The 113,705-nt window shown below is 67.0% G+C and carries 105 protein-coding genes, 1 tRNA gene and 3 riboswitches; of the genes, 79 read left to right on the top strand and 27 right to left on the bottom strand.

What is annotated here, in order from left to right; all coding sequences use genetic code 11:
* Positions 1–277 precede the first annotated feature (277 nt).
* From ACFRJ8_RS18815 to ACFRJ8_RS18740, 16 genes are all read left to right on the top strand, one after another.
* Positions 278–1,132: a flagellin gene (locus tag ACFRJ8_RS18815; RefSeq protein ID WP_377987822.1), complete on the top strand. Its 855-nt coding sequence runs from the start codon at positions 278–280 to the stop codon at positions 1,130–1,132.
* 181 nt (positions 1,133–1,313) lie between these two features.
* Entirely contained in the window at positions 1,314–2,636 is a 1,323-nt protein-coding gene (fliD, locus tag ACFRJ8_RS18810; protein WP_377987820.1) for a flagellar filament capping protein FliD, read from the top strand.
* A complete protein-coding gene (gene fliS, locus ACFRJ8_RS18805) occupies positions 2,633–3,172 on the top strand; it encodes a flagellar export chaperone FliS (protein WP_377987818.1) in 540 nt (179 codons plus the stop codon). The genes fliD and fliS overlap by 4 nt, the downstream gene beginning before the upstream one ends.
* Positions 3,165–3,590, top strand: coding sequence for a hypothetical protein (locus ACFRJ8_RS18800; RefSeq protein ID WP_377987816.1), 426 nt, complete (start codon positions 3,165–3,167; stop codon positions 3,588–3,590). Before fliS ends, ACFRJ8_RS18800 begins: the two co-directional genes overlap by 8 nt.
* Positions 3,591–3,735: 145 nt before the next feature.
* Positions 3,736–4,077 (top strand): flagellar basal body rod protein FlgB, encoded by a 342-nt coding sequence (locus tag ACFRJ8_RS18795; protein ID WP_377987814.1) that lies wholly within the window; start codon positions 3,736–3,738, stop codon positions 4,075–4,077.
* The gene (locus ACFRJ8_RS18790; protein WP_277527774.1) at positions 4,077–4,469 is read left to right on the top strand and encodes a flagellar basal body rod protein FlgC; all 393 of its coding nucleotides are present in this window, start codon (positions 4,077–4,079) and stop codon (positions 4,467–4,469) included. The genes ACFRJ8_RS18795 and ACFRJ8_RS18790 overlap by 1 nt, the downstream gene beginning before the upstream one ends.
* On the top strand, positions 4,469–4,786 hold the full coding sequence (gene fliE, locus ACFRJ8_RS18785; protein WP_377987811.1) for a flagellar hook-basal body complex protein FliE: 318 nt from the start codon (positions 4,469–4,471) through the stop codon (positions 4,784–4,786). The genes ACFRJ8_RS18790 and fliE overlap by 1 nt, the downstream gene beginning before the upstream one ends.
* Complete coding sequence (fliF, locus tag ACFRJ8_RS18780; RefSeq protein ID WP_377987809.1) at positions 4,786–6,396, top strand: flagellar basal-body MS-ring/collar protein FliF; 1,611 nt, start codon at positions 4,786–4,788, stop codon at positions 6,394–6,396. Before fliE ends, fliF begins: the two co-directional genes overlap by 1 nt.
* Entirely contained in the window at positions 6,393–7,409 is a 1,017-nt protein-coding gene (fliG, locus tag ACFRJ8_RS18775) for a flagellar motor switch protein FliG (protein WP_377987807.1), read from the top strand. Before fliF ends, fliG begins: the two co-directional genes overlap by 4 nt.
* A complete protein-coding gene (locus ACFRJ8_RS18770; protein WP_377987806.1) occupies positions 7,399–8,106 on the top strand; it encodes a FliH/SctL family protein in 708 nt (235 codons plus the stop codon). Before fliG ends, ACFRJ8_RS18770 begins: the two co-directional genes overlap by 11 nt.
* Positions 8,103–9,431 (top strand): FliI/YscN family ATPase, encoded by a 1,329-nt coding sequence (locus ACFRJ8_RS18765; protein ID WP_377987804.1) that lies wholly within the window; start codon positions 8,103–8,105, stop codon positions 9,429–9,431. The genes ACFRJ8_RS18770 and ACFRJ8_RS18765 overlap by 4 nt, the downstream gene beginning before the upstream one ends.
* Positions 9,428–9,862, top strand: coding sequence for a flagellar FliJ family protein (locus ACFRJ8_RS18760; RefSeq protein ID WP_377987802.1), 435 nt, complete (start codon positions 9,428–9,430; stop codon positions 9,860–9,862). Before ACFRJ8_RS18765 ends, ACFRJ8_RS18760 begins: the two co-directional genes overlap by 4 nt.
* Positions 9,859–10,557 (top strand): C40 family peptidase, encoded by a 699-nt coding sequence (locus ACFRJ8_RS18755; RefSeq protein ID WP_377987800.1) that lies wholly within the window; start codon positions 9,859–9,861, stop codon positions 10,555–10,557. The genes ACFRJ8_RS18760 and ACFRJ8_RS18755 overlap by 4 nt, the downstream gene beginning before the upstream one ends.
* Positions 10,554–12,530 (top strand): flagellar hook-length control protein FliK, encoded by a 1,977-nt coding sequence (locus ACFRJ8_RS18750; protein WP_377987798.1) that lies wholly within the window; start codon positions 10,554–10,556, stop codon positions 12,528–12,530. Before ACFRJ8_RS18755 ends, ACFRJ8_RS18750 begins: the two co-directional genes overlap by 4 nt.
* A gap of 18 nt (positions 12,531–12,548) precedes the next feature.
* A complete protein-coding gene (locus ACFRJ8_RS18745) occupies positions 12,549–12,983 on the top strand; it encodes a flagellar hook assembly protein FlgD (protein ID WP_377987797.1) in 435 nt (144 codons plus the stop codon).
* Positions 12,984–13,014: 31 nt separating this feature from the next.
* Complete coding sequence (locus ACFRJ8_RS18740) at positions 13,015–14,181, top strand: flagellar hook protein FlgE (RefSeq protein WP_377987796.1); 1,167 nt, start codon at positions 13,015–13,017, stop codon at positions 14,179–14,181.
* Positions 14,182–14,315: 134 nt separating this feature from the next.
* Here ACFRJ8_RS18740 and ACFRJ8_RS18735 read toward each other — a convergent pair whose 3' ends face one another.
* Complete coding sequence (locus ACFRJ8_RS18735) at positions 14,316–15,482, bottom strand: cytochrome P450 (protein ID WP_377987794.1); 1,167 nt, start codon at positions 15,480–15,482, stop codon at positions 14,316–14,318.
* A 273-nt stretch (positions 15,483–15,755) separates the two neighbouring features.
* On the opposite strand from ACFRJ8_RS18735, the gene ACFRJ8_RS18730 reads away from it, so the two are divergent.
* The 13 genes from ACFRJ8_RS18730 to ACFRJ8_RS18670 all read left to right on the top strand — a co-directional run bounded on the left by ACFRJ8_RS18730 (position 15,756) and on the right by ACFRJ8_RS18670 (position 26,667).
* Positions 15,756–16,058 carry a flagellar FlbD family protein gene (locus ACFRJ8_RS18730; protein ID WP_277527762.1) on the top strand — a complete coding sequence of 101 codons (303 nt, stop codon included), beginning with the start codon at positions 15,756–15,758 and terminating at the stop codon, positions 16,056–16,058.
* Positions 16,059–16,060: 2 nt separating this feature from the next.
* Positions 16,061–16,879, top strand: coding sequence for a motility protein A (locus ACFRJ8_RS18725; RefSeq protein ID WP_377987792.1), 819 nt, complete (start codon positions 16,061–16,063; stop codon positions 16,877–16,879).
* Positions 16,876–17,703, top strand: a complete 828-nt coding sequence (locus tag ACFRJ8_RS18720; protein ID WP_377987790.1) for a flagellar motor protein MotB — start codon at positions 16,876–16,878, stop codon at positions 17,701–17,703. Before ACFRJ8_RS18725 ends, ACFRJ8_RS18720 begins: the two co-directional genes overlap by 4 nt.
* 97 nt (positions 17,704–17,800) lie before the next feature.
* On the top strand, positions 17,801–18,697 hold the full coding sequence (locus ACFRJ8_RS18715) for a flagellar motor switch protein FliM (protein ID WP_377987788.1): 897 nt from the start codon (positions 17,801–17,803) through the stop codon (positions 18,695–18,697).
* Entirely contained in the window at positions 18,694–19,416 is a 723-nt protein-coding gene (gene fliN / locus ACFRJ8_RS18710; RefSeq protein WP_277527758.1) for a flagellar motor switch protein FliN, read from the top strand. The genes ACFRJ8_RS18715 and fliN overlap by 4 nt, the downstream gene beginning before the upstream one ends.
* On the top strand, positions 19,417–20,019 hold the full coding sequence (gene fliO / locus ACFRJ8_RS18705; RefSeq protein WP_377987786.1) for a flagellar biosynthetic protein FliO: 603 nt from the start codon (positions 19,417–19,419) through the stop codon (positions 20,017–20,019). It abuts the gene before it with no gap.
* Complete coding sequence (gene fliP, locus ACFRJ8_RS18700; RefSeq protein WP_377987784.1) at positions 20,016–20,882, top strand: flagellar type III secretion system pore protein FliP; 867 nt, start codon at positions 20,016–20,018, stop codon at positions 20,880–20,882. The genes fliO and fliP overlap by 4 nt, the downstream gene beginning before the upstream one ends.
* Positions 20,879–21,154: a flagellar biosynthesis protein FliQ gene (gene fliQ, locus ACFRJ8_RS18695; RefSeq protein WP_377987782.1), complete on the top strand. Its 276-nt coding sequence runs from the start codon at positions 20,879–20,881 to the stop codon at positions 21,152–21,154. The genes fliP and fliQ overlap by 4 nt, the downstream gene beginning before the upstream one ends.
* A gap of 1 nt (position 21,155) precedes the next feature.
* Positions 21,156–21,914 (top strand): flagellar biosynthetic protein FliR, encoded by a 759-nt coding sequence (locus ACFRJ8_RS18690; protein ID WP_377987780.1) that lies wholly within the window; start codon positions 21,156–21,158, stop codon positions 21,912–21,914.
* A complete protein-coding gene (locus ACFRJ8_RS18685) occupies positions 21,914–23,002 on the top strand; it encodes a flagellar biosynthesis protein FlhB (RefSeq protein ID WP_377987778.1) in 1,089 nt (362 codons plus the stop codon). Before ACFRJ8_RS18690 ends, ACFRJ8_RS18685 begins: the two co-directional genes overlap by 1 nt.
* A 109-nt stretch (positions 23,003–23,111) precedes the next feature.
* Positions 23,112–25,160 (top strand): flagellar biosynthesis protein FlhA, encoded by a 2,049-nt coding sequence (locus ACFRJ8_RS18680; protein WP_377987776.1) that lies wholly within the window; start codon positions 23,112–23,114, stop codon positions 25,158–25,160.
* Positions 25,138–26,409: a hypothetical protein gene (locus ACFRJ8_RS18675; RefSeq protein WP_377987774.1), complete on the top strand. Its 1,272-nt coding sequence runs from the start codon at positions 25,138–25,140 to the stop codon at positions 26,407–26,409. Before ACFRJ8_RS18680 ends, ACFRJ8_RS18675 begins: the two co-directional genes overlap by 23 nt.
* A 9-nt stretch (positions 26,410–26,418) precedes the next feature.
* On the top strand, positions 26,419–26,667 hold the full coding sequence (locus ACFRJ8_RS18670) for a carbon storage regulator (protein WP_277527751.1): 249 nt from the start codon (positions 26,419–26,421) through the stop codon (positions 26,665–26,667).
* Between the two features lie 14 nt (positions 26,668–26,681).
* Here the strand turns inward: ACFRJ8_RS18670 and flgN are convergent, their stop codons facing one another.
* The gene (gene flgN, locus ACFRJ8_RS18665; RefSeq protein ID WP_377987772.1) at positions 26,682–27,197 is read right to left on the bottom strand and encodes a flagellar export chaperone FlgN; all 516 of its coding nucleotides are present in this window, start codon (positions 27,195–27,197) and stop codon (positions 26,682–26,684) included.
* A 242-nt stretch (positions 27,198–27,439) separates the two neighbouring features.
* On the opposite strand from flgN, the gene ACFRJ8_RS18660 reads away from it, so the two are divergent.
* Together ACFRJ8_RS18660 and ACFRJ8_RS18655 are read left to right on the top strand one after the other, a co-directional pair.
* A complete protein-coding gene (locus ACFRJ8_RS18660; protein WP_377987769.1) occupies positions 27,440–28,258 on the top strand; it encodes a sigma-70 family RNA polymerase sigma factor in 819 nt (272 codons plus the stop codon).
* Positions 28,259–28,423: 165 nt separating this feature from the next.
* The gene (locus ACFRJ8_RS18655; protein WP_377987767.1) at positions 28,424–28,903 is read left to right on the top strand and encodes a Dps family protein; all 480 of its coding nucleotides are present in this window, start codon (positions 28,424–28,426) and stop codon (positions 28,901–28,903) included.
* Positions 28,904–28,978: 75 nt separating this feature from the next.
* Here the strand turns inward: ACFRJ8_RS18655 and ACFRJ8_RS18650 are convergent, their stop codons facing one another.
* Complete coding sequence (locus tag ACFRJ8_RS18650; protein ID WP_377987765.1) at positions 28,979–30,565, bottom strand: MFS transporter; 1,587 nt, start codon at positions 30,563–30,565, stop codon at positions 28,979–28,981.
* Positions 30,566–30,633: 68 nt separating this feature from the next.
* Here ACFRJ8_RS18650 and ACFRJ8_RS18645 point away from each other — a divergent pair, with 68 nt between their 5' ends.
* The 6 genes from ACFRJ8_RS18645 to ACFRJ8_RS18620 all read left to right on the top strand — a co-directional run bounded on the left by ACFRJ8_RS18645 (position 30,634) and on the right by ACFRJ8_RS18620 (position 39,618).
* Positions 30,634–31,173: a TetR/AcrR family transcriptional regulator gene (locus ACFRJ8_RS18645; RefSeq protein ID WP_377987921.1), complete on the top strand. Its 540-nt coding sequence runs from the start codon at positions 30,634–30,636 to the stop codon at positions 31,171–31,173.
* Between the two features lie 233 nt (positions 31,174–31,406).
* Positions 31,407–31,505: riboswitch (glycine riboswitch) on the top strand.
* 156 nt (positions 31,506–31,661) lie between these two features.
* On the top strand, positions 31,662–34,559 hold the full coding sequence (gene gcvP / locus ACFRJ8_RS18640) for an aminomethyl-transferring glycine dehydrogenase (RefSeq protein ID WP_377987763.1): 2,898 nt from the start codon (positions 31,662–31,664) through the stop codon (positions 34,557–34,559).
* Between the two features lie 12 nt (positions 34,560–34,571).
* Positions 34,572–35,720, top strand: coding sequence for a glycine cleavage system aminomethyltransferase GcvT (gene gcvT / locus ACFRJ8_RS18635; protein ID WP_377987761.1), 1,149 nt, complete (start codon positions 34,572–34,574; stop codon positions 35,718–35,720).
* A gap of 620 nt (positions 35,721–36,340) precedes the next feature.
* On the top strand, positions 36,341–36,724 hold the full coding sequence (gcvH, locus tag ACFRJ8_RS18630) for a glycine cleavage system protein GcvH (protein ID WP_377987760.1): 384 nt from the start codon (positions 36,341–36,343) through the stop codon (positions 36,722–36,724).
* 8 nt (positions 36,725–36,732) lie between these two features.
* Positions 36,733–38,046, top strand: coding sequence for a serine hydroxymethyltransferase (gene glyA, locus ACFRJ8_RS18625; protein WP_377987758.1), 1,314 nt, complete (start codon positions 36,733–36,735; stop codon positions 38,044–38,046).
* Positions 38,047–38,205: 159 nt separating this feature from the next.
* Complete coding sequence (locus ACFRJ8_RS18620) at positions 38,206–39,618, top strand: L-serine ammonia-lyase (RefSeq protein WP_377987756.1); 1,413 nt, start codon at positions 38,206–38,208, stop codon at positions 39,616–39,618.
* Positions 39,619–39,648: 30 nt separating this feature from the next.
* Here ACFRJ8_RS18620 and ACFRJ8_RS18615 read toward each other — a convergent pair whose 3' ends face one another.
* Positions 39,649–40,215 (bottom strand): TspO/MBR family protein, encoded by a 567-nt coding sequence (locus tag ACFRJ8_RS18615; protein WP_377987754.1) that lies wholly within the window; start codon positions 40,213–40,215, stop codon positions 39,649–39,651.
* Positions 40,216–40,329: 114 nt separating this feature from the next.
* On the opposite strand from ACFRJ8_RS18615, the gene ACFRJ8_RS18610 reads away from it, so the two are divergent.
* Positions 40,330–41,403, top strand: a complete 1,074-nt coding sequence (locus ACFRJ8_RS18610; RefSeq protein WP_377987752.1) for a lipid II:glycine glycyltransferase FemX — start codon at positions 40,330–40,332, stop codon at positions 41,401–41,403.
* A 39-nt stretch (positions 41,404–41,442) separates the two neighbouring features.
* Positions 41,443–42,939, top strand: a complete 1,497-nt coding sequence (locus ACFRJ8_RS18605) for a threonine/serine exporter ThrE family protein (protein ID WP_377987750.1) — start codon at positions 41,443–41,445, stop codon at positions 42,937–42,939.
* 80 nt (positions 42,940–43,019) lie between these two features.
* Here the strand turns inward: ACFRJ8_RS18605 and ACFRJ8_RS18600 are convergent, their stop codons facing one another.
* A complete protein-coding gene (locus ACFRJ8_RS18600; protein ID WP_377987748.1) occupies positions 43,020–43,859 on the bottom strand; it encodes a siderophore-interacting protein in 840 nt (279 codons plus the stop codon).
* 51 nt (positions 43,860–43,910) lie between these two features.
* Positions 43,911–44,717, bottom strand: a complete 807-nt coding sequence (locus tag ACFRJ8_RS18595; RefSeq protein ID WP_377987919.1) for a uracil-DNA glycosylase — start codon at positions 44,715–44,717, stop codon at positions 43,911–43,913.
* Positions 44,718–44,834: 117 nt separating this feature from the next.
* On the opposite strand from ACFRJ8_RS18595, the gene ACFRJ8_RS18590 reads away from it, so the two are divergent.
* The 6 genes from ACFRJ8_RS18590 (at position 44,835) to ACFRJ8_RS18565 (ending at position 50,816) form a co-directional block, all read left to right on the top strand.
* On the top strand, positions 44,835–45,176 hold the full coding sequence (locus tag ACFRJ8_RS18590; protein ID WP_377987746.1) for a DUF3263 domain-containing protein: 342 nt from the start codon (positions 44,835–44,837) through the stop codon (positions 45,174–45,176).
* A gap of 93 nt (positions 45,177–45,269) precedes the next feature.
* A complete protein-coding gene (locus ACFRJ8_RS18585; RefSeq protein WP_377987743.1) occupies positions 45,270–45,911 on the top strand; it encodes a LytR C-terminal domain-containing protein in 642 nt (213 codons plus the stop codon).
* A gap of 159 nt (positions 45,912–46,070) precedes the next feature.
* Complete coding sequence (locus ACFRJ8_RS18580) at positions 46,071–46,274, top strand: cold-shock protein (RefSeq protein WP_026266832.1); 204 nt, start codon at positions 46,071–46,073, stop codon at positions 46,272–46,274.
* Between the two features lie 59 nt (positions 46,275–46,333).
* Positions 46,334–47,596, top strand: coding sequence for an ABC transporter substrate-binding protein (locus ACFRJ8_RS18575; RefSeq protein WP_377987740.1), 1,263 nt, complete (start codon positions 46,334–46,336; stop codon positions 47,594–47,596).
* A 295-nt stretch (positions 47,597–47,891) separates the two neighbouring features.
* Positions 47,892–49,529 carry a chaperonin GroEL gene (gene groL / locus ACFRJ8_RS18570; RefSeq protein WP_277527308.1) on the top strand — a complete coding sequence of 546 codons (1,638 nt, stop codon included), beginning with the start codon at positions 47,892–47,894 and terminating at the stop codon, positions 49,527–49,529.
* Between the two features lie 144 nt (positions 49,530–49,673).
* Positions 49,674–50,816 carry an RNase H family protein gene (locus ACFRJ8_RS18565; RefSeq protein ID WP_377987738.1) on the top strand — a complete coding sequence of 381 codons (1,143 nt, stop codon included), beginning with the start codon at positions 49,674–49,676 and terminating at the stop codon, positions 50,814–50,816.
* A gap of 13 nt (positions 50,817–50,829) precedes the next feature.
* Here ACFRJ8_RS18565 and ACFRJ8_RS18560 read toward each other — a convergent pair whose 3' ends face one another.
* From ACFRJ8_RS18560 to ACFRJ8_RS18535, 6 genes are all read right to left on the bottom strand, one after another.
* Complete coding sequence (locus ACFRJ8_RS18560) at positions 50,830–51,117, bottom strand: WXG100 family type VII secretion target (RefSeq protein ID WP_377987737.1); 288 nt, start codon at positions 51,115–51,117, stop codon at positions 50,830–50,832.
* 181 nt (positions 51,118–51,298) lie between these two features.
* Positions 51,299–52,765 carry an ATP-binding protein gene (locus ACFRJ8_RS18555; protein WP_377987736.1) on the bottom strand — a complete coding sequence of 489 codons (1,467 nt, stop codon included), beginning with the start codon at positions 52,763–52,765 and terminating at the stop codon, positions 51,299–51,301.
* Between the two features lie 2 nt (positions 52,766–52,767).
* The gene (locus ACFRJ8_RS18550) at positions 52,768–53,478 is read right to left on the bottom strand and encodes a response regulator transcription factor (protein WP_229993817.1); all 711 of its coding nucleotides are present in this window, start codon (positions 53,476–53,478) and stop codon (positions 52,768–52,770) included.
* 101 nt (positions 53,479–53,579) lie between these two features.
* Positions 53,580–55,226, bottom strand: a complete 1,647-nt coding sequence (locus tag ACFRJ8_RS18545) for a DNA repair helicase XPB (RefSeq protein WP_277527313.1) — start codon at positions 55,224–55,226, stop codon at positions 53,580–53,582.
* Entirely contained in the window at positions 55,223–57,718 is a 2,496-nt protein-coding gene (locus ACFRJ8_RS18540; protein WP_377987730.1) for a helicase-associated domain-containing protein, read from the bottom strand. Before ACFRJ8_RS18540 ends, ACFRJ8_RS18545 begins: the two co-directional genes overlap by 4 nt.
* 10 nt (positions 57,719–57,728) lie before the next feature.
* Positions 57,729–57,962, bottom strand: a complete 234-nt coding sequence (locus ACFRJ8_RS18535) for a hypothetical protein (RefSeq protein WP_377987728.1) — start codon at positions 57,960–57,962, stop codon at positions 57,729–57,731.
* Between the two features lie 177 nt (positions 57,963–58,139).
* Between ACFRJ8_RS18535 and ACFRJ8_RS18530 the strand changes: the two genes are divergently transcribed.
* Positions 58,140–58,523, top strand: a complete 384-nt coding sequence (locus tag ACFRJ8_RS18530; protein ID WP_090582694.1) for a cold-shock protein — start codon at positions 58,140–58,142, stop codon at positions 58,521–58,523.
* Between the two features lie 8 nt (positions 58,524–58,531).
* Positions 58,532–59,128 carry a DUF3027 domain-containing protein gene (locus ACFRJ8_RS18525; protein ID WP_377987726.1) on the top strand — a complete coding sequence of 199 codons (597 nt, stop codon included), beginning with the start codon at positions 58,532–58,534 and terminating at the stop codon, positions 59,126–59,128.
* 241 nt (positions 59,129–59,369) lie between these two features.
* Here the strand turns inward: ACFRJ8_RS18525 and serC are convergent, their stop codons facing one another.
* The gene (gene serC / locus ACFRJ8_RS18520; RefSeq protein ID WP_377987719.1) at positions 59,370–60,497 is read right to left on the bottom strand and encodes a phosphoserine transaminase; all 1,128 of its coding nucleotides are present in this window, start codon (positions 60,495–60,497) and stop codon (positions 59,370–59,372) included.
* Positions 60,498–60,843: 346 nt separating this feature from the next.
* On the opposite strand from serC, the gene ACFRJ8_RS18515 reads away from it, so the two are divergent.
* The 9 genes from ACFRJ8_RS18515 to ACFRJ8_RS18475 all read left to right on the top strand — a co-directional run bounded on the left by ACFRJ8_RS18515 (position 60,844) and on the right by ACFRJ8_RS18475 (position 71,620).
* Positions 60,844–61,539, top strand: a complete 696-nt coding sequence (locus tag ACFRJ8_RS18515; RefSeq protein WP_377987717.1) for a metal-dependent transcriptional regulator — start codon at positions 60,844–60,846, stop codon at positions 61,537–61,539.
* Positions 61,540–61,689: 150 nt separating this feature from the next.
* Positions 61,690–61,902: riboswitch (cyclic di-AMP (ydaO/yuaA leader) on the top strand.
* Positions 61,903–61,906: 4 nt separating this feature from the next.
* A complete protein-coding gene (locus tag ACFRJ8_RS18510; protein WP_377987715.1) occupies positions 61,907–62,728 on the top strand; it encodes a M23 family metallopeptidase in 822 nt (273 codons plus the stop codon).
* 122 nt (positions 62,729–62,850) lie between these two features.
* Positions 62,851–63,034: riboswitch (cyclic di-AMP (ydaO/yuaA leader) on the top strand.
* Between the two features lie 295 nt (positions 63,035–63,329).
* Complete coding sequence (locus ACFRJ8_RS18505; RefSeq protein WP_377987713.1) at positions 63,330–64,088, top strand: NlpC/P60 family protein; 759 nt, start codon at positions 63,330–63,332, stop codon at positions 64,086–64,088.
* A 220-nt stretch (positions 64,089–64,308) separates the two neighbouring features.
* Entirely contained in the window at positions 64,309–64,809 is a 501-nt protein-coding gene (locus ACFRJ8_RS18500; RefSeq protein WP_277527321.1) for an HNH endonuclease, read from the top strand.
* Positions 64,810–64,886: 77 nt separating this feature from the next.
* Entirely contained in the window at positions 64,887–65,576 is a 690-nt protein-coding gene (locus ACFRJ8_RS18495; protein WP_377987712.1) for a molybdenum cofactor guanylyltransferase, read from the top strand.
* A 21-nt stretch (positions 65,577–65,597) separates the two neighbouring features.
* Positions 65,598–65,885 carry a DUF6457 domain-containing protein gene (locus ACFRJ8_RS18490; protein WP_377987711.1) on the top strand — a complete coding sequence of 96 codons (288 nt, stop codon included), beginning with the start codon at positions 65,598–65,600 and terminating at the stop codon, positions 65,883–65,885.
* Positions 65,882–67,486, top strand: coding sequence for a molybdopterin molybdotransferase MoeA (locus ACFRJ8_RS18485; RefSeq protein ID WP_377987709.1), 1,605 nt, complete (start codon positions 65,882–65,884; stop codon positions 67,484–67,486). The genes ACFRJ8_RS18490 and ACFRJ8_RS18485 overlap by 4 nt, the downstream gene beginning before the upstream one ends.
* Positions 67,487–67,620: 134 nt before the next feature.
* A complete protein-coding gene (gene fdhD / locus ACFRJ8_RS18480) occupies positions 67,621–68,493 on the top strand; it encodes a formate dehydrogenase accessory sulfurtransferase FdhD (RefSeq protein WP_377987708.1) in 873 nt (290 codons plus the stop codon).
* Between the two features lie 88 nt (positions 68,494–68,581).
* The gene (locus tag ACFRJ8_RS18475) at positions 68,582–71,620 is read left to right on the top strand and encodes an alpha-mannosidase (RefSeq protein ID WP_377987707.1); all 3,039 of its coding nucleotides are present in this window, start codon (positions 68,582–68,584) and stop codon (positions 71,618–71,620) included.
* 229 nt (positions 71,621–71,849) lie between these two features.
* Here the strand turns inward: ACFRJ8_RS18475 and ACFRJ8_RS18470 are convergent, their stop codons facing one another.
* Genes ACFRJ8_RS18470 through ACFRJ8_RS18460 form a run of 3 tightly spaced genes read right to left on the bottom strand, consistent with a single transcriptional unit; the run spans position 71,850 to position 74,111 of the window.
* Positions 71,850–72,593, bottom strand: a complete 744-nt coding sequence (locus ACFRJ8_RS18470; RefSeq protein WP_377987705.1) for a hypothetical protein — start codon at positions 72,591–72,593, stop codon at positions 71,850–71,852.
* Between the two features lie 43 nt (positions 72,594–72,636).
* The gene (locus ACFRJ8_RS18465; protein WP_377987703.1) at positions 72,637–73,368 is read right to left on the bottom strand and encodes a hypothetical protein; all 732 of its coding nucleotides are present in this window, start codon (positions 73,366–73,368) and stop codon (positions 72,637–72,639) included.
* Positions 73,365–74,111, bottom strand: a complete 747-nt coding sequence (locus tag ACFRJ8_RS18460) for a hypothetical protein (protein ID WP_377987702.1) — start codon at positions 74,109–74,111, stop codon at positions 73,365–73,367. The genes ACFRJ8_RS18465 and ACFRJ8_RS18460 overlap by 4 nt, the downstream gene beginning before the upstream one ends.
* Before the next feature lie 277 nt (positions 74,112–74,388).
* On the opposite strand from ACFRJ8_RS18460, the gene ACFRJ8_RS18455 reads away from it, so the two are divergent.
* Positions 74,389–76,056: an ABC-F family ATP-binding cassette domain-containing protein gene (locus tag ACFRJ8_RS18455; protein WP_377987701.1), complete on the top strand. Its 1,668-nt coding sequence runs from the start codon at positions 74,389–74,391 to the stop codon at positions 76,054–76,056.
* Positions 76,053–77,963, top strand: a complete 1,911-nt coding sequence (locus ACFRJ8_RS18450) for an ABC transporter ATP-binding protein (protein ID WP_377987699.1) — start codon at positions 76,053–76,055, stop codon at positions 77,961–77,963. The genes ACFRJ8_RS18455 and ACFRJ8_RS18450 overlap by 4 nt, the downstream gene beginning before the upstream one ends.
* A 78-nt stretch (positions 77,964–78,041) precedes the next feature.
* Here ACFRJ8_RS18450 and ACFRJ8_RS18445 read toward each other — a convergent pair whose 3' ends face one another.
* The 3 genes from ACFRJ8_RS18445 to ACFRJ8_RS18435 all read right to left on the bottom strand — a co-directional run bounded on the left by ACFRJ8_RS18445 (position 78,042) and on the right by ACFRJ8_RS18435 (position 79,119).
* Entirely contained in the window at positions 78,042–78,452 is a 411-nt protein-coding gene (locus ACFRJ8_RS18445) for an NUDIX domain-containing protein (RefSeq protein WP_377987697.1), read from the bottom strand.
* Positions 78,449–79,045, bottom strand: coding sequence for a DUF6314 family protein (locus ACFRJ8_RS18440; protein WP_377987695.1), 597 nt, complete (start codon positions 79,043–79,045; stop codon positions 78,449–78,451). The genes ACFRJ8_RS18445 and ACFRJ8_RS18440 overlap by 4 nt, the downstream gene beginning before the upstream one ends.
* A 1-nt stretch (position 79,046) precedes the next feature.
* Positions 79,047–79,119: transfer RNA gene (locus tag ACFRJ8_RS18435), tRNA-Arg, on the bottom strand.
* A gap of 87 nt (positions 79,120–79,206) precedes the next feature.
* On the opposite strand from ACFRJ8_RS18435, the gene ACFRJ8_RS18430 reads away from it, so the two are divergent.
* On the top strand, positions 79,207–79,980 hold the full coding sequence (locus ACFRJ8_RS18430) for a DUF998 domain-containing protein (RefSeq protein WP_377987693.1): 774 nt from the start codon (positions 79,207–79,209) through the stop codon (positions 79,978–79,980).
* Positions 79,981–80,105: 125 nt separating this feature from the next.
* Here the strand turns inward: ACFRJ8_RS18430 and ACFRJ8_RS18425 are convergent, their stop codons facing one another.
* A complete protein-coding gene (locus tag ACFRJ8_RS18425; RefSeq protein WP_377987692.1) occupies positions 80,106–81,707 on the bottom strand; it encodes a chitinase in 1,602 nt (533 codons plus the stop codon).
* Between the two features lie 206 nt (positions 81,708–81,913).
* On the opposite strand from ACFRJ8_RS18425, the gene ACFRJ8_RS18420 reads away from it, so the two are divergent.
* The 3 genes from ACFRJ8_RS18420 to ACFRJ8_RS18410 are packed head-to-tail and all read left to right on the top strand — an operon-like array spanning position 81,914 to position 86,344.
* On the top strand, positions 81,914–84,259 hold the full coding sequence (locus tag ACFRJ8_RS18420; RefSeq protein ID WP_377987691.1) for a glycosyltransferase family 2 protein: 2,346 nt from the start codon (positions 81,914–81,916) through the stop codon (positions 84,257–84,259).
* Positions 84,256–84,822: a hypothetical protein gene (locus tag ACFRJ8_RS18415; RefSeq protein ID WP_377987689.1), complete on the top strand. Its 567-nt coding sequence runs from the start codon at positions 84,256–84,258 to the stop codon at positions 84,820–84,822. The genes ACFRJ8_RS18420 and ACFRJ8_RS18415 overlap by 4 nt, the downstream gene beginning before the upstream one ends.
* Entirely contained in the window at positions 84,812–86,344 is a 1,533-nt protein-coding gene (locus tag ACFRJ8_RS18410; RefSeq protein ID WP_377987688.1) for a putative bifunctional diguanylate cyclase/phosphodiesterase, read from the top strand. Before ACFRJ8_RS18415 ends, ACFRJ8_RS18410 begins: the two co-directional genes overlap by 11 nt.
* Positions 86,345–86,438: 94 nt before the next feature.
* Here ACFRJ8_RS18410 and ACFRJ8_RS18405 read toward each other — a convergent pair whose 3' ends face one another.
* The gene (locus tag ACFRJ8_RS18405) at positions 86,439–86,588 is read right to left on the bottom strand and encodes a hypothetical protein (protein WP_377987686.1); all 150 of its coding nucleotides are present in this window, start codon (positions 86,586–86,588) and stop codon (positions 86,439–86,441) included.
* Between the two features lie 217 nt (positions 86,589–86,805).
* Here ACFRJ8_RS18405 and ACFRJ8_RS18400 point away from each other — a divergent pair, with 217 nt between their 5' ends.
* Entirely contained in the window at positions 86,806–87,828 is a 1,023-nt protein-coding gene (locus tag ACFRJ8_RS18400) for a tol-pal system YbgF family protein (RefSeq protein WP_377987685.1), read from the top strand.
* A 229-nt stretch (positions 87,829–88,057) separates the two neighbouring features.
* On the opposite strand, the gene ACFRJ8_RS18395 is transcribed toward ACFRJ8_RS18400, so the two are convergent.
* Complete coding sequence (locus tag ACFRJ8_RS18395; protein ID WP_377987683.1) at positions 88,058–88,708, bottom strand: hypothetical protein; 651 nt, start codon at positions 88,706–88,708, stop codon at positions 88,058–88,060.
* 116 nt (positions 88,709–88,824) lie between these two features.
* Here ACFRJ8_RS18395 and ACFRJ8_RS18390 point away from each other — a divergent pair, with 116 nt between their 5' ends.
* The 4 genes from ACFRJ8_RS18390 (at position 88,825) to sucD (ending at position 95,608) form a co-directional block, all read left to right on the top strand.
* Positions 88,825–89,682, top strand: coding sequence for an inositol monophosphatase family protein (locus tag ACFRJ8_RS18390; protein ID WP_377987682.1), 858 nt, complete (start codon positions 88,825–88,827; stop codon positions 89,680–89,682).
* Positions 89,683–90,570: 888 nt separating this feature from the next.
* A complete protein-coding gene (pcrA, locus tag ACFRJ8_RS18385) occupies positions 90,571–93,129 on the top strand; it encodes a DNA helicase PcrA (protein WP_377987917.1) in 2,559 nt (852 codons plus the stop codon).
* A gap of 394 nt (positions 93,130–93,523) precedes the next feature.
* On the top strand, positions 93,524–94,693 hold the full coding sequence (gene sucC / locus ACFRJ8_RS18380) for an ADP-forming succinate--CoA ligase subunit beta (RefSeq protein WP_377987680.1): 1,170 nt from the start codon (positions 93,524–93,526) through the stop codon (positions 94,691–94,693).
* Between the two features lie 12 nt (positions 94,694–94,705).
* Positions 94,706–95,608, top strand: a complete 903-nt coding sequence (gene sucD / locus ACFRJ8_RS18375; protein WP_377987678.1) for a succinate--CoA ligase subunit alpha — start codon at positions 94,706–94,708, stop codon at positions 95,606–95,608.
* Between the two features lie 202 nt (positions 95,609–95,810).
* Here the strand turns inward: sucD and ACFRJ8_RS18370 are convergent, their stop codons facing one another.
* Together ACFRJ8_RS18370 and ACFRJ8_RS18365 are read right to left on the bottom strand one after the other, a co-directional pair.
* Positions 95,811–96,293 (bottom strand): SRPBCC family protein, encoded by a 483-nt coding sequence (locus ACFRJ8_RS18370; RefSeq protein WP_377987677.1) that lies wholly within the window; start codon positions 96,291–96,293, stop codon positions 95,811–95,813.
* Positions 96,290–96,655: an ArsR/SmtB family transcription factor gene (locus tag ACFRJ8_RS18365; protein ID WP_377987676.1), complete on the bottom strand. Its 366-nt coding sequence runs from the start codon at positions 96,653–96,655 to the stop codon at positions 96,290–96,292. The genes ACFRJ8_RS18370 and ACFRJ8_RS18365 overlap by 4 nt, the downstream gene beginning before the upstream one ends.
* A gap of 220 nt (positions 96,656–96,875) precedes the next feature.
* Between ACFRJ8_RS18365 and ACFRJ8_RS18360 the strand changes: the two genes are divergently transcribed.
* The 9 genes from ACFRJ8_RS18360 (at position 96,876) to ACFRJ8_RS18320 (ending at position 107,531) form a co-directional block, all read left to right on the top strand.
* On the top strand, positions 96,876–97,280 hold the full coding sequence (locus tag ACFRJ8_RS18360; protein WP_377987674.1) for a tautomerase family protein: 405 nt from the start codon (positions 96,876–96,878) through the stop codon (positions 97,278–97,280).
* Between the two features lie 213 nt (positions 97,281–97,493).
* A complete protein-coding gene (gene iolC, locus ACFRJ8_RS18355) occupies positions 97,494–98,495 on the top strand; it encodes a 5-dehydro-2-deoxygluconokinase (protein WP_377987673.1) in 1,002 nt (333 codons plus the stop codon).
* Positions 98,492–99,472, top strand: a complete 981-nt coding sequence (locus tag ACFRJ8_RS18350; RefSeq protein ID WP_377987671.1) for a deoxyribose-phosphate aldolase — start codon at positions 98,492–98,494, stop codon at positions 99,470–99,472. Before iolC ends, ACFRJ8_RS18350 begins: the two co-directional genes overlap by 4 nt.
* Before the next feature lie 39 nt (positions 99,473–99,511).
* On the top strand, positions 99,512–101,440 hold the full coding sequence (gene iolD / locus ACFRJ8_RS18345; protein WP_377987670.1) for a 3D-(3,5/4)-trihydroxycyclohexane-1,2-dione acylhydrolase (decyclizing): 1,929 nt from the start codon (positions 99,512–99,514) through the stop codon (positions 101,438–101,440).
* Positions 101,441–101,477: 37 nt separating this feature from the next.
* Positions 101,478–103,010: a CoA-acylating methylmalonate-semialdehyde dehydrogenase gene (locus ACFRJ8_RS18340; RefSeq protein ID WP_377987668.1), complete on the top strand. Its 1,533-nt coding sequence runs from the start codon at positions 101,478–101,480 to the stop codon at positions 103,008–103,010.
* 120 nt (positions 103,011–103,130) lie between these two features.
* Positions 103,131–104,042 (top strand): sugar phosphate isomerase/epimerase family protein, encoded by a 912-nt coding sequence (locus ACFRJ8_RS18335; RefSeq protein WP_377987666.1) that lies wholly within the window; start codon positions 103,131–103,133, stop codon positions 104,040–104,042.
* Positions 104,043–104,060: 18 nt separating this feature from the next.
* Positions 104,061–105,074 carry a Gfo/Idh/MocA family protein gene (locus ACFRJ8_RS18330; protein WP_377987664.1) on the top strand — a complete coding sequence of 338 codons (1,014 nt, stop codon included), beginning with the start codon at positions 104,061–104,063 and terminating at the stop codon, positions 105,072–105,074.
* A 103-nt stretch (positions 105,075–105,177) separates the two neighbouring features.
* Positions 105,178–106,053 (top strand): sugar phosphate isomerase/epimerase family protein, encoded by an 876-nt coding sequence (locus ACFRJ8_RS18325; RefSeq protein WP_377987663.1) that lies wholly within the window; start codon positions 105,178–105,180, stop codon positions 106,051–106,053.
* Complete coding sequence (locus ACFRJ8_RS18320) at positions 106,050–107,531, top strand: sugar porter family MFS transporter (protein WP_377987662.1); 1,482 nt, start codon at positions 106,050–106,052, stop codon at positions 107,529–107,531. The genes ACFRJ8_RS18325 and ACFRJ8_RS18320 overlap by 4 nt, the downstream gene beginning before the upstream one ends.
* 97 nt (positions 107,532–107,628) lie before the next feature.
* Here ACFRJ8_RS18320 and ACFRJ8_RS18315 read toward each other — a convergent pair whose 3' ends face one another.
* Positions 107,629–108,078, bottom strand: coding sequence for a MarR family winged helix-turn-helix transcriptional regulator (locus ACFRJ8_RS18315; RefSeq protein WP_091251470.1), 450 nt, complete (start codon positions 108,076–108,078; stop codon positions 107,629–107,631).
* Positions 108,079–108,257: 179 nt separating this feature from the next.
* On the opposite strand from ACFRJ8_RS18315, the gene ACFRJ8_RS18310 reads away from it, so the two are divergent.
* Together ACFRJ8_RS18310 and ACFRJ8_RS18305 are read left to right on the top strand one after the other, a co-directional pair.
* Positions 108,258–109,514, top strand: a complete 1,257-nt coding sequence (locus ACFRJ8_RS18310) for an MFS transporter (protein ID WP_377987660.1) — start codon at positions 108,258–108,260, stop codon at positions 109,512–109,514.
* A gap of 43 nt (positions 109,515–109,557) precedes the next feature.
* Complete coding sequence (locus tag ACFRJ8_RS18305) at positions 109,558–110,385, top strand: aldo/keto reductase (RefSeq protein WP_377987659.1); 828 nt, start codon at positions 109,558–109,560, stop codon at positions 110,383–110,385.
* A 42-nt stretch (positions 110,386–110,427) separates the two neighbouring features.
* Here the strand turns inward: ACFRJ8_RS18305 and iolB are convergent, their stop codons facing one another.
* A complete protein-coding gene (gene iolB / locus ACFRJ8_RS18300; RefSeq protein ID WP_377987657.1) occupies positions 110,428–111,324 on the bottom strand; it encodes a 5-deoxy-glucuronate isomerase in 897 nt (298 codons plus the stop codon).
* A 150-nt stretch (positions 111,325–111,474) separates the two neighbouring features.
* The gene (locus tag ACFRJ8_RS18295) at positions 111,475–112,215 is read right to left on the bottom strand and encodes a GntR family transcriptional regulator (RefSeq protein WP_377987655.1); all 741 of its coding nucleotides are present in this window, start codon (positions 112,213–112,215) and stop codon (positions 111,475–111,477) included.
* A 348-nt stretch (positions 112,216–112,563) separates the two neighbouring features.
* On the opposite strand from ACFRJ8_RS18295, the gene ACFRJ8_RS18290 reads away from it, so the two are divergent.
* On the top strand, positions 112,564–113,559 hold the full coding sequence (locus ACFRJ8_RS18290) for a substrate-binding domain-containing protein (protein WP_377987653.1): 996 nt from the start codon (positions 112,564–112,566) through the stop codon (positions 113,557–113,559).
* Positions 113,560–113,705: the final 146 nt, after the last annotated feature.

Raw genomic sequence — 113,705 nt, 5'->3', positions numbered from 1 at the left:
CTTCGGTGACGGGTGCGTATTGCGGTGCGACGGTCTGTTCGGTGTGACTGCTTAATCGTGCGACGACGCACCTACAGCGGGGTTCGTACAAACTATCGGCGGGGCCCGGGGATCCGTTAGCGGGAATAAGACTGATAAGACGCGGAATTTTGGCGCGGGGGAAAATCCGAAAACAATTTTGGATTTCTCCTTACCTGTGCTTCCCGAATGGCGATAACTACTCCTGAAGGCCCACGGATGGGCCATCGCTTACAGTCCCAATCACGGAGGAAACACCATGGGCTTCGTCATTAACAACAACCTCGCGGCAAACAACTCTTACCGCAACCTCAACGCCACCCAGAATGACCTTTCCAAGTCCCTGGAGAAGCTGTCCACTGGCCTGCGCATCAACCGCGCCGGCGACGACGCAGCCGGCCTGTCCATCTCCGAGGGCCTGAAGTCACAGGTCACCGGTTCGGCCCAGGCCGCCCGCAACGCTCAGGACGGCATCAGCGTCATCCAGACCGCTGAAGGCGCCCTGACCGAGGTCCACTCGATCCTGCAGCGCGTGCGTGACCTCTCCGTCCAGGCCGGCAACGACTCGAACAACGCTGCCGCCCGCACGGCAATCGGCAAGGAAGTTACCGCCCTGGGTGACGAGCTGGACCGCATGAGCTCCGCTACCAACTTCAACGGAATCAAGCTGCTTTCGGGTGCCACGTCCGGCAACGGCACGGGTGCAATGGTCTTCCAGGTCGGCGCAGGCGCCACCACTGCCGACAACCAGATCACGGTGTCCACCAACTCCGCAGGTATGGACGTCAAGGCCATCGCCACCGCGGTCAAGGCCCTCACCTTCACTGATGCCACCACGTCGGCAGCAGCAGTTACCGCCGTGGACACCCGCATCGGCGACGTGTCCGCTTCACGTGCAGATCTGGGTGCCGCCCAGAACCGCATGGAGCACACCATCAAGTCCCTGAATGTCGCCGGCGAGAACCTGCAGGCTGCACAGTCCCGCATCGCCGACGTCGACATGGCTTCGGAAATGGTCAAGTTCACCAAGGCCAACATCCTGTCCCAGGCCGGCACCGCCATGCTGGCCCAGGCGAACCAGTCCAGCCAGGGTGTTCTTTCCCTCCTGCGCTAAATAGGTTCCGGCAGTCCAGCAATGAGGCCGCCACCCTGATCGGACGGAGACACAATCCCGATCAATTCACTGCGGAAGGGCCGGACGATGCGGGCAATCCATCGTCCGGTCCTTACGTGCAGGATCCGCAGTTCCGAAACCAGAATTCCGAAACAGTTCTTGACAGCAGGGAGAGGCAGCCATGGGGATCTCACTCGACGGATTGGCCAGCGGGCTCGATACCACCGCGCTCATTAGCTCCATCATCCAGGCGGAAGCCATCCCGCAGACCCTGCTCAAGAACAAGTCCTACGACGTCCAGTCGATGGTCTCGGCCCTCCAAGGACTCAACAGCAAGGTCGCGGCCCTCGCGACGCAAGCCACTGCCGCAGCCAAGCCCGGCGCCTTGGACCTGTTCTCCGCAACAACCAGCAGCGACAAGGTCGTTGCCACCGCCACTGCCGCGGCCAAAGCAGGCTCCATCGATTTCCAGGTCAACAAGCTGGCCCAGACGCAGGTCACAGTCACCGACAAGGTAGTGGGCTGGCCCTACACCACCATGACCATCAACAGCGGCGGCCAGACGTACACCATTACCCCGCTGACCAGCTCACTGGACGACGTCGTGAACTCCGTCAATGCGGCCGGAGCAGGCGTGACGGCCAGCAAGGTCTCAGTTGGAGGCGGGGAGTTCCGGCTCCAGTTCTCAGCCACGAAGTCCGGCGCAGCCGGTGCCTTTACCATTTCCGACGCCGGTACGACCTTCACAGACGTTAAGACGGCCCAGGACGCCGAAATCGCCCTCTGGCCGGGAACAACCGCGGCCCAGACCGTGAAGTCGTCCACGAACACGTTCACCGATCTGCTCCCTGGCGTGTCCATTACCGCCAAAGAGGTGACGCCCGCCCCCGTGACGCTCACGGTTTCCCGCGACGACGCCGGGATCACCAAGCTAGCCTCTGATCTGGTCGACGGCGCCAACGGCATCTTCGCCCTCGTGGCGAGCAAGGCCGCCGTGAGCACCTCGACCACCACCAGCGGCACCACGACATCCGCCGGGGTCTTCGCCGGCGACAGCACCGTGCGTTCGGTAAACCAAAGCATTCTTTCTGCCGCGTCCCTGCCGGTCGGCACCCCGCCGCGATCGCCGTCGGAAATTGGCATCAGCATCACTAAGACCGGCACCATGGAATTCGACGCCACGAAGTTTGCTGCCGCCCTCGCCGCTGACCCCGCGGGCACCGCAGCCAAGGTGCAGGAGATCGCCGGGCGCATTGCCACCGCGGCCACCACGGCGTCGGACAAGTACACCGGCACACTGACCACCACCATCACCGGCCAGCAGTCCGAGGTCCGTGACCTTGCCGACCGGATCAGCGACTGGGACACCCGCCTCGCCTCCCGGAAAGCAACGCTCGAGCGCACCTACTCCGGCCTCGAAGTGGCGCTCAGCAACATGAACGCCCAGAAGACGTGGCTCACCTCCCAGCTCGCCGGCCTCTCCTCAGGAAGTAGTTCATCATGACCACCGCTGCCTACGGCAATGGTTACGGCGCGGGTGGGTTCGGCAGCGCGGCCCAGCGCAACCAGTACCTCGAAGACTCCGTCCTCTCGGCCCCGCCGGCGCGCCTGCTCACCATGCTCTACGACCGCCTCCTGCTGGACCTTGGCCGAGCGGAGACCGCGCAGCAGGGAGCCAACTGGCCCGTCGCTTCGGAAAACCTCCTGCATGCGCAGGCAATCATTGCCGAGCTCGTCTCGTCCTTGAAGACTGATTCCTGGGATGGCGCCGATGGGCTGATCGGCCTCTATAACTACGCCTTTACGGCCCTGGTCAACGCCAATATCCAGCGCGACCCGGCTTTGACCCGCGAAGCCATCGAACTCTTGGAACCTCTGCGCCAGGCCTGGCACGAAGCTGCGGCCGTCATCCCGGCACCTGCCACCGCCAGTCGCGGAACCGCAGCAGGTTTCCCCGCCGCAGCCCCCACCGCCTTCTCGGCAGCCGGGGCCTGGAACACCCGGCCCGGAACAGGTGGCGGGAGCCTAGGTTTTGGCTGAGCGGACTGACGCGGATACCGGCCTGGGGGAAGCCGGTGACAACCACACCGCATCAACCCTGACCGAATCCGCGGCCGCTGACACCGCCCTGGCGGCTTGGACGGCTGTCCTGGATGTGCTCGAAATGGCGGTGCAGGCCGCCGAACGTGCCTTGAAGGATCCGCTGGGCCCGCTGTCCTCGTCAGCACCTCACCACGTGGCGCCGCTGCCCGTGGAACGCTGGGCACCGCCCACCCGGACCGGCCCGCTGCCGGCGGCTGCGCGGCGTCGCGCCGTCGCCCTCGCAGCCGCCCAGGAACGCGTCGCCCACCGGCTCGATGAAGCCCGTATGGACGTGGCCCGCCAGCTCCAGGCGGTGTCCTCGGTACCCGGAGTGGGCGAGTCTTCCGCCGCAATTTACCTCGACGTCAACGGCTGAGTCTTCCTCAGCTCAAGTCTTTGAAAGAACTGTTGTATTTTCGCCTAACGCGGCGCTGACCAGTGCCGATAACCACTGTAAGAGCACGGATCGCTCGCTTACCGGCCACGGATCGGCCACCCCCACCTTTCCCAGGCAGGACTCTGTGCTCGAATCCGTGACTTCCGCCGCCTTGGCCAGTGCCATGGACGGGCTGGCATTGCGCCAGCGCACCATCGCGAACAACATCGCGAACGTCAACACGCCTAATTACCACGCGAAGCGGGTCAGCTTCGAGGACGCCCTCGCGGCGTCCGTGAAGTCCGGTGATGGCCGCGTCCAGGCAACCACGGCGGAATCCCTGGAACCCACCCAGCTGAACGGCAACAACGTCAACCTGGACACCGAGACCCTGTCCAACATCGACACCGTGCTGCGCTTCCAGTTCGCCGCCCGCGCCGTCAACACCGAATTCACCGCCGTGCGCTCCGCCCTGAGGACCAGCTGATGACCTTCGACGCAATCGGCATCGCCGGCTCCGCCCTCACCGTCCACCGCAAGTGGCTCGATGCTGTCTCAGACAACCTCGCCAACATGAACAACGCCTCCGCCACGTCCGGCCCTGCCTTCCAGGCCCGGTACGTCGAGGCCACAGAAGGCTCGGAGGGCTCGGGCGTGTACGTCAAGAGCACCCAGCTCGGCGACGCCGCGGGCAGGATCGTCTACCAGCCGGACCACCCCCTGGCGGACGCCAACGGCAACGTGAAGTACCCGGACATCGACATGGCCGAACAAATGGGCGCGCTCATCATCGCCCAGCGCGGCTACCAGGCCAACGCCCAGGTGGTGGACCGCGCCCGCGAAACTTACATGGCTGCCCTCGAGATTGGACGCTCCTAATGACTGTTGCCCCCATCGCCCCCGTCCAGGGTGTCCTGCCGACAAGTTACGTCGCAGGCGTAGACACGGGCGCGGCCCCCGTCGCCGGCACGGACGGCTCCGCCTTTGCAACCTCGCTCACCGGCGCGGTGGATAACCTCCAGCAGCTGCAGTCGACGTCGAACCAGCTGGCTGTCTCCGCCGTGACCGGAAACCTGGACGACATCCACAACGCCACGCTTGCCGCTACCCGCGCGCAGGTGACGCTCGAGCTCATGGCCACCGTGCGCAACAAGGGCGTTGACGCATTCAACGAGATCATGAGGATGCAGGCCTGATGCCTCCGCAGATAACCGCTTTCTTTCAGCGCTTCGGCGCGAGCCTGAAGAGCTTCACCGCCGGCCAGCGCACCTTGGCCGTGCTTGGCGCTGCCCTGCTGGTGGTGGGCATTGTGGCCTTGTCCGCCTGGCTCACCCGTCCGGTGCTCACCCCCCTGTTTTCCGGCCTCCAGACCACCGACGCCAACGGCATCGTCGAACAGCTCCGCAAGGACAACGTTCCGTACGAGCTCAGCGACGGCGGATCCACCATCCTGGTGCCGCAGGACAAGGTTTACGACGAGCGCCTCAAGGCCGCGGCCGCGGGCCTGCCCACTGCCGCCGCCACCGGGTACTCCCTGCTGGACAAGATGGGCGTGACGTCCTCGGAATTCCAGCAGTCCGTTACGTACAAACGGGCCCTCGAGGGCGAACTTGCCAGCACGATCTCCGCCATGGATGGTGTGAAAACCGCCGCCGTCCGGCTCGCTATCCCCGAAAAGACAGTGTTTGTGTCCAAGGCCCCGGACACCACCGCCTCGGTGTTTATCGAGACCGACGCCGGCGCCACCCTGTCCAGTGACCGCGTGCAGGCGATCGTCCACCTGACCTCTGCCGCCATCGAAAACCTCAAACCCGCCAACGTCTCCGTGGTCGATTCCCAGGGCAACGTGCTTTCCACCGTTGGCGGCGGGACCGCAGGCTCCTCCACCAAGCAGGCCAGCGATTACCAGCAGCGCACTTCAGATGCCGTCAAGGCCGTCATGGACCGCGTGGTGGGCCCGGGCAACTCCACGGTGGCCGTCGCCGCCGATGTGACGGGCGAATCCGCACAGCAGAAGAGCGAAACCTTCTCCAACACCGCCGGCGCCCTGCCGCTCAGTGAATCGTCCAAGACCGAGAAATACACCGGAACCGGGGGAGGGGCCGCCGGCGTCCTCGGCCCGGACAACATCGCTGTGCCCGGCAGCACAAGTGGCAACGGCAACTTCGATTCCTCCACCGCGACCAAGAACAACGCCGTCAACAAGGTCACCGAGGACCGGGTCATCCCGGCCGGTGCCATCAAGCGCCAGACCATCTCCGTCGCCGTCAGCCAGGCTGCCGCCGGCGGCCTGAACCTCGCTTCGCTGAAGAACCTGGTCACTTCCGCAGCCGGAGCCGACACGGCGCGCGGCGATGTGGTCACGGTTGAGGTTGTGCCGTTCAGCACTGCCGCCGCCGACGACGCCGCCAAAGCGCTCGCCGATGCCAAGGCCAACGCCGAAGCCGAAAAGCAGGCCGCGTTCTTTGGCACCATCGTCACAGCGGGCAGCATCCTGCTCGGCCTACTGATCCTGGCCCTTGTGGTCACGATCATCCTGCGCCGCCGCCAGAAGCGCGAGCCTGTGGACCTCGGCGAACGCCTGGACCTGGAGATCATGCCCGTGGCGCCGCCCGTTGTGGCCTTGCCGCCCGCGCCGGCGACATCGGCGATCCCGATCACCGCCCTGCCCCCGCTTCCAGGCCCGAGCATCGAGCAGCTGGAATCCGAGCGCCGCCGGTTTGAGATCGACAGCATGGTCGCCGCCAACCCGGAGCGGGCCGCCGATTACCTGCGGAGCCTCATGGATGACAGGCAACCGGTATGAAGCCAACCGATACGCTCCTCTCCGGCACCCAGCGCGCCGCCGTCGTCCTGATGCAGATGAGCCCCGAGAACGCCGCCAGGGTCATGGCCCAGTTCACGGACACCGAGGCGGAGGAAATTGCCGGGGAGATCGTCAAGCTCCGCAAAGTGGACCCGGACGTCGCCGAGCAGATCATGAAGGACTTCCACCAGACCGCCCTGACCAGTCCGCGCCAGGCCCGGGGCGGCCGGGAGCTCGCCGAGGGCCTGCTGGAGGCGTCCTTCGGCTCGGAGAGGGCCGCCGGACTCATGAACCGCTTGACGGTCAACATGGCCGGCAAGTCCTTTGAGTTCCTCGAAGACATCGAGCCCGTGCAGATTCTGGCCCTGATCGACGGCGAACTGCCGCAGACCATCGCCCTGGTGCTCGCCCACCTCAGCCCGCGCAAGGCCTCGGCCGTGATGTCCGGACTGCCGGGCTCGCTGCGCGCCGACGTCGCCCTCAGTATCGCCACCATGGGATCCGGCGCGCCCGAGGCGATCGGGATCGTCGCAGACACCCTCAAACTCCGCGGCGGTGCGGCCGTGTCCCAGCAGGCCTCGAAGGTGGTGGGCGGCATCCAGCCGCTGCTGGAGATCATCAACCGGACCGACGCCGGCACGGAACGGTCCGTGCTGGACGGCCTGGACCTGCTCGATCCCGACCTCGCGGTGGAGATCCGGGCCCAGATGGTGACGTTCGACGACATCGTGAAACTGGAACGCCGCGACGTGCAGCTGGTGCTGCGCGGACTCGACGCCGCCGTCCTGGCGATGGCCATGAAGGGCGCCTCCGAGCCGGTCCTGGAAACCATCACCACCAACGTCTCCGGGCGCAACCTGGAAATCCTCGAATCCGAGATCGCCGCACTGGGGCCGCTGCGGGCCTCGCAGATCGAAGAGGCGCGGGCCGCCGTCGTCCGGTCCATCCGCGAGCTCGAGGCCGAAGGCCAGATCACCATCCAGCGCGGGGACGAGGAAGACTATGTCTACTGACAGCGGCGCTGCCACTGTCCCGGCGCGCATCGTCTTCCCCTCGCTGCGGGCGAGCGGCCCGGCCGCCGAGCAGGCCGGCTACACCGAGGGCCACGCCGCCGGCTATGCCGCCGGGGTGCGTGCCGCCGCGAAGGAACAGCGCCGCTGGCGGGACCGGATGGCCGCCGAACAGGCCGCCTCCCTGGCCGCCGGACAACAGGACCTGGACCGTGCAGTGCGTGCCCTTGCCGTCGCGCGGACCGATTTTTCGCACCGCCATGTGCAGGCCCTGCAGGACGCCGAGGAAATCCTCGCCCGCACGGCGCTGGAACTGGCCGAGGCCATCCTCGGCTACGAATTGGCCGAAGGCACCCGGACCGCACGCGCGGCCCTGGCCCGCGCCCTTTCCGGGAGCGACTCCGCCACGGTGCTGGCCGTCCGGCTGCACCCGGCGGACATCGAGGTCCTCAGCCGGGAAGGCCAGGAACTGCCCGCCGGGCTGCCGCTCATCGCTGACCCCTCCTTGGGCCGCGGCGACGCAAAGGTCGAGTACCAGCAGGGCTGGTTCGATGCCAGCCTCCGCACAGCCTTGGGGCGTGCCCGCACGGCACTGTTGGGCGAACCACTGCTGGGCCAGTCCGACGCCGATCCCGCCAGCGGCCTTGCTGCCGGAGTTCCCGGTGAATATCCCGGCGGCGCTTACCGGGGCCAGGCATGATCGCCGAGTGGCGCCCGAAGGGTGCCGACTTTGCCGCCGCGCTGGCCGCGGCTGCCCCGCAACGGGTCGGCGTCGTTACCTCCGTCATCGGGCTGGGCCTGGAAGTGTCAGGGCTGGACTGCGCGCTGGGCGACCTCGTGACCGTGGGGGAGAACCCGGGCCTTGACGCCGAGGTCGTCGCCGCGCTGGACGGCTCCGTGCGCTGCATGCCGCTGGGCCGGCTGGCCGGGGTGGCTGCCGGCGATCCCGTCCGCGCTAAGGGCAGCGCGGTGCTGGTTCCCACCGGACGGGGTCTGTTCGGCCGCGTCCTTGACGGCCTGGGACGCCCGATCGACGGCAAGGGCCCGCTGCTCAGCGGACCGCGCGTGCCGATCGACAACGAGGCACCGAACGCCATGAAACGCGCCCGCATCGACACCGCGCTGCAGACTGGCGTGCGCGTCCTGGACACCATGACGACGCTCGGCAAGGGCCAGCGCATGGGCCTGTTCGCCGGCTCCGGCGTCGGTAAATCCTCCCTGCTCTCCATGATCGCCCGTGGCACCGACGCCGAGGTCTCGGTGATCGCACTCGTGGGCGAACGCGGCCGCGAAGTCCGCGAGTTCCTCGAGGACGATCTCGGCGCCGCCGGCCTGGCGCGCTCCGTGGTGGTGGTCGCCACTTCCGACGAACCAGCCCTCATGCGCATGCGCGCAGCCTTTACCGCCACGCGGATCGCCGAGTCCTTCCGCGACCAGGGCCAGGATGTGGTCCTCATGATGGATTCCCTCACCCGTGTGGCCATGGCCCAGCGCGAGATCGGCCTCTCGGCCGGCGAGCCCCCGGCCACCCGCGGCTACCCGCCGTCGACCTTTTCCATCCTGGCGCGGCTGCTAGAGCGCGCCGGCACAGCCGAAACCGGCTCTGTCACCGGCATTTACACCGTGCTGGTGGACGGCGACGACCACAACGAGCCCATTGCCGACGCCGCCCGGTCCATCCTGGACGGCCACGTGGTCCTGGACCGCAAGCTTGCCATCACGGGGCACTTCCCGTCCGTGGACGTGCTCGGCTCCGTGTCCCGGGTGGCCAGCAAGGTCAATTCCCGGCCCCATCTCGAGTCCGCGGCCGCGCTTCGCCGGGTCCTTGCGGCCCGCAAGGCGGCGCAGGACCTGATCGACGTCGGCGCCTACCAGACCGGGACCAACCCCCTGGTGGACGCAGCGCTGAACCACGAGCACGACGTCAGCGGTTTTCTCCAACAGCCGATGGACGAATCCACGGCCCACCCCGAGTCCTGGCAGCGGCTCGGCTACCTCACTTCGATCCTGGGAGCAGCAGCATGAACCGCGAATTCTCTCTGGCTGGCCTCCTGCGCCTCCGCCAGCTCCAGCAGGACCAGGCAGCGACCGGGCTGGCACGCGCCCGCTCACGTTCCAGCTCCGTGCGGGTCCGCGAAGCCGCCGCCCGCCGCGAACTGGCGGCCACGGATGACCCCATTTCCAGCTCAGCCTCATTGCGCGCCGTGGCCGCCGCCCGGTCGTCCTCGCACAGCATGCTCGCGGACCTGCAGAACCTCACGCACCTGGCCGAGGCTGACGAGGCCAGGGCCCGCGCCGAGTTCATCGCCGCCCGAACGAGGTCCGTGGGGCTGGAAAAACTGCAGGCCCGGCACGACGCCGAGGTCAACTCCGCGGACCTGCGCGCCGAACAGTCGGCCCTGGACGAGATCGCCTCGACGCTCTGGCACCGCGATGAACAGCCGGTGAAGCCATGAGCATGACCGAAGCGATCGGCCGGATGCAGGGCATCCAGTCGATGATTGCGGAACTGAGCCGGCCCGCGGCCACGGAAACCGCCGCCGCCAAGGCCGCGGCGGCGACCTCGCTCGCGACCGCGACGGGCACAGGCGACTCCGCCACGTTCACCCAGGCACTTGCCGCGGCCTTGGGCGGGAATGGCGCAACGGATGTCGCGTCCCTCACGGACGGCTTGGGCCTCGGCACCTCACTGGGGCTCGGCGGCACGACGGCGGCGGCCGGGACCGCCGCGCTCACTGGCGCCCGGTCCACGGGAACCGTTCACACCGGCGGTGCCGCGACGGGCAACGACGTCGTGTCAGTGGCCAAGAAGTACATCGGTGTTCCCTATGTGTGGGGCGGAACCAATCCGGCCACCGGCATGGACTGCTCCGGCTTCACCCAGCGGGTCTTCAAAGACCTCGGCGTGGAGATTCCCCGCGTGGTGAGCGATCAAATGCGCCAGGGCACCCCGGTGGCGTCCCTCGCCGAGGCCAAACCCGGAGACCTTCTGGTGAGCTTCGGCGGCAACCACATTTCCATCTATCTGGGCAACGGCAAGGCGATCGACGCTCCCGTTCCTGGCAAGACCATCCAGATCCGCGATGCCTGGGAGCAGCAGTCCAACCTGACCTCCATACGGCGCATCGTTCCCGCAGGGACGGCATCATGAAAGCCGGGGCATCGATGGATCTCGCGGCTGCGCCGGCAACTGCCGCACCGGCCCGGGCGGCCCGGCAGGGCGCGGAACTGCGGACCGGCAACGGAAGCCCGGACGCGGCGTCCTTCGACGCCGTCCTCAACGACGTGCAGGGCGCAGCAGGCAACGGCGCCGCTGCCGGGCCGAGCACGGCCCCTGACGTACCGGTAGCCGCCGACGGGGCGCCGGAACGTCCTCCGGAGCGCGACGGCGGTAAGGATCCCGCTTCGCTGGCCGGCACCGCCGCGAACCCTGTGGCGGCTGCCGCCGCCGCTGCTTGGGCCGCGCCGGGCACCGATGCCGCTTCCTCCGGCATTGCCAGCCCCGGGTCGGCGCAGTATGCCCCAGCCCAGTACGCTGAGCCGCAGTTTGTTGTGCCCCAGTACGCGGCGGCTCAGCTCTCCTCGTCCCCGTTTGTCTCCTTTACGCAGGCGGGGCCGTCACTGCAGACCGGCGTATCAGCGCAGGCCGTAGCGCCGGCGTCGGACCGTCACGATACTTCCCCCGCTGCGGCACAGACCGCCGCTGCCTCCGTAACGACGGACGTTCTTCCTGCCGGGGTGCCGGCTGCTGCTGCTCAGGCCCTGACCGCCGCGGCCACGGGATTGTCCGCCATAGGGCGCCAGACACCGGTCTCCGCCCTGGCTGGGACCCAACCGGACCGCGAGCCGCCCGCCGCTGCGGCCGCACGGGCCGCAGGCGCTCACGCCTCCGACGCTGCCGGGGGGTCCGTGGCATCCGGCGGCCAGCCGGTGGCTGCTCAAGTTTCCGCCCAGGTTTCGGCCAAGGCAGCTGCGCCGGTCGCTGCACAGGCTTCTTCACTGGCCCCTGCACCTGCCACCGCTGTGGCCTTGGCGCCGGCCTCAACCCTTACCGGCGCGGCGGGGACCACTCCTGCGCCCCGCTCCGCTCCGGCGGACAGCAGTTCACCCCAGATCGCACCTGCCGGCGCAGCCGTGGCAGCCACCGTGCAGGTCGCTCCCGCAGCCTCCGGACCACCGGCAGGGGCAGCTGCAAGGACCGCGCAGGGACTTGATCCTGTGCTGGAGGCTCCACCAGCGACCACCGCCGCAGTGACCACCACGGCGACAGCCTCCGGGCCGTGGGGCAACGGGACAGGCGCCACCGCTGTCGCCGCCGACGCACCGTCCGCGTCCGGGCGAGCCCGGACCGCCACTGCCGCCAGCGCCACCGCCGCCAGCCCCGTTGCTCCGACGGCCTCCACAGCGCTCGCCGACGTCCCGGCGGGTCCAGCCGCGGCAACGGCAGGAAAGGTCACGGCGACGTCGTCCGATCCGGACAGCGGAGGCCCGGCGCCGGCTGCAGTACCCGCCCAGCCGCCCGCGGCTGCAACTGTTGCTCAGCCTGCGATCCAGCCCGCTGTCCAGACGACTGCCCAGCCTGCGTCACCGCCCGCTGCCCAGCCTGCCCCCCATTTCGCGGCACCCCTCCAGCCTCAGCTGGCCAAACCGCTGTTCACGCTCGTGGGGGCGCCGCATGGCCAGCACATCATGACGCTCAAAGTCAGCCCGGAAGATCTCGGCCCGCTGACGGTCCGTGCCCAGATCGACGCCGCGGGCGTCCGGATTGAGCTCTTCGCCCCGGGCGACGCCGGACGTGAAGCAGTCCGCGGCATCCTGCCCGAACTCCGCAAGGAACTCCACGGCGCCGGATTCGGCGCCAGCCTTAGCCTGTCCGATCACAGCGGTCCGGGAAGCTCCGGACAGAGCGGGGGCCACAACGGCGCCGGCCAGGACCGGGCCGGCTCCGGTTCCCAGTTCGCCGCCGGCCGTGACCCCGGCGGTGGCGGCTCCGGCCCAGGCGGCGGGAACGGTCCGTCCGAGCGGAGGCCCGGACACCGCTGGGACGCGCTGGCCGATGATCAAGCCCTACGCGCCGCCACGACACTCAACGGCCCCCAAACCACCCTCGACATTCTTGTCTGACACGAAGGAACGCGACTTATGACGATTCAGCCGATCGCATCCCAGCCGGTAACGGCGGCAGCGGAGGCCTCCCAGGCATCCGCCGTGCGGACACCCTCGCAGAGCATGGATGCCAACGTGTTCATGTCCCTGCTCGTGACGCAGCTCAAGAACCAGAACCCGAGCGCGCCAATGGACACCAACCAGATGATGAGCCAGACACTCCAGCTCTCCATGATGGAAAAAATGACCGAGCTGACCACCAACAGCAAGGAGGGCTTCTCCCTCCAGATGCGGACGGCAGCGGCCCAGCTGATCGGCCACTCGGTCGGCTACACCCTCGCGGACGGCACCACCGGGACAGGCATCGCCAGTTCCGTCAGCTATGCGGGCTCGGTTCCGTCCGTCATGATCGGGGACCTCGCCGTTCCCCTCGACTCCGTCACCGGGCTTACTGCTCCGGCCGCTTCCTAACCAGTTCTTCACCCGTAGAAAGGCAGTTCCCATGCTCCGCTCGCTGTACTCCGGAATCTCGGGCCTTCGCGCCCACCAGACCATGCTGGACGTTACCGGCAACAACATCGCCAACGTCAACACCGCCGGCTTCAAGGCCTCTTCCACCCAGTTCCAGGACACCCTGTCCCAGCTGCAGCAGGGCGCCACCGGCCCGCAGCCCGCGACCGGCGGCAGCAACCCCGCCCAGATCGGCCTGGGCGTCCGGGTTGCCGGTGTCAGCACCAACTTCGCCCAGGGCTCCTCGCAGAGCACCGGCCGGGCCACCGACCTGATGATTTCTGGTGACGGTTTCTTCGTCACCAGCAAGGGCGGCAGCCAGCTGTTCACCCGCGCCGGTGCGTTCAGCCCGGATGCGGCCAACCAGCTGGTGAGCCCCGACGGCGGCATCCTGCAGGGCTGGACAGCCACCAACGGCGTAGTCAATGCTGGAGCTCCGGTCGGTAACATCACGCTGAACCCCAACACCATGGTGGCGGCGGCTACCAAGACCGTGACGCTGGACGGCAACCTGCCCAGCGACGCCGCCGACGGCACCAAACTGGACCGCCTCGTCAAGGTCTACGACGCCGCTGGCGCCGAACGCAGCGTGGCCATGACCTTCACCAAGGCCGGAAGCACCTGGAACATCGCCGCTGACGACAACGGCACCACTGCCACCGGGTCCGTGACATTCGCGAACGGCAAGCCCACCGCCGGCGGCAACTTCACCGTCAACGGCATCACCATCGACATCTCCAAGGTCTCCGGCTACGCCACTATGAGCTCGCTGGCCGTCAGCGGCCAGGATGGTGCCGCCGTCGGCAAGCTTGAGTCCTACACACTCGGCAACGACGGCTCCCTGATCGGATCGTTCAGCAACGGCATCAAGCAGGTCCTGGCCAAGATCGCCCTTGCCAAGTTCACCAACCCGGCCGGCCTGGAGAAGGCCGGCGGCTCCTCGTACGTGGCAACCGGCAACTCCGGCGGAGTGCAGCTCGGTGCCGCGGGCGATCCCGGCCTCGGCACGCTGACCGGTGGCTCGCTGGAAATGTCGAATGTTGACCTGTCGCAGGAGTTCACCAACCTGATCGTTGCCCAGCGCGGCTTCCAGGCCAACGCCCGCATCATCACCACTTCGGATGAGGTCCTGCAGGAACTGACGCAGCTCAAGCGCTAGCTCCGCCTGCGCTAACTCCCCGCGCTCCGCCCCCGCGTTGCCCTATCACTCCAGGCTGTCATTCGACCTTTTTAGCAGCCGTACCTGATAGGGCAACGGGGAAGTGGGCGGGGCGGGGGCGGCGGCGCTCGCCGTCAGACAGGCTGCCAGGACACGGGAAGCTGTTTCACGCCATAGACGATCGTGCTTTCCATCCGCTCCAGCTGCGCCTCGGGGTCCACGGCCAGCCCGGGCAACCGGGAAAGCACGGCCTCCAGCGCGATCCTGGCCTCGAGCCGGGCCAGGGGAGCGCCGAGGCAGAAATGGACACCCTGCCCGAAGGCGAGGTGGCGGTTCGGCGAGCGTCCGACGTCGAACACCTCCGGGTGGGGGAACTGCTCGCCGTCACGGTTCGCTGAACCGATCCAGGCCACGATCGGCGACCCCGCAGGGATGGGCAGGCCGCGCAGCATCGTGTCGACGGCCGAGATCCGGTACATGGACTGGACCGGGGAGCGGTACCGCAGCACTTCTTCGATCGCCTGGGGGAGCAGGGCCGGCTCGGCGATCAGGCGCTCCGCTGTGCCTGGCGCTTCGGTGAAGCACAGCACCGCATTGCCGATCAGGTTGGTGGTGGTCTCGTTGCCGGCAACGAGCAGGAGGGCACAGAATCCAAGCAACTCGATGACGCTGAGCTTCTGCCCGTCGATCTCGGCCGCGAGCAGCGCGCTGATGAGGTCGTTGCCGGGCCGGCGCCGCCGCTGCTCGATCATGACCATGAAGTACTCCGCCATTTCCCGGTGCGCGGCCATGTGCCCGGTCTCGTCCGCGCCCGGGCGGGTCTGGCTCACGATCACGTCGGACCACTGCTTGAACCGGTCCCGGTCCGCGGCCGGGATGCCCATCAGCTCCGCGATCACGATCACCGGCAACGGATAGGCCAGCTGGTCGATGAGGTCCGCGGCGCCGGCACCGACCACCGGGTCCAGCAACTCGTGGGTGAGTTCCGAGATCCGCGGGCCGAGCGCTTCCACTGACCGTGGAGTGAACGCTTGGGACACCAGGGAGCGCAGCTGGCGGTGCCTGGGCGGGTCCGTGTTGATCAGGCTGGCGGCGAAGAGTTGGCCCGTTTCGGAAGGGTTGTCCCCGCCGATCCGGGAAGAAAACGTGGCGTGCTCGGACAGGACCCGCTGCACGTCGTCGTAGCGGAACACGTGCCACACCCCGGTCTCCTGGTCCTGGAAAACGGGTTCACTGTGCCGCATGGCTTCGTAGCGGGGAAACGGGTTCAACGGCTGCTCCAGAGCCGGAAAAGGCGCCATGGCTGGCCTTCCTGACGAGGCGGACGGCCGTCGCTTCCTGGCACTGGGCCAACTGCAAGGGACGAATTGCCACAGAGCAGGCGGCCAACGGGGCGGGCCGCGGGGCCCCGTCAGCTCCCACCCTAATACCGCCCAACAGCCTTGGCATGGGGATTCTGGCCCACGTCGGCCACCCCGCGAAACCGGCAGGTTACCAAGGCGCCTAACGAAGGGGCCGCTCCTGCCGACAGTACGGAGGAGAACACCCTTCCCCTCACAGAGCAGAATCGGCCCATGATCGTCGTCACACGCCTCAACGGAACGCGCTTCGCGGTCAATCCGGACCTCATTGAACGTATCCACGAGAGCCCGGATACGCATTTGGTGACGCTCGACGGCGCCGCCTATGTGGTGCTGGAAAGCCTCGCCGAAGTGGTCGAGCTCATCGCCGACTACCGGGCGTACATCCTGAGCAAGGCCCGGGACTTTCCGGCCATCACCGGATATCCGCTCAGCCTGGTCCGGACCGACGATCAGGACGACGACCCCTCCGACGACGGCGCCGGCCCCACGGCGCCCGCGCAACCCAGAAAGTAACGATGGATCCCGCAACAGTCATCGGACTGCTCCTCGCCTTTGGCTCCGTTATCGCCATGGTGTCGCTCGAGGGCGCCAGCTTGTCAGCGCTGCTCCTCCCCGCCCCCATGATCCTGGTCTTCGGTGCCACGCTCGCCGTCGGGATCGCCGGAAACACCATCAAGGATGTTCTCCAGGCCTTCAAAGCCCTCCCCAAGATGTTCGTCGGCAAGACCGCCAAGCCGCAGGAAAGCATCGACCAGATGGTCCGCTTCGCCGAAAAGGCCCGCAGCGAGGGCTTGCTGTCCCTGGAAGAGGAAGCGGCCAGCGTCAAGGACCCCTTCCTGGCCCGTGCCCTGCAGAACATAGCCGACGGCACCGACGCCGAGGACCTCCGGATGTTGATGGAGGACGAGATTGATTCGAAGGCCCGCAGCGACCACGCCAACTCCAAATTCTTCGCGAGCCTCGGCGGCTACGCTCCCACTGTGGGCATCATCGGCACGGTGGTGTCGCTGACCCACGTCCTGGAAAACCTCTCCACGCCGGACCACCTGGGGCCGATGATCGCGGCAGCCTTCGTCGCCACCCTGTGGGGCCTGCTCTCGGCCAACTTCATCTGGCTTCCGTTCAGCGCCCGGATGGCCCGGCTCTCGGAACTGGACATCGAACGGATGACGCTGCTCATGGAGGGCATGCTGTCGGTCCAGTCCGGCGCCCAGCCGCTGCTGCTCGCCGAACGGCTCCGCGCCATGGTCCCGGAGCACCAGCTCAAGGCCTCCGGCAGCGACGGCAAGAAGGCCGGCGCGGACAAGTCCGACAGGATGGACGAGGCCGCGTGAGCCCCCGGCGGCGCGGGCGGAAGAAGCCGGAAGAACACCACGTCGACGAACGCTGGATGGCGTCCTACATGGACATGGTCACCGTGCTGATGTGCATGTTCATCGTCCTGTTCGCGATGTCCACGGTGGACGCCAACAAGTTTGAAAAGCTCCGCAACTCCCTGGCCACTGGGTTCGGCGCGGTCGCGTCGGAAACCGTGGACACGGCGTCGGGCACGGTGGTGCCGCCTGAACTCGTGAACGAGGACCTGGAGGCGTTCGCCGAGGTCAAGGGCGCGGTAACCGCATCTCCCGAGAAAAACATGGCTGAAGCGGTCAAGGAAGTAGACAAGCTCAAAGAGCTGCAGAAGAAAATGCAGGCCGGGCTGGCGGCCGCCGGGCTGAGCGAGAACGTCGAGTTCCAGATCGACCAGCGCGGCCTGACGGTCAAGCTCGTCGGATCACAGGCCTTCTTCGAACCCGACCGGCCCGAACTCACCTCCCGGGCCACCCGGGTGCTGCAGGTCATCTCCCCGGTCCTGAAGCCGGCGCACATGGAAATCATGGTCGAAGGCCACGCCGCGAATGGCATCACGGCCTACCCCTCCACCTGGGAACTGTCCTCGGCGCGCGCCGTCAACGTCCTGCGGTACATGGTGGACAACGGCCGCATTGCCCCCGGCACCATCGGCGCCGTCGCGTTCGGATCGGCCCGCCAGGTCAACGACGACTCCACCCCGGCCCTCATGGAGCGGAACCGCCGGGTGGACATCGTGGTCATTTCCGACAAGCCAGACGTCGTCCGGGCGCTCATTCCGGAAGCGCTAAAGCTGAGCAAGAAATAGGCGGTAGGCCTTCTGTGCTTGCCTGCAGGTATTGCTTGAAGGTATTGCCTAACGCGGATTGCTTACGCCGCGAGTTCCCTTGCCGATAGTGGCAACCGTGAGTGTTCTGGATGAGCGGGAAGTGGTACGGGAGCGGACCGTCAGCGTCTATGACTTCCGCCGTCCCGCGACGCTCGCCCGCGAACACAGCCGAGTGCTGGAGCTCGCCTTCGAAACCTTCGCCCGCCAGTGGGGCACGCAGCTCACCGCCAAGGTCCGCGTCAAGTCCGTGGTGCGCCTTGAAGACGTCAGCATGCTCAGCTACGACGAGTACGCCGCTTCGCTGCCCGCCGTCACGGCCATGGTCCTGTGCACCGTGGAGGCCCACGATTCCAAGCTCGTAGTGCAGTTCCCCGGCCCGGCCGCCCTCGGCTGGGTCAACCGCATGCTCGGCGCCTCCGCCGATTCGCCCATGCCGGACCGCAAATTCACCCAGATCGAGCAGGCGCTGATCAAGGGCCTCATGGACGAGGCCCTCGAAGACCTCGGCTACTCGCTGGGCCCGCTGCTCAGCGAGGCCGTCCGGGTGGACACGATCCAGTACAACTCCCAGTTCGCCCAGGCCGCCGCGCCGAGCGAACTGATGATCGTCGCCTCCTTCACCATGAGCGTCGGCGACGTCAACGCCCCTGCCACCCTGGCCGTTCCGGCCGGCATCCTGCTGGGACGGCTCAAGAAGGTCAACCCGACAGACTCCCGCGACGACGCGCCCGCGCGCATCAGCGCCCAGCTGGAGCAGGTGCCGGTGGAACTGTCGGTGCGGCTCTCGACGTCGTTCGTCACACCGAGCCAGGTCCTGGGACTCGCCGTCGGCGACGTCCTGACGCTGCCGCACCTGGAAAACCGGCCCTTTGACCTCACCCTGGACGGAACCCGGCTGGCAACCGCCGCCCCGGCCCGCAACGGCTCCCGGGCGGCCGCAGTAATTGTCACAATCGAGGAGAACCAACGATGAGCATCACCCTGACCAAGCACGAATTGTCGGCGGAACGGCTCGTTGAGGAGCTGCCGAGTCCGGTGGCCCTGAAGGTTGTCGCCCTGGTGCCTGCCCGGTCCGCGGCGGCCTACGCCCGGCAAGCGGTCACGGCGACCTTCGTGGGCGCGGTGACGGCCGACCTCGCCCTCATGCTCAGCGACCGCACCTTCCTTGACGAGGCCGCCGGGGCAGGGTCCCAGCTGGGGCACGTCTCCGTGACCGACGTCCTGCGTCCCGCGATGGAAAGCGCCAGCTCGGTCTTCGGCGCCGGCGTCCTGTCCGACCTGCGCGAATCCGACGTCTCCGGGCTCCTCTCGGACCCCGACACGGCTGTCTTTGAACTCTCCGACGGCAGCAACGCCGCGGCCTGGTTTGCTGTGCGGCTCCGCGAGCACGGCAACAGCCAGGACCGCGCCGGGGACCTGTTCGCCGGCGGCGACACGGTGGCCGGCAGGCTGGGCCGCATCAACAACATTGAAATGGCCCTGACAGTGGAGATCGGACGCACCCGGATGTCGGTCCGGGACGTGCTTTCGCTGGAGCCGGGCAAGATCATCGAACTGGACCGCTCCGCCGGCGCCCCGGCAGATGTCCTGCTCAACGGCCGCCTGATCGCGCACGGCGAAGTCGTGGTCCTCGACCAGGACTACGCGGTGCGAATCACCCGGATCCTCGATGTCGCCGAGGGGCTCAGCTGAATGGACGCACTGATCCTCGGGCTGCGGGTAGTCGTGGCCCTGGGCGCGGTGCTTGGCCTCATGTGGTTTCTCCAGCGCCGGCTGGGCCAAGGCGCCGGGCGGCGCCGGGCTGACCGCGCCTTGACCATCGTCAGCCGGCAGAGCCTCGGACAAAAAGCCTCCGTGGTGGTGGTCGACGCCGCCGGGCAGCGCTTCCTCTTGGGCGTCACCGAGCACGCAGTCAACGTCCTGCACACTGGGGACATCCCGCCCGAACCCGAAGAAGTCCCGGGCCCCGGCATCAGCCGCGGCCTCGGCGATTTCGCCCGGGTCCTGGCCGAGGCCAGCCCGCTCGCCGGAAACCACTTCAGCAGCCGGCCCGCCGGTGACGGCGCCGACGGTGCTGATGACGCCTACGCCGACGCCGATAAGGATCCGGACGCCGTCCGGGACCTGCCGCCGTCCCGCCGCAGCACCCTTCACCGCAACTCCCAAGCCCGCGGCCACGCCGGCCGTGGCAGCGCCGGCGGCGCGTCGGGCCATCCGCCCCTGCACGGCTCCATCCTGGCCGGCTCCACCTGGAAGCAGGCTGCCGCTGCTCTCAGGAGCGGACGACGCAATTGATCTTCCCGCTCCCCACCGGCACCACCCGTCCGCGAACAGCTGTCGCACGATCCCTCAGGCTCCTGGGCCTGGGGGTCGCCGTCGTGCTGTTTGCTTTCCTCCTGCTGTGGCTCAACGCCCAAGCCGGCCACGCCGCACCCATCGATCCGGTGGCGCCGGTGGCGCCGACCGACCCTGCCAATCCCGACGGCGGGAACGTCAACATCCAGATCAACGGGATGGACGGCAAACCCTCCACCGCAGTCCTGACCCTGATCGGGATTACGCTCCTGGCCGTTGCGCCCTCGCTGCTGCTGATGATGACGTCCTTCACCAAGATCTTTGTGGTCCTGGCAATGACCCGCAACGCGCTGTCCCTGCCGTCCATCCCGCCAAACCAAGTCCTGGCCGGGCTGGCCCTGTTCCTCTCGATCTTCGTGATGTGGCCCGTCATCAACGAGATGAACAATCTCGGCATCCAGCCCTACCTCAACGGCAAGCTGGACTTCAACGGTGCGGTCAGCGCCGCGTCGGGCCCGCTGCAGCACTTCATGCTCGCCCACACGCGGGAAGAGGACATCGCCCTGATGTCCCGCGCCGCCGGTGCCGAAAACCCGGCCACTCCTGAGGCCGTCCCGCTGCAGACCCTCATCCCGGCGTTCATGATCTCCGAACTCCGTGCCGCGTTCATCATCGGCTTCGTCATCTTCATCCCGTTCCTCGTGATCGACCTCGTGGTGTCAGCGGCCCTGATGTCCATGGGCATGATGATGCTGCCGCCGGTCATGATCTCGCTGCCCTTCAAGATCCTCCTGTTCGTCCTCGTGGACGGCTGGGGCCTGATCATCACCGCGCTGGTCCAGAGCTATGCGGGTTCAGGATGAACGCCAACGCGGTCCTGGACATCTGCCTCCAGGCCATGGTTGTGGCCGCGAAGCTCTCCGCGCCCGTGCTGGTCACGGCGCTGGTGGTGGGCCTGGCCATCTCCCTGCTGCAGTCCATCACCCAGCTGCAGGAAGCCACCCTGTCCTTCGTGCCCAAGGCGGCCGCGGTGGCCGTGGCCCTGATCGTCTGCGGACACTGGATGATCTCGGAGATGGTCGCGTTCACGAACGACCTCTTCGCGAAGATCCCGTCCCTGCTCGGAGGCCTGTGAGGTGGGCATTCCCATCGACCCGACCTGGCTGGAAGTGCTGCTGCTGGCGACGGTCCGGATGACCGCCTTCCTGATCGTGGCACCGCCCTTTTCCCACCAGGCCTTTCCGGGGCGCGTGAAGGCCATGCTGGGGCTGGGGCTGGGCCTGGCGGTGACACAGCGCATGGTCGGCGGCTACACGCCCCGCGACACCGCAGGGTTCGTCACCGGCGTGGTCCTGGAACTCCTCACGGGCCTGGTCCTGGGTTTCCTGGTCCTGGTGATCTTCTCCGCTATCCAGTCTGCCGGCAGCCTGATTGACCTCTCCAGCGGTTTCCAGATGGCGCAGGCCTTTGATCCCCAAATGATGGTCAACGGCGCTCAGTTCACCCGGCTTCTGCAGATGGCGGCACTGGCGCTGCTGTTCGCCTCCGACGGCTATCAGCTGGTCATCACGGGCCTCACCGGCAGCTTCGCGGCCCTGCCCCTGGCCGGGGGCATAGACCTGGCCCAGCCGGTGCAGGCCATCATCGCGGCAGTGTCCGGCATGTTCCTCGCCGCCGTGCAGATCGCCGGCCCCCTCCTGGTGGTCCTGTTCCTTGCCGACGTCGGGCTCGGCCTGCTGACCCGCGTGGCACCGGCGCTGAACGCCTTCTCGCTCGGTTTCCCGCTCAAGATCCTGCTCACCCTGATGCTGGCCGGATTCATGTTCCTGGCCCTGCCCCGGATTGTTTCCAGCCTCGCCGGGCAGGCGGCCAAGGCCGTGCTGGGGGTGGGCTGATGGCGGATTCACAGGAAAAGACCGAGCAAGCCACCGACAAACGGATGAAGGATGTCCGGTCCAAGGGCCAGCTGTCCCGTTCCCAGGACCTCACTGCGTGGCTCGGGGTCGGCGCCGCCGCGCTCATGCTGCCCAGCACTGTGGACCGGGCCGCCAACGCCGCCACGGACCAGCTCTTCAGCGTCCGCGGGATCATGTCCGCCCCGGATCCTGGCAAAGCCGTCCGGGCGCTGGAAGACGGCTTCGCGTCCATCGCCGGAATCATCGGACCCCTGCTGATCGTCGTGTTCCTGGCTGTCCTCGCCGGTTCCGCCCTCCAGGGCGGTGTCCACCTGAAGAAATTCAGGCTCGAATTCGAACACTTCAACCTGCTCGGCGGGATCAAGCGGCTTTTCGGCGCCCAGGCGGTGTGGGGTGGCCTTAAGGCGCTGCTGAAGGCCACCGTGGTGGGGCTGGTGCTGTACAGCGTGGTGCAGGGGCTGGTCCCCGTGCTGCTGACCGCGGGAGGACTGCCGGTTGCCGGCGTCACGGCCGCCGCGGCGGGCGGCGTTGCATCACTGGTCCAGTTCGCGGTGGCCGCCGGAATCGTGCTGGCCGCAGCCGACTTCTTCGTCGTGATGCGGCGCAACCGCAAGAAGACCCGGATGTCCAAGAAGGAAGTCCAGGACGAGAACAAGAGCAGCGAGGGCGACCCGCTCATCCGATCCCAGCGCCGGGCGCGCCAGATGGCCATGAGCCGCAACCGCATGATCGCCGCGATCGGAGATGCCGACGTCGTCCTGGTCAACCCCACGCACGTGGCGGTGGCGCTCAAGTACGATCCCGGCAAGTCCGCGCCCCGCGTGGTGGCCAAGGGCTCCGGCCATGTGGCTGCGAGGATCAGGGAAGAGGCCGAACAAAAGAACGTCCCAATGGTCCAGGACATCCCGCTGGCCAGGGCCCTGCACGGCGCCTGTGAGCTGGGGGATGAGATCCCGGTGGACTTTTACCGGGCGGTGGCCGGAGTCCTTGCCTTCGTCATGGCGCTCAAGGCCCGGGGTGCCGGCGCCGGGATGCACCGCATGGCCAGCACGGCCGCGGCCACATGAGACGGGGCAGGCAGCACACCGTGGACTACAGCAAGCACCACAGCACGCAGCACACCGTGACGGGCCGTATGAACACTTTGGGAACCAGCGTCTGTGAAAGGACCGCACCATGAACAACAGGCTGAACCGGCTGGCGGTGCCCATCGGCATCGTGGGGATCGTGCTCCTGCTGGTGGTTCCCGTGCCCGCGCCCCTGCTCGACTTCCTCATCGTCTGCAACATCCTGCTGGCGCTGCTGGTCCTGTTGACCAGCATGTTTGTGAAGAAGCCGCTGGACTTCTCCGTGTTCCCGTCCCTGCTGCTCGTTGCCACGCTGTTCCGGCTGGGCCTCAACGTCGCCTCCACCCGCCTGGTCCTGGGCAACGGGTACGCCGGGCAGGTCATTGAGGCCTTCGGCAAGGTCACGGTGGGCGGCTCCATGATCATCGGCGCCGTGGTGTTCCTCATCCTCGTCGTGATCCAGTTCGTCGTGGTCACCAAGGGCGCCGAGCGCGTGGCCGAGGTGGGCGCGCGGTTCACCCTCGATGCCATGCCCGGCAAGCAGATGGCAATCGACGCCGACCTCAACGCCGGACTCCTCACCGACACCCAGGCCCGGGAGCGGCGCGCCGAGGTCTCGGCCGAGGCCGATTTCTACGGCGCCATGGACGGCGCCTCGAAGTTCGTGAAGGGCGATGCCATCGCGGGCATCATCATTATCATCATCAACTTCATCGGCGGCATCGCCATTGGCATGCTGCAGCGCGGCATGGAAATCGGCGACGCCCTGAACACCTACGGCCTGCTGACCATGGGCGACGGACTCGTTACACAGATCCCGGCGCTGCTCATGGCCGTCTCCACCGGCATGATCGTGACCCGGTCCAACGCCGAGTCGGACATGGGCCGGACGGCCTCCACGCAGCTGCTGCAGTCACCAAACGCGCTCATGATCGCCGGCGTCGCCGCCGTCGCCATGGCCTTGATTCCCGGCATGCCGCCCCTGCCGTTCGTCCTCGTCGGCGCCGGATTGATCATCGCCTCCCGCCGGACCGCCGTAAACCAGAAGCAGGCGGAGACAGCCCGGGAGGCTGAGTCGGCGGCGCTGAACTTCCCGGAAATGGATCCCAACGAGAAACTGCTGGAGGACATGCGGGTCCACCCCGTGGAGATCCTGCTGGCACCGGATCTCGTGGACATGGTCTCCGGCGCCTCCGACGACCTTCTGGCCCGGGTCCGGTCGCTCCGGCACAAGATCGCCATGGAGCTGGGCCTCGTCATCCCGCCCGTGCGCACGAGGGACAGCGTGGACCTGCCGCCGGCCACCTATTCCATCCGGATCGCCGGTGTGGAAGCCGGGCGCGGCACGGCCCCGAGCGGCCAAATGCTGGCGCTGGGCGAGAACCTGGACTCGCTGCCCGGCCCGGCCATGATCGAGCCCGTGTTCGGCCTTGCCGGCAAGTGGATCCCGGGGGAAATGCGCCACAACGCCGAAATGACGGGCGCGACAGTGATCGACCGGGTCTCCGTCCTGGTCACCCACCTGTCCTCGATTGTCGCGGCGAACGCTGCCCGGCTGCTCTCCCGCGAGGACGTCCGGGTGCTGACCGAGGGCGTGCGCAAGCAAAGCCCCTCCGCCGTCGACGAGCTGACCCCGGCCCTGCTCTCCCTGGCCGAGCTGCAGCGGGTCCTCCAGGGACTCCTGGATGAGCAGGTGCCCATCAACGACCTCGCCCGGATCTACGAGGCCCTCACGCTCCGGGCCAAGATTTCCACGGACCCGGAATCGCTGGTGGAAGCCGCCCGGCAGGCCCTCGGCCCCGCCCTCACGGCCAAGTTCATGGACGGGCCGGTGCTCAACGTCATCATGATCGACCCCGTCCTCGAACAGCACATGCTCGAGGACATGCGCCCCGCGGAAGGCGGCAGCCAGATCGTCATGGGACAGGACAAGCTCGACGCCGTGCTCCGCTCGGTCGGCTCCGCCGTCGACGCAGCGGCCGCCGCCAACCGCCAGGCCGTGCTCGTGTGCGCACCGGCGCTCCGGCCCGCCATCCACCGCCTCATCGGTGGGCAGCCCGGGTCCGTGCCCGTGTTGTCCTACCGCGAGGTGACCTCTGCCAACGTCCGGATCGAAACAGTAGGAGTGGTGCGCCATGCCGAACCGCTATCGGCTTAAGGGAGCCTCGCTCGAGGAAATCCGCCGCAAGGCAGAACAGCTATACGGACCCGCGGCCCGAATCGTGTCCGCCGAACGCGTCATCAGCCCGGGAATCGCCGGGCTCTTCGCCCAGGACCGCTACGAGGCCATGATCGAGATCCTGTCCAAGCACGAGGTGGTCACCGGCGAAGTAGTGCCCGACGCCGACATCCTGGCCGGGACCGAGCCGGGCACGGCCGCCAGCATCCCCGCCAGGAGTCCCGCCGGGGATGCTGCCGGGGAGAACGACGCCGGGAAGGACGACGCCGGCACGGCTTCCGCAGCGCCGGCCCGGCCGGCAGCCCAGTCCGGAGCGCCGGCGGGCCCTGCGACGGCACCGGGCACCCCCGGCTCGACTCATCACCTCCCGTCCCATCACTTTCAGGGCGCCGCCATCGCCGCACTGCTGGAAGAGGCAGACGCCGTTGAGCTGAGCCTGCACCGGCCCGCAGCTGCAGGTGTGTCCACCGAATCGCCGGACTTCGCGGAACTTCTGGAACAGCTTGGCGCCGGGCTCCGGACCCCGGCGGAACCGGCCGCCGCCGCCGGTAACCCCGGGCGGCCGGCCGTCGCCGTCGATCCGGGCACCGCTGCCGTACCGCCCACAGCCAGCGACGCCGGTCGGCCGGCCTCCGCTGGCGCCCCGCTTGCCGCGCCGCCCACCGCACCGGGCAGTTCGGCGGCCCGTGCGCCGGGCGCGCTTGCCCCGCTGACCGGCGTCGGCGATCTCGTGGTCCTGATCGGGCTGGGGGAGGACGCCATGGACGCTGCCCTGACAATGTCCACGGCGGCCGGCGGTGCCGATGTGCGGACCGCCGGCGAGCTCTCCGCGTATGGCCACCTGCACGTCGACGGACGCCAAAGCGCCACAGCCGCGCGCGCCCATGCTGTGGTGACGGAGCGCACGGTCCTGGTGGCGTTCGGACTCGGCAAAGCCCGCAACGCCCTGGCCCGGGTGCAGTCCGTGGCCGCGCTCTCGGCCGACCAAATCTGGGTGGTGGTCGACGCCGGACGCAAGCACGAGGACACGGCGCGCTGGGTCAGCGTGCTGTCCGCCCAGCTCAACGTCAGTGCCGTAGCGGTGGTCGGGGCCGCGGAGACCGGGTCACCCGAGAGCGTCAACGGATTGCGGCTGCCCGTGGGCTGGATCGACGGGCGCCCGGCAGGGCCGGCTCCGACATGGCAGAACGAGCGGGAGTCGTCCTACGCGCCCCGCGCTGAAGGGTAGATTGAGAGGATGCTGGTACTTACACGCAAGCCGGGCGAACAGATCATGATCGGCGACGGCATCGTCATCACGGTTCTGGAAGGCCGCGGCGACGGTGTTCGGATAGGCATTGAGGCACCCCGCGGTGTGCCCATCCAGCGCCGGGAAGTCATCGAAGCCATCGCGGCGGCAAACCTCGCGGCGGCGGAAGCTGGCCCCGACGCCGAGGACGCGCTGCGAGGGCTCGTTCCCCCGCGCGCCACTCCCGCCGAGGGCTGAGGACCCGCGCCGGATCAGTCCTGGTCCCCGCCCAGATACTGGGCCAGGAGCGGCTGGGCTGAACGCCGGACCACGGCCAGGGACCTCTCCAGGTTTCCGCTCGTGGTGAGCTGATCCAGCAGCCCTGCCGTCCCCGCCGGGCCGGGGCGTTCCGGCAGGGGGAGGGTCCGCAGTGCCTCTTCGTTCACCCGGGCGGCCTCGCCAAGCCGGGCCAGGAGTGCGTGCAGGGCCTCCAGATGTTCACGCAGGATCTCGGACCAGGGCCCGGCTGGTGCGGCCGCAATCAGTTCGACGAGCGTGGTTTGCGCCGGCAGGCCCCACTGGGCCGCAACGGCGGCGGATTCAACACTCCGGGCCAGGGCTTCGAAGCGCAGGCGATCCAATACGGTTTCAATCTCGGAGGCCATGAAGTTCAGCCATTCCAGATTCCCGGCCTCGACGTGCAGACGCTGCGTTTCCAGCCTAAACAGAAGCAGCTCCAAGTGCCGCCGTTCCTGCCACAATGCCGCGGAGAGATCGCTTGCGCTCATTGGCCCCATTCTCTTTACGCCCCGTGAATCACAGCTTTGGGACGGTCACCGCATTTTTTGCCAAGCTTTTCCCTGAGGGTACACGCAGATCTTGGATCAGGTGATAGGTTTCCACCATGGGTGCTGCGCCCTACTTGCGGCCGCTGACTCCAATGGGGGGAGTGCCGGTCGGTTTGGGTGCGGCTCTCGGCGTTTTAAGGGTCTATGACCCTTCGGATCCGGTCTCATGGGGGGACACAGTATTGAATCGCGTGGAACGCAACGAGATGGTCACGCAGCACCTTCCGCTGGTGGGGTATCTCGTTTCAGATTTGTGCTCGAAGGCGTCACACCTTTCTCGCGATGACTTGGCCTCGGCTGGTGCTATCGCCCTGATAACGTCGGCCGATTCGTTCGATCCGGACCTCGGCGTGCCCTTCGGCGCGTTCGCCCGCCGGCGCATCCTTGGCGCCTTTGCGGACGAGATGCGGGCCAGCGACTGGGCCACCCGCTCCGCCCGCCGGCGGATCAAGGAAACCATGTCCGTGCAGGAAACCCTGGCGTCCGCCCTGGGCCGCACCCCCACAGTGGAGGAGATCGCCTCCGCGCTGGGCGTCCAGCAAAGCGTTGTGGAGGCCGCGCTCGCGGATGCCTCGCGCACGCTGACGCCCCTCGATGAGGCCGTGGTGGATACTCTCGCCGCCGAAACCCTCACCCCGGAACACTCCGTGCTCGCGGACGAACGGCTCCAGTACCTGCGGGCGGCCGTGAAGTCCCTTCCGGAACGGATGCGCTACGTGGTGGAGGAGATCTACTTTGGTGACCGGACGGTCAAGGACCTGGCCGCGGAACTCGGATCCACGCACGCGGCGGTGTCCCAGCAGCGTTCGGAGGCCATCCGGCTCATGCGTGACGGACTGACCGCACACTACGCTGACGACCCCGAGCAGCCGTTCGAACCCCAGTCCAGGATTACCCCGAGGCGCCGCAACGACTACCTCACGCAGCTCTCCCAGTCCACCTCCGGCGGCATCACGCGGGCCCTATTCCAGCGGGGGCCGGCCCTCAACGAGGCAGTCTAAGCATCCCGGAACGATTAGTAAGCCGACTTAGTAAGCTGACGGAGAAATTCCTCCCAGAACCGTCGCGGCCCGTCGCTGCCCTGCGGTAGCGTCGGAAGCATCGGCCGGGGTGCCAGCAAATGGCGCCCGCGGCCCGCAAGGTACCGGTTCTATCGAGGAGGATGCATGAAAGCAACACCTACACTGACGGCCAACCTGCAGGCGGTCCTAGTGGACCTGATCGAACTCCACGTTCAAGGCAAGCAGGCGCACTGGAACATCGTGGGGACTAATTTCCGGGACCTGCACCTCCAGCTGGACGAAATCGTCGACGCCGCCCGGGAGTTCGCGGACGACCTCGCCGAGCGCATGCGCGCCCTCCACGCCCTGCCGGACGGCCGCAGTTCCACGGTTTCCAAGTCCACCGCACTCGCCGAGTTCCCCTCCGGCCTGATCAACACGAAGGACGCCATCGAGCGGATTGTCGCGGCCCTCGAGGCGGCCGTCGGCACCATGCGCAAAGTGCACGACGAAGTGGATGAGGAAGACCCCACCACCGCCGACCTCCTGCACGCGTTCATTGCCAAGCTTGAGCAGTATGCCTGGATGGTGAATGCCGAAACCATGCGGGCAAACGCCAGCGTCACCACTCCGGACAACAAGTAGCAACCAGCCCGCCCCTCACAAAAACACCAGCGTCCGGTGCCGGGTTTCTCCCGGTGCCGGACGCTGGTGTTTAAGCTATTTGGCCTTAGGCACAGTCCGCAGGACAACGGCGGCGAGTACGCAGGCCCCGGTCATCAGGACCAACGCAATTGACGCCGTGACGTGGACACCAGAGTCGAAAGCCGTGCGTGCGGCCGCCGTCACTGCTTCCGCCAGCGGAGCCGGGAGCATCCGGGCGAGCTCCACCGCGCCGGCGAGGGTTTCACCGGCCTGGCTGGTTGCCGCGGCCGGGGCGAGCTCGGCCACACCCGCGGGGAGCCGGAGGTTGCCTTGGTAGGAGGCCGTCAGGATCGAGCCTAGGATCGCAGTGCCCAGCAGGGACCCCACTTCGTAGCCGGTCTCGGAGATGGCCGCGGCGGCCCCCGACTTGTCGGCAGGCGCCGCACCCAGGATCAGGTCGTTGGAGATCGTCTCCGCGGCGCCCACCCCCAGGCAGAGAATCATCAGCGCGGCCAGCAGCAGGGACGGGCCGTGGCTGTGGTCGCCGAATGCCACCAGGAAATAGCCCGCCGCGCTCAGCAGCAGCCCGCCCGCCACGACAAAGCCGGGCCGCACCTTGCGAACCAGCGGCACCACCAGCAGCCCCGCAACAACCGTGGCGATGAGGGCCGGGACCATGGCGACCCCGGACGCCGAGGGGGACTGGCCCTCCAGCAGCTGCAGGTGCTGGGCCAGGAACAGAATGAAGCCATTGAAGGAGAACAGCGCAAGGACGTTGGCAATGATGGCCGTGCTGAAGACCGGGTTGCCGAAGAGGCTGATATCGAGCATCGGCGCCGTACTGTCGTCTCTTTTGTGGACACGGGCAAGTGCGCGCTGCCGCCGGATGAATACGCAGCCCATGAACAGGCCGGCGCCAATGCTCGCGAAGGCTTCTGGTGCAGGCCCGTGCGTGGCGAGGGTCTTGATCCCGTAGACAACGGGCACCATGACCAGCAGGGACAGCACAATGCTGGGCACGTCCACGCGGCCGGGCTTCGGGTCGCGGGATTCCGGTATCAGCACCGGACCGAGCAGCAGCAGGGGCAGGATGATCGGCACCGCGACCAGCAGGACGGCGCCCCACCAGAAGTGTTCCACCAGCCAACCGCCGGCAATCGGGCCGAGGGCGGCGCCCCCGGAGAAGCCAGCGGCCCAGATCGCCACAGCCAGCCTGCGCCGGTTGGGCTCCGGAAAGATGTTGCGGATCAGGGAAAGCGTGGACGGCATGAGCATGGCGCCGAAGAGGCCAAGCCCGGCGCGGCCGGCGATCAGCCATTCGGCGCTCGGTGCGAACGCCGTCGCGGCCGACACCGCGGCAAAACCTGCGCTGCCCATGAAGAGCAGGCGGCGCCGTCCGATCCGGTCGCCCAGGGAGCCCATCGCGACCAGCAGTCCTGCCAGGACCAGGGGATAGGCATCGACGATCCAGAGCAGCTCGACGCCGGAGGCGTCCAGGCTGGTGGCGATGGCCGGCAGGGCGAACGTCAGGGCGGTGTTGTCCACGGCCACGAGCAGGACGGGGAACATCAGCAGGGCCAGCGCCACCCAGTCGCGCCACGGGGCGCGGGGACCCGTGGCCGCCGGGGTGCTGGTGACGGCGGTGATCGATGGGATGCTCATACGACGTAACTATACCGTCTGGACGGTACAGTTAAGAAATGCGCGGCTGGACAGGCATGATGGGAGGCATGCCCAGGAAACCTGTCGCCCGCGAGGCCGTCCTCGATGCTTTCGAAGCCCTGCTCATCGAAGTCGGTGAACGCGCCGCGACGCTGGACGCCGTCGCGCGCCGGGCCGGTGTCTCCAAGGGCGGCCTGCTCTACCACTTCCCGACCAAGGAGGCGATGATCGCGGTCCTGCTGGAACGGCTGGACCGGCACCTGGCGGCCGATGTTGCGGCCATGGCAGCGGCCCCCGAAGGGGCGGCGTCGTACTTCATCAAGTCCTCGGTGTGGGCGGACACGCCCATGGACCGGGTGTTCGTGGCGGCGACGAGGCTGGCCGAGGTGGCGCACGGGGAGACCCTGCGCCGCTTCGCGGACGCCCAGACGGGCTGGCTGGAACTGCTGGCGGCCGACGTCGGACCCGCCATGGCGAAGGCCGTCCTGTACATGGGGGACGGGCTGTACTTCAACGCCATGCTGGGCCGGGGCCCCGGTGGGCCGCTCCCGGAGGTTGAGGCGGAGGTCGAGAGCCTCCTCGCCGCCGTCGAGCGGCTGCGCCGCTGACGCCGAGGCCCGCCGCTAACACCCACCCCCGCCGAGATCGCCGGAACCCTGCGGCTTCGCCGGAAATTTGCAGCGACCCCGCAGCTTTCCGGCGAATTCGCGTTGGCGGAGACACTCAGGCGGGCTCCTCGCCCGTAACCTGAGTGCGCCGGTGGCCGGGAGTTTGCGGACGCGGGCCCGGCATAGGACAATGGGAGCTGTGACTGTTGTCACCCCCAAATTGAATACGCCTTTGATCTGCGGCGGGAGAGTCCTGCAAGTAGGTACAAGCAGGCGCCGTAGGAGCAAATCCTCCCCAGGAATCTCTCAGGCCCACGTACCGCCGCGGCAAGGCATCTCTGGAAAGTAGCAGGCGTGTCCCGGACATGCTGTGCTCACCGACGGTGCAAGCGGAGCCCTGAAAACTTAGGCTGCGCGGAAACTCTCAGGTCCAATACAGAGCGGGGAGGAACCCGAATCAATGTGGCGTACCCTGCGCCGCCTGAGTTATGGAGTTCCTTGTGACTGTTACCCCAGCCTCCACGTCCTTCGTTGACCGGCACATCGGCGCGCGCCGCCAGGCCGACGTCGACGCCATGCTGAAGGCTGTCGGCTACGACACCGTCGACGCCCTCGTGGATACCGCCGTTCCGAAGGACATCCGGCAGGACTCCGACCTCGCGCTCTCCGCCGCCCTCAGCGAAGTTGAAGTCCTCGCCGAGCTGCGCAAGCTGGCCGCGAAGAACAAGACCGCCGTGCAGATGATCGGGCAGGGCTACTACGACACGCTCACCCCGCCGGTGATCCGCCGCAACATCCTCGAAGCCCCGGCCTGGTACACCGCGTATACGCCGTACCAGCCGGAGATCTCCCAGGGCCGGCTCGAGGCCCTGCTGAACTTCCAGACCATGGTCCAGGACCTCGTCGGCCTGCCGATCGCCAACGCCTCGCTGCTGGACGAAGCCACCGCGGTGGCCGAGGCCGTACTGATGATGCGCCGCGCCAACAAGAACAAGTCGGCCCACGACGGCAAGACCGTCCTCGACGCCGACTGCCTCCCGCAGACCATCGCCATCGTCAAGGGCCGCGCCGAAGCCCTCGGTTTCGAGGTCGAGGTCGCCGACCTCTCCAAGGGCCTGCCCGACGGCGTCATCAACGGCGTCGTCCTGCAGCAGCCGGGCGTCTCCGGCCGCGTGTTTGACCACACCGCCGTGATCGCCGATGCCAAGGAACGCGGCGCCCTCGTCACGGTCGCCGCCGACCTCCTCTCCCTGACGCTCATCACGTCCCCGGGCGAGCAGGGCGCGGACATCGCCGTCGGCTCCGCCCAGCGCTTCGGCGTGCCGCTGTTCTTCGGCGGCCCGCACGCCGCCTACATGGCCGTCCAGAAGGGGCTTGAGCGCTCCATGCCCGGCCGCCTCGTGGGTGTCTCCAAGGACAACGCCGGTGTCCCGGCCTACCGACTGGCCCTGCAGACCCGCGAGCAGCACATCCGCCGTGAGAAGGCCACCTCCAACATCTGCACCGCCCAGGCCCTGTTGGCCATCGTGGCTTCCTTCTACGCCGTCTACCACGGCCCCGACGGGCTGAAGGCAATCGCCGAGACCGTCCACGTCCACGCCAAGACCATCGCCGCCGCCCTCAAGGCCGCCGGCCTGCAGGTGCTGCACACCTCCTTCTTCGACACGATCACCGTCTCCGTCCCGGGCCGTGCCGCAGAGATCATCGCGGCCGCCGACGCCAAGGGCGTCAACCTGCGCGCCATCGACGCCGACACCGTCGGCATCTCCGCCGATGAGGCCACAACCGTGGAAATCGTCGCCGACGTCATCGCCGCGTTCGGCGCGTCCGTGACTGACACGGCCGACGGTTTCGGCCTGGACGCCGCTGTCGAGCGCACCTCCGACTACCTGCAGCACCCCGTGTTCAATACCCACCGTTCCGAAACCCAGCTGCTGCGCTACATCCGCCGTCTCTCGGACCGTGACCTCGCCCTGGACCGCACCATGATCCCGCTGGGTTCGTGCACCATGAAGCTGAACGCCACGGCCGAGATGGAAGCCATCTCCTGGCCGGAGTTCGCCTCCATCCACCCCTTCGCCCCGGAATCCCAGACCGCCGGCTGGCGCGAACTGATCGAGGACCTCGAAGCCCAGCTGACCGAGATCACCGGCTACGACCAGGTCTCCATCCAGCCCAACGCCGGTTCCCAAGGCGAGCTCGCCGGCCTGCTGGCCATCCGTGGCTACCACCTCTCCCGCGGTGACGCCCAGCGCAACGTCTGCCTGATCCCGGCCTCGGCCCACGGCACCAACGCCGCCTCGGCCGTGCTCGCCGGCATGAAGGTGGTCGTGGTGGCCACCGCCTCGGACGGCACGATCGACCATGCGGACCTGTCCGCCAAGATCGAGGCCAACAAGGATGCCCTGTCCTGCATCATGATCACCTACCCGTCCACGCACGGGGTGTACGACGCCGACGTCCGCGAGGTCTGCGACGCGATCCACGCCGCCGGCGGCCAGGTCTACATCGACGGCGCCAACCTCAACGCCCTCGTCGGGCTGGCACAGCCCGGCATGTTCGGCGGCGACGTCTCGCACCTGAACCTGCACAAGACCTTCTGCATCCCGCACGGCGGCGGCGGACCGGGCGTTGGCCCTGTCGCGGCCAAGTCGCACCTCGCCCCCTTTATGCCGGGCAACGCTGCGGACCCGGCCAACGGCGCCGACGGCACCCCGATTTCGGCCTCCCGCTACGGCTCCGCCGGCGTCCTGCCGATCTCCTGGGCCTACGTGAAGCTCATGGGCGGCCGGGGCCTCACCGAGGCCACCAAGTCGGCGCTGCTCGCGGCGAACTACATCGCCGCACGCCTGAACGATTCCTTCCCGGTGCTCTACACCGGCGAAGGCGGCCTCGTGGCCCACGAGTGCATCCTGGACCTGCGCGAACTCACGGCCAAGACCGGCGTGACCGCCGAGGACGTGGCCAAGCGCCTGATCGACTACGGCTTCCACGCCCCCACCCTCGCGTTCCCGGTGGCCGGCACCCTGATGGTGGAGCCCACCGAGTCCGAGGACCTCGGCGAGATCGACCGCTTCATCACGGCCATGGTGGCCATCCGCGCCGAGATCGACCAGGTGGCCCACGGCGACTTCACTGTGGAGCACAGCCCGCTGCGCAACGCCCCGCACACAGCCGCTGCCGTCATCAGCACGGACTGGACGCGCGAATACCCCCGTGAGCAGGCCGTCTTCCCGGTCCACACGCTCAGGCAGGACAAGTACTTCCCGCCGGTCGGCCGGATCGACGGCGCCGCGGGGGACCGGAATTTGATCTGCTCGTGCCCACCCCTCGAGGCCTTCGAGGACCACTCCGACGACTCCGCCAACTCCGACTCCGCCAACTAAGGACAGCCAACGATGACTGAGAATTACACGGCCCTGTACGAAGAGCACAAGAAGCTCGGCGCCTCCTTCACGGACTTCGGCGGCTGGCAGATGCCCCTGAAGTACAGCTCCGAACTCGCCGAGCACCACGCCGTCCGCAAGTCCGCGGGCCTGTTCGACCTCTCCCACATGGGCGAAGTCTGGGTCACCGGCCCGGACGCCGCAGCATTCCTGGACTACGCCCTCGTGGGCAAGATCTCCGCGATGGCCATTGGCAAGGCTAAATACTCGCTGATCTGCAACGAGGACGGCGGCATCATCGACGATCTCATCACCTACCGCCGTGGCGAGCAGAAGTTCCTGGTGGTCCCCAACGCGGGCAACGCCAAGGTCGTGGCTGCTGCCCTGGCCGAGCGTGCTGGTTCTGCCCAAGAAGGCGGGTTGGAGGTCACGGTCCAGGACGCCTCCGCCGAGACCTCGCTGATCGCCGTTCAGGGGCCCAAGGCCCAGGAGATCCTGCTGCGCCTGGTTCCCGCCGCGCAGCACGAACTCGTCACGGATCTGAAGTACTACGCCGCCGTGGACGTCCCCTTCATGTTCGGCGGCGCCAGCCACGACCTCCTGCTGGCCCGCACCGGCTACACCGGTGAAGACGGCTTCGAGATCTTCGTTGCCAACGACGACGCCGCCGCCCTTTGGCAGGCGCTTGTCGCCATCGCCGAAGACGGCGAGCTGACCCCCGCCGGGCTCGCATCCCGCGATTCGCTCCGCCTCGAGGCGGGCATGCCGCTCTACGGCAATGAGCTCTCCCTCGAAGGCGATCCGTTCGCCGCCGGCCTGGGCCCCGTCGTCGCGCTGTCAAAGGAAGGCGACTTCATCGGCAAGGCCGCGCTGGCCGCCAAGAAGGAAGCCGGCGCCGGCGCCACGACGGGCCGCAAGCTCGTCGGGCTCAAGGGCCTCGGACGCCGGGCCGGCCGCGGCCACTACCCGGTCCTGAAGGACGGCAACGTCGTGGGCGAAGTCACCTCCGGCCAGCCCAGCCCCAGCCTCGGCTACCCGGTCGCGATGGCCTACGTCGACGTCGAGCTCACCGAGCCCGGCACCACCTTGGACATCGACCTCCGCGGCAAGGCCGAGCCGTTCGAAGTTGTCGCACTGCCTTTCTACAAGCGCCAAAAGTAGCCCGACAAGGCCTGTCCCGGTGTCTGTCTTGTGGCCGGCACCGGGGCTGTCCGTCTGAGTTTTCACGCGTGCTCGCTCGCTTGACCCGCCGTCCCCCTAACCTCGCAAGCTCGGTTAGGGAACCCTGACGGCGGCCGCTCGCTTAGACGCACGCTTTCGAAAACCCAGCCCGGCCAGCCCCTCGAGGACAAGTCACCTTTGAGACATCACGCCACATCCGGACCGACGGGAACCGGCGCCTTCGAAAGCCAAAGGTGCTGGGGATATGCCGCCTACCGCGGCCCTGGTTTGTCCCAAGCTCGATCATTGGGGGTTGAGCTTGATGACACCCTTAAAGCCAAGAAGTAGCCAGGCTCTAGAAGAATACGAACGGCCACGGTTTCTTCCGGAACTGGTGTCTTTTCGAAAACTGTTGGCGTCCAGAACTGAACTGAATAGCGGCGGGTGAGGGGATTCCGGAAGCGTGCGTCTAAGGGAGCGTCGCGTCCGCCCAGCGGGCGCCTTCGCGACCGAGCACGCGGAGGAATTGCCTCATCCGCCACCCAGCCCGACCAGTCCCGCCGCGTAACCCAGCCACAATTGATTCAGCCCACGACTTTTCAAACGTAAAGGAAAAACACATGGCAAAAGTTGCCCCTGAACTGCAGTACTCCGACGAGCACGAGTGGGTTGCGCGGGAGGCCGGGAACGTCGTTTCCATCGGCATCTCCGCCGTCGCCACGGACGCCCTCGGCGACATCGTCTATGTTGACCTGCCCGAGGTCGGCTCAGCGGTGACCGCGGGGGAGACCTGCGGCGAGGTCGAATCGACCAAGTCCGTCTCGGACCTCTACGCGCCGGTCACGGGCGAGGTCACCGAAACCAACCCCGCCGTCGTCGATGACCCCTCGCTGATCAACAGCGACCCCTACGGCGCCGGCTGGCTGTTCAAAGTCGCCGCCGAATCAGACGGCCCGCTGCTCTCGGCAGAGGACTACGCTTCCAAGAACGGTGGCGAACTGTGAGCGGGGCAATGACCGGGACCGTGGCTTTCGAGCAGGTCGTCTCCCCGAGCCTGGACGCGGACCTCTCCGCCCTGGATCCGGAGATCGCCGCGAAGATCGACGCCGAGCTGACCCGCCAGCGCGATGGCCTGGAGATGATCGCCTCGGAGAACCACACCGCCAAGGCTGTCATGCAGGCGCAGGGTTCGGTGCTGACCAACAAGTACGCCGAGGGCTACCCGGGCAAGCGCTACTACGGCGGCTGCGAGCACGTTGACGTGATCGAACAGCTCGCGATTGACCGGGTCAGGGCCCTGTTCGGCGCGGAATACGCCAACGTCCAGCCGCACTCCGGCGCGCAGGCCAACGCTTCAGTCATGCATGCCCTGATCCGTCCGGGTGACACCATCATGGGCCTGAACCTGGCGCACGGCGGGCACCTGACGCACGGGATGAAGATCAACTTCTCCGGCCGGCTCTACAACGTCATCCCGTACCAGGTCCGCGAGGAGGACCACCGGATCGACATGGCCGAGGTGGAGCGCCTGGCCCAGGAGCACAAGCCGGCCCTGATCGTTGCCGGCTGGTCCGCGTACGCCCGGCAGCTGGACTTCGCCGAGTTCCGCCGGATCGCCGATTCCGTGGGCGCCTACCTGATGGTGGACATGGCCCACTTCGCCGGACTGGTGGCGGCTGGCCTGCACCCGAGCCCGGTCCCGCACGCCCACGTCACCACCTCCACGACGCACAAGACTCTCGCCGGTCCGCGCGGCGGCATCATCCTTTCCAACGACGCGGACATTGCCAAGAAGATCAACTCGGCGGTGTTCCCCGGACAGCAGGGCGGGCCGCTGGAGCACGTGATCGCCGGCAAGGCCGTGGCGTTCAAGATCGCCGCGTCCCCGGAGTTCAAGGAACGCCAGGAGCGGGTCCTGGCCGGTGCCAGGATCCTCGCCGAGCGTCTGGTCCAGCCGGACGTGACCGCGAAGGGGATCAACGTGATCTCCGGCGGCACCGATGTGCACTTGGTCCTGGTGGACCTGCGCGAGTGCGAGCTCAACGGGCAGGAAGCCGAGGACCGCCTCGCGGACATCGACATCACGGTCAACCGCAACGCCGTCCCGTTCGATCCGCGTCCGCCGATGGTCACCTCCGGGCTGCGCATCGGCACCCCGGCGCTGGCTACCCGCGGCTTCGGCGAGGCAGCCTTCGCCGAGGTTGCGGACATCATCGCCGAGGCTTTGATCGCCGACGCCGGCGCGGATCTGTCCGGCCTGCGCACCAGGGTGGAGGCCCTCGCCGCCGCCCACCCGCTCTACCCCTCGGTTGATAACCTCGCTTAAGCGACGTAAGACTGAAGTAAGACACGACGCCGGGCGGGCCGCGGCCACAAGCCGCCGCCCGGCGTCGTGCATCGGCGGGACTGCCGCCTACCTGCGGCCGGACCGCCTTCCGGCAAGACCCTCTGCCGGGCCACAGCAAGACCTAGTTAGGAACCGACAATGGCTGTTGGAGTCTTCGACCTCTTTTCCATCGGAATAGGGCCGTCCAGCTCGCACACCGTGGGGCCCATGCGGGCCGCCGCCGTCTTCGCCGAAGAACTCAAGTCCCTCGGCAAGCTGGCAGAGGTGGCGTCGCTGCGGGTGGACCTCTACGGCTCCCTCGCTGCCACGGGCCACGGCCACGGCACCATGACGGCCATCCTGCTCGGACTCGAGGGCTTCCACCCCGAGCAGATCCTGCCCGAGGAAATGGAGGACCGGCTGGCCGCGATCGCCGAGACCGGCACCCTGCAGCTGGCCGGATCCGTCGCCCTGCCCTACGGCGTGAAGGACATGGTCCTGCGGCCGCTGACCATCCTGCCCCGGCACACCAACGGAATGACGTTCACGGTTTCCGACGCCGCGGGCGAAACCCTGCACCAGGCCACGTTCTTCTCCGTCGGTGGCGGCTTCATTGTCCGCGACGGCGAGGAGGACGCGGCCCTGAAGGAACTCGACGAGTCGAAAAAGGAACTTCCCCTGCCCTTCCGCACGGCCGCCGAACTCCTGGGCCGCTGCCAGTCCAAGGGCCTCTCGATCGGCGAGATCATGCTGGTCAACGAGCGCGCCTCCCGTACCGAGGCCGAGATCCGCGAAGGTCTGCTGCACATCTACTCGGTGATGGAAGGCTGCGTCGAGGTCAGCCTCAAGCGCGAGGGTCTGCTCCCGGGCGGGCTCAAGGTCCGGCGCCGCGCCCCCGACTGGCACGAGCGGCTCTTGAAGGAGACCCGCGGCCAGGACCCCGACTACCGGGACCCGAAGTACTGGCAGGAATGGGTCAACCTGATCGCCTTGGCCGTGAATGAGGAAAACGCCTCCGGTGGCCGCGTGGTCACCGCGCCCACCAACGGCGCCGCGGGCATCATCCCGGCCGTGCTCTACTACGCGCTGCACTTCGCCCCCGGCATGGACAAGGCAACCCAGGCCGACCGCGACGACGTCGTGGTCAAGTTCCTGCTGACCGCCGGCGCCATCGGGGTGCTCTACAAGGAGCAGGCCTCGATTTCCGGCGCCGAAGTCGGCTGCCAGGGCGAGGTCGGCTCGGCGTCCTCGATGGCGGCCGCCGGCCTGGCCGAAGTCATGGGCGGCACCCCCCAGCAGGTGGAGAACGCCGCGGAAATCGCGATGGAGCACAACCTGGGCCTGACGTGTGATCCGATCGGCGGGCTCGTCCAGGTCCCGTGCATCGAACGGAACGCGATCGCTGCTGCGAAGGCCATCAACGCGGCCAAGATGGCCCTGTGGGGCGACGGCACCCACCGCGTCTCCCTGGACGAGGTCATCGTGACCATGCGGGAAACCGGCAAGGACATGAGCTCCAAGTACAAGGAAACCGCCATGGGCGGCCTCGCCGTCAACGTCGTGGAGTGCTAGGGAGCCGATTGAGGCTGGAAGGCAGGTGCTTCAGTTGTGCAGCGCCGCCCACAGGTTCAGTGAGGATGCGAACACGATCCAGGACAGGTAGGGCAGCATCAGCAGTCCTGCCATCCGGCTGATCGGACCGAAAAGTACCACCGTCACGGCCACGGCCACAGCCAATGCCACGATGATCCCGAAGGCGATCCACAGCGCCGGCGTCCCGAGCACCGGGTACAGGCCAAAGAAGACCGGTGTCCAGAGCAGGTTCAGCACCAGCTGCACGCCGTAGGCCGTCAGGGCCTTCTTGGATCCCTCGGCGTGGCTGCGCCAGACCAGCCACGCCGCGACTGCCATGGCGGCGTACAGAACCGTCCAGACCGCCCCGAAGACCCAGTTTGGTGGCGACCAAGGGGCTGTATCGGCTGTGGCGTACCAGCCGTTGACGTACTTGGCCGTGGCCAGGCTGCCGATGCCCGCAACCAGCGCCGACGCGCCGAGGAACAGGAAGAAGGCGACGACTTGGGAGCCGGCGCCGTAGCCGCTGCCGGCGCCCCGCGAGCGGCCGGTGGGCGCCCCGGGACGGCCTTCCAGCGGTTGTTGCTGAGCCTGCATGAGACCAGCGTAACCGTCTAGGCCGGACTGGCGGCAGGGTGCGGACCGATAGACTTGGGGCTGCATGTCTGCATGCCGCCGAAGCTCGTACCGCAATGATTGGATACCGCACCCTTGCGTGAATTCACTGCCCGCTTTGCCTCTGCCGAGGAGATTGCCAACTGGGATGCCCTCGTCACGGCGAACCCCAATGGCGGCAATCTCCTGCAATCGGAAGCCTTCGCCGAGGTCAAGCAGCACTTTGGCTGGAAGCCCCTGCACCTTGTCTACGAGACGGCCGATTACACCAGCTACAACCTGGTCCTGGAGAAGTCGTTTCCGCTTCTCGGCAAGCTCTGGTACCTGATCAAGGGACCCGACGTGGCGTCCGTCGAGGACATCCCGGGGATCGCCGCGGCAAACGCGGACTTCATCAAAAGGGCCAGGCTGGGCGTCTTCGCGATCAAGATCGAGCCGGACATCGTTCTCTCTGACGACGCCGTGCGGGTCCTCGAAGGGGCTGGCCTGGTCAAGACCCACAACCTGCAGCCCAACGACTCGACGGCGCTGCTCGATATTGCGCCCGAGGAAAACCAGCTGCTGCGCAATCTCCACTCCCGGGGCCGTAACGCCGTTCGCCGGGCCATCCGCGAGGGCGTGGAGGTCCACAACGCCGAGCCCACGGAAGAGAACTTCCGGTCCATGTATGCCCTGATGACCAACACGGTGGAAGCTAAATCCCAGGTCCGGGTGCGCGAGTACGAGTACTACCGCCAGTTCTGGACCAACTTCCTGGCCCGTGACCAGGGCAGGCTCCTGTTCGTGTATGAAAACGGCGTGCCCTCGGTTGGCGCGTTCGTGATCAACTACGGCCGCAAGGGAACGTACAAGGACGGCGGCTCCCTGCAGAAGCGCGGCCAGTACGGCGACTCGCACCTCGTGCAGTGGACTGCGATCAACCAGGTCAAAGAACTCGGCTGTACCGAATACGACTTCTGCGGCACCCCGCCGAGCGCCAAGCTCAAGGACACGTCGAACCCGTTCCATGGACTGGGCCTGTTCAAGACCAGTTTCAGCAAGACCGTGACGGACTTCGTCGGCTGCTACGACCAGGTCCTGAGTCCGCTGAAGTACAAAGCCTGGATGACGGCGGGGGAGCGCGTGGCACGCCAGCTCTACACCCGGCGCACAGGTCAACAGTTCTACTAAAAAACGACACGGACAGCCAAGGACAGTGAGGAGGCCGGAATGAACAACGGAAACGACGGCCACCGCAGGCCGCCCACGGACGGCCTGCCCCGGACGCAGCCGATGTCGGCCATGCAGGTGCGCCAGAACGCCGCGGCCAAGCGGATGCTGCGCCGCCTGGTCCAGGGCGAAAACCCGCCGACGGCGCCGATGTCCATTGTGGACCGGCTCGCCGGCAGCCCGTACGCCAACCCGATGATCCAGGTCGGCGGGGTGGACGCCGCAGCCCGCAAAACCATCGACTTCGCCCTGAAACTGGCGGAGTCCATGTTCCGGTACGGGGCAGGCGCCCTCGAAGTTGAGACCAGCATCATCGCGATCACCGCTGCGCTGGGGCTGAAGAACATCGAAGTGGACATCACCAACCAGTCGGTGGCCATCAACTATGCCCCCAAGGACCAGACGCCTATCACCTTGCTGCGTGTCGTGCGGTCCTGGACCAACAACTACGCGGGCCTCTCGCAAGTGCACCAGCTGGTCACGGATATCGTTTCCGGCGGCGTGGGACGCGAAGAGGCTGTGCGCCGGCTCGATGACATTACCCGCAGCCCCAAGCCATTCCCGCGGTGGATGGTCACTGTGGCCTTCGGCGTGTTCTCCGCCGTCTTCGTGGGTGTCCTAGGCGGCGGGCTGGGCGCCTCAATAGTCGCCTTCCTCTCCAACCTGCTGGTCAGCCTGCTGGCCCGTCAGCTGGGCCGCTGGCGTACGCCGGACTTCTTCATCACCGCCTCGTGTTCGTTCCTGGTGACAATCGTCGCCCTGCTGTTGTGGCGTTTTGGCGCCCCGCTGGGCGTGCAGATTGCCCCGGAGATCGTGGTGGTCGGCGGGATCCTGCTGCTACTGCCGACGGGACGCCTCGTGTCATCGGTGCAGGATGCGATCAACGGCTTCCCGGTCACGGCCGCCGGCCGGTTCCTGTCCACCATGCTGACCTTCGGGGCGCTGGTGGCCGGCATTGCCGTCGGGTTTGTCGTGGGAGACATGACCGGCATGGACCCAATAGACGTGACTAAAACATTCCCGCCCAAGTATGACCTGTGGGTGCTCATCGTTTTGATCGCCATTGCGGTGCTGATGATCGGCATCACCGAACAGACCAGCTGGAAGCTGCTGCTGCCGACGGCGGCCGTGGGCGTGGTGGGTTATCTGGTCCTGATCGGGGGTGACGCCCTGGGCATCGGGGCCCGCTTCGCCCCGGCTCTCGCGGCTGTGGTGATCGGCCTCCTGGCCCGCGTGGTGGCCCTCCGGATGGGCGCTCCCCAGCTGGTTGTGGCCGTCCCCGCAGCCCTGATCCTGCTCCCCGGGCTGACTATATTCCGGTCCATGTATGTATTGACCATCGAGGAAACGGAGATTCTCATGGGCGCCGGCGGGATGCTCAACGCCGGGGCGATCGTGCTCGGCGTCGCTGCCGGCATCGTGCTCGGCGACACCCTGGCGCGGCCCCTGACGCGCAGCCTGGCGAGCAACGAACGGCGCAGGGCCCGCCGCCGCTAAGTGGCGCGACCGGGCCCTGCGCCCTGGATCTCGCGTGTAGGGTTGCTCCGTTAGATTTTGCGCTTCTAGATCTTGCTCAGTCAGATCTTGCCTATCGGCAGCTTCTTCTCCGCCTGGAAATCGTCCTCCACGCGGCCCCTGGCCCAGTAGCCCGAGAGGGAAACCTGGGCTCGCTCCAGCCCGCGTTGCACGTAGAAGACCTCCCGCAGGCCCTTCATGTAGCCCCGCTCGCCGTGGGCAAAGACCTGCACCCGTCCCTCGGGCCACTCGGCATCGCGCACGGCCGCGACCAGCAGGTCGCTCTCTCCGGCGGGGACGCCGCTGCGCAGGAGCCAGCGCAGCTCGACGCCGGCCGGTCCGGCAATGGCCTGGATGTCGGCGTCGCTGTCCACCTCAAGCAGGGCCAGGCCGCGGGCATCCGCCGGCAGGGATTCGATCGCGGCGCCGATGGCCGGCAGCGCGGATTCATCGCCGGCAAACAGGTACCAGTCCGCCGCTGGATCCGGGTTGTACCCGCCGCCCGGGCCCGTAAAGGTCATACGATCGCCGGGCTGGGCCGAGGCCGCCCAGGGGCCAGCGAGGCCCTCGTCGCCGTGGATCACGAAATCGATGGCCAGTTCCTGCGCCGCCGCGTCCACCCAGCGGACCGTGTACGTCCGGGTGTGCGGCCACTGAGCGCGCGGCATCGCTTCCCGTATGGCCCACAGGTCCAGCGGTTGCGGGTATTCGATGCCGGGTTGGGGAAAGGCGATCTTGACGTACCGGTCCACATAGTCGTTGTTGACGTACCCGGCGAAGCCTGGGCCGCCTGCGATGATCCGGACCATGTGCGGGGAGAGTTGTTCCCTGCGCAGGACCGTCAGGTCAGTCTGCGGACGCGAGTTCCGGGTGGCGGTGGTGGCGGCGGGGACGGAAGTCATGCAGCTAAGCCTAACCAAGAACCCTGGCCGGGAGCTCCGGACGAATGCCTGTTACGGCAGCGGCGGCAGTTCCCAGTCGACCGTCCCGTTGCCCTGTTCCTGCAGCAGGGCGTTGGCCCGGCTAAAGGGCCGCGATCCGAAGAATCCGCGGGAGGCCGAGAGCGGGCTGGGGTGGGCGCTGGCGATGACGGCAGCGGATCCCAGCAGCGGCCGCACGGACTCGGCGTCCTTCCCCCACAGGATCACGACAAGGGGAGCGTGGCCCGCGCCGGAGGCGGACGCGCGGCCGGCAACTGCCCGGATGGCCGTCGCCGTGACGGCTTCCCAGCCCTTGTTCCGGTGCGAGCCCGCCGCGCCGGCCCGGACACTGAGCACCCTGTTCAGCAGCAGTACGCCCTGTTCCGCCCAGCGGCTGAGGTCCCCGTGGACGCGCGGCGGGATGCCGAGATCGGCGTGAAGCTCCTTGTAGATGTTTGCCAGGCTGCGGGGGATCGGCCGGGTGGCGCCGTCTACGGCGAAGGACAGCCCCACGGCGTGCCCGGGCGTCGGATAGGGGTCCTGGCCCACCACCAACACCCGGACACCGGCCAGCGGCTGGCGGAAGGCCCGCAGCAGGTTTGGCGGCGATGGCAGCACGCCATGCCCGGCGGCCGCTTCGCCGGCGAGGAAGGTGAGGGCCTCCCGCAGCTGCGCCTCCACCGGCGCCAGCGCTTCTGCCCAGTCTGGAGCGACCAGATCGCTCAGCGACCGGCGCGCAAGGTCCTCGAAGCTGAGGTTGTCGATGGCTTCGGGTTCCAGTTCGAACAAGGCGTCGGAATCTGGTTCGGAAGGAAGTTCGGAGTTGGACACAGCCCCCATTCTTCCGCAGACGCCGGCCGCTCCGGCACCCCGCCAAATGACAAGCCTGTCATTCGGCCGTAGCATGGGACTGACTTTTGCCGGATCAGTTTGTCCGAATCAACCAGGGAGTGTGTCGTGGCCGAAACAGCGCAAGAGCACGTGCTCGCGGGGGATTCCGTCGGGTTCCCCGCTGCCGGTGCGGACCTCGGTGGGGTGTCCGCGGAGTCTCCGCTCAGCGCCCGCGACCAGCAGATGCTGGCCCTGGAGCGGCAGTGGTGGAAGTACGCGGGGGCCAAGGAACAGGCCATCCGCGAGCTGTTCGATCTGTCCGCCACGCACTACTACCAGATCCTCAATGCCCTCATCGATACCGAGGATGCACTGGCCCACGATCCCATGCTGGTCAAGAGATTGCGTAGACTACGTACATCACGCCAACGTGCCCGCACTGCCCGTCGTCTGGGAACAGATTCGTAAAGTCGCGTCACGAGCAGCCGGATGCGCACGTCCTGTTGCGTCCGTTCCGGCCTCGGGCACCCCGTATGAAATCAGCAAGGACGTCGTTTTACCATGACCAAATACGCTCGGGATGAATTTGATCGGGTCCCGGAGACCTCTACCCGGCAGGGTGTCCACCGGGCCGTCGCCGGAGCGCGCCGCCGGAGCCTGACGCCCATCCTGGCGGCTGGCTTCGTAGCGCTGGCCATTGGCCTGGTGGCCTTCCTGATCCTGCCGAAGCTTGGGTTCTCCGGAGGCCAGGCCGCGGCCGTGTCAGCCGGTGAGAGAGCGTCCGCGTCCGCCAGCAGTAGCCCGTCCGCATCGGGCCCCGCGAGCCCCAGCCCCGCGCAGACCAGCCCGGGAGTTGCGAGCACGGCACCCGCCGCCGCGCCGCCGTCGGCGACGCCCTCAGCGACGCCCAGCGCCGCAGCCGCCGGGGTGGACAAGACGCAGCCGGTGACGATCTACAACGGGACCACCACCGCTGGCCTCGCCACCCGCGTCGGCGGCACCGTCAGCTCCGCCGGCTGGACCGTGGGCCAGACAGGGAACTGGGGCGGTGTCCCGCAGCAGACGTCGGTGATTTTCTACAGCGGCGCGGAACAGAAGGGCAATGCCGAGGCGCTCGGAACGCTCCTGGGCATCGACACCCTGGTGGACTCCGCCGAGTTCAACGTGCCCCTTGTCGTTGTGCTGGGACCCGGCTTCCAGTAGTCAATTCCGGTTACGCCTCAATAACTATTCGACGGCGGACCTGCCCGCCGTCGGCGTTCCTGAGGGACGCTGTGGGTACAGTATCTGCGGATTTCTCTTCGCAGTCTGCGGCGCACATCGAGGTGGGCCGCACGCAAGCTAGCTGAAAGTGTGGACACCATGGCACTGGGAACCGTCAAATGGTTCAACGCCGAGAAGGGCTACGGCTTCATCACCGTGGACGGTTCCGAGAACGACGTCTTCGTGCACTGGTCCGCGATTGTCGGGGAAGGCTACCGCGCCCTGGACGAGGGCCAGCGGGTGGAGCTTGAAGTCGGCGAGGGCGAAAAGGGCCCGCAGGCTGAAAGCGTCCGGCCCGCCTAGTGGCACTGGCTTTCATCAAGAACCCCCGGCGGGACGCGGCAGGGCGCCCAGGAAGAACTTTGCCGCTGCGCCGTGCCCTGGCGGCGGGCACCCTCGCGGCCGTGACCCTGACGGGCTGCCTGGGACCTGCAGGCAGCGCCCGCGTGGCCAGCGCCGACGCCAGCGGTGACGGCACATTGCGCATCGGCCTGATCCTGGACAACACGGGGCGGCAGAACTTCCTCAACGCCCCTCAGCTCGCGGCCGCCAAACTCGCCGTCAAGGAGATCAACGCGGCCGGTGGCCACAAAGGCAAGCCGGTGGAGCTCCTGCCGGAAACCATCAGCGCTGACACCGCCGCGCAGGCGAAAGCGCTGGTTGCCGCCAAGGCTGACGTCGTGATCGGTCCGACTGATTCCAGCCGCGCTCCTGCTGCGATCGACGTACTGGCCAACGCCAAGGTAGCCGTCATCTCGCCGGCCAACTCTGCCAGCGGGCTCAGCAACTACAAGAGCGGCGGCTACTATTTCCGCACCTCGGCAGCCGACATCGCGCAGGCGTCCGCCCTCGCCAAGCTGGCCCAAGACGGCGGCGCCAAGACTCTGGCCGTGCTGCACGAGAAAGGCGACTACGGCAAGGACGTCGCCTCCGCCGTCGCCGGTGCGGCGAAACAGTCCGGGCTGGACGTCGTGGCGGACGCGGAGTTCACTCCCGGCCAGGCACAGCAGGCTGCCGCCACCGCCAAGGCCGCAAATCCCGACGCCGTCGTCCTGGTATCGCGCGACGGCGCGCAGGGTGCCATCGCCGAACTGAACAACGCCGGCCTGGCCGGCAAAAAACTTGTCCTCAGCGACGCGGCCGTCAGCCGGTATGGCTCCGGAGTGGGCACGCGGGCGCTCGAGGGCGCACGTGGGGTCCTGCCCGGCGTGTTCCCCTCCGCCGCCTTCCAGGAGGACCTTGTTGCCGTTGACCCCGGGCTGAAGGACATGGTGTTTGCCTCCGAGACGTACGACGCCGTCATCCTCGCCGCCGTCGCTGCCGCCGCGGCAGAAGACGACGCCGGAACCTCCATCGCGGCATCCCTCGTGGGGGTCTCCGGCGGAACTGCGCCAGCGGGCGGACAGGCCGCCGGCCAGCCCCCGAGCGAGTCGTGCACGAGCTACCAGGAATGCGTGGACGTCCTCCATGCGGGCAAGCGCCCTGACTATGACGGCCAGTCCGGACGGATCAAGTTTGATTCCCACGGGGACATCTCCGAGGCGAACTACATCGTCTACACCTACGGCGAGGACAACCTGCCCACAATGACCGGCACGGAGAGCGCCAGCAGCAGCGGCGGCTGATCGCTCCTAGCGTATTGTCCCCGCGTGGCGGGCGGTTCCTGCCGGGCACTGCTTGCACTCTCCCCGGGGGAGTGCTAATTATTGATTTAGCACTCCAGCGCATCGACTGCTAACACGACGCCCGGTTCGCCCGGCCGCGAAGTGGGGCAGCCGGTCCAGGAGCTAAAGGAACACCTTGCTGGGGTGAGATCCCGGACCCAGCGGCATACAGAGGCCGCGGGGTAGGAATCGTCCGTCGCGGGCACCACAGCGAAGGTTCATTCTTAACGACTGTCCCGAAAGGACTACTGCCGTTATGGCCAAGATCATTGCATTTGATGAAGAGGCACGCCGCGGTCTTGAGCGGGGCCTGAACATCCTCGCCGACGCCGTCAAGGTCACCCTCGGCCCGCGGGGACGCAACGTCGTCCTCGAAAAGAAGTGGGGCGCCCCCACGATCACCAACGATGGTGTTTCCATCGCCAAGGAGATCGAGCTGGATGACCCTTACGAGAAGATCGGCGCCGAGCTGGTCAAGGAAGTTGCCAAGAAGACGGATGACGTCGCAGGCGACGGCACCACCACGGCAACTGTGCTCGCACAGGCCCTGGTCAAGGAAGGCCTGCGCAACGTCGCGGCCGGCGCTGACCCGCTGTCCCTCAAGCGCGGCATCGAGAAGGCTGTTGACGCCGTGACCGTCGAGCTCCTGGCCTCCGCCAAGGAAATCGAGACCAAGGAAGAGATCGCCGCCACCGCGTCCATCTCTGCTGGCGACAACGAGATCGGCGCCCTGATCGCCGAAGCCCTCGACAAGGTCGGCAAGGAAGGCGTCATCACGGTCGAGGAGTCGAACACGTTCGGCCTCGAGCTGGAGCTGACCGAAGGCATGCGCTTCGACAAGGGCTACATCTCCGCCTACTTCGTCACCGACGCCGAGCGCCAGGAAACGGTCCTTGAGGATCCGTACATCCTGATCGTCAACTCCAAGATCTCCAACGTCAAGGAACTGGTTGCTGTCCTCGAAAAGGTCATGCAGTCCAACAAGCCGCTGCTGATCATTGCCGAAGACATCGAGGGCGAGGCCCTGGCCACCCTGATCGTCAACAAGATCCGCGGCACCTTCAAGTCCGTCGCCGTCAAGGCTCCGGGCTTCGGCGACCGCCGCAAGGCGCAGCTGGCCGACATCGCCATCCTCACCGGTGGCCAGGTCATCTCCGAGGAAGTCGGCCTCAAGCTTGAGACCGCCGGACTCGAACTCCTTGGCAAGGCCCGCAAGGTTGTTGTCACCAAGGACGAGACCACGATCGTCGAGGGTGCCGGCGACGCCGACCAGATCGCCGGCCGCGTGTCCCAGATCCGCGCCGAGATCGAGAACTCGGATTCCGACTACGACCGCGAGAAGCTGCAGGAGCGCCTGGCCAAGCTGGCCGGTGGCGTTGCAGTCATCAAGGCCGGTGCCGCAACCGAGGTCGAGCTCAAGGAACGCAAGCACCGCATTGAGGACGCTGTCCGCAACGCCAAGGCTGCTGTCGAAGAGGGCATCGTCGCCGGCGGTGGCGTTGCTCTGATCCAGGCCGGCGCCAAGGCGTTCGCGAACCTGCAGCTCTCCGGTGACGAGGCAACGGGCGCGAACATCGTCCGCGTTGCCATCGACGCCCCGCTGAAGCAGATCGCCTTCAACGCCGGCCTCGAGCCCGGCGTCGTGGTGGACAAGGTCCGCGGCCTGCCCGCAGGCCACGGCCTCAACGCAGCCACCGGCGAGTACGTCGACCTGCTGGCCGCTGGCATCAACGACCCGGTCAAGGTAACCCGCTCTGCCCTGCAGAACGCGGCTTCCATCGCCGGCCTGTTCCTCACCACCGAGGCCGTTGTAGCCGACAAGCCCGAGAAGGCTGGCGCCCAGATGGGCGGCGGCGACGACATGGGCGGCATGGGCGGCATGGGCGGCTTCTAACCACCCGCGCTAGCCTCCACCGGCTGTTCGACGACGGCGGTCCCACCTTCGGGTGGGGCCGCCGTTGGCGTTAATGCAGTCCACGCCCAGCACCCTCCCTCCGTTGTTGCGGTGGGTGTCGGCAGGGTCTGACAGGATAGGTCAGTGACGATTACAGCAGCGGCCGACGGTTCGGCCTTAGGAAATCCCGGCCCGGCCGGCTGGGCCTGGTACGTGAATGACGACTGCTGGCGGGCCGGTGGATGGCCCCACGGTACGAACAACCAGGGCGAGCTGATGGCGGTGCTGGACCTGTTCCGGGCGACGGCACACGTGCCCGGGGAAGACCTGCTGATCCTCTGCGACAGCCAGTACGTCATCAACGCGGTGACCAAGTGGATGCCAGGCTGGAAGCGCAAGGGCTGGCGCAAGGCCGACGGCAAGCCGGTGCTGAACGTGGACCTCCTTAAGGACATCGACCAGGCGCTCGTGGGCCGCAAGTACACCTTCGAGTGGGTGCGGGGCCATGCAGGTCACGAGCTCAACGAAGCTGCCGACGTCCGTGCCCGCGCAGCGGCCACGGCGTACCAGCAGGGCGTGGCGGTCCGGCAGGGACCTGGCTTCGGGTCACCGGAGGGCCAGCCGCCGGAGGGCGAGACACAGCCGGGCAGGACACAGCCGGGCAGGACACAGCCGGGCAGGACACAGCAGGGCGGGACACAGCAGGGCGGGACGCAGCAGGGCGGGACGCAGCCGGCGGGCCAGGCCGGTTCCGCGATGCCGCAGACCGCCCCGGAGACGGCCCCAAGGACCGCCCCCGAGCAGGCCGCGCGGCCGGCCGCGACCCGGGCGCAGCCGGCCCCGGCGCCTTCCGGCCAGCAGGAACTCTTTGGCGCACCGGGGGCCTACGACGAACCGGACCTCTTCAGCGAACTCGAAGAGGAACCGGCCGTGGCACTGGCGGAGGCCAGCCCCGAAGCCGTCGTCGAGTCCCTCGAGCGGGAACTGCTCCGCCCGGAAACCCGGGCGGACCTGGGCCGCGCAGGCGTCCTGCTCCATCCGGACTTCACCGAGATCGGCAGCTCCGGCAGGCTCTGGACCCGCGACGCCATGATGATGTCGCTTGAGGACAACCCGGGCGGACCCGTGGAGCTGGAGCTGCTGGGCGCGGACCGGTTGGGTGAGAAGACCATGCTCCTGACGTACCGCAGCCACACCCGCGACGGATCAGCCCTGCGCAGCTCCCTGTGGGTCCTTGAAGGCGCGCAATGGCGGCTGCGCTTCCACCAGGGCACACCCGAGGCCTGACGCCCCGTGAGGCTCACGTGAACCGCTGCGCATTGCCCAGTTCTGCCTGGGCGTAGGTGGCGGCGGCGGAATTCAGGGCGAGGTTTATGGACGCCAGGGATGCCTCGACCCTGCCCTGGGTCAGCGTCCACTCGGCGACCAGGGCTTGGAAGTTTGTCGCCGCGGAGCCGCGCCAGCTGCCCTGGAGTTCGTCCAGCCCTCGTTTCATGGCATGGACGTCGGCGCTGATCCGCTCCACCGTGGCCTGCACGTTGGCGGACTTGAGCTGCAGGAGCTCCGTATCGACGGAGATGATGCTCATGGGATTGCCTCTCGAAAAGTTCGGGAGGCAGCCGCGGCCCGGCGGAGCACGGTAATCGTCAGCGGTGGAGTCTGTGGGGGAGTCTGTGGTGAAGGCTTGTGGGTGCGGCTGCCTCGTCCGGAGTGTCCGGACACCCCGAGCGTAGGCGGGCAGCCCACCGGCCGGACACCGCCGTCGGCTCCTATGTGGACAAACCAGCTGTAGACAGTTCCGTGGCGTCTTCATCCAGGAACGGGATGCTGACCACCAGCGTGGCACCGCCCCCGTCAGTCTCCCCGACCCGCACGGACCCGGAATGCGAGCCGACGATGGCGGCCACGATCGCCAGGCCGAGCCCGCTGCCGCCGGTCTCCCTGGTCCGGGAGGTGTCCGCCCGGTAGAAGCGCTCGAAAATACGGGCCGCTTCGTCCTCCGGGACGCCCGGTCCGTGGTCCCGGACCTCGATCACGGACTGCCGGGCTCCATCCGGTGCAGTCCGGGTCCCGACACCAATTTCGATCGGAGTTCCCTCCGGCGTGTACCGCAGGGCATTGCCGACCAGGTTGCTGACCACCTGGCGCAGCTTGGCTTCGTCCCCCAGCACCGGCGCGGGCGCCGGGGCCGCGCCGTCGAGCCCGGTGAGGGTGATGGTGCGGCTGCGGTCGCTCGCCTGGGTGTCCACCACGGCGTCGTTGGCCAGCAGCAGCAGATCGGCCGGTTTCTGCTGCAGCGGGCGCTGCTCATCGATCCTGGCCAGCAGCAGCAGGTCTTCCACCATGGCCCCCATGCGCTTGGCTTCGCTTTCGATCCGCCCCATCGCCGTGGCCACGTCTTCCGGGGTGGAAAGCGCCCCGTGCCGGTACAGCTCGGAGAACCCGCGAATGGTCACCAGCGGAGTGCGCAGCTCGTGCGAGGCGTCGGCGGCGAAGCGACGCATCCGTTCCTCGGACGCCATCCGGGCAGCGAACGCTGTCTCAATGTGCGCGAGCATGGCATTGAGCGAACTGCCCAACCTCCCCACTTCGGTGTTGGGGTTTTCGATTTCCACGCGTCTGGAGAGGTCTCCGGCGGCGATCGCGGCGGCCGTCTTCTCCACCCGGGCCAGCGGCCGGAAGGACCGCGAGACGGTCCACGTGGCGATGAAGAACGCCAGCACGAGCGTCAGCAGGCCCACGCCCACCACCACCAGGGCGGCATGTTCCATGACGGAATCGACGGGGTCCAGCGGCAGCCCGATGACCACCACCGCGCTGCGCTGGTTGTTGTCCACAACGCTCAGGGCCACCACCCTCCAGTTGCCGCCCTCGGTCCCGCGGACCTGGAAGGGTACCTGCTGGCGTTGCCGGGCCTCGACCGTGGAAAAGGTGCTGATGGCGGGGTGGGAGTCCTTGTCGCCGCCGAACGGGATGGCTGGGAGGCCCGGGCTGAGGAGCATCAGCGAGTAGTCCGTGGGAATCGTGGAGCTGGCCTCCTGCAGCTGGGTGAAGGATTTCTCCAGCCGCACGGAGTCGACGGCGGCCCGGAGTTTGTCGTCCACCTGTCCCTGCAGGAAGCTGTGGAGCAGCGTCAGCGTGCCCGCACCGGTGGCAGTGAGGGCCACCAGCATCAGCGCCATCATAATGGCCACGAGCTGCGAGCGCAGCGAGGCCGATTTCCAGCGGTGCAGCAAGGTCAGCGCTTCTCGGCGGTCCGCAGAACGTAGCCGACGCCGCGCTTGGTCTGGATCAGCGCCGGTGCATCGGGATCGATATCCACCTTGCGGCGCAGGTAGGAGATGTAGGACTCCACGATCGAGGCATCGCCGTTGAAGTCGTACTCCCACACATGATCGAGGATCTGGGCTTTGGACAAGACCCGGTTGGGGTTGAGCATGAGGTAGCGCAGAAGCTTGAACTCGGTGGGGGACAGCTCGATCACGGTGCCGCCACGGCGGACCTCATGGGCGTCGTCGTCGAGCTGGAGGTCATCGACCCGGATCACGGCGTCGTCGTCGACCTGGGGCTGCGTGCGCCGGAGCACCGCGCGGATGCGGGCCACCACCTCGTCGAGGCTGAAGGGTTTGGTGACGTAATCGTCCCCGCCCACGGTCAGGCCCGTGACCTTGTCCTCGGTGTCGTCCTTGGCCGTGAGGAACAGGACGGGGAAGTGTTTGCCGGCGGCGCGCAGGCGGCGGGTGACGGTGAAGCCGTCCATGTCCGGCAGCATGACGTCCAGCACTGCCAGATCGGGGGCGTGCAACTCCGCGGCGGCAAGGGCTTCGCGCCCGCTGCCGGCCGAGACAACTTCAAAACCAGCGAAGCGCAGGGACGTTGACAGCAGCTCGCGGATGTTCGGTTCATCATCGACGACGAGCAGCTTGGCTTCGGGTCCGTTCTTTTTCATGTTCCCATGATGCTCCCAGACTCTGGGAGTTTTCTGAACGGCGGATGGGTGTTGCATGGGCCGTCCCTGTTGCGGGCGCACCCGGGCACGGCACCTTCCGCCTAGCCGGCGGTGCCGACGTCCTTGGCGTCCATGATCCGGTAGGCGTAGCCCTGCTCGGCGAGGAAACGCTGCCGCTTCGCGGCGAAGTCCTGGTCCAGGGTGTCCCGGGCCACCAGCGAGTAGAACCGGGCGGAGCGGCCGTCCTTCTTCGGACGCAGCAGCCGGCCCAGGCGCTGGGCCTCCTCCTGGCGGGAACCGAACGAACCGGAGACCTGGATCGCCACCGACGCCTCGGGCAGATCGATGGAGAAGTTGGCCACCTTGGACACCACCAAGGTCTGCACCTCACCGGCGCGGAAGGCGTCGAAGAGCCGCTGGCGTTCCTTGACCGACGTGTCGCCCTTGATGACCGGCGCGTTGAGGCGCTCGCCGATCTCATCGAGCTGGTCGATGTACTGCCCGATCACCAGGAGTTGCTCGCCGGCGTGTTCGGCGACCAGTTCTTCCACAACCCTGGTCTTGGTCTCGGAGGTGGCGCACAGGCGGTATTTGTCAGCGTCCTCGGCCATGGCGTAGGCCACCCGCTCGTCGCGGGGCAGGTCCACCCGCACCTCCACGCAATCGGCGGGGGCGATGTAGCCCTGGGTCTCGATGTCCTTCCACGGCGCGTCGTAGCGCTTCGGGCCGATGAGGCTGAAGACCTCGCCCTCCCGTCCGTCCTCCCGCACCAACGTGGCCGTGAGTCCCAGCCGGCGCCGGGCCTGCAGGTCCGCCGTCATCCGGAAGATCGGCGCTGGCAGTAGGTGGACCTCGTCGTAAATGATCAGGCCCCAGTCGTTGCCGTCCACGAGCTCCAGGTGCGGGTACAGGCCGCCGCGCTTCGTGGTCAGGACCTGGTAGGTGGCGATCGTGACCGGGCGTACTTCCTTGACGGAGCCGGAGTACTCGCCGATCTCCTCCTCGGTCAGTGACGTGCGCTTGATGAGCTCGTCCTTCCACTGCCGCGCGGCGACGGTGTTGGTCACCAGGATCAGCGTGGTGGTGGAGCTTGTGGCCATGGCGGCCGCCCCGACCAGCGTTTTGCCGGCGCCGCAGGGAAGGACGACGACGCCGCTGCCGCCGGCCCAGAAGTTCTCCGCGGCCAGTTGCTGGTACGGCCGCAGCTTCCAGCCGGATTCGTTGAGCATGATGGGGTGCGGCGTGCCGTCCACGTAGCCGGCCAGGTCCTCGGCCGGCCAGCCAATCTTGAGCAGCAGTTGCTTGAGCTGGCCGCGCTGGGAGGAATGTACCACCACCGTCTCGCCGTCGATCCGCGGCCCGAGCAGCGGGGCGATCTTCTTGGCGCGGCTGACTTCTTCCAGCACCGGGTAGTCGGACGTGCGCATGACCAGGCCGTGCTGCGGGTCCTTTTCCAGCCGGAGCCGGCCGTACCGGGACATGGTTTCTTCGACGTCGATCAGCAGGGAATGGGGCACCGGGAACCGGGAGTACGTGAGCAGGGTGTCTAGGACCTTTTCGGCGTCCAGCCCGGCCGCCCTGGCATTCCACAGCCCCAGCGGTGTCAACCGGTAGCTGTGCACGTGCTCCGGGGCCCGTTCCAGCTCGGCGAAGGCCGCGATGGCGTGCCGGGCCTCGGTTGCGAGTTCGTGGTCGACCTCCAGCAGGATGGTCTTGTCACTCTGGACGATCAGGGGCCCGTCATTCACTGGAACAATTCCTCTGTAGCTTCTACGTCGATAATCCGGTGGATGGACAGGACCCGCTCGATCTCCTTGTCCGGATCGAACACCCGTACCCGCCCGCCATTTACAGCTACCGGAACAACCGTCTCGCGGCTGGCATTCCCCATGCTGTCCACGACGTTCATGACCACCCGCTGCCTGAGGCGGATCGCTTTCAGGAGGGTCTCGAGCCCCAGCTGGGTCGCTTCCTCGCTGCCAGGGGCAGCCGCCGGCGAGTGGGTTCCGGACCCGGGTGCCCGGGACCCGTCACTGCGCAGCACGGCCAGTTGGGCGTCGATGTCGGCCTCCGGCGGAGCGGTCCGCGGGGCGGTGTAGACCGGCCGGCCGTTGCCTGTACCCGGGGTGCTGCGTCGTAGCCGGACGACGGCGGATGCTGCTTCCTCCAGGACGGGGGCGAGGCCCAGGCCCCTGAGGATCTGCGCCGTTTCCCGGGGTGCGGAGTGTGAGACCACAACGGTGGGCGCGATGCGCACCAGCCCGAGGCCGGCGGCGGCCGGGGCGTTGAGCAGTTCTATCAGGGCGGTCTCGTCCTCGCATTGGATAAAGCTGGCCGCCGCCCCCACGCGGAGCCGGGAGTGGCGCGCGGCGGTGTCTTCGATCAGGTACTGGAGCGGCTGCGGGACGGCGGTGGCCGAATGCTGGCGCAGGAAGTCCAGGATCGCCACGGCGTCCTGGCCGGCGTCGAGGGCCCTGCGGACGGAGGCGACGGAGAAACGGTAGATGGTTGCAGGTCCCTGCCCTTCGGCCGCGGCCATGGTCAGGAGCCGTTCGCTCAGTTCGGGGTCAAGGTAGCCCGGCGCCACCGCGGTCAGGTCCGCCTGCAGCAACACATGCTGCAGGGCTGCCGGCAGGTGCTCGCCCAGGATCCCCAGCGCCTCATCCGGCTGTTCTGCGGCGATCGCGGCCCCCAGCTGGCTGAGCGCCCCGGAACCGATCAGGCCCAGCATCTCGGCTTCTGTGAGGATGCCGCGGATCAGCGAGCTGAAACGCCGGGCCATCCGGGGCTGCGTCCACTCGGCCCGCTCCAGCACAGCGGCGGCATTGAGAACGGGGGCCTGCCCGTCGGGTGCAGCGGCTTCGAGGGTGAGTTCATGCAGGATTTCCAGGACCCGTTTGCGGACCACCGGCGCGTCAGGCCGCTGCGCCTCGGCGGAGAGCGCATTGATGGTGGTCCCGGCCGCGCCCCGGTGGCCTGCCAAGCCCGGGACAGCGGCATTTACGGGCTGGCCCACGAGGGACGGCGCGCGCTCGCTGGCCAGCCAGGCATTGACCAGCCACAGCCATTGCTCCTGCCGCGGCAACGCCAGCCATTCCAGCTGCGGCGGCTGCACCCAAGCAGAACTGTCGACGTCCAACCGCAGCAGGCCGCCCATGGCGCAGAACTCCGCCAGGAGGCCGGCCTCGTGCACGTCGATCCGGAGGGAATCTGCCAGCCGCTTCATCTCCCGGACCCCGACGCCCCCGCTGCGCAGCGTCGCCAGGGGCTGTTCTCGCACGGCATAGAGCACTTCGCCCACGAGCCGCAGCGTCTCGGCAATAGCGCCCAATGCGGCGTTCCGGCGCAGCCCTGCGCTCGTGTGGCCAAGGTGGGGGAGGGGCGGCACCAGGGAAAAACTCTCGATGACGAACCCGCCGCGCAGCGACACCCCGACGCTATGGGGAAGCTCGACGTGTGCGGCGTCCAGCGGCACCAGCAGCCCCCGGGCCAGCAGCCAGTCCACCGGGCCGACGTCGGAGCTTTCGTGCAGCACGGACGCCCGGCGCTGGGCCTGCGGAACGGCGCCCATGGCCCAGTTTCCGAACCGGGCCAGCAGGGCACCCGTCCGATCCGGCGCGGTGGCCAGGATTTGCTGGAGCGACTCCGGTGTTGCCGTCCAATGCTGCAGCGACAGGGCCGCTTCCATCGGCGTCGTGGCGGGGGAGATGGGCGCTCCGCCGCGGTGCAGTTCCCCCACCAACTGCACCACGCGCTGCGCAAACGCCGGCTGGAGCCGCACGAGTTCGGTGTAGCTGCGCCCCAGCCCCGCAGGGTAGATGCCGATCACATCCTTGAGGCTGCCCACCGGAAGGTAGTGGCGCTGCCTGGCGGCGGCGGGGGCGGCGCCGTGCGGCGGGTCGGCGCGGTGGACCAGCGCCAGTTCCTGCAGGGAATGGAGCAGCCGGTCGATGGCGGCAGCCGAGGAGCCGCTGATCAGTTTCTTCAGCATCGCTGCCGAGGCGCTGTGCCCGGTATCGGAGTTGGTGCACAGGTGCAGGGTTTCCAGGACCTGCATCTGCGGACGGTTGAGCCGCTCGAGCGCCCGCTGGACGCTGACCCGTCCGCTGGCACGGGCGGCGAGGGCGGCGAAGTCCGGGACGCCGGGAGAGATCAGGTCCGGCCGCGCGGAGAACAGGGCCCGCAACGATTCGTCGCTTCGTGCCTGAAGTTCCTTGCTCAGCGCGCGGATGAGGGACATCGCTCCAACGTTACCTTTCGCCGGGCCTGTGCGGGCGGCGCCGTGTTGCCACTGCGTCCACAACGAGCGCCAGCATGAGCAGGAATGCCACCGGGAGGCCGTAGAGGGCCGTGGAGGTAATCCAGGCGGGCGCCACGACATTGTTCGACGCCATGGCCATGACAGCGCCGACGGCAACAAAGGACAGCACAGCAAGCGTGGCCGCGATGATCATCAGAGGCCGCCGGTATCGCATGAGTGTCATGTGGGCAACGCTAACAGTCCAGCATCGCCCGCGCCTCAAGCCGCTATATTGAACCAGGCAGGATAACCTTGGAGATACAGACCAACACGGTCCGGGCAGTCATACCCTGAACCCGCGTATCCATGCGGATGCGGTGACCGCCGGCCGTGTCCCCGCAGAACGAAGAAGGTTGATTACGTGCCTACCGGCAAGGTCAAGTGGTATGACAAGGAAAAAGGCTTCGGATTCCTCGCGGGCGAGGACGGCCAGGAAGTCTTCCTGCCCAAGTCCGCGCTGCCCGAGGGCGTCACGGAACTCAAGGCCGGAACGCGCGTTGAATTTGGCGTAGCCGACGGCCGCAAGGGCGCCCAGGCGCTCGGCCTGCGCGTGCTGGACAAGACGCCGTCCATCGCCAAGGCAAAGCGGCCCAGTGCCAGGGACCTTGCCCCGCTGGTGCAGGACCTCGTCAGCGTGCTGGACAACCTGTCCGGAACCCTGTCCGCGGGCAAGTACCCGGAAGGCAACAAGGGCAAGGCGATCGCAGCGGCCCTCCGTAAGGTTGCCGACGAGCTGGATGTATAAGGCTCTTGATGACTCAGGAACCTGATCAGTTGCCGGCGCCGGATGCCGGATCCACCTTGCCCGCCGAATCCAAGGGAACCGGCTCTAAGCAGGGACCCCGCCCGCGCGCCGGCGTGCCCGCCTGGCGCACCGGCAAGCCTGACGCCTTCCTGGCCGCCGCCGTCGACGTTGCCCGCACCGCGGTGGAAAGCATTGCCGCCGCAGAGCAGATCGGGGAGCACATCGGCGCCCGCAGCGAAGGCGACCGTCTGGTGACCCATCTCTTCGAATCCAGGCTGCCCGGGTATCTGGGCTGGCAGTGGTACGCCGTGCTGACCCGCAACTCGCGCTCCAAGGTGGTCACGGTGGACGAACTCGGCCTCCTGCCGTCCGAAGACTCCATCCTGGCGCCGGCGTGGATTCCGTGGGCTGAGCGGGTCCGCCCGGAAGACGCGCAGCCTGACGAGGCCGAAGCGCCGTCGCAGGCGTCCGATGCCGCCGCACAGAACGCAGCGGAGACCGACGAAGCCGAGACCGACGACGAGACTGACGACGACGCCGACGAATCCGGCCCCGACGAGACCGACGACGACGAGCAGGAACGCTCCGCGGACGAGGCCGACTAGCGGTTGACAGCGTCCGGGAGCGTGTCTGGGGCGGGCTGGGGGCTGATGTCCACGTTCAAGTCCTGCACATCCTGAACTACGGCATCTGGTTCATCGGTGCGCTCATCTCCAACATTGGCACCTGGATGCAGCGCACTGCCCAGGACTGGCTGGTGTTCGCCCACCTAACGGCGCACGACGCCGGCGGCGCCGCCACAGCCTGGGTTCTGATTGGCCGTGAGGGCGCCGCCGGACGCTGAGGCTATTTCTTCAGTTCCGCCACGACGAAATCGATGCACTCGAGCAGCGCCGAGACATCGTCCGGCTCGATCGCCACGAACGTGGCGATGCGCAGCTGGTTGCGGCCGAGCTTGCGGTACGGCTCGGTGTCGACGACGCCGTTGGCGCGCAGCACCTTGGCGATGGCCGAGGCGTCGATCGATTCGTCGAAGTCGATCGTGGCGATCACGTTGGAACGGTCCTCGGCCTTGGCCACGAACGGCGTGGCGTAGCCGGACGCCTCGGCCCAGCGGTAGATGCGGCCGGCGGAGTCCGCGGTCCGGCCGGCCGCGAAGTCCAGGCCGCCGTTGGCGTTGAGCCACTGCACCTGGGCATCCAGGGTCACCAGGGTGGCCAGTGCCGGTGTGTTGTAGGTCTGGTTCAGCCGGGAGTTGTCGATCGCCGTCTGGAGGTCCAGGAAGTCGGGGATCCAGCGGTTGCCGGCCTTGATCCGGGCCGCCCGCTCAAGCGCCGCGGGGGAGAACAGGCCAAGCCACAGGCCGCCGTCGGACGCGAAGTTTTTCTGCGGCGCAAAGTAGTACACGTCGGACTCCGTCACGTCCACGTCCAGCCCGCCCGCCGCCGAGGTCGCGTCCACCAGCACCAGCGACCCCTCGTCGGCGCCTGCGACGCGCTGGACGGGGGCGGCCACGCCGGTTGAGGTTTCGTTCTGCGGCCACGCATAGACGTCGACGCCGGCCTCCGCCCGGGCGGCGGGTCGGGTGCCGGGTTCGGCCGTGATGATGGAGGACTCGGCGAGGAATGGCGCCTTGTTGGTGGCCGAGGCAAATTTCGAGCCGAACTCGCCAAAGGACAGATGCTGCGCTTTGTTCTCCACAAGTCCGAAGCTGGCGATGTCCCAGAACGCGGTGGAACCGCCCACTCCAAGCACCACTTCATAGCCTTCGGGGGCGCGGAAGAATTCGCTGAGGCCGCTGCGTACCGAGCCGACCAGGTTCTTCACCGGGGCCTGGCGGTGCGAGGTCCCCAGCAGCTTCGCCGATGCAGCGAGGGCATCCATCTGTTCAGGTCGGACCTTGGACGGACCGGCGCCGAACCGTCCGTCCTTGGGCAGGAGGTTGGCGGGGATCGTGATGCTGGTGTCGCTCACAGAGGCTCCAATATTCGGCTGGTTCGTAGCGTGGCTGGGAGGTGGCCTGGCAGGGATGGCTACAACGGACACCCCTATTCATTCTGCCTGTTTTATTCTGCCTGACAGTCCCCGGCGATACGGAAAAAGCCCTGTCACAGTCCGGTCATTGAGACGCCCGGGAACGGCCGGACTGCGATACCGGGAGGACAGTCCCAGGCCGAACGAAAAATTATCCGGAGTAATTCAAAATAGGCTAGGCTGGCATGCGAACATACGGCGGTTCTCGCCAGGGCGCATCCTGCATGCAGCCCGCACGCGGTACGGTGGGAATGACGCTAGGACTGCGCTCGAGGAGCTGAGCTGAATGACGGATCTGATCGATACCACGGAGATGTATCTTCGGACCATTCTGGAACTTGAAGAAGAAAACATCGTTGCCCTCCGCGCCCGCATCGCCGAACGGCTCCGCCACTCCGGCCCCACTGTTTCCCAGACCATCGGCCGCATGGAACGTGACGGGCTTGTGGTTGTTTCGGGCGACCGGCATCTTGAACTGACCGAAACAGGGCGGAAACGCGCAATCGGCGTCATGCGCAAGCACCGCCTTGCGGAGCGCCTGCTTGCGGACGTGATCGGACTCGACTGGGCCTACGTCCATGAGGAAGCGTGCCGCTGGGAGCATGTCATGAGCGAACGCGTCGAGCGCAGAATCTACGAGATGCTCAACCACCCGACAGTTTCGCCCTACGGAAACCCCATCCCGGGGCTTGCGGATCTTGGCGGCGTGCCCAATGGTGCCCCCACTGACAGGGCCGTGAACCTGCTGGAGGCCATGGCCGGCTACGGTGCTGGTTCGCGGATCACGGTCAACCGGCTTGCGGAACCGATCCAGGTGGAGCCGGAGCTTCTCACCCAGCTCGACGAGGGTGGAATCCGCCCTGGCGCCCTTCTGTCGCTGGAGCGGGTGGGGGAGTACATCTCGGTCCGCGTCCCCGATATCGAGGGCGCCTTGGAGCTCCCGCCCGAGGTTGCCGCGCACGTCTTCGTAACAGTGGCCTGACCAGCCACAACTCGTTGGTCATGGGACGACCCATGAGTTCTGCACAATTGCGGTTACGGATTTATTACCGGGCGGCTTAATCGCCTATAGTTAGTGGCCAGTACCGATACCAAAGCGTTACCTGATCCGAAGCCGAGCCCTGCCAGCGGATCAGTCGCGGAACCATCTCCTGGCAGGGGCGGGGGAACCACTTTCGGCTGCTGCTTCAGCAGCCTTGGGGTGAAGTCCGTCAGCGGCAAGCAGCTTCCACCGAAGTATCCCTGGGATGCCCCTGTGCCTGGCTGCTTGCAACGGCGGACCGGGTCTTTGATCTCTCTGACCCGAATCCGACAGCTAACTTCGCAGGCTATCCAGAGAGGAACCCTTCTTGACCACCCAGACCGCCAGGGGCCGTCGCCGCGCGACCGGTCCCGCTCCGGAGCCGCGTCCCGTCGTCGAGCATATGGCCGACCGCCCGCGCGACGCGCACCGCGATGAACGGCGTCGCCGGCGCAGTCCGTTCCGCCAGGTAACGGAGTTTGCCTCGGCCAGCGGGGTCGGCCAGAAGGCCGGGATCGCCCTGGCCGCAACTGGTCTGGTTCTTACCGTGACGGTCCCCGTCACGAGCCCGGTGATGGCCTCCAATACCGCCGGATCCGGCGCTCTGTCCGCTGCCGTGCAGCCGGATGTCACGGCCGCCGCGGCCGCAAAGGTCGACTTCAGCCGCACCGCCGTCACCACCAAGGGCGACCCCGATGGGAAGCTCAAGCAGCTGCTCAGCGCCCAGTCTGTGGGAAGTATCACCCGCGCGGCTTCGGCCGGCACCCTTGGCGCGCCGCTGGATCATCTGGTCACAGCCTCGCCCTACGGCTACCGTGTCAGCCCAATCACCGGAGGCGCGGGGGAGTTCCACCGCGGCCAGGATTTCGCTGCCCAGTGCGGCACGGCGGTCCATGCAGCGGCCAGCGGCACCGTGACCTTCAACGGATGGCATCCCTTTGGCGGTGGAAACCGGGTGGTCATTGACCACGGTAATGGCCTTGAGACCACGTACAACCACCTGTCCTCGGCCTCGGTCAAAGTTGGCCAGAAGGTATCGCGCGGTGACGTCATCGCGATGAGCGGGACCACCGGCGCCTCCACGGGCTGCCACCTCCACTTTGAAGTGATGGTCAACGGCGACGTCGTTGACCCCCTCGGCTGGCTCTAAATAGACGATGGGCCGCTCTCAAGTGCTTGTGACACGCCGTGATCTGAATGTGACATTGGGCCCGGACTCCTGTAGGGTTTGAAGCACGCCAACTTTTCCGAAGTTGGCGCTCTTGAGTGGATTGCCTAGCTCTGCCACCGCTCAAGGTCCGTTCGCATTACATCGTCTGGCAGGGGCGGGGGAACCAATTTTGGCCTTCGAAAGAAGGCCTTGGGGTTAAGTCGCAAAGCTTCCCAGGAAGCAGCGCGGCCGGGTGACTCCCATCCGAATCCGACAGCTCACCTCGTAGGCATTGGGAGAGGCTACTTTCGTGTCTTCACGCCACAATTTTGCGCGCATGCGCACCGGCGAGGCTCTTTCGAGCCCGCTGGAATCCACATCACGTGCCGCCCTTGCCGGCGCCCGGATGGGATCACGTTCCGCAGGCTCAATCTCTACCGAGTCCGGACAGCATGCAGTTTCCGCTTTTGGCGCGTCTTCGCAGTACACCCTTCGCTAAGTAACCCATTTCGGGGCGATCCGGCGTACCCCCAAGATGCCGGAGCGTCCTCAAACCGTGCCCGAAAGCGCGCGGTCCAAGGATCACGAAAGAGAGAACTTAATGACTACTCGTGCAACCGTTGCACGGCACCGCGCCGAGGTCACCAAGACCAACTCGCTGGCTGTTATTGCCAAGGCTGTCGGCGACAACGCCGGCGGCATGGGCCGTCAGGCCGCGGTCATCGCCGCAGCCTCCGGTCTGGTTCTGACCAGCGGAATCGCAGCCAACGCTGCTGAGACCAATGTTCAGCGCGAATCCACCTCCGCTTCGGCCCTGGAAGTCCAGTCCGCCGCTCCGGCCACCATCTCGGCCGCGTCCACCATCGCGATCTCCTACGAGAAGCCCGCTGTGACCACGTCGCCGGCTCCCGTCGTCGAGGCTCCCAAGCCCGTCGTGAAGGTCCAGGATTCCACGGCCACCCGCGCCGGTGGCACCGAGGCTGCCGTCAGCGGCGGCGTCGCAGCCCAGGCCCCCGCCGGCATCGGAAGCGGCTCCGGCGCGACCATCGCCGCCGCTGCCTACGCACAGATCGGCGTGGCGCAGGACTGCACCGCCCTCGCCACCAACGCCCTGGCCGCGGCCGGCATCCACTACCACGGCTGGCCGGCAGGCTACCTGTCCCTCGGCCGCACCGTGAGCGCCGGCGAGGCACGCCCGGGCGACCTCGCCTACTACCAGAACGGTGGCGTGGGCATGGCTCACATCGCGGTCTACGTCGGCAACGGCATGGCAGTCCACGGCGGCTGGAACGGCGGCACCACCGCGCTGTATAGCGTAAACGTCGGCTCCGGCCCGGTCTTCATCCGCGTCGGCGGCTAAGCAAGACCTCCAGCACCTTCGAAAGACCCCCGCCTGTCGGCGGGGGTCTTTTGCGTTCCCGTGCAGTGAACTTTCCGCGCTGAGGACATCGCCGATGAAAAAATATTCGGTGATCCGGCACCCGAGTGTTTACTCTTGTGTAATCGATCCATAGCCCGACCATGCAGAGGGCAGCCGGCCCTCGTGCCGCTGGCGGGTGCGGCCGTGAAGAGGTATGCGGATGCGCACTCTCGTTCTGAATGCTGGATATGAACCCCTGGCGGTCATCACCTTCCGCCGGGCGCTCGTCCTTGTCCTTACCGGGAAGGCCAGCGTGGTGGCCGAAGGGGACGACCCTGTCGTCGGCCCCCAGGACATTCTGGGCCGCCCGTCCGTGATCCTGCTGAACCGCTACATCCGGCCGAGATACAACACCATGACAGCGGTGAGCCGCCGCGGTGTGCTCCGCCGCGATGCCCACCGCTGCGCCTACTGCGGCAAGGCTGCCCACACCATCGACCACGTCCAGCCAAAGTCCCGGGGCGGAGCCGATTCCTGGGAGAACCTGGTGGCGGCGTGCCTGCGGTGCAACAACGCCAAGAGCGATCACACGCCGGCGGAGATGGGCTGGAAGCTCGGTTTTGTTCCGGGCCCTCCCAAGGGCGCCATCTGGCAGATCAAGGAACTTGAGAAGCCAACGCCGGCCTGGGATCCGTTCCTGCTGCCTGAATCCGCTGCCTGAACTGGTGTTGCCCTGAACTGCCGCCGGGCTCGCCACGCCTGATTCAGGGGCGGCCGGCGCCGCGCTAGGCTGAACCGGTGGAATTCGATGCCATCATTCTCGCCGGGGGACGGTCCTCCCGGCTGGGCGGCGTGCCCAAAGCCGGACTGATCTACGACGGCGCCACCCTTCTTGAGCGGTCATTGCGCGCCGCGGGCGCGGCGGGACGCATCGTCGTCGTCGGACCCGATCCCGGGGACCTGCCCGAAGGCGTGCTGACCTGCAGGGAAGACCCACCCTTCGCGGGGCCCGCCGCGGCCATCGCCGCGGGCCTTGCCGCGCTGGCTGCCGACCAGGCCGGCGGAGACCAAGCAGCCGCGCCGGCACCGTTCATCCTGGTCCTTGCCTGTGACATGCCGCGCTCGGACGAGGCGGTCCGCGCCCTGGCCGCAGCACTGGGCAACTCTGTTGCAGGGGCGCCGGGACGGGCGTCGGAACGGGAAGGCGGCGACGGCGTCATGGCCGTCTCGGCCGACGGCCGGAAGCAACCACTCGCGGGGTTTTATGGCACGGCCGTGCTACAACGTTGTGTCGCGGACGCCGAGGTCAGGGGCGGCCTGGAAAACGCGTCGGTGTTCGCCCTTCTTGCTAGGCTGGACGTGCGGGAAGTTGGCGTTCCCTCCGGTTCCACAGATGATGTTGACACCTGGGATGACGCGTCCGCATTGGGGATATCCGGGAGGATTCCAGACCACGGTCCGGGCCCCGGTCCGGAACTCCGCAGCTGAACTCGACCATGGAGGCAAACGGTGAAAAGCCAGGATGAAACGCTGGAAGACTGGTGCCGTGCCCTGCTCCAGGCCCTGGAGCTGGAAGACGTTGAGATTGACGTGAACGAGGTCCTCGCCCTGGCCGGGGTGGCCGCCCACTCCGTGGTGCGCCCGGCGGCGCCGCTGACCACGTTCATTGCCGGCTTTGCCGCCGGTCTGGCCTCCGGCTCGGGACAGGCCACGGATTCCGTGTCCATGGAGGCCGCAATGGCCGTGGCGCGCCGGCTCGCCAAAGACTACGCGGCCGCCGAAGCTTCCGAGGCATGAGGGCTACGGCCCCGGACGGCAGCGGACCCCCCGCCGCCGCAGGTGGAGATGGCGGTGGAGTTGGCGGTGGAGATGGCGTCAGCGATGGCGGGGGAGATCGAGCCCGGGGCGGCATTAGCGACGGCCTCGAAGCTGGCCCCATAGAGACCCGCACCCAGGCAGACCTGGACACGGGGGAAGAGGACACTTCCGGCCAGGACACAGGTGACGACGACGCTGCGGAGCAAGACGGGCCGGACGTCGGCACTTCCGGCCAGGACACAGGTGTCGACGACGAGCCAGAGCAGCCGCACCAGCACCTGGCCCACACGTGGCAGGAGGCCCGGCAACTCGCGTTCGACTGCGCCGCTCCCATCCCGGCCGCCCCCGTCCCGCTCCGTCAGGCGCTGGGCCGGACCCTTGCCGCGGACGTTGTTGCCCCGCAGGACATGCCCCATTACGCCTCCTCTGCCATGGACGGCTGGGCTGTCAACGGCAGCGGTCCCTGGATCCTGGCCGAACGCAACCAGCGGCTGGCACCGCATCAGGCAAGCCCGATTGCCACCGGCGGCCTCATTCCGGTCGGGGCCAAGGCGGTGCTGCGAAGCGAAAGCGGCATCATCGACGTCGACGAGGACGGCCTGCCCGTCCTGAAGCTGGGCGGCGCCGCGAAACCCGGCGACCCCCGGAACGGGGACCACATCAGGAAAGCGGGCGAGGAGGCCGCTGCCGGAGACCTCCTGATCAAACGTGGCACCGTCCTGAACCCCGCCCACCTGGCCCTCGCCGCGCTGGCCGGAAGCGACGCCCTTCCGGTGCTCGGCAAGGCCGTGGTGCGGCTCGTCTTCACCGGCTCGGAGGTCGTGACATCCGGGATGCCGGCGCCCGGCCAGGTCCGGGACACCTTCGGACCCCAACTGGCAGCGGTGGTGGGAATGCTCGGCGGGATCTGCGCCGAAGAAGTGAAAATCGGCGACACCTACGCCGAATGGCTCGCCGCGCTCGAGGACACCGATCCAGCCGCAGAAAGCCTGCCTGCCGACGTCGTCATCACCACCGGAGGCACTGGCCGGTCCGGAACGGACCACCTCCGACGTTCAGTCGCCGAGCTCGGCGGTCGCCTGCTGATCGACGGGGTGGCCATGCGTCCTGGCCACCCCGCCGTGCTGGCCGAGCTGCCTGACGGCCGGTACATCCTCGGCCTGCCGGGAAACCCGCTCGCGGCAATGATGGCACTGTCCACGATCGGAGCCCCGCTCCTTGCGGCCCTGGGGCACGGACCCATCCCCCCGCTCAGCGAGGTGCCCTGCGGCTCAACGATTGACGCCGATCCGGGCCGGACGCGGCTCATGCCCTTCCGGCTGCTCTATGGCATGGCGTCGCCGGCGCAGCACACCGGCCCGGGGATGATGCGGGGCCTGGCCGCCGCCGACGGCGTGCTGGTGGTCCCGCCCCACGGAGTGCAGCTGGGAGAACTGGTGCCCGCCTTCGCGCTCCCGTGGGGTGCGCCGCTGCCGGACCCGGCCGCCGCACCCGCCGCGCAGAAGCCGGCGGCGAAGCGGACCGCCAGGAAAACCACGGCCAGCGACGGTCCGGTGGACTGGAGCGCCCTCCTGGGCTGAGCCGTCATTGAACTCTGGTTGAGCCCTGGTTGAGCCCTGGCCCGCTGCGCTGGCTTCAGGATCAGGCACTTACAATGATGGAACCAGCCAAAGAATCACCAACAACCGCACAACATGTTGCATAGGAGCACCGGATGGGCCGTGTCACGCAGCGCCGCAAAGTGCACAAGATCGTCTTGGACGGGTCCCCGCAGGCCCTCGAATTCCCGGTCCGGCACCGGGAGGACGTCCTGGCCGTCGAGGAACCGCTGGAAATTCGGCTCGGAAACATGTCCTTTTCCGTCACCATGCGGACACCGGGCAATGACTTCGACCTCGTCGCAGGGTTCCTCGTCTCAGAGGGAATCATCTGGGCGCCCGAGCAGCTGGTCTCCCTCAGGTTCTGCGCCGGCGAAGACGCCGACGGCATCCAAACGTTCAACGTCGTGGAGGCTCAACTCCGGCCCGACGTCGTGAGGCCTGAGACCGGACGAAACGTCTTTACCTCCAGTTCCTGCGGCATCTGCGGGACGGACTCGATCGATGCCGTGCGCAAGTCCTCGCACTACAGCCCGGCACAGGACCCGTTGACAGTTCCGGTGGAAACGCTTGCGGCCCTCCCGGACACCCTGCGGTCCGCCCAGGAGGTCTTTGACGTCACCGGCGGCGTGCATGCCGCCGGGCTCTTCAGGATTTCCGACGACGGCTCGGCCGAGCTGCTGTGCCTGCGCGAAGACGTCGGACGGCATAACGCGGTGGACAAGGTGGTGGGCTGGGCGCTCCGCGAAGGCCTGCTGCCGCTCCGGGGCACCGTGCTGCAGGTGTCCGGCAGGGCATCGTTCGAGCTCGTCCAAAAAGCGGCCCTGGCCGGAATCCCGGTCCTTGCCGCCGTCAGTGCCCCCTCCAGCCTGGCTGTCGAGCTGGCCGAGGCCAGCGGGATGACGCTGGCCGGCTTCAGCCGCCGGACCAGCCTGAACGTGTATGCAGGCCAACAGCGCATCGCAGTTCCGGCCCCCGCGGCTGGCTAACGGCAACACTTGGCCAACAGGTTCCCCGCGGCGTAAGTTTTATCCATCGATTGGAGCCAGTCGAACCCCAGCGCTGAAGAGGATCACATTGCACGACGACCGCCGCCTTACGGAAGTTCGGCTGGACCGCTTTCTGCGTGACCGCATCGCCCCGGCGGTCTACCCGCGCAGCATCCCACTGATACTGAGCAGCTGGGACGCGCCGGACGAACCCGTGCCGGTGCTGGAGGCCCTGCGGCAGGAGTTCACGGCGCAGGAACATGGCGCGGCGTGGGGCCGGCCGTGGAGCACCAAGTGGCTCCGGCTCCGGGGCGAGGTGCCGGAGGCCTGGGGAACTGCGGCTGGCACGTCGGTGGAAGTCCTGGTGGACCTGGGTTTCAGGGGCGAGCTCCCGGGCTTCCAGTGCGAAGGCATCGCCTGGCGGTCTGACGGGACCATCATCAAGGCCATTTCGCCACGGAACCAGTACGTTCCGCTCAAGCTCCTGGGCACTGGCATGGCGGTCGACTTCTACGTCGAGGCCGCGGCCAACCCCGACTTGTCCCAGAACTGGACATTCGCCGCCACTCCTTACGGGGACAAAGCGACGTCGGGCAGTGAACCGAAATACCGTCTCGGCAGGATCGCCATCGCCGAACGCAACCAGACTGTCTGGGAACTGGAGCAGGACATCCTCACCCTCGCCGGGCTGATGCACGAGCTGCCTATGGAGCTGCCCCGCCGCCACGAAATCCTGCGGGCGCTGGAACGCATGCTGGACATCATGGACCCCGACGACGTTGCCGGGACCGCAGAGGCCGGACGGGCGGCCCTTACCGAGGTCTTGTCCCGGCCGGCCTACGCCTCGGCGCACCAGCTCGTGGCCACGGGCCACGCCCATATCGATTCGGCCTGGTTGTGGCCGGTACGGGAAACCATCCGCAAGTGCGCCCGGACGTTCTCCAACGTCGTCGCGCTGATGGACGAGTATCCCGATTTCATCTTTTCGTGTTCCTCGGCCCAGCAGTTCGCGTGGATGAAAGAGTACTACCCGGAGCTCTTCGGGCGCATCCGGGACAAGGTCCGGGCCGGGCGGTTCGTTCCCGTCGGCGGGATGTGGGTCGAATCAGACTCCAACATGCCCGGCGGCGAGGCCATGGCACGGCAGTTCCTCGAGGGCAAGAACTTTTTCCTGGCCGAATTCGGGGTGGACTGCCAAGAAGCGTGGCTCCCCGACACGTTCGGGTATTCCGCGGCGCTGCCGCAGATCATCAAGGCCGCGGGCAGCCGCTGGTTCCTGACTCAGAAGATTTCGTGGAACCAGGTCAACAGGATGCCCCACCACACCTTCAACTGGGAGGGAATCGACGGCACCCGGGTTTTCACACATTTCCCGCCGGTGGACAGATACAACTCCGATCTCAGCGCCCGGGACCTGGCGCACGCAGAACGGAACTACCGGGACCACGGACGCGGAAGCACGTCGCTGGTTCCGTTCGGGTACGGCGACGGCGGCGGCGGGCCAACACGCGAGATGCTGGCCGCGGCGCAGCGCACGGCGGACCTGGAAGGATCCCCGAAGTTGCGGATCGGCTCGGCTGCCAGCTTCTTTGGGCAGGCCCAGGCCGAGTATGAGCCCCTGCCGGTCTGGGTGGGCGAAATGTACCTGGAACTGCACCGCGGCACCTACACCAGCCAGGCCGGGACCAAGCTGGGAAACCGGCGCAGCGAGCACCTTCTCCGGGAGGCGGAACTCTGGAGCGCCACCGCGGCAGTGCGTGCCGGACACAGCTACCCGGCCGCGGAGCTCAAGCGGCTCTGGCGGCTGGTCCTGCTGCAGCAGTTCCATGACATCCTGCCGGGAAGTTCCATCGCATGGGTGCACCAGGACGCCGAACGGAACTACGCCGCCGTCGAACGGGGTCTGGAGGCGATCATCACGGACGCCGCAGCTGCGGCGCTCGGCACCGGCAGCCGGGAGTTCCTCCTCAACGCTGCCCCACAGGAGCGCCAGGGCGTGCCTGCCCTGGCCGCTGCCGAGCCGGCCCGGCCCGGGCAGCCGGTAGAGGCCACCGAAGTAGACGGCGGCGGCTACATCCTGGACAACGGCATCATCCGGGCCGTGGTGGGTGCCAACGGACTGCTGGCCTCGCTCACGGACCGTGCCACCGGACGCGAGGCGATTGCTCCCGGCGAGTTCGGCAACCTCCTGGAGCTGCACCGGGACACGCCGAATGAATGGGACGCGTGGGACATCGACGCGTTCTACCGCAGGAACGTTGTCCGGCTGGTCGAGGCGCGTTCCGTGACACTGGAGCGCCACCCGCGAAGGGAAAGCCCCGATGCCGTCGTGATCGTGGAGCGGATGGCCGGCTCCTCGCCCGTGACCCAGCGGATAACGCTCGTCCCGGGCGCTGGCTCACTCGCGATCACCACGGAAGTGGACTGGCAGGAGAGCGAAAAACTGCTCAAGCTGGGCTTTGCCCTGGACGTCAGGGCAGACCGCTCGGCGGCAGAGACGCAGTTTGGGCACGTGTTCCGCGCCACCCACGTCAACACGTCCTGGGAGGCCGCGAAATTCGAGATCTGCGCCCACCGCTGGATCCACGTCGCCGAGCCGGGCTACGGGGTGGCCATCTCCAACGCTTCCAGCTACGGCCACGACGTCACCCGCAACGTCCGGGAGGACGACGGCGGGACCACCACCACAGTGCGGGTCTCGCTACTGCGGGCACCGAAGTTTCCGGATCCGCACGCGGACCAGGGCAGGCACGAGCTTCACGTCACGATCCGGCCGGGCGCCACCATCGCAGACGCCGTCGAGGAGGGCTACCGCACCAATCTGGCCCCGCGGGTGGTGCAAGGGGCCCACGGCGTGGAGCCGCTGGTCACCGTGTCAAACCCGGCCCTCGTGATTGAAGCGGTCAAACTCGCTGAAGATGGCTCCGGCGACGTGATTGTCCGGCTGTACGAATCGCTGGGGGAGCGGTCCACCGGCCTCCTGAAGGCCAATTTCCCGGTCCGCGGGCTGCACGCCGTGGACCTGTTGGAACGGCCCGCCGATGCCCCGGGCGTGACGGCAGGGCCCGACTCCGCCGAGCTCACGCTGCGGCCGTTCCAGCTGGTCACGCTTCGGTTTGTCCGCTGACGGGTGGGGCCGACTGCCGCGACCTCCCGCAGGGACACGGCCGCAGGGACAGCCAGAAAACTCCCTTAAACAGGCTGAGTGGGAGCGGTCCTTGCGGACCGCTACCACTCATCCCCCCAATGGCGCTTGGACGGCTGCCTCTGCTTCGCACGGCTGACTTCCGTACACGAAGCGATTGCCGCTTTCACACATTCATGATTCTTTCACGGTCTAATGATTTTGTGAATGCCTACGGCTTGTTCTTGCGTAATGTTGCGCGCGGGCTACCAGTTTTCTTGGCGGCGAGCCCGGAAGCCCAGAACAGTCCCAAGCCCAGGACATAGCCCACGACAGCCAAATAGTTGACCGTCTGCTGCGCAAGGAGCCAGGTTTCGGGGGCGAAGGACGCGGGGACGCTGCAAGTGGTGGCGAGGGCGCCGAGGCATGTCAGGAGGGCCGCTGCACGCACCAGCCCCGGCAATTGGCTCCTGGTGGCGGCCAGCAATGCCGGCAGCAGGGCGAGGGAGATGAAGGCAGGATAAGTGCGCCCTGCCGCGGCATAGAACGGCGCCAGGACGGCATTGCGTCCGCCGTTGTCCGTGATGTCGAGCATACCGGCCGAGGATCCGCGGGTGTCCATGAGGAAGAAGGTCACCGCCACGGCGGCAGCACTGGCGGCCAGGGCCCAGCGTCCAGGTGGCCCCGCGATGAGGCGGTAGCCGCGTTCGTCTGCCAGTCCCTTCGCCACACGCAGACCGACCAGCAGGACCGTGGCGAATACCAGGAAACGCAAGATCAGGTGAGTGAGGTTCCATCCGCCGAGCGCCGCGTCGATCGCCACATAGGGGCCGGGCACCGAGAGCAGGCTGCACAGGGTGGCGAGAACCAGTATCCAGAAGACAGTCCTGTTCCGCCCCCGGATCGCATCCGGAACGCGGAGGAGGAGCACCACGGAACAGATGATCAGCGTGCCCCACTGGAGGGTTGCAATCATTCCGCGTTCTCCCACGTCACTTGCCTGCTCAGCCCCAAGATGGTCAGGTCATGCCAGCTTGCTTCTTCGGCGCCCGCTTAGCAAGCGTCTTGGCCAACCAGATCAGGGACAGCCCCAGGACCACGCACAGGACGGCTGAGTAGTTCAAGACGAACCGGACGAATCCGAGGGACGGCGGAATGACCGGCGAGAGCAGGCTCAAGGAGATGGCTACGGTGCCCAGCGCCAGCAACGCCGCGCTGGACCGCACCAGGATGGGGAGGCCGCTGCGCAGGGTCCGCACCAGGGCCGGAAACAGGGCCACGGTGATGAACGCCGGGTAGAGGCGCCCGGCGGCCCCGTAATACTCCACTAAGGCAGCATTACGGTCACCCGTGGCGGCCACGTCCACCAGCCCGGCCGAGGAGCCGGCGGTGTCCATCATGAGGAAGACGGCCACCACCGCAGCCGAGGCAGCTGCGGCTACCGCAATTCCAACAGGACCGGTGATGAGCCGCAGGGCGTCCTCGGCGCTGAAGCCCCGGGCCAGCCGGAATCCCAGGAAGAAGATGCCGGCGAAAATGATGAAGCGCAGCACCAGGTTGGCGATGTTCAGGCCTCCCAGGACTTGGTCCACTGCCTCATACGGGCCATCGATGCTGAGCAGGATGGCCAAGGTCATGAGCGCAAAGATGGCGAACAGGGACCGGTTCTCACCCCGGAGGACGCTGGGCACGCGGGCGAGCGTGACGACGCTGCAGACCCCCAGCGTGGTCCATTGCAGCGTGGTGATCATCCGAGGTTCTCCCAAATTTTTTCTGTTTGTGCCTGCTCCTGCTCGTGGCGCCGCAGCGCTTTGCCGAGCGCCTGAAGCCGCTCCCCGGCCAGGACGCTAAGTTCTCCATCGGAGAGGGCATCCAACGCAGCCTGCTTCGCCCCTGGCGTCCAGCCGGCCTCAGCCTCGGTTATCAAGCCTGTGGCGACCAGTCCGCCCGTGAATCCTACGCCCGCCGCGCGGGCGGTCGCGACCGCCAACTCGGGGGACAGCCTGTTGGCCGTGAGCTGGGCCGAGTAATTTTGTGGTGCCACGCCGGTGGCAGCCGAAACCCGGTGACGCAACTCACCGTCGTCAATCGCGTCCACCCAGTTCCGGACGGAAGTGGCGTGCGGGGCGGGGGTAAGCGCCGGGGTCATGGAGCTGCCGTGGTCACCGTAGCCTCCGTAGGAGGGGGAGGAACGGGAAATGACTGCGCGCAAGAGGTCCATGGTGGCAACCTGGCTGACGAGCTCGGCCGGGGTCGGCTGCTGCGGCGCGGCGGCGAGTTCCGCATAGTGGTCGAAGGAACCCAGTTCCGCCAGCGGACTCAAATCCAGGGCCCGGCTGATGCTGACCAGAGTGGTTTCGGCCACTTTCCCGCGCACCAGCTGCTGCGCAAGAGTGGTGCGCTTGATCCCAGAGATCCTGCAGATATCGGCTGTGCTCGCCGACGGGGCAACCCGATGAAGCCAGAGTTGAAACGCCTTTGCGGGTAGTGGCATCTAGGGCTTCCTGCGGAGTCGATGGGCAGTATGGCTACTGGCATGCGGTGGGGCAACGGAGATTGCGGCGGGGGGTGGAAGCGGTGTGGCGGCGTGGGCTGGGATTTTACGTGAGGTCCTAATTCAACTATGCTAAATGGTCGAACCCGCTGGTCCGTACACCCCCCAAGTCCGGACCGGCGGGTTCTTCTATGCCCGGCTGGTTTTCGGCCCGCCGGGACGGGCGGGTTCTGCCCGTCGGGGCGGTCCGTTTGGGCCGCAGTGAGAGGATTAACTAATGACTGCAACCCTTGTTGCCAAGGACCTTTCCGGTGGTCACGATCACCGCACACTCTTCTCAAAGCTGTCCCTGACCGTAGCGCCCGGTGACGTCGTCGGCGTCGTGGGCGCCAATGGTGCCGGCAAATCCACCCTGCTGCGACTGCTGGCCGGCGTCGACGATCCGCAGGTAGGCACCGTCAGCCTGGCCCCCTCCGACGCCTTCGTGGGCTGGCTGCCGCAGGAACACGAACGGATTGCCGGCGAAACCGTCGGCGAATATATCGCCAGGCGCACAGGCTGCGCGCAGGCCACCCTGGAGATGGAGTCCACCGCAGAGGCGCTGGGCTCCGGCGCACCCGGCTCCGATGACGCCTACTCGCTGGCCTTCGACCGCTGGATGGCCTCCGGCGCCGCCGACCTGGAGGACCGCATCCCGCCCGTGCTGGCGGACCTTGGCCTCGAGGTGGGGCCCGGCGCCGAAATGACCGGGCTCTCCGGTGGCCAGGCGGCCCGCGTGGCGCTCGCCGCCCTGCTACTGAGCCGGTTCGACATCGTGCTCCTGGACGAACCCACCAATGACCTGGACCTGAACGGCCTGGCCAAGCTGGAGGCCTTCGTGCAGGGCCTCCGCGGCGGCGCCGTCCTGGTCTCGCATGACCGCGAGTTCCTGGCGCGCTGCGTCACCACCATTGTGGAACTGGACCTCGCCCAGAACTCGGTGGCGGTCTACGACGGCGGCTACGAGGCTTACCTGGAGGAACGCGCCGTCGCCCGCCGGCACGCCCGGGAACGCTTCGAGGAGTACGCCAACACCAAGGCCGACCTGGTTTCCCGGGCCCGCACACAGCGCGAATGGAGCTCCCAAGGCGTCCGGAACGCCATGAAGAAAAACCCGGACAATGACAAGATCCGGCGCGCCGCCAGCACCGAGTCCTCCGAGAAGCAGGGCCAGAAGGTCCGGCAGATGGAGTCCCGCATCGCGCGGCTGGAAGAAGTTGAAGAGCCGCGCAAGGAATGGCAGCTGCAGTTCAGCATCGGGGCGGCCCCCCGCTCCAGCGCCGTCGTGGCCACCCTGCGCGACGCCGTCGCACAGCAGGGCGACTTCACCCTGGGCCCGGTGAACCTGCAGCTGAACGCGGGGGAGCGGATCGGGATCACGGGCCCCAACGGCGCCGGCAAATCCACCCTCCTCCGGCTCCTGCTCGGCGTCCAGCGGCCCGACTCCGGTGACGCCTCCATGGGTGCGTCCGTGGCCGTCGGGGAGATCGACCAGGTGCGCGGCCTGCTGGCCGGTGAGCTGCTGCTGTCAGACGCCGTCGAAGCCGTACTGACGGAGCAGACCCCGGCGGAGGTCCGCACCCTGCTGGCCAAGTTCGGCCTCAAAGCCGATCACACCAACCGGTCCGTCGACTCCCTCTCACCGGGGGAGCGGACCCGGGCGGCCCTGGCGCTGCTGCAGGCCCGGGGCGTCAACCTGCTGGTGCTGGACGAACCCACCAACCACCTCGATCTGCCGGCCATTGAACAGCTCGAGGAAGCCCTCGACAGTTACGACGGCGCGCTGCTGCTGGTCACCCACGACCGCCGGCTGCTGGAAAACGTCCGCCTCGACGCACGCTGGAACGTCACGAACGGCGTCGTCACCGAACTGCACGCAGATGCCGCGAAAGGCAACACCAAATGAGCATGGACCGGGTCGCCTGGAGTTCCCTCTACAACATCACCCGCGCCTCCAGCGGGTCCAAGCCGTTCTCCAAGGAGACGCTGAAGCGCGTCTTTAGTTTCGCCCGCCCCCACCGCGGCAAGCTGATCGCGTTCGTGCTGCTGTCCATCGTGATGGCCTTCCTGGCTGTCGCCACCCCGGTCCTCGCCGGGCAGGTGGTTGACGAGATCATCGCCCATGCGGATACCGGAACGGTGATCTGGCTTGCTGTCCTGATCGCCATCGTCGCCGTGGCCGAGGCGGGGCTGGGCCTCGTAACGCGCTGGCTGTCCTCCACGATCGGCGAAGGCGTGATCGTGGACCTGCGCACCAAGGTCTTCGACCACGTCCAGAAGATGCCGATCGCCTTCTTCACCAGGACCCGGACGGGGGCGCTGGTCAGCCGGCTGAACAACGACGTCATCGGGGCGCAGTCGGCCTTCGCCGGCACGCTCTCCGGCGTGGTCAGCAATGTCGTGGCCCTGGCGCTGACCCTCGCGGTCATGCTGAACAAGTCGTGGCTCGTGACGGTGCTCGCCATGATCCTGCTGCCGATCTTCCTGATCCCGGCCCGCCGCATGGGCTCCAAACTGGCCGATCTGCGGCGCGAAGCCGCCGAACACAACGCCACGATGGGTACCCAGATGACCGAGCGCTTCTCCGCGCCCGGTGCCACCTTGGTCAAGCTCTTCGGCCGCCCCGACGAGGAATCCCGCGAGTTCGCCCTCCGGGCAGGCCGGGTCCGGGACATCGGCGTCCGCACCGCCATGCTGCAGTTCACCTTCGTCACGGCGCTGACGCTGGTCTCAGCCCTGGCCCTGGCGCTGGTCTACGGACTGGGCGGCTCGCTGGCCCTCGCCGGGCAACTGGCCGCGGGCGACGTCGTGGTGCTCGCGCTGCTGCTCACCCGTCTGTACGCGCCGCTCACGGCACTGTCGAGCGCACGGGTGGAAGTCATGAGCGCCCTGGTCAGCTTCGAGCGCGTCTTTGAGATCCTGGACCTCAAGCCGCTCATCCAGCAGAAGCCGGACGCCGTGGCCTCCCCGCCGGGTCCGCTCTCGGTGGAGTTCGAGAACGTCCGGTTCGCCTACCCCTCGGCGGAGAAGGTCTCGCTCGCGTCCCTGGAGGACGTCCTGACCCTGGACACCCGCGGCGGCGAGGAAGTTCTGCACGGCGTCAGCTTCCGGGTAGAGCCGGGGCAGACGGTGGCTCTCGTCGGTTCCTCGGGAGCGGGCAAGTCCACCATCGCGCAGCTCCTCTCGCGCCTGTACGACGTCGACTCGGGCGCCATCCGCTTCGGCGGCACCACGCCCGGCACCGACGTGGACGTCCGCGACCTCACGTTCGACTCGATGCGCGCGACCCTCGGCATGGTGACGCAGGACGGTCACCTGTTCCACGAGAGCATCGCCTCCAACCTGCGCCTGGCCCGCCCCGAGGCCACTGAGGAGCAGATGTGGGATGCGCTGCGGCGCGCCCGGCTCGAAGACATGATCCGTTCCCTGCCCGATGGCCTGGACACCGTGGTGGGGGAGCGCGGCTACCGGCTCTCCGGCGGCGAGCGGCAACGCCTGACGATCGCCCGGCTGCTCATCGCGCAGCCACGGGTGGTCATCCTGGACGAGGCCACCGCCGCGCTGGACTCCACCAACGAGGCCGCCGTCCAGGAGGCACTGGGCGCCGCGCTGGAGGGCCGCACCGCCGTCGTGATCGCGCACCGGCTCTCGACAATCCGCGCAGCGGACGCGATCCTCGTGGTGGAGGACGGCTCGATCATGGAGCGCGGCACCCACCGGGAGCTCCTCGCCGCCGAGGGCCGCTATGCGGAGCTGTACCGGACGCAGTTCTCCGAGGCCAGCGCGGTCGCCGAGGAGGCTGTGCCCGGGTAACCGGGCTGGGGTGCTCCAGACCGCGATGGTTGGGGGCCCGTGGCTGGGGCCGTGTTTGCGGCCCGTGCGGTGCCGGTCTTAGCCCGCTGACGGTTTGGCGGACAGGGCTGGCAGCACATGGTCCGTCAGCAGCGGGGCGAGGTCGCCGGGCAGCTCGGCTGCGAGGTCCAGCCAGCGGATCTCGGCGATTTCCGCCGACGGCCGGGCGCTCCACACCCCGGGGGCTGTGAAGACGGTGGCCTCAATCTGGGTGGCCGCCTCGTTGGCGGCGTCCGCCAGCCAGCAGCCCAGCAGGTCCAGCCGGTCCGGGGCCAGCACGATCCCGACTTCTTCCTGGAGCTCACGGGCCGCCGCCTTGGCAGGCGTTTCGCCCGGCTCGGGTTTGCCGCCGGGATGCATGAACTTGTCCGTGCCCCGTTTGCGGACGGTCAGGAGGCGTCCGGAGCGATCGAAGACGCAGACGGCAGAAACGACTATGCGCGGGTTCACTCCGCCCGCCTTGCGTCCGAAGCAGCCTCTAGTGCTGCATCGAGTAGTGCACCGAGTACTGCATCGTGCGATGCGCCGGGTGCCGGGCCTGGTCCTGCTTCCAGCCGGTGCAGGACGGAATCCAGCAGCTGGTCCTTGGCGGGTCCGGTCACGTCCCACCGGTAGCCGCATTCGTCCGGCCCGAGGAACCTGTACGTCACGCGGTACGTGTCAGGATCGCACCAGTGCTCGTCTCGGTTGGCTTGCCCGGCGAAGCCCATGCGGTGGAACGGCCGGCCGTCCGGGAAATACACGTCCAGGACATCGGGCGTGTCCGCCGGCCGCAACAGGTACTCCCGGCTCGCCGGCCCGGTGAACGGCGCGCCGCCCACGGATGCCCCGCCCAAGGATGCCCAGCGCACGGTGCCCTCTTCACGCCACAACAGACCGCCGTCGTCGTGCGCAGTAAAGCGGACGACGCCGGTGAAGGTTCCGCTGGTCCCGGTGCTGCGGTCCAGCAGGGTGCGGGCGACGGACCAGGAGCCGCGCAGGTAGGCGCGGAGGTCAAAGCCCGGGCCCGTGTCCGGGGTTTCGTCCGGGGCAGGAATGTTCAAGTGCCCTCGATTGGAATCGAACCAACGACACCGGCTTTAGGAGAGCCGTGCTCTATCCACTGAGCTACGAGGGCGGGCATCCGCGTGCGGGCGGCCAGGGGCCGGTCCGGTCGGACACGGATATAAGCATACAAGGTGAGCGCGCGTACTACGCTCTTGGCATGACTGCAGGAACCACCGAGCTTTCCACCGGAGCCCTCTACTACCCGGATGTGGCCGCCACCCGGTTTTACGTCGGGGCCCTGGCGAAGCTGAGCGTGCTGCAGTATTTCGTGGCGGAGGCGGCTGTGATCGGCGCCTGGGCGGGAGCGGAACCATACAGCCGCCGCACCGGCTACATCAGCGACCTCGGAGCCCTGGCGTGCGGGGAATTCGACGGCCGGGACGTCTGCTCGCCCGCGCATCTGCTGATGAACGCGTCCTTTGTGGTCCAGGGCCTCGGCATGGTGGTCGGCGCCCTCCTGCTCGGCTCGGCGCTTATGTGCTGTGCCGCGCGGCCCGGCGTGCCAATCAGGCAGGGCCGGGCGCGCTGGGGCGCGGGGGTGGTGGCAGCGGCCGCCGCCCGGCTCCTGACCGGCACCGCCGGGGCAGGAACGATCATCGTGGGACTGGTGCCAGAAGACACGGGATCGGGCTGGCATGTGGCCGGCGCCCTGATGTACTTCGCGGCCGGGGCCCTGGCGCTCATGGTCCTCGGCTTGCTTTGGCTGCGGCAGACGCCGCTCGGATGGTTCGTCCTGGCCTGCGGCGCCGTGTCCCTGGCGGCGCTCATTGCGGGCGGGCTGACGGGCATGCACGTGCCGGAACCAGGCACCCTGGAGCGGCTCATGGGCTACCCCATAACGCTTGGCATCGCCGCAGCCGGCCTCGTCGTCGCCCAGCGGATCCAGCACGAACGCGCAGTACGCAAGCTCGCGCGGGCCCAGGCCCGCTGAGTCCGGCCCCCAGGCCCCGGGCCCGGGGCCTGACGGGGCGTCCCCGGGCCCGCCCTGGGCCCGACGCGCGTCAGCAGGCCCGCTGGCGCAGGCCCGCCGACGTTTGCCGAATGGAACCGGGGCCGTTACGGAGCCGGCGCGGATGCCGTCGCGCTGGGAGCAGGTGCAGCAGTCGCCGTCGCCTTGGCCATGATCTTCATGAGTTCCTCGTCCCGCAGCTTGGACCACGGCGACTCCGGCGATCCCTGCAGCGCAGCCTCGGGGCTGTCGGTTTGGGTCCACCATTTTGCTTCGAAGACCCGGCCTTCGAACAGCACCCGGTCGCCCTTGCGATAGACCTTGGCCGGCTGCCACGCCGGGGCCGTCCCGGCCGGTGCCGTCAGCTGCGGCGTCGGCCTGTCTGCGGCCAGGACCGGACCAATGATGCGCCAGGGAGTCGCGGTGCCTTGGAGTACGGGATCATCCGGGGTGTCGGCGCGGGTCCACCATTTGGCCTCGTACACGTTTGAATGCCACACGATCCGCTCGCCAGCGGCGTAGGCGGTGTTCTCTGACCACACCGGATACGGGCTGGTGGAGGGGTTGTCGCTGACGGCCGGGGCCGGGGTCTGGGCAGGCGCAGCGGCCGGGGCCGCCGACGAGCTGGCCATGACGCCCGCGCCGAGGATCGAGGCGAAGGATGAGCTCCCCTGATCCACGCCGCTGCAGCCATCGGAGACCTTCGTGAGGTCGGGGAAGTTCTGGCTGCAGGTGCGGTCACGGTTCAGGGACCACATGGAAAGCCGGCCGATTCCGTGGGCGCTTGTGTACGCGCTGAGCTCCTGCGCGTCCTTGAGTGTGAAAATTTCGCCGGCGACGTCGTTCTGGCCGATCATCGGCGTCAGGCCGACCTTGCGCCATACGGTTTCGCTGCCGAGTTCGCTGCCGGCCGCCTGGTACAAACCGGTCAACTGCCGGTGAGTGGCTTCCGCGGCGGACGCCGCGTTCTCAAACATGGACCGGCCCGGCAACTTGCTCCCGCCGTAGTCCATGGTCATGGCGTTCACTCCGGCGAGGTCGACGCCTGCGGCAATCATCCGCTTCACGGCGTCCGTGCCCGCCGCCGTGAGGCCGTTGGGATCCGCCGGCAGGGTCAGCCAGACACTCAGGGACTTGCCGTCGCGCTGGCGGTCCTTCTGGAGCGCGGCGACGGCGGTGGACCGCCGTTCCAGGGCTGCCGCGTTGGAAAGGGCCTCGCCTTCCACGTCCAGATCGATGTTGCTGACGTTGTAGCGGTCGACGACGGTGCCGTAGGCCGCCTTCAGCTTGGCAGGATCTGTGCAGCTCACGGCCAGTTCCTGGTTGGTCAGACCGCCGAAGGACACGGCCACGGAGCCGCCGAGTTGCTGAAGGCGTGCCACGCGCCGGTCCAAGTCCAGCGAGGACGCGGCCTCGGGGAGCGAGTAGGCGGCGCCCCAGGAAGGCGCGCACGGATCGTTGGGGTCGGCGACAACGAAGGAGAGCACGACGTTTTGGGCTTCCTTGGAGACCGGGGCCTCGAAGGCGTACCGCGGGGTGGCCGTGACGTCCACATATCCGGAGAAAACGGACGGAATGGCCTCGGCCGCCCTTACATCCTGGAAGTTGCCCCACGCAACCACGCCACTGGCGCCGGCAGCCGCCACGGCGCCAATGAGCGCGCCCAGCCGGACTGGCGATAGTTTGCGGCCTGGGAATCGTTCGGACACAGGGCCCCCTTGTGCGTCTTTAGTTGGACAGCCGGGCATACGCCCGCTGCCGGTATAAGCCTGTGTAATTTCCGGGGTGTCTGATGTCCGGCAAGCGTCTGACCTTGCATTATCATAAGGGCACTCACCGGAACATTCCGGTGCGGCGTGCGGGTTTTGCCGTAGGCGCGCGCCAATCTGCCGACTTTGCAGTCTTATGGGGACTAATGCCAGATCAGCTTGTCTTGCCGCGCGTAGAAGCGGAAAGCGTTATCACCGAACAAAAGGGTGCGGTCCGGCGCCGTCAATGGGGGGCCGAGCGGCGTTCCGAGCCGCTGTCCATTGTTCATCCGAGACCGTCGCGGCGCAAAATAATCCTTGGCCGGTTGGGAATTCTCACGACGCTGGCCGCCTGGATAACCTACGTCATTTCGACAATTTTGAAAGAGCTCGCTGACAACCCCAATGCTGGATTCAGGTTTCAGTTTGAGACGGTTTCCTATCTTGTCGTCGTAACATTCCTGACGTTTTCTGCCCTCATGTATCTCCTGGCCCGGCAGGGGGCCCTTTATCGGTTCCGCGACCACGCCAGGGTGCCGCGCGGCGAGCTGGACCGGCACTTCGCCGAGTATGCCGAGGGCATCACGGTGTTGGTGCCCTCGTATGCGGAAGAACCCCAGGTGGTGCGAGCCACGCTGTGGTCCGCGGCTCTGCAAGAGTTCCCGGATCTCAAAGTGGTCCTGCTCCTCGATGACCCGCCGCACCCCTCGGATCTCGGCGATGCGGCCCGGCTGGACAAAACCCGTGCGTTGACCGCGGAGATTGCCGAAGCGCTCCGCGTCCCGGCCGCCCGTTTCAATACTGCCCTTGCCGATTTCCGGCGCCGGGACAAGTCGGACGGACCCGGCCAGGAGGCCGAGGTGGCTCTGCTGATCGCCGAATACGAGGCAGCCGCCGCATGGCTTGAATCGATGGCCGCCGGCGAAACAGTCGAGGACCACGTCGACGAATTCTTTGTCGACCTCGTCCTGATGGGCCTGGCCCGCGAGCTGAGGCTCGTGCTCCTGGGGCTGAACGGCGCACTGGCCCAGCAGACCTCGCCGCCACGCTCGCGGATCGAAGAGCTGTACCTCCGGCTGACCTGGATCTTCAACGTCTCCACCGAAACGTTCGAACGCAAGAAGTACGCCAGCCTGTCACACGAGGCGAACAAGGCCATGAACCTCAACGCCTACATTTCGCTGATGGGCCACACCTGGCACAAGGAAACCACCGCCGACGGCGTGGTCCTGCGCAAGGTGGCGGACGGCGTCGTTCCTGCCACGGACGGCGAGATCATGGAGGTCCGTGACACGACCTATCTGTTGACGCTCGACGCCGATTCGCTGCTTCTGCGCGACTACTGCCTCCGGCTGGTCTACTTCCTGGAATCGGCCGGGAACGAGCGCGTCGCGGTGACCCAGACGCCGTATTCTTCGTTCCGCGGCGCCCCCACCCGCATCGAGCGGGTCGCCGGAGCCACCACCGACCTCCAGCACATCCTCCACCAGGGCATGAGCTACTACGGTGCGACCTTCTGGGTGGGCGCCAACGCCGTCATCCGCAAGCGCGCCCTGGAGGACATCGTGGAGGTGGAGACCACTGGCGGCTTCGAGATCCGGACCTACATCCAGGACCGGACCGTCATCGAGGACACCGAGTCCAGCATCGACCTCGGCCAGCACGGCTGGACCCTGGTGAACTATCCGGAACGGCTCAGCTACAGCGCCACGCCCCCGGACTTCGGCTCCCTCGTGGTCCAGCGCCGGCGCTGGGCAAATGGCGGCCTGCTGATCCTGCCCAAGCTGTGGGTCCAGCTCCGGCAGCACAGGTCCGAGCGCCGCGCGATCCTGTTCCGCGAGGTGCTGCTCCGGGTGAACTACATGGCGTCCATCGCTTGGGCAAGCTTCGGCCTCGTCTTCCTCCTGGCATACCCCTACGACAGCCGGCTGCTGAGCCCGATCGTGTTCCTCGCGGCCTTGCCGTACTTCCTCGCCATGGGCAGCGACCTGCGCGACTGCGGGCACCGCTTCAGCGACATCCTCCGGATCTACGGCTTCAACCTCGTGCTGCTGCCGGTCAACCTGGCGGGCGTGCTGAAGTCGCTGCAACAGGCAGTTACCGGTGACAAGATTCCCTTCGCCCGCACGCCCAAGGTCAAGGACCGCACCGCGGCCCCGGCAATCTACGTCCTCACGCCGTACGCGATCGTCGCCTTCTCGTTGCTGACCGTCTGGCGCGACGCGCAAGTGGGGAACTGGGGCAACGTGGCCTTCGCCACCGTCAACGCCGTCCTGGCCGCGGGCGCGATCCGGGCCTACATCGGCGTCTTCAACTCCGCTGTGGATGTCTTCCTCGGGATGGTTAACTGGCTATATGTCAGTCCCCGGCCCAAGAAAGTGCAGGAGAGCCCAGTGATTGCCAAGACTGCAGAGGAAGTCGACTGGGAAACGATTCTCTATCACGGCGACCGACGGCTGAACCGTGACCTCCGGGGCTCCGCGGACCGCCGCCGTCGGATTGCGGTCCGATGACGCTCGAGGCCCTGGCCGGGCCGGACGAACGGCTGCCGGAGGGCCGGCTGTCGGACCAGGCAGCCGGCGCGGCGTTGCCGGAGAAGGCAGCCGGCGCGGCGGCTGGCACCGCAGCGGGCGCCGTTGCCGGCGCCGTCCTGGGGGCGGCGGCCGCGGCAGCGGCCCGGGCGATCGACGGGGCCTTCGCGGATGGCCTCGCCAGCCGTGCCATCGGCGTCCGGATGATCGACGGCGGAATCATCGAGGTCCTGCTGCCCGCCAACCAGGAGATCGAGGGTCCAGAGGCGCGCATCGCGGGTGAAACCGTGCGTTCCCTCGCCGCTGGACGGCGGATGCCGGTGCTCTTGGTGATCACCGGCGTCGTCGGTGTCAGCATGGAGGCGCGGCAGGTCTACAGCGGTTCCATCGCGGCGTCAGCGTTCGCGCTGGTAGGCGAGAGCCCGGTGGACCGGGTCATTGCCCACTATCTGCTGCGATCCAGAAGCGAGACGATCCCCGCGCAGTTCTTCACCTCAGAGTCCGCGGCCGTCGAATGGCTAAGGCAGCATATCCGTGAAGAATGAGGCGCCGGACCCCAGGCTGCACGCCCTCGTGGAAGGCATCGTGCGGATCGCCGGGGGCGATCTGAGCACCAGGATCCCGCATTCCGGGGCGCGGGACGACGTCGCCGCCGTCATTGCCGGCATCAACCTGATGGCCGATGACCTGCAGACCATCTATCAGGAGCTGGAGGACCGGGTCGAAAGCCGCACCGCCATGCTGCGAGCGGCGCAGGTGGAACTCGAACGCATGGCGCTCACCGACCCCCTGACTCAACTCGCCAACCGGACGGCGCTGAACTCGGTCCTGAGCCATGCCCTGGCGGAGTCCTCGCGCGGCGAGATGCCGCCGGCACTGCTGATCCTCGATCTCGATTCCTTCAAGGGCATTAACGACACCCTGGGGCACAGCGCCGGCGACGACGTCCTGCGGGTCATCGCACGCCGGCTCCAGAACGCCGTCCGCGAAACCGATACGGTGGCGCGCCTCGGCGGCGACGAATTCGCCGTCATGCTGCCGAAGTCCAATCTGGTCCGGGCACGGAGGGTGGCGAACAGGATCCTCACGGCGCTCAGCGAGAGCCTCGACGTCGGGGACCTGAAAATCACCTGCGGAACGAGCATCGGCCTGCGGATCGCGGAACCCGGCCAGTCCGTTGACGATCTGGTCATGGAGGCCGACACGGCGATGTACGCGGCCAAGGCACAGCCGCACAGCAGCATCAAAGTCTTCGAACCAGCCCTGCTGTACGCCCGCCGGCTGCAGAGCGTCATGATTACGGAAATGCGCGAAGCCATCCTGCAGGACCAGCTGACCCTGCACTACCAGCCGGTGGTGGACCTCGCCTCGGGCCGGGTCGAGGGCGTCGAGGCGCTGGTCCGTTGGAACCACCCGGAGCGTGGTCTTCTGATGCCGGACCAGTTCATTCCCCTGGCCGAGGAAACCGGCATGATCGTTGACCTGGGCCATTGGGTGCTGCGCAACGCCGTGCGTCAATTGCGCAAATGGCAGCAGGAACAGCAGGTGGACGGCACGTTCAACGTCCGCGTCAACATCTCCACCACCGAGCTTCAAAATCTCGAACTGATCGAACACGTGCGCGACATTCTCAGGGAAACCGGTGTGGATGCATCAAACCTGATCGTGGAGCTGACGGAGTCCATGGCCGTCAACGGCGGGGACGTGGACCAGTATTCGCTCAACGGCCTGCGGCGCCTCGGCGTGCAGCTCGAGATCGATGACTTCGGGACTGGCTATTCCTCCATCAGCTACCTGCGCAAGCTGCCCGTGAACGTGGTCAAGATCGACCGGAGCCTGATCAGCGGCCTGGGCGACGATAAGGAACAGCGGGACTTCGTGGCCGCCGTGCTGCATCTGATCCACGCCTGCGGTCTCAAGGCGCTGGCCGAGGGCATCGAGACGGCCGAGCAGGCCGACGTGCTCCGGGAGATGGGCTGCGGCAGTGGCCAGGGCTATTATTTCGGCCGGCCGGCCCCGGCGGCGGAGATTATGGCGTTGATCGGCCGGGGCAAATTCGGTTCTTAGTGCCGGCTCTTGATGTTTTATTTTCGGAAGTAAGAAAACGACGGCGGGTGTCGGAACCAATTCCGACACCCGCCGCCTGTCAATGGAGTCTCCGTTACTTCTTGATGGAGTCCGGCCACCAGCCGATAGCGGCGACCGTGCTCTGTCCGGAGGTGTCAGCTGCAGCAGAGATCGCTGCGGAGGCAGACAGACCAGCGGCGGCCAGCGCACCGGCGACGAGGAGTGTTGCAAGGGTCTTCTTCATTAGGACTCCTGATACGTAAGAGGCTGATGTGACTCATGTGACATGTGGTGCAGATTTAGTATAGGGCCAAACGACACGCCGTTGTATAACGATTCGTTCCGCTATGAATGGTTTCGTGTTATTCGCGCGAAGCTGCGGAAGTCCTGAGTGAATATTGCGCAGGTCTTGCTTGCGCGGTTTGTTCGTTTCCGCTCCCGCGGCAACGGATAATTGAGACATGCAACAAAGCTCCGTTTCACCCTCGTACGCCGCTGCAGAGCTGCAGGCGCGCGAACACCGGTCCAACCACGACTTCCGCGAGGCCGCGAATGCCGCACAGGCGGCGGCAGACATTGCCAGTGCCGAAGGTGATTCGACTTCGTGGTGGCACATGACGTTGTTCCGGGCCGAGAGCCTCATTGCCGCCGGAGACATTGAAGCCTGTGCTGAACTTGCCGGCACGTTGATTGCGGAACCCCAGGACGGGAACCGGCAGCTCCAGGCTCAGGTGCACATCCTCCTGGCCCTGACCCGCCGGGGCATGGGTCTGCTCGAAGAGGCTGCCGACGAGGCCAGAATCGCAGCGGACCTCATGAACGGCGAGGACGACGTCGAGATCGCAGTCAAAGCCCGCCAGGCGCTCATCGCCGCTCTCGCCGACAGCGGAAGGCTGGACGAGGCATGGGCGGAAAGCCTCATTATGGCCGATGTCATTTCGGGCGAAGTCGATGACCAATTGGTGGGCAAAGCGTACTGGGTCATCGGTAATGTCGCGTTTCTTTGCAGCAAAGTTGCCGAGGGGCTGCATTATCACGAGCTCGCGGCCGGCACCTTTTCACCGGCTCGAAACCTCAATGTATGGGCCAAATTCAACAAGGCCTCCGCCGCCATGCGGCTCGCCGCCGACGTTGCGGATGCGGACACGCTGCGCTGTATTGAACGTGCGGAACTCGCCACCGACGTCATTGGCGGCACCGAAGAAGATCACATATTGCTCAAACTGAACCGCGGCCACTGGAATTTCCTGGCGGGGGATCAGAAATCGGCGGTCGATACTCTTGATGAGATTTTCCCGGTCCCCGAAAAGACGTCGCCGCAAATACTGGGCGAGGCGTATCTCCTTCTGGGCCGCTCCCACGCCGCCTTGGGAAACTCGGCCGAGGCCAGGAACTCTCTGCTGGAGGCCGCCGACCAGTTTGAAAAGGCAGGTGCCCCGCAGCGTGCGGAGCAGGCCCTTGAATTCCTAACGGACGTGCCCTGACCCTCCGCTGGCGTGGACATGCCCTTCGCTGGCGTTAAGGACTGGACATGCCCCTCGCACGGGTGGGTGGCGGTGCCCAGTCTGGGGTTGAGGTGGGGCCGCCCTACCTTTGGCGTCAGGGACTGGACATGCCCCTCGCCCGCGTGGATGGACCTGCGCTCCGCAGGCGGTCAGGACTGGACATGCCCCTCGCACGGCCGGGTGCGAGGGAGGAATCCAACGCCTGCGACTAAGGCTGGACATGTCCCGCGGCAGGTGAAGCCGCGGCGGCCTTGCGACCTAGGAGGACGGCCGCACCGCCGGCGACGAGGCTCAGTGCCAGGAGTGCCCAGCCGGCCACGGTCAGCATGGATGCCAGGGCGACCTGGCCGCCGTCGAGGGTGCTGGCGGACATCATTGCATCGATCACCGTGTTGCCCCACAGCCTGACCGCCGCGAAGAGCAGTGGCAGCGACCACAGTGCCCAGCGCAGGGATTTCCGGGCCACATTGGTTCCGATGAGCAGCAGCCAGGTGAAGCCAAAGATCAGCGGAAAGAGCATGCCGGCCGTCTTGTGGACGTAGTTAAGCTGGCCCTTGGCGTCGGCGTCCATGGCCGCGCGCAACTGCTCCGCGAATCCCTGGTCGAAGCCCCCGACCAACGAGTCCGGCATTGGCAGCCCGCCCGACAACTGCGTCAGCTGGTTGAGGGTGAGCAGGTGCAGATACCAGAACAGGAACAAGCTGGCCACGACGCCGGCGATCACAATCAGATTGCTGTTGCTCTGTGCCTTCTGCGGTGTCCGGTTGGTGCTCGGATTGATCACCGGGGGGAGGTGGTGTTGGGGAACCGCCGCGTTAGCGCCGTGCTTTTTGATCCGCTGCGCGGGTGTCTTGGCCATGGCTCCATTATCGCCCGACAGGCAAGGCCGCCCTGCACAACCTCCCACACGGCCGCCGGGCACTGCCAGCGTGCACCGGCTGTTCAGTGCCAGCGGGCGCCGATAGTCTGAGACGCGTGACCGAACTAGGAAAACACCGGCTTGGCCGGCATAGCACCGCAGATCTCGACCCGTCGCTGGACGACTACCAACTGGCTGAGGCCCTGGTCCGTGAGGCCGGCACGCTCGCGCTGTTGATGCGGCAGGCGGGGCTTGAAGGCAAGCAGAAGACCTCGGTCTCGGACGTGGTCACGGCCGCCGACCACGCCGCCGAGTCCTACGTGCTCGAACAACTGCGGCGCTGCCGGCCCGGTGACTCCGTTCTGGGCGAAGAGGGCGCCTCCGTGGCGGGCAGCAGCGGCCGGACCTGGGTCATTGATCCCGTCGACGGGACGTTCAACTTCCTGCATGGATCCACGTACTGGTGTTCGGCCATTGCCCTGAAGGATTCCTCCGGTGCAGGGCTCGGCGCCATCTTCCAGCCGGAGGAGGACAAACTCTGGCTCGGCGGGACGTCGCGGGCGGCAACGCTCAATGGCGAAAAACTGGTCTCGTTCCTCCCCGGCGCATCCGCAGGCACGGGGCGCTCTGACACGCCGCTGTCTGAACTCGGCGCGGCAACATACATCCACCCGACCTGGCTTGCCGATCCAATGTGCGCCATGCCGTGGCACGCAGCAGCGACGTCGGCGGCCTCGCTTCGAATGTTCGGGTCCGGCTCCTGCGACCTCGGCCGGGTGGCGGATGGTGAACTCGGCTGCTGGTTCCAGCACAGTTGCCCTGAATGGGACTGGCTGCCCGGCAAGGCGATCGTGGAGGCTGCCGGCGGCGCCACCGACGTCGTGCGCGTCAACGGACTCAACTGGTTCATCGCGGGAGGCGCGACGGCGGTGCGGCAGTTGCGCGCCGCGCTCAGTTCCGGCGCCGTCGGCTAGATTTCTCGCCGCTGGACGTGGCGGGAGGGGGCGTGCTCATTCTTTGCTGCCATCTCCTTGGAACACGCTCATTCCTTGCTGTCAGGGCCGGGCATAAGGGGATTATGTCCACTGGGTTCAGGCAATGGAGGGCATGCTCATTCCCCAGGGACGTCTCGGTGGGACATGCTCATTCTTCGCTGCCATCTCCTTGGGACATGCTCATTCTTTGCTGTCAGGGCCGTGCATAAGCGGATTATGTCCACTGGGTTCGGGCAAGCGAGGGCATGCTCGTCCCGCCAAACACTGCCCGCAGGACATGCTCATTCCCCAGCCAAGTCTCCGTGGGACATGCTCATTCTTTGCTGTCAGGGCCGGGCATTAGGGAATTATGTCCACTTGGTTCGGGCAAGGGAGGGCATGCTCGTTCCGCCGTACAGTCTCCGGGGACATGTTCATTCCCCAGGGACGTCTCCGCTGGGCATGCTCATTCTTTGCTGCCGGGGCTGGGGATACGGGGATTTTGTCCACTGGGTTCGGCAAGGTGGGGCACGTTCGTTTCTTCGGGGTGTGTCCGCGGGACATGTTCATTCCTCAGGGACGTCTCCGCTGGGCATGCTCATTCTTCGAGGCCAGGGCTGGGCATAAGGGAATTATGTCCACTGGGCCCAGGTAAGGGAGGGCATGCTCGTTCCGCCGAACACTGCCCGCGGGACATGCTCATTCTCCAAGGAAGTCTCCGGGAGACATCTCATTCCCCAGCCAAGTCTCCGCTGGGCATGCTCATTCTTTGCTGCCAGGGCTGGGCATTAGGGGATTATGTCCACTGGGCGCGGGCAGGGGAGGGCATGTCCACAGGGGCGGACGCGGCCGTCAGTGGCACCGCCTAGACTTGTTAACACCATGGATATGTTGTTTGACCCTTACGCCGACGGACCCTTCCAAGCTGCCTCCAGAACGGCCGCAGCCACAAAATCGTCCCTCGGAGCAGGCGCGGCCGCGGTGGGCTCGGCTCCCGGCTGGGGCCCAAACAGCGCCGGCAACGGGCCGGACAGCCATCGCCACGAGGGCAGCCACCAGGGCAGCCACGCGGGCGGCCACGAGGGGGACCGTCCGCGGCTCCCGAGCGCCGGCGAACTCCTGGAAGGGCTGAACCCCCAGCAGGAAGAAGCGGTCAAGCACGCCGGCAGTGCCCTGCTGATTGTGGCCGGCGCGGGCTCGGGCAAGACCCGGGTGCTCAGCAACCGGATCGCCTACCTTATCGCCACGCGTCGGGCGCACCACGGCGAGATCCTGGCCATCACCTTCACCAACAAGGCCGCGGCCGAAATGCGGGAACGGATCGAGGCACTGGTCGGCGGCCGGGCCAAGACCATGTGGATCTCCACCTTCCACTCCTCGTGCGTCCGGATCCTGCGGCGCGAGGCCAAGAATGTCGGGCTGAACTCCAACTTCTCGATCTACGACTCCGCGGACTCGCTGCGCCTGATCACCCTGGTGGCCAAGAACCTGGACCTCGACCCCAAGCGTTTCGCGCCCAAGGCCATCCAGCACAAGATTTCCGCGCTCAAGAACGAGCTGATCGACGCCGACAGCTACTCCTCCAGCGCCAACTACAACGATCCTTTCGAGCAGGCCGTCGCCGAGGTCTTCAAGGGCTACACCCAGCGGCTGCGCCAGGCCAACGCGATGGACTTCGATGACCTGATCGCCGAGACCGTCTACATGTTCCGGGCCTTCCCTGCGCTCGCCGACTCCTACCGGCGCCGCTTCCGGCACGTCCTCGTGGACGAATACCAGGACACCAACCACGCCCAGTACGCCCTGGTGCGCGAGATTGTCGGCGAGGGCCCCGACGCCGCCGAGCTCACCGTCGTCGGCGATTCAGACCAGTCCATCTACGCCTTCCGCGGCGCGGACATCCGCAACATCGTGGAGTTCGAGAAGGACTACCCGGACGCCCGCACCATCAAGCTCGAACAGAACTACCGCTCCACCCAGACCATCCTCAGCGCCGCCAACTCGGTGATCTCCCGCAACCCCAACCGGCCGGAGAAGCGGCTCTGGACGGCCGAGGGCGACGGCGAAAAGATCGTCGGCTACGTCGGCGAGAACGAACACGACGAGGCCCAGTTCATCGCGAAGGAGATCGACCGGCTCCAGGACGAGGGCAACCTGCGCCCCGGCGACGTCGCCATTTTCTACCGCACCAACGCCCAGTCCCGCTCGATCGAGGACGTCCTGGTCCGGGTGGGTCTGCCCTACAAGGTGGTCGGCGGCACCCGCTTCTACGAGCGCAAGGAGATCAAGGACGCCCTCGCCTACCTCCGGGTTCTGGTCAACCCGGACGACGACGTCAACCTCCGCCGCATCCTCAACGAACCCAAGCGCGGCATCGGCGACCGCGCGGAAGGCGCCGTGGCCTCCCTCGCGCAGCGGGACCGGATCTCCTTCATGGCCGCCGCGCGGCGCGCCGACGAGGCCCCCGGCATGGCGACGCGTTCGGTCAACGCCGTGCTGGGCTTCGTGAAACTCCTCGATGACCTCGCCGAGGTTGCCTCCGGCTCCGGCGCTGCCGCGGCGCTGGAAGCGGTGCTGGAACAGACCGGCTACCTCGCCGGGCTGCGTTCCAGCACCGACCCGCAGGACGAATCGCGGGTGGAGAACCTCGCCGAGCTGGTTGCCGTCGTCCGGGAATACGAACGAGATAACCCCGAAGGCTCGCTCGGGGCCTTCCTGGAGCAGGTCTCCCTCGTGGCCGACGCCGACCAGATCCCTGACGCACCCGGCGGTGACGCCGAAGACCTGGCGGCCGCCGTCGCCGAAGCCAAGCGGCTCGGCGTGGTCACCCTGATGACCCTGCACACCGCCAAGGGCCTGGAATTCCCGGTCGTGTTCCTCACCGGCATGGAGCACGGGCTGTTCCCGCACCAGCGCTCCGCCGCCGATCCCAAGGAACTGGCCGAGGAACGCCGGCTGGCCTACGTGGGCCTGACCCGGGCCCGGAAGCGGCTGTACCTGACCCGCTCCGAGGTGCGCAGCATGTGGGGCCAGAGCCAGTACAACCCCGCGAGCCAATTCATCGAGGAAATCCCGGCCGAGCTCGTCGAATGGAAGCGCGAAGGCGCCAGCCGCCAGAGTGGGGGCTGGGGGAGCGGTGCCGGGATCGGCTCCAGCCGGTATGGCGGATCGTTCTGGGGTGCCGGGACCGCCCGCGGCGCCGGTGCCGGCCCGTCCGCGGGCTTCAACGCCGATGTACCCGCCGCGGTGGCCAAGAACAGGGTCCAGCCGCAGAAGGAAGTCGTCGCCGTCAGCGTTGGGGACAAGGTCAACCACACGGCCTTCGGCAACGGCACCGTCCTGGCGGTGGAGGGCGCCGGGGACAAGACGGTCGCCAAGGTGAAGTTCGACGTCGGCGAGAAGCGCCTGCTGCTGCGCTACGCGCCGCTGACCAAGCTGGACGCGTAGCTGGCCGCATAGCTGCGACGTAGCGGAGGCCGCATAGGGGAGCCGGGAGCGGACCCGGGTGACCGGTCCGCGCCGGCACGCCACGCTGCCGCCCCGAACGTTACGACTGCGCATCTGCCACGGCCGCGCAGGCCTCCAGGACGCCGTCGGACACCCCAAAATCCCCGTAATCTAGCGGTTTTTCTACGCTCCATAGAATAGTGTCCTTACTCACATAACCGGTACTCTGGAACGGGCTGGTCCGATCGAAGGACTAGAGTTCCCAGAGGAGCATTGCGCCGTGTGGCTCGTTTCCAAGCTTGTCGCAGGGTGCGTTTATTCCGCAGCCCGGTAACCGCGAGTACGTGGGGTCCGGCTGTACAGAAACTACTTCGACGTAGAAGGACACTAAACCGTGGACCTGTTTGAATATCAGGCGCGCGATATGTTCGAGGCGCACGGTGTACCCGTGCTTGCTGGCATCGTGGCGCACACCCCTGAAGAAGCAAAGGCAGCTGCCGAGAAAATCGGCGGCGTAACTGTCGTAAAGGCGCAGGTCAAGGCCGGAGGTCGCGGCAAGGCTGGCGGCGTCAAGGTCGCGAAGAGCGCTGACGAAGCGTTTGAACACTCCACCAACATCCTCGGGATGGACATCAAGGGCCACACCGTTCACCGTGTGATGATCGCCCAGGGCGCAGACATCGCCGAGGAATACTACTTCTCCGTTCTTCTGGATCGGGCCAACCGCAACTACCTGGCCATGTGCTCGGTTGAAGGCGGCATGGAAATCGAGCAGCTCGCCGTTGAGCGCCCCGAGGCCCTGGCCAAGATCGCGATCGACCCGGCCGTAGGCATCGACCAGGCCAAGGCCGACGAAATCGTCGCCGCTGCAGGCTTCGCCGAGGAACTGCGCGGCAAGGTCGCCGGCGTAATCCTGAAGCTCTGGGACGTTTTCAAGAAGGAAGACGCCACCCTGGTGGAGGTCAACCCGCTGGTCCTGACCGGCGCGGGCGACATCGTTGCCCTCGACGGCAAGGTCTCCCTCGACGAGAACGCCGACTTCCGTCACCCCAAGCACGCTCACCTTGAAGACAAGGACGCTGCTGACCCCCTCGAGGCCAAGGCCAAGGCGCAGGACCTCAACTACGTCAAGCTGGACGGCGAAGTCGGCATCATCGGTAACGGTGCCGGACTGGTCATGTCCACCCTCGACGTCGTCGCTTACGCCGGCGAGAACCACGGCAACGTCAAGCCCGCCAACTTCCTGGACATCGGCGGTGGAGCATCCGCCGAGGTCATGGCAGCAGGCCTCGACGTCATCCTGGGCGACCCGCAGGTCAAGTCCGTCTTCGTCAACGTCTTCGGCGGCATCACCGCCTGTGACGCCGTCGCCAAGGGCATCGTCGGTGCACTGGCCGAGCTGGGCCAGTCCGCGAACAAGCCGCTGGTAGTCCGCCTCGACGGCAACAACGTTGAGGAAGGCCGCCGCATCCTGGCCGAGGCCAACCACCCGCTGGTTACTCTGGCCGCCACCATGGACGAGGGCGCCGACAAGGCTGCCGAGCTCGCCAACGCAGCGAAGTAGAGGGACTCGACTATGTCTATTTATCTGAACAAGGACTCCAAGGTCATCGTCCAGGGCATCACCGGCGGCGAAGGCACCAAGCACACCGCCCTGATGCTCAAGGCCGGCACCAACGTTGTTGGCGGCGTCAACGCCCGTAAGGCCGGCACCACGGTCCTGCACGGCGAGACCGAAATCACCGTTTTCGGCACCGTCAAGGAAGCCATGGCGGAAACCGGCGCTGACGTTTCCATCGTCTTCGTGCCGCCGGCATTCACCAAGGACGCCGTCGTTGAAGCCATCGAGGCCGGCATCGGCCTCGTCGTGGTCATCACCGAAGGCGTGCCGGTCCAGGACTCTGCCGAGTTCTGGGCACTGGCCCAGTCCAAGGTCGACGCCAACGGCAAGCAGGTCACCCGGATCATCGGACCGAACTGCCCCGGCATCATCACTCCGGGTGAGGCCCTCGTCGGCATCACCCCGGCGAACATCACCGGCAAGGGCCCCATCGGCCTCGTCTCCAAGTCGGGCACCCTGACCTACCAGATGATGTACGAACTGCGGGACCTCGGCTTCTCCACCGCCATCGGCATCGGCGGCGACCCGGTCATCGGCACCACCCACATCGATGCTCTCGAAGCTTTCGAGGCTGACCCGGAGACCAAGGCGATCGTCATGATCGGCGAAATCGGTGGCGACGCCGAAGAGCGTGCCGCCGATTACATCAAGGCACACGTCACGAAGCCGGTTGTTGGCTACGTGGCCGGCTTCACCGCCCCGGAAGGCAAGACCATGGGCCACGCAGGCGCCATCGTCTCGGGTTCCGCGGGCACCGCCCAGGCCAAGAAGGAAGCCCTCGAGGCTGCCGGTGTCAAGGTCGGCAAGACGCCGTCCGAGACCGCCAAGCTCCTGCGCGAGGTCTTCGCGACCCTCTAGGCCGCCGGCACCACAGAAATACACACCACAGCAGTACAGCAGCGCGGGGTCACTTGCCTCCATTCCACTCGGTGGGACGGATGCGGAGTGACCCCGCGTTGCTTCGTTAAAGCGGGTTTCGTTAAGGACGACGGCGGCAGGCCACCTTCCCAGCGAAGGTGGCCCGCCGCCGTCGTACTTTTGGGTCTGGTCCCGTGTGGTCCTAGACCTTCGCGCCGCTGAGCAGCTCATCCAGCCGCTCGTAGCCCTCGGTCATGCCGCCCTCCATGCCGGACTGTGCCATGCCGTCGCGTGCCTCAAGGCTGGGGTATACCGAGTGGGCCTTCAGCCGCGTGCGGCCGCCGCCAAGATCCTCGAAGGTCAGGAACTCGATGCTGACGACGTCCGGATATCCGTCGAACTCAAAGGTCTGGATGGCGAAGTCGTTGTCGCGGACTGTGTGGAAGACGCCATTGAAGCCGTAGGCGGTGCCGTCCGGGTCGAGGTGCGTGTACCGGTAGCTGCCGCCGGTGCGGAAATCGTAGTGGTCGATCTCCATCTTCAGCCGCCGCGGGCCGAGCCACTGGGCGACGAGCTCGGGCTCCTTGTGGGCCCGGAAGACGTCGGCGACGGGAAAATCGAACTCCCGCTCGAAATCGATGAAGGGCAGTCCCTCCGGAACACTAACTTTCAGGGCGTTGGTCATGATGATTTGTCCTTTGCCTGCGTGCCGCTGGCTGCGGCGCTTGATTGGAGCACGGCGTCTAGGTTGCGGAATTGCCCCTCGCGGACCAGCCGGTACTGGTCGATCCAAGCGGTGAGCGCTTCCAGCCGTGCGGGGTTCAGGTGCACGGGCCGGCGCTGGGCGTCACGGGTGCGCGTGACAAGCTGCGCCTGCTCGAGGACCTGGATGTGTTTCGAGACCGCCTGCTTGGTGATCGCGAAGGGCTCCGCCAGTTCATTGACGGTGGCCGGGCCCCGGCTGAGCCGGGCAATGATGCGGCGGCGGACCGGATCGGCGAGGGCCAGGAAGGCCGCGTCGAGCTCGGCATCGTCGCGTGTTTCCACTCGGTGTCCCACCTCCTCGTCCCGTCGTCTCCGCCAGCAGGATTCCTGCCAACCGGGTGGTAATCAACCCCGGTTCGTAATCAACCATTCCGTTGATCAACTTCCAGGTTGTTAACGCTACGCCGGAGCCATGGACCGCGCAAGACCCCGTGGATGGAACCTTGCGATCGCTTCCGAAGATTTGTTAGTATGTCAGGACAAACTACCGAAGGAGATACGAATGCCTCTCGTACGAATTGACGTCAACCAGGGCCGCAGCGCGGAGCAGCTCCGCGGCCTCAGTGAGGGAATCCATGCCGCGATCGTGGCCGAGTTTGGCATTCCGGAGCGGGACTACTTCCACGTGCTGACGGAACATCCTGCCGGGCAGATTGTCGCCCAGGATGCTGGGCTCGGCTTTGAGCGGACGCCGGATGTGGTGATGATCCAGATCTTCACTCAGGCCGGGCGTAGCCAGCCCACCAAGCAGTCGCTGTTTGCCGCCATTGCAGAACGGCTGGCCGCTGCGGGGGTCGCCGGCGAGGACGTTTTCATCGGATATGTCGAGAACACCGCGGGGGACTGGTCGTTTGGCTTTGGGCAGGCGCAGTATGTGACCGGCGAACTAGGGGTCCCCGGCAAGTAGCTGCGACGGCGCTTCTTGCGCCGTCGTAGCACCCTCGAGGCAGGCCAATTGGGCTCTTCGTGTCATGTTGTAAATATGTCAGTACAAACCTTTGACAGTACATGGATTCTAAGGCAAAGTAGTGGTTGTGGCCCGGCTCACGCCGGCGCCTCAGCACCGAAGCTCAGGCTGCGCAAAGGTACCGAGTTCACACCAGAAAGGTCCACGATCACCGTGACCCACGAACTGCTCACGATCGGGCGAATCAGTGTTGATATCTACCCGAACGACATCGGGGTGGATCTGGAGGATGTCACGTCCTTCGGAAAGTACCTTGGCGGATCCCCATCCAACGTAGCGGTCGCCGCTGCCCGCCACGGCCGCCGCACCGCCATCATCACCCGCACGGGCGAGGACGCCTTCGGCAAATACCTGCACCGCGAACTGCACAAGTTCAACGTGAACGACTCCTTCGTCACGGCGGTCAAGGAATGGCCCACCGCGGTCACGTTCTGCGCAATCAAGCCGCCGGAAGACTTCCCGCTCTACTTCTACGGACGCTTCCCCACGGCACCGGACCTGCAGATCAAGGCCGAGGAGCTGGACCTGGACGCCATTAAAGACGCCGGAATCTTCTGGTCCACCGTCACCGGCCTCTGCCAGGAGCCCAGCCGTACCGCCCACCTCACGGCCCACGAGGCGCGGCCACGCACCAAACTGAAGCCCGGCCAGTTCACCATCCTGGACCTCGATTACCGGCCGATGTTCTGGGCCTCCGAAGAAGAAGCCCGGGAGCAGGTCGCCAAAATCCTGCCGCACGTCACCGTGGCGATCGGCAACGACAAGGAATGCGCCGTCGCCGTCGGCGAGGGCACTCCGGACGAACAGGCGGACCGGCTGCTAGCCGCCGGCGTCGAAATCGCCGTCGTGAAGCTGGGCCCGGAAGGGGTCATGGCCAAGACCCGCACCGAGCGTGTGGTCTCAGCCCCGGTGCCGGTGGAAACCGTTAACGGCCTCGGCGCCGGTGACTCCTTCGGCGGGGCCTTCTGCCACGGGCTCCTCTCCGGCTGGCCGCTGGCCCAGGTCCTCGACTTCGCCAACGCCGCCGGCGCCCTTGTCGCTTCCCGCCTGTCCTGCGCCGACGCGATGCCGACGCCCGAAGAAGTCACGGGTCTGCTCGCCGAGCGCGGCCGCCTGGTGCCGGGTACCTACGCCACCGAAGGAGCAACACTGTGAGTGTCCACACCGCCTCCCCCTCCCTCGTGGTGGACGATGATCCCCGCCGTTACGAGCACCTGAGCATCATCCGGCTCGAAGACCCGGAAGCGATCGCCCGCGCCGCCAAGGCCCGGCGCCGCCACCCTGGCGTCAGGGCCCACAGGCAGAACTTCATCGTCGCCGCCGACCACCCCGCCCGCGGAGCACTCGCGGTTGGCAGCGATCCCGTGGCCATGGCCGACCGGCGCCAGCTCCTGGACCGCCTACAGATCGCCCTGGCCAACCCGGACGTGGATGGTGTTCTGGCCTCGCCGGACATCATGGACGATCTGCTCCTGCTCGGCGCGCTCGAGGGCAAGCTGCTCTTCGGCTCGATGAACCGCGGCGGGCTCGCCGGCCTGGTGAACGAATTCGATGACCGCTTTACCGGCCACACCGCGGCCGCGCTCAAGGCCCTGGGCGCCGACGGCGGCAAGATGCTCACCCGCATCTGCCTCGGTGACCCAGACACGGTGGCCACCCTGGAAGCAACCGCGAGGGCCATCGACTCCCTCGCCGAACGCAAGCTGATCGCCATGGTGGAACCGTTCCTCTCCGTCCGCGAAAACGGCAAGGTCCGCAACGACCTCTCTACCAACGCAGTCATAAAATCTGTCGCCATCGCCGAGGGCCTCGGTGCGACCAGCGCCTATACCTGGATGAAGCTCCCTGTGGTGGCCGAGATGGAACGCGTCATGGCGTCCACCACCATGCCCACCGTGCTCCTTGGCGGAGACCCGGAGGGCAGCCAGGACGACGTGTTCTCCAGCTGGCAGGCAGCCCTCGCCTTGCCCGGCGTCCAAGGCCTCACCGTCGGCCGGACCTTGCTCTACCCGCAGGACGGCGACGTCGCCGGGGCCGTGGCCACCGCTGCCTCGCTGCTGCACCACACTGAATCAACGCGCACCAAACCCAGCCGCACCGAGTCCGCCCGCACCGAAGAAGTATCGGAGTAACTTCCCATGGGAATCAGCACTGCATCAGGAACACGCAGAATGACGGTCGCCCAGGCCGTGGTCGAATACCTGTCCAAGCAGTACACCGTCGATTCGGTCGGCGGCCAGGACTTCCGGGAACGCCTGATTCCGGGCACGTTCGGCATCTTTGGCCACGGCAACGTTGCCGGCGTCGGCCAGGCGCTCAAGCAGTACCAGCAGCTCGATCCTGCCATCATGCCGTACTACCAGGGCCGCAACGAGCAGGCCCAGTCCCATCAGGCGGTCGGCTTTGCCCGGCACACCCGGCGCCGCCAGACGTTCGCGATCAGCACCTCGATCGGCCCGGGTTCCTCGAACCTGCTCACGGGCGCGGCGCTGGCAACCACCAACCGGCTGCCGGTCCTGCTGCTGCCGAGTGACACGTTCGCCACCCGCGCCGCCGACCCCGTGCTGCAGCAGCTCGAACAGCCCTACGCCTACGACATCACCGTCAACGACGCCTTCCGGCCGCTGTCGAAGTTCTTCGACCGCGTCTCCCGGCCCGAGCAACTGTTCTCCGCGTTCCACCACGGCCTCCGCGTCCTCACCGATCCCGCGGAGACCGGTGCGGTCACAATTTCGCTGCCGCAGGACGTCCAGGCCGAGGCCTTCGACGTGCCCGAGGAGTTCCTTGCCGAGCGCGAATGGCGGGTCCGCCGCCCCGACGCCGACGACGAGGACATCCGCCGCGCCGCCGAAGCGATCCGCGCCGCCAAACGCCCGCTGATCATCGCCGGCGGCGGCGTGCTCTACGCCTACGCCAACGAGGAACTCGCGAAGTTCGCCGAGCTGACCGGCATCCCGGTGGGCAACACCCAGGCCGGCGTCGGCGTCCTGCCCTGGGACCACAAGTTCTCCCTCGGCGCCATCGGCTCCACCGGCACGACGGCGGCGAACGCCATCGCAGCCGTTGCGGACCTGATCATCGGCATCGGCACGCGCTACGAGGACTTCACCACCGCGTCCCGGACGGCGTTCCAGAACCCGGACGTGAAGTTCATCAACATCAACGTCGCCGCGATCGACGCGTACAAGCACGGGACCTCCCTGCCGATCGTGGCGGACGCCCGCAAGACCCTGGTCAAGCTGAACCAGGCCCTCGGCGGCTACCGCGTTGGCGCGGACCTCGAGCAGCAGATCGCGAACGAGAAGAAACGCTGGGACGCCACGGTGGACGAGGCCTTCGACACGCGCTTCACGCCGCTGCCGGCCCAGAACGAGATCATCGGCGCCACGAACCGGGCCATGGACCCGCAGGACGTCGTCATCTGTGCCGCCGGCTCGCTCCCCGGGGACCTGCACAAGATGTGGCGCGTCCGGGACCCGTTCGGCTACCACGTCGAATACGCCTACTCCTGCATGGGATACGAAATCCCGGGCGGCCTCGGCGTCAAACGCGCGGCCCTCGCCGAAGCCGCGAAGGGCGGCGCGCAGCGCGACGTCGTGGTCATGGTGGGGGACGGCTCCTACCTGATGATGCACACCGAACTCGTCACCGCCGTCGCCGAGCGGATCAAGCTGATCGTGGTCCTGATCCAGAACCACGGCTACGCCTCGATCGGCTCGCTCTCCGAGTCCCTCGGCTCCCAGCGCTTCGGCACCCAGTACCGGGCCCTGGACGAGGAGCACCACAGCTTCGACGACGGCGACCGGCTCCCGGTGGATCTGGCCCTGAACGCCGAAAGCCTCGGCGTGAAGGTGATCCGGATCGAACCGGGGGAGAAAGTCATCGCCGAACTGGAGCAGGCCATCCGCGACGCCAAAGCCGCCCCCGAGCGCGGCGGCCCGATCGTCATCCATGTGGAATCCGACCCGCTGCTGGATGCTCCCAGCTCCGAGTCGTGGTGGGACGTTCCGGTCTCCCAGGTCTCCGAGCTCGACTCGACGAAACAGGCCTTCCAGACCTACACCGACCACAAGGCCCGCCAGCGCAAGCTGCTCGGCTGATCCCCCTTCAAGCTTCAATCACTCAAGGAAGAGTCTCATGACCACCACCACTGACCAAACTACGCAGACCCAGAGCACCAAAACCATCCAGCACTTCATCAACGGCGCGGAATCCGCCGGCGTGGGCACCCGCACCCAGCCCGTCTACAACCCGGCCACCGGCGCCGTCTCTGCGGAGCTGCGGCTGGCCAACCGGGCCGACCTGGATGCCACGGTCGCCGCGGCCCGCGCCGCCGCCGACTCCTGGGGCGACATCTCCCTGGCCAAGCGCACCGCCGTGCTGTTCAAGTTCCGCGAACTCGTGGCCTCGCACGTGGACGAACTCGCCGAACTCATCACCGCCGAGCACGGCAAGGTCCTCTCCGACGCCAAGGGCGAGATCGGCCGCGGCCTGGAGGTCATCGAGTTCGCCTGCGGCATCCCGCAGCTGCTCAAGGGCGACTACTCGGACCAGGTCTCCACCGGGATCGATGTCTTCTCCTTCCGCGAGCCGCTCGGCGTCGTCGCCGGCATCACCCCGTTCAACTTCCCGGTCATGGTGCCGCTGTGGATGGCGCCGATGGCGATTGCCACCGGCAACGCCTTCATCCTCAAGCCCTCCGAGCGCGACCCCTCCGCGTCCATGTTGCTCGCCAAGCTGTGGAAGGACGCAGGCCTGCCCGACGGCGTCTTCCAGGTCCTGCACGGCGACAAGGAAACGGTCGACGGCCTGCTGACCCACCCGGACGTGGACGGCATCTCCTTCGTCGGCTCCACCCCGATCGCGAAGTACGTGCACGAAACCGCCACCGCGCACGGCAAGCGCGTCCAGGCCCTGGGCGGGGCGAAGAACCACGCGATCATCCTGCCCGACGCCGATCTCGACAACGCCGCAGACCACCTCGCCGCCGCGGCCTTCGGGTCCGCCGGGGAGCGCTGCATGGCCATCTCGGTTGCCGTTGCCGTCGGTGAGGCCGCGGACTTGCTGGTCAAGAAGGTCGAAGAGCGCGCCCTGGCCGTCAAGGTCAAGAACGGCACGGAGCCGGGCGCCGACATGGGACCCGTCATCACCCCGGCGTCCAAGGAACGGATCGTGAAGATCGTCACCGAAGCCGAAACCGCCGGCGCCGCCATGGTGGTCGACGGCCGCGACCTCGTGGTCCCCGGCCACGAGGACGGCTTCTGGGTCGGCCCCACCGTCCTGGACCATGTCAAGACCGAAATGACCGCCTACACCGAGGAAATCTTCGGACCCGTCCTGGTGGTGGTCCGGGTGGAGGACCTCGACGCCGGCATCGCCCTGATCAACTCCAACCCCTACGGCAACGGCACCGCGATCTTCACCTCCTCCGGAGCCGCAGCCCGGAAATTCCAGCGCTCCGTCACCGTGGGCATGATCGGCATCAACGTCCCGCTGCCCGTCCCGGTGGCCTACCACTCCTTCGGCGGCTGGAAGGCCTCGCTGTTCGGCGACAAGCACATCTACGGCCCGGAAGGTGTCTCCTTCTACACCCGCGGCAAGGTGGTCACCTCCCGCTGGCCCGAACCCACCCACGCCTCGGGCGCCTCCTATAACTTCCCGTCCAACTAATCTCCACCGCCACCCTGGCCTCGCAAGTCCCCACGCAACTACCACCATCGACTGCTCCGTAACCGCCGTTTTGAGCGTCCAAAACGGCACCTGTGGAGCAATCGATGAGAAGGAATCGACATGACTGAGAACAAGCTGATCATCGGCACCGCGCCGGACTCCTGGGGTGTCTGGTTCCCGGATGACCCCCAGCAGACCCCGTGGGAGCGGTTCCTCGACGAGGTCGCCGAATCCGGCTACAAATGGATCGAACTGGGCCCCTACGGCTACCTCCCCACCGACCCCGCCCGCCTCGCCGAAGAGCTCAAACAGCGCGACCTCAAGATCTCGGCCGGCACCGTGTTCACCGCCTTCCACCGCGGCCTGGACCAGTGGGACACTGCCTGGGAACCGGCCCGCAAGGTCGCCGAACTCACCGCCGCGATGGGCGGGGAACACATGGTGGTCATCCCGGCGATGTGGCGCGATGACGTCACCGGGGAAGCCGTGGAAAGCGGCACACTCAGCGAAAAGGCCTGGAGCGACCTCTTCGCCGGCCACAACCGGCTGGGCAAGACGCTCCTGGAGGACTTCGGCCTGAAGCAGCAGTTCCACTCGCACGCCGATTCCCACGTCGGTGCGCAGAGGGACATTGAAACCCTGCTCGCCGCCACGGATGCCAAGTACCTCAACCTCTGCCTGGACACCGGCCACGCCGAATACTGCGGAGCCTCCAGTCTCGACCTGATCAAGAACTACCCGGACCGGATCGGCTACCTGCACCTGAAGCAGATCAACCCGGACATCCTCAAAAAGGTCAACGCGGAAAACATGACCTGGGCCGCCGCCAACCTGGCCGGCGTCATGACCGAACCGCCGAACGGCCTGCCGGACCTGCGCGCCGTCATCGAAGCTGTTGAGGCGCTGAACCGGCCGATCTTTGGCATTGTGGAACAGGACATGTACCCCGTGGCCTTCGACGTCCCGATGCCGATCGCCAAGCGCACCCGGAACTACCTGCTCTCCTGCGGCTCCCGCACGGCCGTCAACTAGAACCCGAAGGAAACCACCATGACAAAGATCCTCCGCGTGGCCGTCATCGGCGCCGGCCGTATGGGCGCAGACCACATCCAGCGGCTCAGCACCCGCATCCACGGCGCGGAAGTCGCCGCCGTCGTCGACGTCGACCTCGCCCGGGCGCAAGCCGCCATCGAAGGCATCCCGGGCGCCGTCGCCCTTGCAGACGCCGAGGAAGCCCTCAACAACGGCGACGTCAACGCCGTGCTGATCGCCACCCCGGGCTTCCTGCACGAGGACATCCTGCTCAAGGCGATCGCCAAGGACATCCCGATCCTGTGCGAGAAGCCGCTCACCCCGGATGCCGAGTCCTCCTGGAAGATCGTCGAGGCAGAGCAGAAGCTGGGCCACAAGCGCATCCAGGTCGGCTTCATGCGCCGCTTCGACGCCGAATACGCCGCCCTGGGCAAAATCATCCGCGACGCCGAACTCGGCGAGCTGCTCATGCTGCACCACCAGCACCGGAACCCCACCACCCCGGCGGGCTTCACCAACGAGATGCTGATCAACGACTCTGTGGTGCACGAATTCGACGCCATCCGCTACTTCACCGGCGAGGAAATCAAATCCGTCCAGGTCCGCCTCGGCAAGGCCACGCGGAACGCGCCGGCCGGGCAACACGACCCGCAGCACGTACTGATCGAAACCGAATCCGGCGTCCTGGCCGACGTCGAAATCTACGTCAACGCGAAGTTCGGCTACGAGGTGGCCACCCAGGCCTCCTTCGAGGACGGCATCGTCAGCATCGGCGGGGACAAAGGTCCGTACACCCGCAGCAACGGCCGCTGGGGCGGCGAGGTCACCCCCGGCTTCGAGGAGCGCTTTGGTGCAGCGTACGACGTCGAAATCCAGTCCTGGGTGGACGCCGCCTTGCGCGATGAGATCGGCGGCCCCACCGCCTGGGACGGCTACGCCACGGCCGCCTGCTGCGAGGCCGGCGTCGAGGCGCAGAAGAACGGCGAAAAGGTCGCCGTGAAGCTCAACGCCAAGCCCGCCCTGTACCGCTAGCAACCCTGCCGGCCGGCCAGCTTCTACCGCAAAGAACGACTACTGCAAAGAACGAAGCGCTGGCCGGCTGCACGCCCGCCAGATCCACAATGGAGTGTTCAACGTGAAAATCGCCCTTGACCCCACCCCGTTCCACCACAGCCACGGACTCCTGGAGTTCCCGCGTGTGGTGGCCGACCTCGGCTACAAGTACATGCAGCTGACGCCGCACGCCGATTTCATCCCGTTCTACAACCATCCGAAGGCCGACGACGAGCTGGTGGGCCAGCTGAAGGCGGCCTGCAAGGACGCGGAAATCGAAGTCGCCTCGGTGCTGCCCGTGCTGCGCTGGTCGGGGCCGGATGAGGACGCACGGGAGGCCGCCGTCCGCTACTGGAAGCGTGCCATCCAGCTCACTGTGGACCTCGGCGTGAGCACGATGAACACCGAGTTCAGCGGCCGGCCGGAGAAGGCCGAGGAATCCGAGCGGGCCTTCTACCGCTCCATGGAGGAACTGCTCCCCATCATCGAGCGGGAGGGAATCGACCTGCTGATCGACCCGCACCCGGACGACTTCGTCGAGGAGGGCCTGGCCGCGATCCGGGTGATCCGCGGGCTGAACTCGAAGAATGTGGGCCTGGTCTACGTGGCCTCGCACAGCTTCCACATGAAGAACGCACCGCTGGAGATCATGCGGGCGGCCGGGGACAAACTGCGCCTGGTCCACGTCGCCGACACCATGGACCACCACGCCTCCCACGGGCTGCGCTACATCACCAACCCGCCCGGGAACCCCGTCCGGGTGCACCAGCACCTGAAGATCGGCGACGGCGACGTCAACTGGGACGAGTTCTTCGGCGGCCTGCAGGAGATCGGCTTCCTGGACCGCGACGACACAGTGATGGTGTCCAGCGTCTTCGCCGAGGACGACAACGCCGCTGATGTCTCCCGGTACCAGCTGGAGACCATGAAGCAGCGCGTCGCCAAGGCGAGCCTATGACGGGGCCTGACAAAACGCTCATAGACTCGGTCCCGCCCGCGGCCGCCCCCGCTTCCGCGGGCCTGGCGCCCACGGCGCGGACAAGCGGCGGCGCCGCGAATCCCAAAGGGTTCATGCGGCGCGTGGCGCTCTTCTCCACATTCGGCGGCCTCCTCTTCGGCTACGACACCGGCGTCATCAACGGCGCCCTGCCGTTCATGCAGCGGGACCTCGGCCTCACCCCGCTGACCGAGGGGCTGGTGACCTCCACCCTGCTCTTCGGCGCAGCCTTCGGCGCCATCTCGGCCGGCCGGCTCTCGGACCGCTTCGGCCGGCGCAGGACCATCATGGGGCTCGCGATCATCTTTGCGGTGGCCACCATCGCCTGCTCTCTCTCGCCCAGCACCGAACTGCTCGTCGCCTCCCGCACCCTCCTCGGCCTTGCCGTCGGCGGCGCGTCGGTGATCGTTCCGGTCTACCTGGCGGAAATGTCCCCGTCGGCCCAGCGCGGACGAATCGTAACGCAGAACGAGCTCATGATTGTCACCGGACAGTTCCTGGCCTTCACGTTCAACGCCGTGCTGGGCAACGCCTTCCCGGACGCCTCGCACGTGTGGCGGTGGATGCTGGTCATTGCCACGCTGCCGGCTGTGGTGCTGTGGCTTGGCATGCTGATGCTGCCGGAAAGTCCGCGCTGGCTGGCGTCGGCTGGTCGCTTCGGGGAAGTCCTGGAGGTGCTGCGCCGGACGCGCGCCGCGGAGGACGTCTCCACCGAATTCGACGAGGTCCGGCAGGCCGCCCGGGAAGACTACCAGTCCAAGCTCGGCACGTTCCGTGACCTCACGGTGCCCTGGATTCGGCGGATCTTTGTCGTCGGACTGGGCATGGCCGTGATCAACCAGATCAGCGGCGTCAACGCCATCATGTACTACGGCACCTCCATCCTCTCCAGCTCCGGCTTCGGTGACCAGGGCGCCCTGATCGCCAACGTCGTCAACGGCGTGACCTCGGTGGTCGCCGTCGTCGTCGGGATGTCCCTCATGTCGCGCCTGCCGCGGAAGTCCATGCTGATCGCCGGCCTGACCGGCACGGCCGGATCCCTGCTGGCCATCGGCATCATCTCCATGCTCATCCCGGAAGGCACGCTCCGCGGCTACCTGGTGCTGCTGTTCATGGTGACGTTCCTGGCCTCGATGCAGTCCTGCATTGGCACCGTGACGTGGCTGACCATGGCCGAGATCTTCCCGCTGCACGTCCGCGGCATTGCCATGGGCATCTGTGTCTTCGTGCTGTGGATGATCAACTTCCTGATCGGGTTCTTCTTCCCGCAGATGGTGTCCTGGATCGGCGTCTCGGCGACGTTCTTCATCTTCGTCGGGCTCCAGCTGGCAGCCATCGTCTGGGTGAAGCGCGTGGTTCCGGAGACCAAGGGCAAGAGCCTGGAGGACCTGGAACACTTCTTCAAACAAGCGGCGGCCAAACAACCCGTCACCGCATAGCCCCGCACACAGTAAGCGCAGAAAGCCCCGCCCGGGATTCGTTCCGGCGGGGCTTTCTGCGTGCTTCTTGCGTCTCGCGCGAGGCCGTTGAGTGGCGCTAGACCGCGGCGTGCAAGCGGGGGAGGGCGTCCACCAGCGGCGCCAGTTCCGGCACCTCCTGGGCCTCGGCCAGCGCCCGCTCCAGCGTGGCGTCGTGGACCGGCCGGCTCTGCTCGAGCAGCGTGATGCCGCTGGGGGTGAGCTCGGTGTAGATGCCGCGGCGGTCATCCGCGCATAGGATCCGGGTCAGGAGCCCGCGGTCTTCGAGCCGGTTGACCAGGCGCGTGGTGGCGCTCGCGCTCAACGCGGTGGCGCGGGCCAGCTGCTGCATCCGCATGTGCCAGCCGTCCTGCCGGCTCAGCGCGTCCAGCACGGTGTACTCCACCACGGAGAGCTGCGCCTCGGCCTGCAGGGACCGCTCCAGCTCGGCCTCGATCAGCCCGTGCAGGGCCGCCAGGGTCCGCCAGCCTTGCGCCCGGACCTCGACGGCGTCGTCCTTGATGCCCATCAGGTGTTTCCCTTCAGCTCGCGTGCCCGGCGGGGTGCGCCCGGACACATCAAATAATAGTTGCTTGCGCGCTGTATCTGCTTGTGCAACAATATTTTCTAGTTCGATAAATAACGCGTCTGCAACTACTAGCTTACGCGCCATACCTCTTTCCGTACAGCTTTGTAAGGAGCACCCCCATGCCTGTTGGCCTGATAGCCCTCGCCCTCGGCGGGTTCGGCATCGGACTCACCGAGTTCGTCATCATGGGCCTGCTGCCGCAAGTGGCCGCAGACTTCCACGTCACCGAGGCCACCGCGGGCTGGCTCATCTCCGGCTACGCGCTCGCCGTCGTGGTCGGGGCGCTGGGCCTCACGGCGGCCGTGACCCGCTTCGAGCGCAAGCCCGTGCTGGCCGTGCTGATGGTGCTCTTCATCGCCGGCAACCTCGTCTCGGCGCTCGCCCCCGATTATTCGATGATGATGGCCGGCCGCATCATTGCCGCGCTGGCGCACGGCGCTTTCTTTGGCATCGGTGCGGTGGTGGCCGCCAGCATGGTGGCGCCCACCAAGAAGGCCGGCGCGATTGCGATCATGTTCACCGGCCTGACGGCGGCGAATGTGCTCGGTGTTCCGTTCGGCACCATGCTGGGACAGGCTGCGGGCTGGCGCTCTACGTTCTGGGCGATCACGGTCATTGGAGTCCTTGCCCTGGCCGGCATTCTCGCCCTGGTGCCCAAGACCGGCTCCGGCGAAACTGCCCCTGGCGGCCTGCGAGGCGAGCTCCGTGCCTTCCGGTCCGGTCAGGTCTGGCTCTCCATCCTCGTCACCATCCTCGGCTACGGCGGCATGTTCGGCGCCTTCACCTACATCGCCTTCACCCTCACCGAGGTCACTGGCTTCTCCGCCACCACGGTCCCGTGGCTGCTGATCCTCTTCGGCGTCGGGCTCTTCATCGGCAACACCGTGGGCGGCAAGGCGGCCGATAAGAATGTGGACCGCACCCTGCTGGTAGTGCTCGCCATCCTGGTGGTGGTGCTCGTGGTGTTCGCCCTGACCGCCGGCAACCAGCCGGTAACCATCGCCTCCATGGTGCTGCTCGGCGGCTTCGGCTTCGCCACAGTTCCGGGGCTGCAGATGCGCGTCATGAAGTACGCCAGCAGCGCTCCCACACTGGCCTCCGGCGCGAACATCGGCGCCTTCAACGTCGGCAATGCCTTGGGCGCCTGGATGGGCGGCGTTACCATCACGGCCGGCCTCGGCTACACCTCGCCCATCTGGGCCGGTGCCGGAATCACCCTGCTGGGCTTGGCGGTGATGGCGTTCGCGGCAGCCGCTGCCAAGAAGCACGACGCCGACCTGCCGGGAACCGGCGGATCCGCCGGTCCCGCCGTTGTTGCGGCGCCGGACACCAGCACAGACCTTCCCGCCACCGAGGCCGCAGCCATTGCACGCTGACCGCCTGCCCGCTGACCGCCCCGCCACAACAACAGGAGACACCATGAACTCAATCCCGAATATCGTCCTCAACAGCGGGGTGCGGATGCCCCAGCTGGGCTTCGGCGTCTTTCAAATTCCCGACGCCGAGACCACCGAGGCGGTAGCAGCGGCGCTCGCCGCCGGCTACCGGAGCATCGACACGGCTGCCATCTACGGGAACGAGACCGGAACTGGCCGTGCGCTCGCCGAATCCGGGATCGCCAGGGAGGACCTGTTCATCACGTCCAAGCTCTGGATCGACGACCTCGGCTACGAGCCGACGCTTGCTGCCTTCGACGCGAGCCTGGCCAAGCTGGGTCTCGACTACCTGGATCTTTACCTGATCCACTGGCCCGCGCCGGCGTCGGACCGGTACGCCGACTCCTGGCTGGCACTCGAGAAACTCCTTGCCGACGGCAGGGTCAGGGCCATCGGCGTCTCGAATTTCGAGCCGGGGCACCTGCAGCGGCTCATCGACCTGGGCGGAACGGTGCCGGCGGTCAACCAGGTGGAGCTGCACCCGGCACTTCAGCAGCACGACGTGGCGGTGTTTAACGCGGCGCAGGGCATTGCGACGGAGGCCTGGAGCCCGCTGGCCCAGGGTGCCCTGCTGGCGGATCCGGCCATCACGGAGATCGCCACCCGGCACGGCAGAACCCCGGCGCAGGTCATTCTGCGCTGGCACCTGCAGCAGGGAAGGATCGTCATCCCGAAGTCAGTGACGCCGGCCAGGATTCGGGAGAACCTGGCGGTGTTCGACTTTGACCTGGCCGAGGCCGAACTGGCAGCCGTGAATTCCCTTGAGCGGAACGGGCGCACCGGACCCGACCCGGCCACGTTTAACGGCTAACTGTCCGGACCTGCTGGGCCGAGCAGACCTGCGGCGGCCGGCCTAGCGGCCGAACGGCAGCCGCGGGTCCAGGTCCTGGCCCTCCCAGGTCTGGCGGATCCAGCCGTGGTGAGGGTCATCGCTGATGAGCCACTCCCGCACCGGGCCCGGGCCTGCCATGACGTTGAGGTAATACAGGTCGTAGCCTGGGGCGGCCATGGCGGGCCCGTGCCAGCCGTAGGGCACCAGGACGACGTCGCCGGTCCGGACCTCGGCCGCAACGTCGATGGGCCGGTCGTCGGAGGCGTAGACGCGCTGGTAGCCGATGGCGTCGTCGGCACCCGGGCGCTGCGGCGCTCCGGGCGTCACGCGGGTTTCGAAGTAGTAGATCTCCTCAAGGTTGGTCTCGCCGTCCTTCTCCTCGTCGTGCTTGTGCGGGGGATAGGAGGACCAGTTTCCGGCCGGGGTGAGGACCTCGCAGACGATGAAGCGGTCCGCCTCCAGCGCGGCGGGGGTGCCGAAGTTGTGGACCTGGCGGGAGCAGTTGCCCGCTCCGCGCAGTTCCACCGGCGTCTCGGCGGCGGTGATGAGGCGGGTCGGGTAGGAGGCTTTGGCCGGCGCAGTGGCCACCGCCACCCGTCCGCCGTCGACCGAAGTTATGGTTACTGCCTTGCCGGCGCCGGTGTAAAGCACATCGCTGGGGCCGCTGAAGACGCTGTCCCGGCCGGCCAGGGGATAGTCCTGCCCGTCCACGGTAGCCACGAAGGAGCCGCCCAGCGGAACCACGATGCGTTCCTCAGCCGCGGCGTCCAGTCCGACGGCGCCCCCGGTCGCCAGCGTGGCGACCTTCAGCCCGGTGTGCGCCCAGCCGTCCACCTCCAGCCCGGAATCTGACGTTCCGATGGAAATGTCCCACTTGCCGTCGGCGGCGGTGCCGAGCGGATAGACCCAGTTGGCCATGGAAGCTGCCCTTTCGTTGTCGCGCCGGAGGAAGGCGCGTATGTGTGCGGAGTTGGAGCCGGCGGCGCCACTGGCTGGCGCCTGACTCGACGCCCTATCGTTGGGCGCCTACCGTTGAGCCCTTATCTCTGAACTCTTATCTCTGAGCTCTTACCTTTGAACTAGTGTCATTTCGAAGCTGTAGGAATCCGCCCGGTAGACGTGGTGTCCGGTTTCCACGTTGCGCCCGGTGTCGTCCACGGCGGTCCGCTCCATGGTGACCAAGGCGGAGCCGGGCGTGGTCTCGAGCAGCGGCGCCTGGTAGTCGTTGGCGATCATGGCCCCGATCCGCTGCGAGGCCAGACGGAAGTTCACGCCGCCGTTGCGCAGGATGGCGTAGAGGCCCTGCGCGCCCAGGCTTGCCTCGTCGATGGCGGTGATGTCGTCCCGCACCCAGTTCTCCATCAGGGCCAGCGGCTTGCCGCCCACCTTCCGGAGCCTTGTGAAGTGGTAGACCTTGGCGCCCGCCGGAAGATGCAGTGCCGTCCGGGTCACGGCGTCCGCCTCCTCGTGCGAGAAGCTGAGCACCTCGGTGGTGGGCTTGCTGCCGTTGCTGGTCAGGTCGTCGTAGAGGCTGGAGAGTTCCAGCGGGCGTCGGACCTGGCTGGAGACCACCTGGGTGCCGACGCCGCGCTTGCGGACCAGGAGGCCGGAGCGGACCAGCTCATCCATGGCTTTGCGCATGGTGGGCCGGGAAAGGTTCAGCTGGGCGGCCAGGTCGATCTCATTTTCCAGCCGACTGCCGGGCTCCAGCAGCCCCGTGTGTATCGCGGCCTCGATGCCCTGCACCACCTGGTGGTACAGCGGCACCGGGGAAGAGCGGTCGATCCGCAGATTAAGTTGATTCGCCACTGGGCGTGCTCCCTTTGTGCTCCGCGGCGGCCGAGGTGCCGGCCTATCCGCGTATGTCAGGCTATGTTCGCTTGATAGGACATACTGCCTTTTCTGATAGTAGCAGGGCCGCCACGGCCAGCCAAGGGTCGTCCCGAGGGGTCACGAGGGTAAGGGCTGGGCGGGCACTGCCAGAAAGGTCTGGCCCGTAAATTTGGCCGTCTCTTCACGTACCGTTACGTCAAAACATCCTAATGTCAGGACAAACTATTGACAACTGTGATCGGAGTCACCATGATCGGTGGTAGATGGCTCACAGACCGACGCGATGAAGCGGCCGGCGTGGCCCGGAATCAAAGGAGATTGATCGTGACCAAGTTCTCGTGGCGGAAAGCGACCCTCGTGGCGGCCGTTGTACCCATGCTGGCCCTGAGCGCGTGTTCCAGCACCGGCGGCAAGCCCGCTGACCAAGGAAATGCAGCCGGTGGCGGCCAGGTTGCTTCGACGCCCCGGATTAAGATCGCCCTAATTACCCACGCCGCAGCGGGTGACACGTTCTGGGACATTGTTCGTAAGGGCGCCGAGGAGGCGTCGGCCAAGGACAACGTTGAGCTCCTCTACACGTCCGATCCGGAAGCCGGGCGCCAGGCCCAACTCATCCAGCAGGCAGTCGACCAGAAAGTCGACGGCATCGCGGTCACGCTCGCCAAGCCCGAAGCCCTCAAAGACGCCCTGAAGAAGGCCGCCGACGCCGGAATCCCGATTGTGAGCCTCAACGCCGGCGAGGATGTCTCTGCGCAGCTGGGGGCGTTCACGCACTTCGGCTCGAACGAAAAGCTCGCCGGTGAGGCGGTCGGCACCCGGCTCGCGGCGGAGAACTTCAAGCACCCGATCTGCGTGATTCAGGAGCAGGGCCACGTCGGACTTGAAGCCCGCTGTGCTGGCGTCAAGGCAAAGGTGCCCGGAACAGAGATCCTTTACGTCGACGGCAAGGACATGACCTCTGTTCAGTCCACCGCCACTGCCAAGCTCCAGGCTTCCAAGGACGCCGACGTCATCATCGGCCTCGGCGCACCCATCACACTGACTCTCCTCAAGTCGGTCGCTGACGCCGGCAGCTCTGCCAAGGTTGCCAGTTTCGACCTGAACGCAGATCTCGCCCAGAAGATTGTGGATGGTGCAGTTCTGTTCACCGTGGATCAGCAGCCGTGGTTGCAGGGCTACGGCGCCGTTGATGCCATCTGGCAGCACAAGCGCGGCGGCTTCAGCATCGGCGGCGGCCAGTCGGTTCTCACCGGCCCGAGCATCGTCGACAAATCAAATGCAGCCGATGTCCTGAAGTTCGCCGAGCAGGGTATCCGCTAACAGCCCGCTGGCCGGGCCGGCCCCGCGCCGGCCCGGCGGCAAGGAGAATTCTCATGACTATCACCCAGACCAAGACAGAGTCAGCGGCGCCCGATGAGCGCGTCGCCAAGCGCAGTCCGTTCCAGAAGCTTTTGGGGCGTCCCGAG

It is taken from the genome of Arthrobacter sp. NPDC056886, assembly GCF_042788715.1.
In the GTDB taxonomy this organism is placed as follows: Bacteria; Actinomycetota; Actinomycetes; order Actinomycetales; family Micrococcaceae; genus Arthrobacter.
Note: the sequence above shows the minus strand (reverse complement) of the source record. Positions and strands in the feature narration are given on the sequence as shown.

Bases quoted from the DNA above. Each gene is read 5' to 3' on its own strand.
- ACFRJ8_RS18815 (WP_377987822.1), top strand. From the start codon at position 278: ATGGGCTTCGTCATTAACAACAACCTCGCGGCAAACAACTCTTACCGC.
- fliD (WP_377987820.1), top strand. From the start codon at position 1,314: ATGGGGATCTCACTCGACGGATTGGCCAGCGGGCTCGATACCACCGCG.
- fliS (WP_377987818.1), top strand. From the start codon at position 2,633: ATGACCACCGCTGCCTACGGCAATGGTTACGGCGCGGGTGGGTTCGGC.
- ACFRJ8_RS18790 (WP_277527774.1), top strand. From the start codon at position 4,077: ATGACCTTCGACGCAATCGGCATCGCCGGCTCCGCCCTCACCGTCCAC.
- fliE (WP_377987811.1), top strand. From the start codon at position 4,469: ATGACTGTTGCCCCCATCGCCCCCGTCCAGGGTGTCCTGCCGACAAGT.
- fliF (WP_377987809.1), top strand. From the start codon at position 4,786: ATGCCTCCGCAGATAACCGCTTTCTTTCAGCGCTTCGGCGCGAGCCTG.
- fliG (WP_377987807.1), top strand. From the start codon at position 6,393: ATGAAGCCAACCGATACGCTCCTCTCCGGCACCCAGCGCGCCGCCGTC.
- ACFRJ8_RS18770 (WP_377987806.1), top strand. From the start codon at position 7,399: ATGTCTACTGACAGCGGCGCTGCCACTGTCCCGGCGCGCATCGTCTTC.
- ACFRJ8_RS18765 (WP_377987804.1), top strand. From the start codon at position 8,103: ATGATCGCCGAGTGGCGCCCGAAGGGTGCCGACTTTGCCGCCGCGCTG.
- ACFRJ8_RS18760 (WP_377987802.1), top strand. From the start codon at position 9,428: ATGAACCGCGAATTCTCTCTGGCTGGCCTCCTGCGCCTCCGCCAGCTC.
- ACFRJ8_RS18755 (WP_377987800.1), top strand. From the start codon at position 9,859: ATGAGCATGACCGAAGCGATCGGCCGGATGCAGGGCATCCAGTCGATG.
- ACFRJ8_RS18750 (WP_377987798.1), top strand. From the start codon at position 10,554: ATGAAAGCCGGGGCATCGATGGATCTCGCGGCTGCGCCGGCAACTGCC.
- ACFRJ8_RS18745 (WP_377987797.1), top strand. From the start codon at position 12,549: ATGACGATTCAGCCGATCGCATCCCAGCCGGTAACGGCGGCAGCGGAG.
- ACFRJ8_RS18740 (WP_377987796.1), top strand. From the start codon at position 13,015: ATGCTCCGCTCGCTGTACTCCGGAATCTCGGGCCTTCGCGCCCACCAG.
- ACFRJ8_RS18735 (WP_377987794.1), bottom strand. From the start codon at position 15,482: ATGGCGCCTTTTCCGGCTCTGGAGCAGCCGTTGAACCCGTTTCCCCGC.
- ACFRJ8_RS18730 (WP_277527762.1), top strand. From the start codon at position 15,756: ATGATCGTCGTCACACGCCTCAACGGAACGCGCTTCGCGGTCAATCCG.
- ACFRJ8_RS18725 (WP_377987792.1), top strand. From the start codon at position 16,061: ATGGATCCCGCAACAGTCATCGGACTGCTCCTCGCCTTTGGCTCCGTT.
- fliN (WP_277527758.1), top strand. From the start codon at position 18,694: ATGAGCATCACCCTGACCAAGCACGAATTGTCGGCGGAACGGCTCGTT.
- fliO (WP_377987786.1), top strand. From the start codon at position 19,417: ATGGACGCACTGATCCTCGGGCTGCGGGTAGTCGTGGCCCTGGGCGCG.
- fliQ (WP_377987782.1), top strand. From the start codon at position 20,879: ATGAACGCCAACGCGGTCCTGGACATCTGCCTCCAGGCCATGGTTGTG.
- ACFRJ8_RS18685 (WP_377987778.1), top strand. From the start codon at position 21,914: ATGGCGGATTCACAGGAAAAGACCGAGCAAGCCACCGACAAACGGATG.
- ACFRJ8_RS18680 (WP_377987776.1), top strand. From the start codon at position 23,112: ATGAACAACAGGCTGAACCGGCTGGCGGTGCCCATCGGCATCGTGGGG.
- ACFRJ8_RS18675 (WP_377987774.1), top strand. From the start codon at position 25,138: ATGCCGAACCGCTATCGGCTTAAGGGAGCCTCGCTCGAGGAAATCCGC.
- ACFRJ8_RS18670 (WP_277527751.1), top strand. From the start codon at position 26,419: ATGCTGGTACTTACACGCAAGCCGGGCGAACAGATCATGATCGGCGAC.
- flgN (WP_377987772.1), bottom strand. From the start codon at position 27,197: ATGAGCGCAAGCGATCTCTCCGCGGCATTGTGGCAGGAACGGCGGCAC.
- ACFRJ8_RS18655 (WP_377987767.1), top strand. From the start codon at position 28,424: ATGAAAGCAACACCTACACTGACGGCCAACCTGCAGGCGGTCCTAGTG.
- ACFRJ8_RS18650 (WP_377987765.1), bottom strand. From the start codon at position 30,565: ATGAGCATCCCATCGATCACCGCCGTCACCAGCACCCCGGCGGCCACG.
- ACFRJ8_RS18645 (WP_377987921.1), top strand. From the start codon at position 30,634: ATGCCCAGGAAACCTGTCGCCCGCGAGGCCGTCCTCGATGCTTTCGAA.
- gcvP (WP_377987763.1), top strand. From the start codon at position 31,662: ATGGAGTTCCTTGTGACTGTTACCCCAGCCTCCACGTCCTTCGTTGAC.
- gcvT (WP_377987761.1), top strand. From the start codon at position 34,572: ATGACTGAGAATTACACGGCCCTGTACGAAGAGCACAAGAAGCTCGGC.
- gcvH (WP_377987760.1), top strand. From the start codon at position 36,341: ATGGCAAAAGTTGCCCCTGAACTGCAGTACTCCGACGAGCACGAGTGG.
- glyA (WP_377987758.1), top strand. From the start codon at position 36,733: ATGACCGGGACCGTGGCTTTCGAGCAGGTCGTCTCCCCGAGCCTGGAC.
- ACFRJ8_RS18620 (WP_377987756.1), top strand. From the start codon at position 38,206: ATGGCTGTTGGAGTCTTCGACCTCTTTTCCATCGGAATAGGGCCGTCC.
- ACFRJ8_RS18615 (WP_377987754.1), bottom strand. From the start codon at position 40,215: ATGCAGGCTCAGCAACAACCGCTGGAAGGCCGTCCCGGGGCGCCCACC.
- ACFRJ8_RS18605 (WP_377987750.1), top strand. From the start codon at position 41,443: ATGAACAACGGAAACGACGGCCACCGCAGGCCGCCCACGGACGGCCTG.
- ACFRJ8_RS18600 (WP_377987748.1), bottom strand. From the start codon at position 43,859: ATGACTTCCGTCCCCGCCGCCACCACCGCCACCCGGAACTCGCGTCCG.
- ACFRJ8_RS18595 (WP_377987919.1), bottom strand. From the start codon at position 44,717: ATGGGGGCTGTGTCCAACTCCGAACTTCCTTCCGAACCAGATTCCGAC.
- ACFRJ8_RS18585 (WP_377987743.1), top strand. From the start codon at position 45,270: ATGACCAAATACGCTCGGGATGAATTTGATCGGGTCCCGGAGACCTCT.
- ACFRJ8_RS18580 (WP_026266832.1), top strand. From the start codon at position 46,071: ATGGCACTGGGAACCGTCAAATGGTTCAACGCCGAGAAGGGCTACGGC.
- groL (WP_277527308.1), top strand. From the start codon at position 47,892: ATGGCCAAGATCATTGCATTTGATGAAGAGGCACGCCGCGGTCTTGAG.
- ACFRJ8_RS18560 (WP_377987737.1), bottom strand. From the start codon at position 51,117: ATGAGCATCATCTCCGTCGATACGGAGCTCCTGCAGCTCAAGTCCGCC.
- ACFRJ8_RS18550 (WP_229993817.1), bottom strand. From the start codon at position 53,478: ATGAAAAAGAACGGACCCGAAGCCAAGCTGCTCGTCGTCGATGATGAA.
- ACFRJ8_RS18540 (WP_377987730.1), bottom strand. From the start codon at position 57,718: ATGTCCCTCATCCGCGCGCTGAGCAAGGAACTTCAGGCACGAAGCGAC.
- ACFRJ8_RS18535 (WP_377987728.1), bottom strand. From the start codon at position 57,962: ATGACACTCATGCGATACCGGCGGCCTCTGATGATCATCGCGGCCACG.
- ACFRJ8_RS18525 (WP_377987726.1), top strand. From the start codon at position 58,532: ATGACTCAGGAACCTGATCAGTTGCCGGCGCCGGATGCCGGATCCACC.
- ACFRJ8_RS18515 (WP_377987717.1), top strand. From the start codon at position 60,844: ATGACGGATCTGATCGATACCACGGAGATGTATCTTCGGACCATTCTG.
- ACFRJ8_RS18505 (WP_377987713.1), top strand. From the start codon at position 63,330: ATGACTACTCGTGCAACCGTTGCACGGCACCGCGCCGAGGTCACCAAG.
- ACFRJ8_RS18500 (WP_277527321.1), top strand. From the start codon at position 64,309: ATGCGCACTCTCGTTCTGAATGCTGGATATGAACCCCTGGCGGTCATC.
- ACFRJ8_RS18485 (WP_377987709.1), top strand. From the start codon at position 65,882: ATGAGGGCTACGGCCCCGGACGGCAGCGGACCCCCCGCCGCCGCAGGT.
- fdhD (WP_377987708.1), top strand. From the start codon at position 67,621: ATGGGCCGTGTCACGCAGCGCCGCAAAGTGCACAAGATCGTCTTGGAC.
- ACFRJ8_RS18470 (WP_377987705.1), bottom strand. From the start codon at position 72,593: ATGATTGCAACCCTCCAGTGGGGCACGCTGATCATCTGTTCCGTGGTG.
- ACFRJ8_RS18465 (WP_377987703.1), bottom strand. From the start codon at position 73,368: ATGATCACCACGCTGCAATGGACCACGCTGGGGGTCTGCAGCGTCGTC.
- ACFRJ8_RS18460 (WP_377987702.1), bottom strand. From the start codon at position 74,111: ATGCCACTACCCGCAAAGGCGTTTCAACTCTGGCTTCATCGGGTTGCC.
- ACFRJ8_RS18455 (WP_377987701.1), top strand. From the start codon at position 74,389: ATGACTGCAACCCTTGTTGCCAAGGACCTTTCCGGTGGTCACGATCAC.
- ACFRJ8_RS18450 (WP_377987699.1), top strand. From the start codon at position 76,053: ATGAGCATGGACCGGGTCGCCTGGAGTTCCCTCTACAACATCACCCGC.
- ACFRJ8_RS18430 (WP_377987693.1), top strand. From the start codon at position 79,207: ATGACTGCAGGAACCACCGAGCTTTCCACCGGAGCCCTCTACTACCCG.
- ACFRJ8_RS18420 (WP_377987691.1), top strand. From the start codon at position 81,914: ATGCCAGATCAGCTTGTCTTGCCGCGCGTAGAAGCGGAAAGCGTTATC.
- ACFRJ8_RS18415 (WP_377987689.1), top strand. From the start codon at position 84,256: ATGACGCTCGAGGCCCTGGCCGGGCCGGACGAACGGCTGCCGGAGGGC.
- ACFRJ8_RS18405 (WP_377987686.1), bottom strand. From the start codon at position 86,588: ATGAAGAAGACCCTTGCAACACTCCTCGTCGCCGGTGCGCTGGCCGCC.
- ACFRJ8_RS18400 (WP_377987685.1), top strand. From the start codon at position 86,806: ATGCAACAAAGCTCCGTTTCACCCTCGTACGCCGCTGCAGAGCTGCAG.
- ACFRJ8_RS18395 (WP_377987683.1), bottom strand. From the start codon at position 88,708: ATGGCCAAGACACCCGCGCAGCGGATCAAAAAGCACGGCGCTAACGCG.
- pcrA (WP_377987917.1), top strand. From the start codon at position 90,571: ATGTTGTTTGACCCTTACGCCGACGGACCCTTCCAAGCTGCCTCCAGA.
- sucD (WP_377987678.1), top strand. From the start codon at position 94,706: ATGTCTATTTATCTGAACAAGGACTCCAAGGTCATCGTCCAGGGCATC.
- ACFRJ8_RS18370 (WP_377987677.1), bottom strand. From the start codon at position 96,293: ATGACCAACGCCCTGAAAGTTAGTGTTCCGGAGGGACTGCCCTTCATC.
- ACFRJ8_RS18360 (WP_377987674.1), top strand. From the start codon at position 96,876: ATGCCTCTCGTACGAATTGACGTCAACCAGGGCCGCAGCGCGGAGCAG.
- iolD (WP_377987670.1), top strand. From the start codon at position 99,512: ATGACGGTCGCCCAGGCCGTGGTCGAATACCTGTCCAAGCAGTACACC.
- ACFRJ8_RS18340 (WP_377987668.1), top strand. From the start codon at position 101,478: ATGACCACCACCACTGACCAAACTACGCAGACCCAGAGCACCAAAACC.
- ACFRJ8_RS18335 (WP_377987666.1), top strand. From the start codon at position 103,131: ATGACTGAGAACAAGCTGATCATCGGCACCGCGCCGGACTCCTGGGGT.
- ACFRJ8_RS18330 (WP_377987664.1), top strand. From the start codon at position 104,061: ATGACAAAGATCCTCCGCGTGGCCGTCATCGGCGCCGGCCGTATGGGC.
- ACFRJ8_RS18320 (WP_377987662.1), top strand. From the start codon at position 106,050: ATGACGGGGCCTGACAAAACGCTCATAGACTCGGTCCCGCCCGCGGCC.
- ACFRJ8_RS18315 (WP_091251470.1), bottom strand. From the start codon at position 108,078: ATGGGCATCAAGGACGACGCCGTCGAGGTCCGGGCGCAAGGCTGGCGG.
- ACFRJ8_RS18310 (WP_377987660.1), top strand. From the start codon at position 108,258: ATGCCTGTTGGCCTGATAGCCCTCGCCCTCGGCGGGTTCGGCATCGGA.
- ACFRJ8_RS18305 (WP_377987659.1), top strand. From the start codon at position 109,558: ATGAACTCAATCCCGAATATCGTCCTCAACAGCGGGGTGCGGATGCCC.
- iolB (WP_377987657.1), bottom strand. From the start codon at position 111,324: ATGGCCAACTGGGTCTATCCGCTCGGCACCGCCGCCGACGGCAAGTGG.